100 protein-coding genes and 4 pseudogenes (2 of these 104 running past the window's edge) are annotated in these 115343 nt (G+C 59.4%); 55 read left to right on the forward strand and 49 right to left on the reverse strand.

Annotation, left to right across the window (positions count from 1 at the left end; translation table 11 throughout):
* On the reverse strand, positions 1-602 hold the 5' portion of the coding sequence (locus tag AACY49_RS07945) for a hypothetical protein (RefSeq protein WP_258698337.1). The gene continues 514 nt to the left of window position 1, outside the view; the window shows 602 of its 1116 coding nt (coding positions 1-602); the start codon lies at positions 600-602; its stop codon lies beyond the left edge, outside the window.
* Positions 596-1315 carry a hypothetical protein gene (locus tag AACY49_RS07950; RefSeq protein WP_408980551.1) on the reverse strand — a complete coding sequence of 240 codons (720 nt, stop codon included), beginning with the start codon at positions 1313-1315 and terminating at the stop codon, positions 596-598. The genes AACY49_RS07945 and AACY49_RS07950 overlap by 7 nt, the downstream gene beginning before the upstream one ends.
* Positions 1316-1499: 184 nt before the next feature.
* Here AACY49_RS07950 and AACY49_RS07955 point away from each other — a divergent pair, with 184 nt between their 5' ends.
* Entirely contained in the window at positions 1500-2960 is a 1461-nt protein-coding gene (locus tag AACY49_RS07955) for a fatty acid desaturase (protein ID WP_339522835.1), read from the forward strand.
* 51 nt (positions 2961-3011) lie between these two features.
* On the opposite strand, the gene AACY49_RS07960 is transcribed toward AACY49_RS07955, so the two are convergent.
* From AACY49_RS07960 to AACY49_RS07995, 8 genes are all read right to left on the reverse strand, one after another.
* Complete coding sequence (locus AACY49_RS07960) at positions 3012-3272, reverse strand: PAAR domain-containing protein (RefSeq protein WP_054048120.1); 261 nt, start codon at positions 3270-3272, stop codon at positions 3012-3014.
* 13 nt (positions 3273-3285) lie between these two features.
* The gene (locus AACY49_RS07965) at positions 3286-4869 is read right to left on the reverse strand and encodes a type VI lipase adapter Tla3 domain-containing protein (RefSeq protein ID WP_339522840.1); all 1584 of its coding nucleotides are present in this window, start codon (positions 4867-4869) and stop codon (positions 3286-3288) included.
* Positions 4869-7016, reverse strand: a complete 2148-nt coding sequence (locus AACY49_RS07970; RefSeq protein WP_320392800.1) for a T6SS effector phospholipase Tle3 domain-containing protein — start codon at positions 7014-7016, stop codon at positions 4869-4871. The genes AACY49_RS07965 and AACY49_RS07970 overlap by 1 nt, the downstream gene beginning before the upstream one ends.
* A complete protein-coding gene (locus AACY49_RS07975) occupies positions 7009-7152 on the reverse strand; it encodes a hypothetical protein (RefSeq protein ID WP_339522843.1) in 144 nt (47 codons plus the stop codon). The genes AACY49_RS07970 and AACY49_RS07975 overlap by 8 nt, the downstream gene beginning before the upstream one ends.
* 64 nt (positions 7153-7216) lie before the next feature.
* Positions 7217-7954 (reverse strand): hypothetical protein, encoded by a 738-nt coding sequence (locus AACY49_RS07980; protein WP_339522845.1) that lies wholly within the window; start codon positions 7952-7954, stop codon positions 7217-7219.
* Positions 7951-8565, reverse strand: a complete 615-nt coding sequence (locus AACY49_RS07985; protein ID WP_339522847.1) for a hypothetical protein — start codon at positions 8563-8565, stop codon at positions 7951-7953. The genes AACY49_RS07980 and AACY49_RS07985 overlap by 4 nt, the downstream gene beginning before the upstream one ends.
* Positions 8558-11311, reverse strand: coding sequence for a type VI secretion system Vgr family protein (locus AACY49_RS07990; RefSeq protein WP_258698330.1), 2754 nt, complete (start codon positions 11309-11311; stop codon positions 8558-8560). Before AACY49_RS07990 ends, AACY49_RS07985 begins: the two co-directional genes overlap by 8 nt.
* A gap of 108 nt (positions 11312-11419) precedes the next feature.
* On the reverse strand, positions 11420-11935 hold the full coding sequence (locus tag AACY49_RS07995; RefSeq protein WP_047601845.1) for an Hcp family type VI secretion system effector: 516 nt from the start codon (positions 11933-11935) through the stop codon (positions 11420-11422).
* 359 nt (positions 11936-12294) lie between these two features.
* Between AACY49_RS07995 and istA the strand changes: the two are divergent.
* Both istA and AACY49_RS08005 read left to right on the forward strand, forming a co-directional pair.
* A pseudogene (gene istA, locus AACY49_RS08000) lies at positions 12295-12858 on the forward strand (IS21 family transposase); the annotation flags it as partial.
* Positions 12836-13351 (forward strand): annotated as a pseudogene (locus AACY49_RS08005) (ATP-binding protein); the annotation flags it as partial. The pseudogenes istA and AACY49_RS08005, both read left to right, overlap by 23 nt.
* A gap of 300 nt (positions 13352-13651) precedes the next feature.
* On the opposite strand, the gene gyrB reads toward AACY49_RS08005, so the two are convergent.
* Genes gyrB through dnaA form a run of 4 tightly spaced genes read right to left on the reverse strand, consistent with a single transcriptional unit; the run spans position 13652 to position 19862 of the window.
* Positions 13652-16069: a DNA topoisomerase (ATP-hydrolyzing) subunit B gene (gyrB, locus tag AACY49_RS08010; protein ID WP_258698329.1), complete on the reverse strand. Its 2418-nt coding sequence runs from the start codon at positions 16067-16069 to the stop codon at positions 13652-13654.
* 5 nt (positions 16070-16074) lie between these two features.
* Positions 16075-17178, reverse strand: a complete 1104-nt coding sequence (recF, locus tag AACY49_RS08015) for a DNA replication/repair protein RecF (RefSeq protein ID WP_008007898.1) — start codon at positions 17176-17178, stop codon at positions 16075-16077.
* Between the two features lie 20 nt (positions 17179-17198).
* Entirely contained in the window at positions 17199-18302 is a 1104-nt protein-coding gene (gene dnaN / locus AACY49_RS08020) for a DNA polymerase III subunit beta (protein WP_007903001.1), read from the reverse strand.
* Positions 18303-18341: 39 nt separating this feature from the next.
* Entirely contained in the window at positions 18342-19862 is a 1521-nt protein-coding gene (gene dnaA / locus AACY49_RS08025) for a chromosomal replication initiator protein DnaA (RefSeq protein ID WP_258698328.1), read from the reverse strand.
* Positions 19863-20430: 568 nt separating this feature from the next.
* On the opposite strand from dnaA, the gene rpmH reads away from it, so the two are divergent.
* The 21 genes from rpmH to glmS all read left to right on the forward strand — a co-directional run bounded on the left by rpmH (position 20431) and on the right by glmS (position 40713).
* Positions 20431-20565 (forward strand): 50S ribosomal protein L34, encoded by a 135-nt coding sequence (gene rpmH / locus AACY49_RS08030; RefSeq protein ID WP_003213577.1) that lies wholly within the window; start codon positions 20431-20433, stop codon positions 20563-20565.
* A 16-nt stretch (positions 20566-20581) separates the two neighbouring features.
* On the forward strand, positions 20582-20983 hold the full coding sequence (gene rnpA / locus AACY49_RS08035) for a ribonuclease P protein component (protein ID WP_010465490.1): 402 nt from the start codon (positions 20582-20584) through the stop codon (positions 20981-20983).
* Complete coding sequence (gene yidD / locus AACY49_RS08040; protein WP_010465488.1) at positions 20976-21221, forward strand: membrane protein insertion efficiency factor YidD; 246 nt, start codon at positions 20976-20978, stop codon at positions 21219-21221. Before rnpA ends, yidD begins: the two co-directional genes overlap by 8 nt.
* Before the next feature lie 2 nt (positions 21222-21223).
* The gene (gene yidC / locus AACY49_RS08045) at positions 21224-22909 is read left to right on the forward strand and encodes a membrane protein insertase YidC (protein WP_339522854.1); all 1686 of its coding nucleotides are present in this window, start codon (positions 21224-21226) and stop codon (positions 22907-22909) included.
* A gap of 79 nt (positions 22910-22988) precedes the next feature.
* On the forward strand, positions 22989-24359 hold the full coding sequence (gene mnmE, locus AACY49_RS08050; protein ID WP_258698326.1) for a tRNA uridine-5-carboxymethylaminomethyl(34) synthesis GTPase MnmE: 1371 nt from the start codon (positions 22989-22991) through the stop codon (positions 24357-24359).
* Positions 24360-24909: 550 nt separating this feature from the next.
* A complete protein-coding gene (gene mnmG, locus AACY49_RS08055; RefSeq protein WP_258698325.1) occupies positions 24910-26808 on the forward strand; it encodes a tRNA uridine-5-carboxymethylaminomethyl(34) synthesis enzyme MnmG in 1899 nt (632 codons plus the stop codon).
* On the forward strand, positions 26805-27449 hold the full coding sequence (gene rsmG, locus AACY49_RS08060) for a 16S rRNA (guanine(527)-N(7))-methyltransferase RsmG (protein ID WP_223489396.1): 645 nt from the start codon (positions 26805-26807) through the stop codon (positions 27447-27449). Before mnmG ends, rsmG begins: the two co-directional genes overlap by 4 nt.
* A gap of 18 nt (positions 27450-27467) precedes the next feature.
* Positions 27468-28265 carry a ParA family protein gene (locus AACY49_RS08065; protein WP_258698324.1) on the forward strand — a complete coding sequence of 266 codons (798 nt, stop codon included), beginning with the start codon at positions 27468-27470 and terminating at the stop codon, positions 28263-28265.
* A gap of 9 nt (positions 28266-28274) precedes the next feature.
* The gene (locus AACY49_RS08070) at positions 28275-29147 is read left to right on the forward strand and encodes a ParB/RepB/Spo0J family partition protein (RefSeq protein WP_008007888.1); all 873 of its coding nucleotides are present in this window, start codon (positions 28275-28277) and stop codon (positions 29145-29147) included.
* 148 nt (positions 29148-29295) lie between these two features.
* A complete protein-coding gene (locus tag AACY49_RS08075; protein ID WP_258698323.1) occupies positions 29296-29703 on the forward strand; it encodes a F0F1 ATP synthase subunit I in 408 nt (135 codons plus the stop codon).
* 16 nt (positions 29704-29719) lie between these two features.
* Entirely contained in the window at positions 29720-30589 is an 870-nt protein-coding gene (gene atpB, locus AACY49_RS08080; RefSeq protein ID WP_258618470.1) for a F0F1 ATP synthase subunit A, read from the forward strand.
* A 133-nt stretch (positions 30590-30722) separates the two neighbouring features.
* Positions 30723-30980 carry a F0F1 ATP synthase subunit C gene (gene atpE, locus AACY49_RS08085; protein WP_002555987.1) on the forward strand — a complete coding sequence of 86 codons (258 nt, stop codon included), beginning with the start codon at positions 30723-30725 and terminating at the stop codon, positions 30978-30980.
* A gap of 57 nt (positions 30981-31037) precedes the next feature.
* Positions 31038-31508: a F0F1 ATP synthase subunit B gene (locus AACY49_RS08090; protein WP_258698322.1), complete on the forward strand. Its 471-nt coding sequence runs from the start codon at positions 31038-31040 to the stop codon at positions 31506-31508.
* A gap of 12 nt (positions 31509-31520) precedes the next feature.
* Positions 31521-32057, forward strand: coding sequence for a F0F1 ATP synthase subunit delta (locus tag AACY49_RS08095; protein WP_258698321.1), 537 nt, complete (start codon positions 31521-31523; stop codon positions 32055-32057).
* Positions 32058-32078: 21 nt separating this feature from the next.
* Entirely contained in the window at positions 32079-33623 is a 1545-nt protein-coding gene (gene atpA, locus AACY49_RS08100; RefSeq protein WP_105342560.1) for a F0F1 ATP synthase subunit alpha, read from the forward strand.
* A gap of 50 nt (positions 33624-33673) precedes the next feature.
* Positions 33674-34534, forward strand: coding sequence for a F0F1 ATP synthase subunit gamma (gene atpG, locus AACY49_RS08105; protein WP_007934344.1), 861 nt, complete (start codon positions 33674-33676; stop codon positions 34532-34534).
* 27 nt (positions 34535-34561) lie between these two features.
* Positions 34562-35941: a F0F1 ATP synthase subunit beta gene (atpD, locus tag AACY49_RS08110; protein ID WP_105342556.1), complete on the forward strand. Its 1380-nt coding sequence runs from the start codon at positions 34562-34564 to the stop codon at positions 35939-35941.
* A gap of 45 nt (positions 35942-35986) precedes the next feature.
* Positions 35987-36412, forward strand: a complete 426-nt coding sequence (locus AACY49_RS08115) for a F0F1 ATP synthase subunit epsilon (RefSeq protein ID WP_010465460.1) — start codon at positions 35987-35989, stop codon at positions 36410-36412.
* 117 nt (positions 36413-36529) lie between these two features.
* Entirely contained in the window at positions 36530-37897 is a 1368-nt protein-coding gene (glmU, locus tag AACY49_RS08120) for a bifunctional UDP-N-acetylglucosamine diphosphorylase/glucosamine-1-phosphate N-acetyltransferase GlmU (protein ID WP_320392795.1), read from the forward strand.
* A gap of 202 nt (positions 37898-38099) precedes the next feature.
* The gene (locus tag AACY49_RS08125; RefSeq protein WP_258700823.1) at positions 38100-38879 is read left to right on the forward strand and encodes a DeoR/GlpR family DNA-binding transcription regulator; all 780 of its coding nucleotides are present in this window, start codon (positions 38100-38102) and stop codon (positions 38877-38879) included.
* A 1-nt stretch (position 38880) separates the two neighbouring features.
* Positions 38881-40713: a glutamine--fructose-6-phosphate transaminase (isomerizing) gene (gene glmS / locus AACY49_RS08130; protein WP_339522865.1), complete on the forward strand. Its 1833-nt coding sequence runs from the start codon at positions 38881-38883 to the stop codon at positions 40711-40713.
* A 360-nt stretch (positions 40714-41073) separates the two neighbouring features.
* Here glmS and AACY49_RS08135 read toward each other — a convergent pair whose 3' ends face one another.
* The 4 genes from AACY49_RS08135 to AACY49_RS08150 all read right to left on the reverse strand — a co-directional run bounded on the left by AACY49_RS08135 (position 41074) and on the right by AACY49_RS08150 (position 44635).
* Positions 41074-41520, reverse strand: a complete 447-nt coding sequence (locus AACY49_RS08135) for a MarR family winged helix-turn-helix transcriptional regulator (RefSeq protein WP_320392787.1) — start codon at positions 41518-41520, stop codon at positions 41074-41076.
* Between the two features lie 134 nt (positions 41521-41654).
* Positions 41655-42779 (reverse strand): hypothetical protein, encoded by a 1125-nt coding sequence (locus AACY49_RS08140; RefSeq protein WP_258698317.1) that lies wholly within the window; start codon positions 42777-42779, stop codon positions 41655-41657.
* Positions 42754-44115 (reverse strand): cytochrome P450, encoded by a 1362-nt coding sequence (locus AACY49_RS08145; RefSeq protein WP_339522869.1) that lies wholly within the window; start codon positions 44113-44115, stop codon positions 42754-42756. Before AACY49_RS08145 ends, AACY49_RS08140 begins: the two co-directional genes overlap by 26 nt.
* A 22-nt stretch (positions 44116-44137) precedes the next feature.
* Entirely contained in the window at positions 44138-44635 is a 498-nt protein-coding gene (locus AACY49_RS08150; RefSeq protein ID WP_258698315.1) for a DUF1330 domain-containing protein, read from the reverse strand.
* A gap of 141 nt (positions 44636-44776) precedes the next feature.
* On the opposite strand from AACY49_RS08150, the gene AACY49_RS08155 reads away from it, so the two are divergent.
* From AACY49_RS08155 to AACY49_RS08170, 4 genes are all read left to right on the forward strand, one after another.
* Positions 44777-47107, forward strand: coding sequence for an efflux RND transporter permease subunit (locus tag AACY49_RS08155; RefSeq protein ID WP_339522871.1), 2331 nt, complete (start codon positions 44777-44779; stop codon positions 47105-47107).
* The gene (locus AACY49_RS08160) at positions 47055-47840 is read left to right on the forward strand and encodes an outer membrane lipoprotein-sorting protein (RefSeq protein WP_207238837.1); all 786 of its coding nucleotides are present in this window, start codon (positions 47055-47057) and stop codon (positions 47838-47840) included. The genes AACY49_RS08155 and AACY49_RS08160 overlap by 53 nt, the downstream gene beginning before the upstream one ends.
* 15 nt (positions 47841-47855) lie before the next feature.
* The gene (locus AACY49_RS08165) at positions 47856-48962 is read left to right on the forward strand and encodes a hypothetical protein (protein WP_339522875.1); all 1107 of its coding nucleotides are present in this window, start codon (positions 47856-47858) and stop codon (positions 48960-48962) included.
* A gap of 456 nt (positions 48963-49418) precedes the next feature.
* On the forward strand, positions 49419-49772 hold the full coding sequence (locus AACY49_RS08170; protein WP_445262630.1) for a DUF6124 family protein: 354 nt from the start codon (positions 49419-49421) through the stop codon (positions 49770-49772).
* Positions 49773-49877: 105 nt separating this feature from the next.
* Here the strand turns inward: AACY49_RS08170 and AACY49_RS08175 are convergent, their stop codons facing one another.
* From AACY49_RS08175 to AACY49_RS08210, 8 genes are read right to left on the reverse strand one after another with little or no spacing between them, the layout of a single operon-like run.
* On the reverse strand, positions 49878-51008 hold the full coding sequence (locus tag AACY49_RS08175) for a glycosyltransferase family 4 protein (RefSeq protein WP_339522877.1): 1131 nt from the start codon (positions 51006-51008) through the stop codon (positions 49878-49880).
* Entirely contained in the window at positions 51009-52139 is a 1131-nt protein-coding gene (locus tag AACY49_RS08180) for a glycosyltransferase family 4 protein (protein WP_339522879.1), read from the reverse strand. It abuts the gene before it with no gap.
* Positions 52123-53490, reverse strand: coding sequence for a glycosyltransferase family 4 protein (locus tag AACY49_RS08185; protein WP_339522880.1), 1368 nt, complete (start codon positions 53488-53490; stop codon positions 52123-52125). The genes AACY49_RS08180 and AACY49_RS08185 overlap by 17 nt, the downstream gene beginning before the upstream one ends.
* The gene (locus AACY49_RS08190; RefSeq protein WP_339522881.1) at positions 53487-54740 is read right to left on the reverse strand and encodes an ABC transporter ATP-binding protein; all 1254 of its coding nucleotides are present in this window, start codon (positions 54738-54740) and stop codon (positions 53487-53489) included. The genes AACY49_RS08185 and AACY49_RS08190 overlap by 4 nt, the downstream gene beginning before the upstream one ends.
* Positions 54740-55537, reverse strand: a complete 798-nt coding sequence (locus AACY49_RS08195; RefSeq protein WP_339522882.1) for an ABC transporter permease — start codon at positions 55535-55537, stop codon at positions 54740-54742. Before AACY49_RS08195 ends, AACY49_RS08190 begins: the two co-directional genes overlap by 1 nt.
* The gene (locus AACY49_RS08200; protein ID WP_339522884.1) at positions 55538-56980 is read right to left on the reverse strand and encodes a mannose-1-phosphate guanylyltransferase/mannose-6-phosphate isomerase; all 1443 of its coding nucleotides are present in this window, start codon (positions 56978-56980) and stop codon (positions 55538-55540) included. It lies immediately after the preceding gene.
* A gap of 3 nt (positions 56981-56983) precedes the next feature.
* Positions 56984-57955, reverse strand: coding sequence for a GDP-mannose 4,6-dehydratase (gene gmd, locus AACY49_RS08205; RefSeq protein ID WP_258698296.1), 972 nt, complete (start codon positions 57953-57955; stop codon positions 56984-56986).
* Complete coding sequence (locus AACY49_RS08210; RefSeq protein ID WP_258698295.1) at positions 57952-58866, reverse strand: GDP-mannose 4,6-dehydratase; 915 nt, start codon at positions 58864-58866, stop codon at positions 57952-57954. Before AACY49_RS08210 ends, gmd begins: the two co-directional genes overlap by 4 nt.
* A 431-nt stretch (positions 58867-59297) precedes the next feature.
* Here AACY49_RS08210 and AACY49_RS08215 point away from each other — a divergent pair, with 431 nt between their 5' ends.
* From AACY49_RS08215 to AACY49_RS08245, 7 genes are all read left to right on the forward strand, one after another.
* On the forward strand, positions 59298-60863 hold the full coding sequence (locus tag AACY49_RS08215) for a glycosyltransferase (RefSeq protein ID WP_339522887.1): 1566 nt from the start codon (positions 59298-59300) through the stop codon (positions 60861-60863).
* Positions 60857-62161 (forward strand): glycosyltransferase, encoded by a 1305-nt coding sequence (locus AACY49_RS08220; protein WP_339522889.1) that lies wholly within the window; start codon positions 60857-60859, stop codon positions 62159-62161. Before AACY49_RS08215 ends, AACY49_RS08220 begins: the two co-directional genes overlap by 7 nt.
* Positions 62158-63057 carry a class I SAM-dependent methyltransferase gene (locus AACY49_RS08225; protein WP_339522891.1) on the forward strand — a complete coding sequence of 300 codons (900 nt, stop codon included), beginning with the start codon at positions 62158-62160 and terminating at the stop codon, positions 63055-63057. Before AACY49_RS08220 ends, AACY49_RS08225 begins: the two co-directional genes overlap by 4 nt.
* Positions 63054-64208, forward strand: a complete 1155-nt coding sequence (locus AACY49_RS08230) for an acyltransferase family protein (RefSeq protein WP_258698291.1) — start codon at positions 63054-63056, stop codon at positions 64206-64208. Before AACY49_RS08225 ends, AACY49_RS08230 begins: the two co-directional genes overlap by 4 nt.
* Positions 64202-65041, forward strand: a complete 840-nt coding sequence (locus AACY49_RS08235; protein ID WP_258698290.1) for a class I SAM-dependent methyltransferase — start codon at positions 64202-64204, stop codon at positions 65039-65041. The genes AACY49_RS08230 and AACY49_RS08235 overlap by 7 nt, the downstream gene beginning before the upstream one ends.
* A gap of 161 nt (positions 65042-65202) precedes the next feature.
* Positions 65203-66399 (forward strand): DUF3142 domain-containing protein, encoded by a 1197-nt coding sequence (locus AACY49_RS08240; RefSeq protein ID WP_339523018.1) that lies wholly within the window; start codon positions 65203-65205, stop codon positions 66397-66399.
* A complete protein-coding gene (locus AACY49_RS08245; protein ID WP_339522894.1) occupies positions 66386-68518 on the forward strand; it encodes a hypothetical protein in 2133 nt (710 codons plus the stop codon). Before AACY49_RS08240 ends, AACY49_RS08245 begins: the two co-directional genes overlap by 14 nt.
* A gap of 3 nt (positions 68519-68521) precedes the next feature.
* On the opposite strand, the gene AACY49_RS08250 is transcribed toward AACY49_RS08245, so the two are convergent.
* Complete coding sequence (locus tag AACY49_RS08250; RefSeq protein WP_339522896.1) at positions 68522-69151, reverse strand: LysE family translocator; 630 nt, start codon at positions 69149-69151, stop codon at positions 68522-68524.
* 145 nt (positions 69152-69296) lie between these two features.
* Here AACY49_RS08250 and AACY49_RS08255 point away from each other — a divergent pair, with 145 nt between their 5' ends.
* The gene (locus tag AACY49_RS08255) at positions 69297-69770 is read left to right on the forward strand and encodes an Lrp/AsnC family transcriptional regulator (protein ID WP_258698287.1); all 474 of its coding nucleotides are present in this window, start codon (positions 69297-69299) and stop codon (positions 69768-69770) included.
* Between the two features lie 121 nt (positions 69771-69891).
* Here AACY49_RS08255 and lpdA read toward each other — a convergent pair whose 3' ends face one another.
* Positions 69892-71292 (reverse strand): dihydrolipoyl dehydrogenase, encoded by a 1401-nt coding sequence (gene lpdA, locus AACY49_RS08260; protein ID WP_339522900.1) that lies wholly within the window; start codon positions 71290-71292, stop codon positions 69892-69894.
* 207 nt (positions 71293-71499) lie between these two features.
* Here lpdA and hflK (AACY49_RS08265) point away from each other — a divergent pair, with 207 nt between their 5' ends.
* The 5 genes from hflK (AACY49_RS08265) (at position 71500) to cfaB (ending at position 78850) form a co-directional block, all read left to right on the forward strand.
* Entirely contained in the window at positions 71500-73464 is a 1965-nt protein-coding gene (gene hflK / locus AACY49_RS08265; protein WP_339523020.1) for a protease modulator HflK, read from the forward strand.
* Positions 73461-74504 (forward strand): protease modulator HflC, encoded by a 1044-nt coding sequence (gene hflC, locus AACY49_RS08270; protein WP_258698285.1) that lies wholly within the window; start codon positions 73461-73463, stop codon positions 74502-74504. Before hflK (AACY49_RS08265) ends, hflC begins: the two co-directional genes overlap by 4 nt.
* Positions 74501-75559: a protease modulator HflK gene (gene hflK / locus AACY49_RS08275; RefSeq protein ID WP_339522901.1), complete on the forward strand. Its 1059-nt coding sequence runs from the start codon at positions 74501-74503 to the stop codon at positions 75557-75559. The genes hflC and hflK (AACY49_RS08275) overlap by 4 nt, the downstream gene beginning before the upstream one ends.
* Entirely contained in the window at positions 75556-77466 is a 1911-nt protein-coding gene (locus AACY49_RS08280; RefSeq protein ID WP_339522902.1) for a cation-translocating P-type ATPase, read from the forward strand. The genes hflK (AACY49_RS08275) and AACY49_RS08280 overlap by 4 nt, the downstream gene beginning before the upstream one ends.
* 199 nt (positions 77467-77665) lie before the next feature.
* Positions 77666-78850: a C17 cyclopropane fatty acid synthase CfaB gene (gene cfaB, locus AACY49_RS08285; protein ID WP_258698282.1), complete on the forward strand. Its 1185-nt coding sequence runs from the start codon at positions 77666-77668 to the stop codon at positions 78848-78850.
* Here cfaB and cls read toward each other — a convergent pair.
* Entirely contained in the window at positions 78847-80286 is a 1440-nt protein-coding gene (cls, locus tag AACY49_RS08290) for a cardiolipin synthase (protein WP_339522904.1), read from the reverse strand. The genes cfaB and cls overlap by 4 nt on opposite strands.
* A gap of 131 nt (positions 80287-80417) precedes the next feature.
* Between cls and AACY49_RS08295 the strand changes: the two genes are divergently transcribed.
* The gene (locus tag AACY49_RS08295) at positions 80418-80939 is read left to right on the forward strand and encodes a DUF3617 domain-containing protein (protein ID WP_258698280.1); all 522 of its coding nucleotides are present in this window, start codon (positions 80418-80420) and stop codon (positions 80937-80939) included.
* 78 nt (positions 80940-81017) lie between these two features.
* On the opposite strand, the pseudogene AACY49_RS31775 reads toward AACY49_RS08295, so the two are convergent.
* The 7 genes and pseudogenes from AACY49_RS31775 to folE2 form a co-directional block, all read right to left on the reverse strand.
* Positions 81018-81161, reverse strand: a pseudogene (locus tag AACY49_RS31775) (His/Gly/Thr/Pro-type tRNA ligase C-terminal domain-containing protein); the annotation flags it as partial.
* 11 nt (positions 81162-81172) lie between these two features.
* Positions 81173-82054 (reverse strand): annotated as a pseudogene (locus AACY49_RS08300) (hypothetical protein).
* Between the two features lie 2 nt (positions 82055-82056).
* The gene (locus AACY49_RS08305; protein ID WP_258698279.1) at positions 82057-82617 is read right to left on the reverse strand and encodes a gamma carbonic anhydrase family protein; all 561 of its coding nucleotides are present in this window, start codon (positions 82615-82617) and stop codon (positions 82057-82059) included.
* Positions 82614-83489 carry a metal ABC transporter substrate-binding protein gene (locus tag AACY49_RS08310; RefSeq protein WP_339522908.1) on the reverse strand — a complete coding sequence of 292 codons (876 nt, stop codon included), beginning with the start codon at positions 83487-83489 and terminating at the stop codon, positions 82614-82616. Before AACY49_RS08310 ends, AACY49_RS08305 begins: the two co-directional genes overlap by 4 nt.
* 11 nt (positions 83490-83500) lie before the next feature.
* A complete protein-coding gene (locus AACY49_RS08315; protein ID WP_258698277.1) occupies positions 83501-84367 on the reverse strand; it encodes a metal ABC transporter permease in 867 nt (288 codons plus the stop codon).
* Positions 84367-85035, reverse strand: a complete 669-nt coding sequence (locus AACY49_RS08320; protein ID WP_258698276.1) for a metal ABC transporter ATP-binding protein — start codon at positions 85033-85035, stop codon at positions 84367-84369. Before AACY49_RS08320 ends, AACY49_RS08315 begins: the two co-directional genes overlap by 1 nt.
* Positions 85032-85928, reverse strand: coding sequence for a GTP cyclohydrolase FolE2 (gene folE2 / locus AACY49_RS08325; protein WP_258698275.1), 897 nt, complete (start codon positions 85926-85928; stop codon positions 85032-85034). Before folE2 ends, AACY49_RS08320 begins: the two co-directional genes overlap by 4 nt.
* Positions 85929-86015: 87 nt before the next feature.
* On the opposite strand from folE2, the gene AACY49_RS08330 reads away from it, so the two are divergent.
* Entirely contained in the window at positions 86016-87224 is a 1209-nt protein-coding gene (locus tag AACY49_RS08330; protein ID WP_339522909.1) for an N-acetylmuramoyl-L-alanine amidase, read from the forward strand.
* Here AACY49_RS08330 and AACY49_RS08335 read toward each other — a convergent pair.
* Entirely contained in the window at positions 87221-87598 is a 378-nt protein-coding gene (locus AACY49_RS08335) for a glutamine synthetase (protein ID WP_258698273.1), read from the reverse strand. The genes AACY49_RS08330 and AACY49_RS08335 overlap by 4 nt on opposite strands.
* 142 nt (positions 87599-87740) lie before the next feature.
* Here AACY49_RS08335 and zigA point away from each other — a divergent pair, with 142 nt between their 5' ends.
* Complete coding sequence (gene zigA / locus AACY49_RS08340) at positions 87741-88949, forward strand: zinc metallochaperone GTPase ZigA (RefSeq protein WP_339522911.1); 1209 nt, start codon at positions 87741-87743, stop codon at positions 88947-88949.
* Positions 88949-89599, forward strand: a complete 651-nt coding sequence (locus AACY49_RS08345; protein WP_339522913.1) for a DUF1826 domain-containing protein — start codon at positions 88949-88951, stop codon at positions 89597-89599. The genes zigA and AACY49_RS08345 overlap by 1 nt, the downstream gene beginning before the upstream one ends.
* Positions 89600-89603: 4 nt before the next feature.
* On the opposite strand, the gene AACY49_RS08350 is transcribed toward AACY49_RS08345, so the two are convergent.
* A complete protein-coding gene (locus AACY49_RS08350; protein ID WP_258698270.1) occupies positions 89604-89960 on the reverse strand; it encodes an NADH:ubiquinone oxidoreductase in 357 nt (118 codons plus the stop codon).
* A gap of 27 nt (positions 89961-89987) precedes the next feature.
* Between AACY49_RS08350 and AACY49_RS08355 the strand changes: the two genes are divergently transcribed.
* A complete protein-coding gene (locus AACY49_RS08355; protein WP_339522915.1) occupies positions 89988-90959 on the forward strand; it encodes a CobW family GTP-binding protein in 972 nt (323 codons plus the stop codon).
* Positions 90960-91100: 141 nt separating this feature from the next.
* On the opposite strand, the gene AACY49_RS08360 is transcribed toward AACY49_RS08355, so the two are convergent.
* Entirely contained in the window at positions 91101-91514 is a 414-nt protein-coding gene (locus AACY49_RS08360; RefSeq protein ID WP_258698268.1) for a DUF3301 domain-containing protein, read from the reverse strand.
* Between the two features lie 120 nt (positions 91515-91634).
* Between AACY49_RS08360 and pdxY the strand changes: the two genes are divergently transcribed.
* A complete protein-coding gene (pdxY, locus tag AACY49_RS08365; protein WP_258698267.1) occupies positions 91635-92507 on the forward strand; it encodes a pyridoxal kinase PdxY in 873 nt (290 codons plus the stop codon).
* A 145-nt stretch (positions 92508-92652) separates the two neighbouring features.
* On the opposite strand, the gene AACY49_RS08370 is transcribed toward pdxY, so the two are convergent.
* Positions 92653-93135, reverse strand: a complete 483-nt coding sequence (locus AACY49_RS08370; RefSeq protein WP_253417501.1) for an acyl-CoA thioesterase — start codon at positions 93133-93135, stop codon at positions 92653-92655.
* Positions 93136-93338: 203 nt separating this feature from the next.
* Between AACY49_RS08370 and AACY49_RS08375 the strand changes: the two genes are divergently transcribed.
* Positions 93339-95102, forward strand: a complete 1764-nt coding sequence (locus AACY49_RS08375; RefSeq protein WP_339522922.1) for a cation:proton antiporter — start codon at positions 93339-93341, stop codon at positions 95100-95102.
* Positions 95103-95124: 22 nt separating this feature from the next.
* Here AACY49_RS08375 and AACY49_RS08380 read toward each other — a convergent pair whose 3' ends face one another.
* From AACY49_RS08380 to uvrD, 3 genes are all read right to left on the reverse strand, one after another.
* A complete protein-coding gene (locus tag AACY49_RS08380; protein ID WP_008007803.1) occupies positions 95125-95532 on the reverse strand; it encodes an SMI1/KNR4 family protein in 408 nt (135 codons plus the stop codon).
* 136 nt (positions 95533-95668) lie between these two features.
* Entirely contained in the window at positions 95669-96541 is an 873-nt protein-coding gene (locus AACY49_RS08385) for a Tim44 domain-containing protein (RefSeq protein ID WP_339522924.1), read from the reverse strand.
* Between the two features lie 313 nt (positions 96542-96854).
* Positions 96855-99038, reverse strand: a complete 2184-nt coding sequence (gene uvrD / locus AACY49_RS08390; protein ID WP_339522926.1) for a DNA helicase II — start codon at positions 99036-99038, stop codon at positions 96855-96857.
* Positions 99039-99261: 223 nt separating this feature from the next.
* On the opposite strand from uvrD, the gene AACY49_RS08395 reads away from it, so the two are divergent.
* The 3 genes from AACY49_RS08395 to AACY49_RS08405 all read left to right on the forward strand — a co-directional run bounded on the left by AACY49_RS08395 (position 99262) and on the right by AACY49_RS08405 (position 103605).
* Entirely contained in the window at positions 99262-102135 is a 2874-nt protein-coding gene (locus tag AACY49_RS08395; protein WP_339522928.1) for an EAL domain-containing protein, read from the forward strand.
* 135 nt (positions 102136-102270) lie between these two features.
* Positions 102271-103137: a transcriptional regulator HexR gene (gene hexR, locus AACY49_RS08400; RefSeq protein ID WP_003187110.1), complete on the forward strand. Its 867-nt coding sequence runs from the start codon at positions 102271-102273 to the stop codon at positions 103135-103137.
* A 255-nt stretch (positions 103138-103392) separates the two neighbouring features.
* Positions 103393-103605 (forward strand): PA3496 family putative envelope integrity protein, encoded by a 213-nt coding sequence (locus AACY49_RS08405; RefSeq protein ID WP_223489242.1) that lies wholly within the window; start codon positions 103393-103395, stop codon positions 103603-103605.
* Here AACY49_RS08405 and AACY49_RS08410 read toward each other — a convergent pair.
* Positions 103547-104509, reverse strand: a complete 963-nt coding sequence (locus AACY49_RS08410; RefSeq protein WP_258698262.1) for a LysR family transcriptional regulator — start codon at positions 104507-104509, stop codon at positions 103547-103549. The two genes, AACY49_RS08405 and AACY49_RS08410, sit on opposite strands and share 59 nt — an antisense overlap.
* A gap of 190 nt (positions 104510-104699) precedes the next feature.
* On the opposite strand from AACY49_RS08410, the gene AACY49_RS08415 reads away from it, so the two are divergent.
* Together AACY49_RS08415 and oadA are read left to right on the forward strand one after the other, a co-directional pair.
* The gene (locus AACY49_RS08415) at positions 104700-106115 is read left to right on the forward strand and encodes an acetyl-CoA carboxylase biotin carboxylase subunit (RefSeq protein WP_258698261.1); all 1416 of its coding nucleotides are present in this window, start codon (positions 104700-104702) and stop codon (positions 106113-106115) included.
* A gap of 11 nt (positions 106116-106126) precedes the next feature.
* A complete protein-coding gene (gene oadA / locus AACY49_RS08420) occupies positions 106127-107935 on the forward strand; it encodes a sodium-extruding oxaloacetate decarboxylase subunit alpha (RefSeq protein ID WP_258698260.1) in 1809 nt (602 codons plus the stop codon).
* Positions 107936-108151: 216 nt separating this feature from the next.
* On the opposite strand, the gene AACY49_RS08425 is transcribed toward oadA, so the two are convergent.
* From AACY49_RS08425 to AACY49_RS08435, 3 genes are all read right to left on the reverse strand, one after another.
* Complete coding sequence (locus AACY49_RS08425) at positions 108152-109525, reverse strand: autotransporter outer membrane beta-barrel domain-containing protein (protein ID WP_445262628.1); 1374 nt, start codon at positions 109523-109525, stop codon at positions 108152-108154.
* A 312-nt stretch (positions 109526-109837) separates the two neighbouring features.
* Positions 109838-110680, reverse strand: coding sequence for an amino acid ABC transporter permease (locus tag AACY49_RS08430; protein ID WP_258698259.1), 843 nt, complete (start codon positions 110678-110680; stop codon positions 109838-109840).
* Positions 110677-111498 (reverse strand): ABC transporter substrate-binding protein, encoded by an 822-nt coding sequence (locus AACY49_RS08435; protein ID WP_258698258.1) that lies wholly within the window; start codon positions 111496-111498, stop codon positions 110677-110679. The genes AACY49_RS08430 and AACY49_RS08435 overlap by 4 nt, the downstream gene beginning before the upstream one ends.
* Before the next feature lie 110 nt (positions 111499-111608).
* On the opposite strand from AACY49_RS08435, the gene AACY49_RS08440 reads away from it, so the two are divergent.
* Complete coding sequence (locus AACY49_RS08440; RefSeq protein WP_258698257.1) at positions 111609-112508, forward strand: homocysteine S-methyltransferase family protein; 900 nt, start codon at positions 111609-111611, stop codon at positions 112506-112508.
* A gap of 121 nt (positions 112509-112629) precedes the next feature.
* Here the strand turns inward: AACY49_RS08440 and AACY49_RS08445 are convergent, their stop codons facing one another.
* Together AACY49_RS08445 and AACY49_RS08450 are read right to left on the reverse strand one after the other, a co-directional pair.
* Entirely contained in the window at positions 112630-113301 is a 672-nt protein-coding gene (locus AACY49_RS08445; RefSeq protein ID WP_339522933.1) for a GNAT family N-acetyltransferase, read from the reverse strand.
* Between the two features lie 17 nt (positions 113302-113318).
* Positions 113319-113765 carry a GNAT family N-acetyltransferase gene (locus AACY49_RS08450; protein ID WP_339522935.1) on the reverse strand — a complete coding sequence of 149 codons (447 nt, stop codon included), beginning with the start codon at positions 113763-113765 and terminating at the stop codon, positions 113319-113321.
* Between the two features lie 125 nt (positions 113766-113890).
* Here AACY49_RS08450 and pdxR point away from each other — a divergent pair, with 125 nt between their 5' ends.
* On the forward strand, positions 113891-115343 hold the 5' portion of the coding sequence (pdxR, locus tag AACY49_RS08455) for a MocR-like pyridoxine biosynthesis transcription factor PdxR (protein WP_339522937.1). It continues 101 nt past the right edge of the window; the window shows 1453 of its 1554 coding nt (coding positions 1-1453); its start codon is at positions 113891-113893; its stop codon lies off the right edge, out of view.

Here is a 115343-nt window from a genome sequence, read left to right on the forward strand (position 1 = left end):
AAAACGCTGCCGAAGGGCTGACCTGCCGATTCGCGGTCGAGAAATGCGCGCAGCGCATCAGCGTGGCACGGCTGCGCTTGTACGATACGCACGTTGTCCAGCGTTCGCGGAGTGCTTCGCCACCCACGCTGGGCATACACGGCTACGTTGCTGTAGCCCCGCCAGTGCGCAAGCTTGAGCAGATTGGCGCGCCGTCCGCCCAGCAGCGACTGCGTGGCGAGACGGTTGTCGCGGATGACACAGCAATAGGCGTGCTGGACACCCGTTTCATCGGCCAGTGCTTCGAGCCGGACTTTGACCTCGGCCATCCACGACACCGACAGACGCCTATCAGGCACCAGCCGCAGATCCCCCAGATAGGCCACGGGCTGAATGTCACCCTGAAGATAACCCTCGCGCACCACCAGGCTGGCAATGCCCTTCAGATCACCGACCTCGTTCTCGGCGAGCCAGGTGCGATGGTCCAAGGCATGACAATGGTGCAGCGCAAAATAGTCAGGTCCTCGATCAAAACGCATTGGCAAGCCGCCCTGCATGGCCCGCAGTGCCTGAAAGTCGAGCAGTTGCCGATTGTCTGCAGCGCTGGCTCGGCGGATCAGCATGGTTGCGCCGCGGCAAACAGACGCAGCGCCATCGGCCGCAGGTTGTCAGGGTGCAATTCACACAGACAGACCAGCTCATCGCCCGACGCGTAATGAGGATTCATCTGCAGAAAATAGGCGACGTTTTCCAGGCGCAGGTGAGGGGCAGGGACTTGTGCCAGTTCCGTCGTCAACCGACCTTGAGGCACGTTGAAAGACAGCACGCCCGTTGCCGGATCATAGGCCTCGCCGAAACGTTCCACTGCAAGATAATCCGCCAACGCCTGCACCGCAGGATCCGTCACCACGCCGGCGCGGGGGGCGTAATTCAACGCCATGGCGCCCAGATAACGGTAGGTGCGGTGACCCTTGCAGATCAGAAACCAGTACAGAGGCACGTCCGGCTGCTCCTGCCAGATCTCACCGGCCAAGCGCATCCACGCGAATGCCAGTTGCTGGCTGCCCCAGTGTTCGCGGTCAATGATGGTGTCGCCGGAAAAAATCACCCTGATCGGTTGGCCTGACCAGGTGCGCTCATACCGTTTGAGGGTGGTGAAACCGACGATGGTCTCATCTGCGCAACGCAATACGATGCAGTGCGTCTTGTCCTGGAAATCCTGATCGAATCGCGGACGGGAGGTATCGCAGTAGGATGCGGAATAAATCTCGAACATCCGATCGATTTCATGTGGATGCAGATCGCGGCATTCAACGGACGTAGCGCTCAAACGCATGGAGATCCTCGGCATCGCAAGCAAGACGTTTGGAGTTTGGCGAGTTGAAAGGGTCAATGCAACGTAGACTTCCTTTCGTCGCTGCCATTTTCTGACGGTGCAAACCTTGAATAACCGAGCAGAAATCGCCGTTCATGGCGGTATGGAAAATTGAGTTTGTTCTGACCCATCAGGCGCCTTATTCATGTCATCCACGTTTGTCAGTCACCACCTTGATACCTCGATCGTGACGCGGCCCTTCAGTTGGCTGGTGATCTACACAGTTGTGACAGGCGCGCTGTACTTTCTCGTCACGCACTTCCCGATGGGCGCGGTCCGGGTGATTCAACCGACGGGGTTTGATGCGCACATTGCTCGACTGCCTTACACCTTGCCGCTGTACCTGAGCTATTTACTAATCATGCCGGCGCTGGTGCTGCTGGGGCGACGCCGCGAATGGCTGTTGCCGGCCTTTTTTGCGGCGGCCGTGGCTTCCGGAACCTGCCTGCTGAGCCACTTGTTCTGGCCGACCATGATCGAGCGTGCGGACAGCACGTCGCAGTGGCTCAATTGGTTTTACCGGATCGACTCACCGTTGGCCGCCTCGCCCAGCGGGCATGTCGCATTGCCGGTGGCCATCAGCGTTGTCCTCGGTTATCTGCGCGTTCGTGCGGCATGGATCTTCAGTTCGTGGAGCGTGGTGCTGGGGATTACCGTGTTGACGACTGGTCAGCACGTGTTGCTCGACGTGGTGTATGGCGCTGCGATTGGCGGGGTAGCGGGCCTGATCACCGTCATGTTGAAGCGGCTGAAGGTGGATCTGCGCACCATGGCAGCGATCCTGCTGGAATGGCTGTGCATCGTCGTGACGTTGCGCATCGCACTGTACGTGGGGGACTGGCGACTGTATGGCGTGGCCTTCGTGGTGATTGCCGCGCGCCAACATGCGCTGTTCATTCTGTACCACGACGCGACGCACTATCACTTGACTCGTCATCGCACGCTCAACGACTTTCTGATCAACCTGGCGATCGGGGTGCCAGGAATGGTCCCGGTGGAATTCTATCGGCCCCTGCACCTCGAACATCATCAACAGACCGGAACCGCGAACGACCCGGAGCGGCGTTTTCTGTATCACCGGCAGCCTTGGGATTTCCGCCCGCTGAGCGGGAAGTTGTTGCTGCGGCAATTGCTCGGGGATCTTTTCTTGATCAACACGCTGCGCAACTTGCGCGCCTATAAGGCGGCGGGCGGAGCATCACCGAAGATGACCCGGCCGGCATTGGCTGCCGGTGTGATCTGGCTGGTCCTTTTATCTTTCATTGCTTGGAAAACATCCGTCCAGACGCTCTTGCTGATGGTGTTTTTCTGGTTTGTGCCACTGGCCACGCTGGGCACCCTGCTGCAGAAAATCCGCAGCATTGCCGAGCACAGTGGCGGACCTGACGTCACCCCCGGTTGGCGGGAATGGACATATGCCTGGAAAGTCGGGTGCGCAGGGCGGTTTTTCATTTGGCCTTATCACATCAATCTGCACCTGCATCATCACCGCAGTGCCAACCATCCCTGGCATGTTCTCCCGCGTCTGGTGACGGCGGATGACGCGTTGCTGGACTCACGGGCGCTGCCCTCGCTGCTCTGGTCAGGGATGAAGAAGAACCGTTGATCCAGCCTGCTTCCCGGGCAGCACCGCTGGAGCAAAGAACGCCCCACGTTTTTAACTTGCAGCTTCACCCTTGGGATTGCTGGCAATCAGGCTGGCGCCGCATGCGGTTTTCATCCCGTGAAGCGCCACCGCGATGCCGCCGACATCCAGCAGGGCGCTGCCCTGCGTAATAGGGAAAACCCCTTTGCACAGCGGGCAAACCACCTTATGGCCAACACCGGACATGGGTTTGCCGTTCAGGTCAGTCTGGTTGAAAGCTTCAAGAACGGTGCCACCGTGACTGGTGGAGTCGCCGAGCCGAATGATGTCCATGTCAGCAGGCCTCTTAGAGATCGTCCATCCAGTTGGTTTTCGGTTTCTGATCAGCGAGGAATTCTTCCAGCGTGTGATCCTGCTCGATGACCGGCATTTTTGGCGCCGAATGCGCTGAAGGCACGGCTGGAGGTTCCTCGGTACTGGCGGTTTGAGGCATCAGGTTGACGCCGAAATGATCATTGCCTGAAGGCTTCTTGCCGGGCGTTGGCGAGGTCACGGCAATGATCGTTGCCTGCTCCGGGCGGCGCATCGGAATGACCACGCTGGTGTCCGCGTTCAGATAACTGGCCATCGTTGCCAGGGTGAGACCGACGAACGGAGACGCCGAGCCAGTGTCGCCCAAGCGCTGGGTCAAATCGTAGCTCTCGCGCGAATCGAGCAGGTCTAGCGGACTGTGCGCGGCGGTGAGCGCCGGCAGCAGTTCAGCCAGAGGTGTGGTGTTCAAGCCACCATCAAAGAACACTCGAGACGGTTTTTGAGGGAGCCCGTCAGTAGCGCTTTTCCAGCCTGCGGCCAGTTTGACGGTCAAGGCTTCGCGCTTGAGGCGTTCTCCGTTGTCTGGCCGTAGCAGCGACACGGTGACTGGTCGATGCAGTTTGGCCAACACTGGCAGCGCGTCCCATTGCTCGAAAGCGCGTTGAGTCCATGGTTGAGGAATGAACTCCGACGGTTGGAACTCCACCGTTGGTTTACGTGCGCCCCAACCGGAGAATTCCGGGTCGATCTTGTTATCGTTCACCTTCGCGAACTGGGCGTAATAACGCAGCCATTCGACGCGCTCGGGACGGCCGACGACCAAGGCGACCATTGAGTCGGTGAGTTCGCCGGGTTGTCGTGGCCCGGTGCCGAGACCGATGGGTTTATTACCTTTCGTGCTCAACGCCAAGGCCATGTTGAAGCCTTCATTGGCGTAGACCAGCAGTGCCGGCAGATCGGGATTGTGCTCGAAGGTCTGGAACAACGTCTCCAGTAAATCTTCGGGGGTATCACTGCAGACAATCCCGTCCTGCACATTACGAATGCGATGCCAGTGCAACCCGGCGGGGCCGCGCAGGTCATTGACCATCACCGACAGGCTTTTCTGGGTTCTTTCAGGCGTAAAGCGCAGATTCGGTGTATCGGGTTTCCAGCCACGAACCACGGTCACGGTCGGAATGGGCCATTTCTCCAGGAAATCGCGCAAGCCCAACTCCAAGGCATCTGCCTCCCTCTTCTCAGAGGCGGCATCCTTGTCATCGGCGGTTACCGGGTACTTCTTCGGGTCCATGGGCAGGATGCTGCCGACGTGCAGGGCTTCGGATTGTTTGGCATTTTGTTCTTGCAGGGCTTGCCAGGCCTGGCCTTGGCGGTAAACGTCAAGGCTCATTCCGATGCTGAGCACATCGAGTGTTTCCAGGCGAGGCGAAGTGGCAGGGGCGCGGTAACGAGTATCAGCAGGCATGGCGGCGGCCTCCTTGGCCGAAGTATAGGAAGCCACGGGCGAAGCCGGGCTGGCAAAGCAACGGCTAGCCGTCAATAAATGTTCAGCCGATTGAGCCAGATGACTGGTCATCAGAAGGCTGGTGAAAGACAGGTACGTAAATAGCTCGCGCATCAAGGGACACCACCAAAACGAATGGGCTCGCCATTCTTTAGTTCAGTCCGGGTCTGCGTGGCCACCAATGCGGGCATTTGATCCTTCACAGCGTCAGGCAGCTTGCCACTCTTTCGATAGATCGCCGTGGCGTCGATCAGCGGTTTGTTTTCATCCTGAAGATAAAGCGCCTCCACATCATCATCCGGTCCGTCACTCTGTAATTCCGCGTCAGCCTGGGCCCTGCCTTTGGCGCGGGTGCTCCCACAATCCAGCCGCCAATCCGCAACACGACACAGATACGCATAAAAGGTCGCATCATCAACGCTCTCACCCGCACCAATCGCCACGTCATAGGCCAGCACTTGTCGGCTGTGTTCAGGGTTGTTGGGAATGGATGAGTGGAAAGACAGAGCTTCCGAGTATTTCTCGCCTTGCAGACGTATACGCGCGTCGTAAGGTGTTTCCCCGCGAGTGATGAGGACCTTGCCGTTACCTTGAGCCCGAGCGACAAACACATGGGCGCATTCCGAGGCTTCCTTGCCCTCGTTGCGGGCCTTTTCGACGCTTTGGATGTCTTGTCCATATTTGAAAGCCAGGGCTTCGTCCAGGGTCTCCTGCTGGGCGTAGCGTGGGTTTTTCGGCTCCCAGCCGCCATTGGCCACGCCGATCGAGGCATCGACAGGGTCCAGTTTGTCCTTCATCTGGTACACCCCGCTTTTGGAGCCTTCTCCCGGGGCTGTGATAACGCCGTCGTTGGCAAAGTTCACGTCGCCCGGCACTGGCAATTGAGGCGCGGTCAAGACCACGCTGGCGCCCTTGTCCAGGCTGCCGACGGGTATTCGGTCCATGAAGCCCAGGCCGGTGTCTTCCCAGGGTTGCTCGCTGTCCTGGCGCAACAGGTAGACGTAGGGAGGAACGTGTTTGCCGACGGGTTCTTTCTCGCCGTTGCGCTTGCGCACGGTAAATACGCGTTGGTGGAAACGTTGTGGAAGGATCTTGCGCGCAGGCTGGCCATCGACCTCTTCGCCGATCCCCTGCCAGCCGATACCCTGGACGTTCTTGAGGCCAACCGTCTGATCCTGAGGCGTGAAATAGAGAAAGGTGCAGCCGCGGTTGTCACGCTCGTTGAAGGTGATCTTTTCTCCGCGGATCGTGGTTTGACACGCGGCCGTGCCCGTCCAGCCAGGCCCGCCAATCGCTCCGTAACCCTGCTTGTTTTTCAGGGCGACGCCCGACAGAGCCGGCACCGGATTAGGGCTGCCCGCGATGAATTGCAAGATGCCGTTGAGCGTAGCGATGCGCGCACCGGTCGTTTGCTGACCGCCCAATTTCTGGACTTTATCCATATTGGGCTGAAACAGGCTGTAGGGTGAGTTGAGCATGACCACGCCATCGGCGGGTTTGGCACCGTCTTCTTTGAGGAATGCATGGGCCAGCAGCGTGAGCAGCGTGCCCTGACTGTGGCCAACCACATTGATCGTATCGTTCGGATGACGTTTGTGAATGATCTTGATCAACATGGCCAGGCGCATGGCAGCCAGCACCATGTAGCGCCGACCCGCGGCTGAAAACAACGGGTGGGTCATGGTGCCGCCGATTTTGTTCAGCGAGATGAAGCCGAGCAGCATGCCGTTGAAACCGTTGCCCCACATATCCGGCAGGTTGGTGGTGGCGTTGGCGAACTGGCCGCCTTCCTTGGTGCCGGCCTTGTCCAGGCGGTTGCCGTCTCGGTCCAGCCACTGACCGTGCGCTTCGGTTTTCTGAATGAACGCCTCTTCCTCGCGAAACCCCCAATAGAACGGCACCACCACGCTGCGTGGCTGGCAGCCGTTGCTGGATGCTCCGGCCTTGCGGCGGAAGTACACGGCATCAGGATTCTTGGCTTCGCTGTCATCATCGGCGGGAGCGGTGTAGCTGGCCGGCAACAGGTATCCCGGGTTGTTCGCGCCGTTGGGGAAGGTACGTGGCATATCGAGGCGTTCGTTCAGCCCCTCGCACAGACCCTGCTCAATACGTGCGTAGCAACCCGCCAGGTCGTTGACGCCGTGCACGAGGATCGTCACACAGGGCTTCGGTGGCGGCGGAATCAGGTGGATGTCGCCACCGCTGGGCATGGTGATCGATTGGCTGGAACAGATTTTTTTCGGCTGGGTAGCATCAGTCATCGCCCATTTCCTCCTTGAAAAATACCCCATTGGTCTCGACGCGTGGGGTCGAGCGCCTGGCCGGGTTGGCGGCTGCTCCCCGACGCAGGTCGACCGGTGTCGTGACGAGCAGACGTAGTGAGTCTCTGACCTTCATTTTGTTCCCCTCAGATGATGACCCTTGCACGCGGCAAGGTCATGACGGATTTGTCCGCTGATGCCTATTGGCGCTGCGCCTCAAATACGAAGGGGTCTCCCTGATTCGGGAAGTGCAACAGGTACTGCGCCACTGGTTTTTTGGCATTGGGTACCCGGTAATCCACTTTCAGCCCGGTCGGATTGTTTTCCAGCTCCGCCCCCAGGTAGGCGTTTTCCGGATAGCTGAACTGATTGCCGGGCGCCTTGCGAATGGCCAGGCAAGAGGAGAAAAGTCGCGGTAACGCATATAGATGCTGGTCGTGTACCAGCAACACCAGGGGGTAGCGACTACCATAGCCACTGCTGACGTAATGCAATTCCAGGCACGTTGAGGCGCCTTGGCGCCAGGCCGTGGCGGTCGCCACGTTTTCCGGATCGATGGGATCACCGACGGGCCATTGCGGCGAGGCGAAGTTGACCGCCTCGCGCAGCGGCCAACGTTGTTTGCCGACCGTCAGAGCCTCTCCGTCAAAGACAATGATGGGTGTGCCTTTGGGCGGGTTGAGCTTCAGGTCGTCGGGCGCGCTCCACTGCGCATCCTCAAAACGTTCAAACGCCGGGCGCATGGCGTTGACCCACAGGCAATGCCTTGGCGATTCCGAGCAGGGCCTGGCCAGCTCGCTGCCGTCTCCGGCGAACAAGTTGTCTCCCAGCGACCGATAGAACGCACGGTAATCGGTGAACTGTACCGGAGCTGCCTGCGCCAGAAAGGGCAGGCCCGCACCGAGAAACAGGCTCAGACAACGGGTGACTTTTCTCATCGATGCCCCTTGGCGCCGGATGCCTTGATGTACTCCGGATTGGTGGTCCAGAAGATCGTTTTGCCGATGGCGGCAGTGGATTGGTATTTGTAGGTATAACGACCCCGCTCGCGGGTATTTACCATTGTGTTGGTCTTTTTGTTGAACTGCGTCCAATAGGTGATTTTCTCCGGCTTCGAGACTTGCGCAACACCGAAGATGTTGTGCGAAGGAGAACCGTAGTGGAACCCGGATGAGTGTCGGGGGTTGGTCGAATCCTTGATATCGATGCCATCCCACCAGTAAGCACCATTGGAGGGGTCATTGCCGCGCTGGGCAAGCGCGTCCCGTGCACTCTCTACCGCCGAGCGCATGTTCGGATCGGCATTGATGGCCGCTTCCGAAGCCGCCATCAATTGGTTGTAACGGACATTGTTGCCCTTCGTGGCGACGACGTAGCCGGCGCCGGCCTCCTTGAGCAGGCTGTCGACGTCGGCAAGCTCCCACGCGCGCATGCGGTTGGTCACCGTAAAGCAAATAGCGCGGACTTCCTGCGGGTTGTTGTCCGTCGAGGCTTCACCGTATCCGATGGCCGCGAGCTTGCGCACCTGCGCTGTCAGGACTTCAGGCATTTTGTTTCTCCTTCACCGGCCACGATTCCAGTTCCAGCTCCATGTCGGAAGGGAATTCCGGCGTGCGCTCACCGGAACCCTCGGCCACGACTTCCCCGGCGGACATCACCTTGAAGTGGTGCGGCGCGGGTCCACCTTTGTCATCCTTGAATTCAAAGAACTGCACAATTTCCTCCGCCTCATCATCGGCACTGGCAACACTGGCAGCAGCCCCCGCACCGCCTGCCGCTGCACCCGCGGCTGCGGGGGAGGGCGGCTTTAGCATGGCCACGTTGGCAATGCTCATCACATCTTTCTGCAACAACTGCGTGGCGCCCTGAGCATCGGTCACTCCTTCGACCACTTCGCCATTGGACAGGGTGATTTTGTACGGCATGTTGGGCATCGCCGACGTCCCGTCAATCTGCTTGAGCATAAAGCGTCGCTGGGTAGCGCCGACTTTGAATTTGGGCAGTTCCGCTTCCAGGCTAGTGGCGCCGAGCAGGCTGTGTTTGGCCGCTTTGACGATCAGGTTGCCGGGCATGCCCAGTTCGATATTGCCGCCCTTGATGGTGATGTAGGCCCCGCCACACATCAGAGTGATGTGCTCTTTGGCCGACACCAGCACATGCTGGTTGCTCGCGCTGACTTCCACACTCTGATCCGCTTCCAGGCGAATGTTGTTCTTCTGCGCCTGCAACAGCATCGGGCCCTGATGGGTGATCTGGCGCATTTCGCCGCTGTGGGCAAACATCCCCAGGTCGGTCCCGGCATTGAGCACAAACTTTTGCCCCGAGGTCTGTTGCTGATTCTGCTGGGCAATGGTGTCGATGTGCTCACCCGCCGCCACCGTGATGCTCTTGGGCGACGCCGCGGCAATACCGGCTTCACCGCTCACGGCAATCGCCGGATTGCCACCATTGCCCTTGCCCGATTCGTCGTTCGCGCCGTTGCCCAGGTCGCGAACCGCATCGCTGAGCGTCTTCTGCGGCGCCTTGTCATGGCCTACACCCTGGTTGTCCTGGGCGTAATCGCCCAAGTCCTTGGCTAGCTTCAACGCCGCTTCCAGTACCTGTACGACAGAGGCGCGATTGAGGTGACCGCCGCTGGCGTTCATTTGCTCCTCGGTACTCAGCAGCAGGCCTTTGGCTGCTCGCAACGCGCCGTGTTCATCGGTGCGCAACTCAAAACCTTCGCCACGCGGTTCACCGCCGCTCGGCCGTGGATGCGTCAGGTAACCCAGATGCAATGCGGTGCTGCCGTGATCACTCATCAACGCGGCACTGATCTGCTTGGTGGTGTCATCAATGCGCAGTTCGTTGGCCCGAGTGCCCTTGTATTCCTTGCTTTTGATGGTGCTGAGAATTTTGTGATTGGGCAGTTGGTAAGGCGGCATGTTCGTCGCCCGGTACGTGCGGCCTGTGATGATCGGCTGATCGCAATCGCCGTCGAGGTAATCGACGATGACCTCCTGGCCAATCCGCGGAATCGCCATATGGCCCCAGTTCGCGCCCGCCCAGTTCTGCGCCACGCGCACCCAGCAGGAACTGAATTCGTTGTTTTTTCCTTCTCTGTCCCATGGGAACTGGACTTTTACCCGGCCAAATTCATCCGTGTAAATCTCTTCCCCGTCTGGCCCGGTCACCGTCGCAATCTGCGGCCCGTCAACAATCGGTTTGGGCTGCGGCGGGGTGCGCCATTCGGTTTCTTCGGAAACGATCTCGGCGACAAAGTCATAGCTCACGCCGACATCGGCACCGGCGGATTCTTCCTCCTGACTGGCGTGCTGGATGCCCTTATGAGTAATCCTCAGCGATCGCCACCAACGATTGAAATCTTCCCGGGGATGGCCGGTGAGCTGGAAAGAGAAACCCGGGATCAGACGCGGATCGTCGCCTTCGACAACGGCGATTCGCGCGTCGCCACGGCGCCCCAGCAAGCGATTCTGGGTGAAGGGTTTACCGGCAGCAGCGGCCTTGTAGCGACCCGGATAATCGTAGCGTTCATAGTTCGGAGTCTGATGTTGCAAGTCATCGCCGGCGAAGTTCTGCTGCTGGTCGAAAGTAGGGCGTTTGAAGGTGTAATCGCGTTGCGTCTGCTTGGCCGTGCGGACGTTTTCGGTGTAACTGAACGCATAGAGCACGGGCTGCGTGGCATCCGCTGCTGGTTCAGTGGTGTACAGCACCGGAGCACCTTGAATACGCTCCTGTACATAGAGTTTGTCACCCTGGATCAGCGTGTGAGTGCTTTCGTTGCATTTGAAGAAATAGAACAAGCCTTCTTCACTGGACAGCCGATCGAACAGGTAGAGGTCCGTGTCGCCGACCTGCGTACAGTATTCGCGCGGCAAATGTTCGCTGTTGATGTGTTGCTGATAGTCGAGTATGCCGTGCTCGCTCAACACTGACTTGATGATGTCCGGCACGTTTTTCTGCTGAAAAATACGCCAGTTGGAACTCAAGGCCAGTCGGGCGAGTTGCGGTTCAACCACCGCGCGATAACGTGTCCGGCGGAAGCCGGTTTTACATTGAGTGAAACTGGACACCAGCCCGTGGACATGACGCACAGCCTTGCCGCCTTGCCAGATCGTGAGTAATGAGGGCTGATCGAGCACCTTGCCGAAATCAATGTTCGGGTTGTGGCTGGCCAACTCGATCGTGAGTCGAAAAGGCTCACAGATGGCCTCCTCCAGCGTGAACTCTACGACCTCGAACTCCATCTGCCCTGACAACACGGAAAACGTGAACTTCAAATCCCTTTGACGCATTTAACTGTTCCTTGGTCAGGTGAGAAAGAGAGTCCGCACATCAACTCTGCAAGGCATAAATCGCATCGGCCAGCAGAGCTGGCCGATGTTTGTAACGGTCAGCCGAGATTAAACGACTGGAGCACGCCAGTCATCGGAACCCGAAGTACCGGATACTTCGTGGGTCCAGGTGATTTTGCGGTAGGTGAACTGCACTTCTTCCAGGTGGGTGAAGTGCGAGTTGCCTGGATCCTGGCAGTTGTGCATCTTGTTGTTGATGGCGACGATGATCGCGTCTTCCAGCTTGGTGGTGTAGTAGTGCTCTTGAGTACCTTGAGCAGAAGTACGGTACCACTGGATAACGATTTCGCTCATGCGCTCGCCGGAGGTCAGAGCAGCTTGCAGCAGAGGCGAAGCCTTGTCGTAGACCTTGGTGATCACAACTGGCTTGTGAACGCGCTGACCGGTTGGCTGACCGGATTGCGGGTCACGCGGGATGATCACGTCGTGGCTGAACGCCTGAACCATAACCTGGTCTTCGTGGCCTTCCTGGTAGGTGTTGCCCACGGAGTCGGCGGTGAAGGCGCCGGCAGTGATCAGGCCTTGTTTTTCGCCGGTAACCGACATGTACGCTGGTGTTGCCATGGGATGCTCTCCTTGCGGATAAATTTAGGGTGCCCCGGAGGCGAAATCGCCCGGTGGGTGCCTGCCTGTTATCAAGGAACGTGCCATAGAAAATAAAACACATGTAAATCAGTGGTTTATATTGATCTTGAGTGTTTGAGAGCACCGAACTCGATGAATTCCTTTGAAAAGTGCGCAACTTCTTGCGCAGTACTGCGCAAGAAGTTGCGCACTTGGCTACAGGCTGCGCTCTGTAAGGCATCTGGAGGTTTTAGGAGTCATTATTTACGGGGGTACTGCGCAACTTCTTGCGCACAGTAGCAAAACGCCACTTTTTCGACTCGCAAGGAATCATGTTGCCGCTGACCGAAAACTGACCCGGCAAATCGTTACGTGCCTTTGTACTGCTGACGTTTGCACTTGGTGAGGTTTCTCAATTTGACTGGAGCGAAGAAGGTCTGCTGATCGGCGGCCTGTTCCGACGCATTCAGGTCTCCCACATGAAGCTGTGCGCCAGTCGCGCGTTCTGGTTGGTTGCGTATCCCAGCCATGGCCACGAGATGCTGTTCGATGCCCATACGCGCTCGTTCGGTGCGTTAGGTGGGGTGCCACGTCGCGGCATCTACGACAACATGAAAACGGCTGTCGACAAGGTTAACAAGGGCAAAGGCCGCACGGTCAATGCCCGGCTTTCCGTGATGCGCGCGCACTACCTGTTCGATCCGGACTTCTGCAATGTCGCCTCGGGCTGGGAAAAAGGTATCGTTGAAAAGAACGTGCAAGACAGCAGACGACGCATCTGGCTCGACGCTCAAGACTGCATGTTTCACACCTTCGAAGAATTGAATGCCTGGCTCGGCCAACGCTGTCGTGCACTTTGGAGCGAGCTGGTGCATCCGCAGTACAACGGGCTGACGGTGGCAGAATGTGGTGTTCATCGGCGGGCCCGGAACCGGCAAAACACATTTGGCCAGCGCCCTGGCCGTGTCCGGAATCACGACCCATAACAAACGCGTGCGCTTCTTTTCCACAGTGGATCTGGTCAATCTGCTGGAGCGTGAAAAGCACGACCGCAAGAGTGGCCGAATCTCTCAAGGGCTGCTTCGGACAGGCCTGGTGATACTCGATGAACTGGGGTATTTGTCCTTCAGCCAGAGCGGCGGCGCGCTGTTATTTCACCTGCTGTCCAAGCTGTACGAGCACACCAGCATTGTGATCACGACCAACCTCAGCTTCTCGGAATGGTCGAGTGTGTTCGGCGACGCCAAGATGACCACAGCGTTGCTGGATCGGTTGACACACCATTGCCACATCGTCGAAACGGGCAACGAGTCCTACCGCCTGCAACACAGCACGCTGGCCGCGCAAACAAAGATCAAATCACGTGAACGAAAGCGCAAGGACGAAGATGGTATCGAGGACGATGAACCGTTTTGATCTGCACCATAAACACCCTGCCGCATGCCTTTATGCGGTGGGGCTTGATGACCGTTCAACCGGGACACTGCTGCTAAGCTTATTCACAATTGCTGGGACAAAAAACAGCAATCCGCCCCGGGTCAATTGTCAATCGGCAGGGTGGGTCAGTTTTCAATCAGCGCCAACAAGCAGCAGGGCAGAAATCGAATTTTCGCGACAATAAAAAAGGCCAATTCAGTGAATTGGCCTTTTTGTATCTGAGTCCGTCGATCATCTATTTGTGAAAATGATCAACTAAAATGTGAACCTACAGCCGGATCAGAAGTCCAGGTTGGACACCGCCAGGGCGTTGCTTTCGATGAAGTCACGCCGAGGTTCGACCGCATCACCCATCAGGGTGTTGAAGATCTGGTCTGCGCCAATGGCGTCTTCAATGGTCACTTTGAGCATGCGGCGCGAACCTGGGTCCATGGTGGTTTCCCACAGCTGATCCGGGTTCATCTCACCCAGACCTTTGTATCGCTGGATGGTATGACGCTTGGTGCTTTCGGCCATCAACCATTCAAGGGCTTCCTTGAACTCGGTGACGGCTTTCTTGCGCTCGCCGCGTTGAATATAAGCGCCATCGTCCAGCAAGGTGCTCAGTTGAGCGCCCAGGGAGACGACTGTCTTGTAATCGTTGCTGCCGAAGAAGTCGCGGTTGAAGGTGACGTAGTTCGACAGGCCGTGGGAGATCAGTTCGACCTCTGGCAGCCAGACGTTACGCTCACGGTCTTCACGCAGGCTGGCTTTGTAAACCAGACCGGACTTCTCGACGGTACGCAGGCGAACTTCGTACTGAGCCAGCCAATTCTGCATCGCTGCGTGATCGGACAGTTGCTCCATGCTGACGGCCGGCAGGTAGATGAAGTGCTCGGTCAGTTCCTGTGGGTACAGGCGCGACAGGCGCTTGAGAGTCTTCATCACCAGACGGAAGTCATTCACCAGACGCTCGAGGGCCTCACCGGAGATACCCGGGGCTTCCTCGTTCAAGTGCAAGCTCGCATCTTCCAGGGCCGACTGCGTCATGTACTCTTCCATGGCGTCGTCGTCTTTGATGTATTGCTCTTGCTTGCCTTTCTTGACCTTGTACAGCGGTGGCTGAGCGATGTAGATGTAGCCACGCTCGATCAGCTCCGGCAACTGACGGAAGAAGAAGGTCAGCAGCAGGGTGCGGATGTGCGAACCGTCGACGTCAGCATCGGTCATGATGATGATGTTGTGGTAACGCAGTTTCTCGATGTTGTACTCGTCGCGACCGATGCCGCAGCCTAGCGCGGTGATCAAGGTGCCCACTTCTTGCGAAGAGATCATCTTGTCGAAGCGCGCCTTCTCGACGTTCAGGATCTTGCCCTTCAGCGGCAGGATGGCCTGGGTCTTGCGGTTACGTCCCTGCTTGGCGGAGCCGCCAGCAGAGTCACCTTCCACGAGGTACAGTTCGGAGAGTGCAGGGTCTTTTTCCTGGCAGTCAGCCAGTTTGCCCGGCAGGCCGGCGATGTCCAGCGCACCTTTGCGGCGGGTCATCTCACGAGCCTTACGTGCTGCTTCACGGGCACGCGCGGCATCGATCATCTTGCCGACGACCAATTTGGCTTCGTTTGGGTTTTCCAGCAGGAAGTCGGAGAAGTACTTGCCCATTTCCTGTTCGACCGCGGTCTTCACTTCGGAAGACACCAGCTTGTCTTTGGTCTGGGAGCTGAACTTCGGATCCGGCACCTTCACCGAAATAATCGCCGTCAGACCTTCGCGAGCATCGTCACCGGTGGTGGCGACTTTGTGCTTCTTCGCCAGACCTTCAGCTTCGATGTAGGTGTTCAGGTTACGCGTCAGTGCCGAACGGAAACCCACCAGGTGAGTGCCGCCGTCGCGCTGTGGAATGTTGTTGGTGAAGCACAACAGGTTCTCGTTGAAGCTGTCGTTCCACTGCAAGGCGATTTCCACGCCGATGCCGTCTTCACGCTGGATGTTGAAATGGAACACCTGGTTGACCGCAGTCTTGTTGGTATTCAGGTATTCAACGAACGCACGCAGACCACCTTCGTACTTGAACAACTCTTCCTTGCCGCTGCGCTCGTCCTTGAGGACGATGCCGACACCAGAGTTGAGGAAGGACAGTTCGCGAATCCGCTTGGCCAGGATGTCCCAGCTGAAGTGGATGTTCTTGAAGGTGTCAGCCGAAGGCTTGAAGTGAATCTGGGTACCGGTGGATTCGCTGTCGCCAACGATTTTCATCGGCTCTTGCGGAACACCGTGGACGTAAGTCTGTTCCCAGATCTTGCCGCTACGGCGAACGGTCAGAATCAGTTCTTCGGACAGGGCGTTCACAACCGAGACACCTACACCGTGCAGACCGCCGGAGACCTTGTAGGAGTTGTCGTCGAACTTACCACCGGCGTGCAGCACGGTCATGATGACCTCGGCCGCCGAGACGCCTTCTTCTTTGTGCACGTCTACCGGGATACCACGACCGTTGTCGCGAACGGTGATGGATTCATCCGGGTGGATGATGATGCTGATGTCGTCGCAGTGGCCGGCCAAAGCTTCGTCGATCGAGTTATCGACCACCTCGAACACCATGTGGTGCAGACCGCTGCCATCGTCGGTGTCACCAATGTACATACCGGGACGTTTGCGTACGGCATCCAGGCCTTTCAGCACTTTAATGCTCGTTGAGTCGTACGTATTTTCTTCGCTCAATGCCTTCACTCCCGATGGTCGTGGGTCTGGGTGATACGGCCCTGTTCCACGTGGAACAGAGCGACTGGCGTTTCCGTCTGCCAGCCTTCCCTCAATAATTCGTGATCTACACAGGTGATAAAGACCTGGCAGCGTAAGTCTTCCAGCAAGCGGCAAAGCGCGCGACGGTGGTGCTCGTCCAGTTCGGACGGCAGGTCATCCACCAGATAAATACACTGACCGCGTCGGGCCTGACTAACCAAGTGCCCCTGGGCAATCCGCAATGCGCAGACCACCAACTTCTGCTGACCACGGGACAAGATGTCCGCGGCGTTATGTGCGCCCAATCTGAGACGCAAATCAGCGCGTTGTGGTCCGGCCTGGGTATGACCCATTTGCTGATCCCGCTGAAGGGACCCGGCGAGCACTGCACTCAACTCCCGGTCTTTGTCCCAACCTCGGTAATAGCTGAGGGTTAAGCCCTCAAGCTCAACCAGTTCGCTCAAGGTCTGTTCAAAGACTGGTTTCAAGGCTTTGATGTAAGCGCGGCGGTATTCATCTATTTCAGCGCTGGCCTGGCACAGTTCCCTGTCCCAAACCGCTTGCGAAACGGCGTCAAGTGTACCATGCCGCAGCCAAGAGTTTCTCTGGCGCAAGGCCTTCTGCAAGCGCTGCCACGTGGACATGAATCGCGGTTCCACGTGGAACACACCCCAATCGAGAAACTGCCGGCGAATCTTCGGTGCGCCTTCCAGCAAGCGGAAGCTGTCCGGGTTGATCAGCTGTAACGGCAGGATCTCCGCCAGTTGCGCCGCGCTACGGGCGTTCTGCCCGTCAATGCGAATCTGGAACTCACCTTGGCGGTCGCGAGATATCCCCAATGCGCTGTGCCCGCCCTCGGCCAGTTCGACCTGGCCAAACACCGTACACGCCAATTGCTCGTACTGAATAACGGGCAACAGACGGCTGCTACGAAACGAACGGGCAAGCCCCAGCAGATGAATGGCTTCCAGAACACTGGTTTTGCCGCTGCCGTTGGCGCCGTAAAGAATATTGATTCGGGGGGAGGGGGAGAAGGTCACCGGGTGCAGATTGCGCACCGCGGTGACCGAGACACGACTTAAGGACATCTAGCTTCTGCTGAGCATGATTACAGACGCATCGGCATGACAACGTAGGCCGAGTCGTCGTTGTCGGACTCCTGCACCAGCGCACTGCTGTTGGAGTCAGACAGGATCAGACGAACCTGCTCGGTGGTCATCACGCCCAATACGTCGAGCAAATAGCTCACGTTGAAGCCGATTTCCAGGGAGCCGCCGTTGTACTCAACGCCCACTTCTTCTTCCGCTTCTTCCTGCTCCGGGTTGTTCGCCTGGATCTTCAGCTGACCATTAGCCAGTTGCAGACGGATGCCGCGGTACTTCTCGTTGGACAGAATAGCGGTACGGCTGAACGCCTCACGCAGGGCCTGGCGATCGCCGAGCACCAGCTTGTCGCCGCCTTTAGGCAGAACACGTTCGTAGTCAGGGAATTTACCGTCGACCAGTTTCGAGGTGAAGGTGAACTCGCCGGTGGTGGCACGGATGTGGTGCTGGCCCAGCACAATGCTGACGTTGCCGTCCGGTTCGGTCAGCAGACGCGCCAGTTCCAGAATACCTTTGCGTGGCACGATCACTTGATGACGATCCGGCTGACCGATATCGGCCTGCATCGAGCACATGGCCAGGCGGTGACCGTCGGTCGCCACGGCGCGAATGATACCTGCCGAGACTTCCAGCAGCATGCCGTTGAGGTAATAACGCACGTCCTGCTGGGCCATGGCGAAGCTGGTGCGTTCGATCAGACGACGCAGTTTGCTTTGCTCAAGGCTGCAGGTCAGCGAACCCGGGCCTTCTTCTACCGTCGGGAAGTCGTTGGCCGGCAGGGTCGACAGGGTGAAGCGGCTACGGCCAGCCTTCACCACGAGTTTCTGCTCGTCGACCTTGATGTCGATCAGCGCATCGTTCGGCAAGCTCTTGCAGATGTCCATCAGCTTGCGCGCAGGCACAGTGATGGAGCCCGGGTCCGCAGGCTCTTCGAGTTGCACACGACCGACCAGCTCGACTTCCAGGTCGGTACCGGTCAGCGACAGTTGCTGGCCTTCGACAACCAGCAGCACGTTGGAGAGTACCGGCAAGGTCTGTCGGCGCTCGACGACGCCTGCGACCAGTTGCAGGGGTTTCAACAGGGCTTCGCGTTGAATGGTGAAATGCATGGTCTAGTCCCTTGCCTTAATAAGCTGCGCTGGTGTTCATCAAGTGGTCAGTGTACGCAGCAGGTTCTTATAGTCCTCGCGGATGTCCGCGTCGGATTCCTTAAGCTCGTTGATCTTGCGGCAGGCGTGCAAAACAGTCGTGTGGTCGCGGCCGCCAAACACATCGCCGATTTCCGGCAGGCTGTGGTTGGTCAATTCCTTGGACAACGCCATGGCGACCTGACGCGGACGTGCTACCGAGCGTGAACGACGCTTGGACAGCAGGTCGGAGATTTTGATCTTGTAATACTCGGCGACGGTGCGCTGAATGTTATCCACAGAGACCAGTTTGTCTTGCAGCGCCAACAAGTCTTTCAAGGATTCGCGGATCAGCTCGATGGTGATGTCGCGGCCCATGAAGTGCGAGTGGGCGATCACGCGTTTGAGCGCGCCTTCCAGCTCGCGGACGTTGGAGCGAATACGCTGGGCGATGAAGAATGCCGCGTCGTGTGGCAGATCGACTTTGGCCTGGTCGGCCTTTTTCATCAGGATCGCTACGCGGGTTTCCAACTCCGGCGGCTCGACGGCAACCGTCAGGCCCCAGCCAAAGCGGGATTTTAGGCGTTCTTCAAGGCCCTCGATTTCTTTCGGATAGCGGTCACTGGTGAGAATGACCTGCTGGCCACCTTCGAGTAGGGCGTTGAAGGTGTGGAAAAACTCTTCCTGGGAACGTTCCTTGCGCGCGAAGAACTGAATGTCATCGATCAGCAACGCATCCACCGAACGGTAGAAGCGCTTGAACTCGTTGATCGCATTCAGCTGCAAGGCCTTGACCATGTCCGCGACGAAACGCTCGGAATGCAGGTACACGACCTTGGCATTCGGATTCTTCTTTAACAGGTGGTTACCCACAGCGTGCATCAAGTGGGTTTTACCCAAGCCGACGCCACCATAAAGGAAGAGCGGGTTGTAACCGTGCTTCGGGTTGTCCGCCACCTGCCAGGCCGCAGCTCGGGCCAGTTGGTTGGACTTGCCTTCGACGAAGTTCTCGAAGGTGAAAGTGCGGTTCAGGTAGCTGGTGTGCTTGAGCGCGCCTTCGACCTGCACCGTGCGTTGTTCGGAACGAACCGGGGCCTGTTGCGAACTGGCGCCGGCCATTGGGTCGAAGCTGTCGCGGGACGGCTCTTCACTGACCTCGGCGACTTTTTGTGTCGAACGCTTGGTCGGTGCCGCCGCCGGAGCAGGGGCTGGAGCGCTGACCGGTGTGGTAGCAGCCTGAGCTTGGGACGCCGCAGCGGCCAACGGAGCATTGGGTGCCGCCCGCGGTGCCGAACTGCGTTTGCTGCCTATTAATAAGGAAAGCGCCGGCGCCATGCCATTGCCATGCTCATCCAGCAGTTCAAGGACGCGGCCCAGGTACTTTTCATTGACCCAGTCGAGAACAAAACGATTCGGTGCGTAGACACGCAGCTCGTCGCCTTCGGCTTCGACCTGTAGTGGACGGATCCAAGTGTTGAATTGTTGGGCAGGCAGCTCATCGCGCAAAAGCTCCACGCACTGCTGCCAAAGTTCCACTGACACGGATATCCCCTAAGTTGAAAGCCGGTGAGGCAAAAACAAGCGGTCATTGTAGCGACCAGACGCCCACTTATCCACATGCAGGTTGCGCACAGGGCATGAATTATCAATGCGTTAACCCTCGAAAAGAAGACCAACGGTATGTGCATAAGCTCTGTGGATAACCGCACATGAGGGCACTGGACAAGTGGGGGCGAAACTCGGTGGATAACCTACCTGTGGATAACTGCCCTTTCCACACACAGCTTATCCGACAGCGCAGCACAGGCTGACCACCGTTTTCCACTGTAGTTGTCATTCTCTGTACATCACGGTTTTTAAGGGCTTAAGGTAGTTATCCACAGATGATCGCTGCCCTAGCTTTTATAAGCTTTACAGAAAAGCTTTAAATAATTCCCTTCTTTATTTCTATATCTAGCGATCGACCTGCGGACGAACAAAACCTCTGGAGATCTATTTATAAGGAAACGCTGGTTGGAAATTGACCTAGAGGCTTGCTTTCTCTAGAATCCCCGGTCTCTTAAAACGGGGGCCATTCCGGCCCGTTGTGGACGAACCAGGTAACACGACAATGAAACGTACTTTCCAACCAAGCACTATCAAACGCGCTCGTACCCACGGTTTCCGTGCTCGCATGGCTACCAAGAACGGTCGTGCCGTCCTGTCGCGTCGTCGCGCCAAAGGTCGTGCGCGTCTGGCAGTTTGATAATCCGGCACTGGAGGTGAGTCAGGACTTCAGTCGGGAAAAGCGTCTGCTTACTCCCCGGCATTTCAAGGCAGTCTTTGACTCCCCTACCGGCAAGGTTCCGGGGAAAAATCTCCTGCTCCTTGCGCGCAACAACGACCTTGATCACCCCCGTCTCGGGCTGGTTATCGGGAAAAAGAGCGTAAAGCTCTCCGTCGAGCGCAATCGCCTCAAACGTCTGATGCGCGAATCGTTTCGCCTGAACCAGGATTCACTGGTCGGTTGGGACATTGTTATCGTCGCGCGCAAAGGTTTGGGTGACGTAGAAAACCCCGAATTGATTCAGCATTTCGGCAAACTCTGGAAACGTCTGGCACGCAGCAAGCCGGTACCAGCAGTCAAAACCGAAACTGTAGGGGTAGACAGTCCCGATGCGTAAACTGGCACTCGTTCCGATCCAGTTTTATCGCTATGCCATTAGTCCCCTGATGGCCAGTCACTGTCGTTTCTACCCCAGTTGTTCCTGCTACGCGTATGAAGCCATAGAAAATCATGGCCTTCTGCGCGGTGGCTGGCTGACCTTTCGTCGTTTAGGTCGCTGTCATCCGTGGAATCCCGGTGGTTATGACCCGGTTCCACCTATCCCTACCTCCCGTTCTTCTTCGATGGCCGAGTAATCATGGATATCAAACGCACGATCCTGATCGTCGCCCTGGCAATCGTGTCCTACGTTATGGTTCTTAAATGGAACCAGGACTATGGCCAGGCTGCCCTGCCGACTCAGAATGTTGCTTCCAGTACTACCGCACCGGGCCTACCGGATACGGCGACTGGCAATAATGCTTCCGCCAGTGACGACATTCCACGTGCCCCAAGCGATACCAGTGCAACTGCACCGGCTGAAACGCCAGTGGCAGCAAGCAAAGACCTCATCCAGATCAAAACGGATGTGCTCAGCCTGGCTATCGATCCACAAGGTGGCGATGTTGCCCAGCTGATGCTGCCGCTGTATCCACGTCGCCAGGACCATCCGGAAATTCCATTCCAGTTGTTCGATAACGGCAACGAGCGGACTTATCTGGCTCAGAGCGGCCTGATCGGCACCAACGGCCCGGACGCAAGTCCTGCCGGTCGTCCGGTTTACTCCTCCGAGAAGAAGATTTACCAACTGGCTGACGGTCAGGACCAGTTGGTCGTGGACCTGAAGTTCAGCAAGGACGGCGTCAACTACATCAAGCGTTTCACGCTGAAACGTGGCCTGTATGACGTAACCGTTTCCTACCTGATCGACAACCAGAGTGCTCAGCCCTGGTCCGGTGCAATGTTTGCGCAACTGAAGCGTGATGCCAGCTCCGATCCTTCTTCCAGCACCGCCACCGGCACCGCGACTTACCTGGGCGCCGCCCTGTGGACAAGTAACGAGCCGTACAAGAAAGTGTCGATGAAGGACATGGACAAGGCTCAGCTGAAAGAAACCGTTAACGGTGGTTGGGTTGCCTGGTTGCAACACTACTTCGTGACCGCATGGATTCCGGCCAAGGGCGAAAACAACGTCGTCCAGACCCGTAAAGACAGCAAAGGCAACTACATCATCGGCTACACCGCCCCGGCAATGACTGTCGCGCCAGGTGCAAAAGCTGAAACCAGCGCCGTTCTGTACGCCGGTCCGAAAAGCCAGGCCGTCCTGAAAGAGTTATCCCCAGGTCTGGAACTGACCGTCGACTACGGCATTCTGTGGTTCATTGCCCAGCCAATCTTCTGGCTGCTGCAACATATCCACGCGCTGGTCGGTAACTGGGGCTGGTCGATCATCTTCCTGACCATGCTGATCAAGGGGATTTTCTTCCCGCTGTCGGCTGCCAGCTACAAATCCATGGCCCGCATGCGTGCAGTGGCACCTAAACTGGCCGCGCTGAAAGAGCAACATGGCGACGACCGGCAGAAAATGTCGCAAGCCATGATGGAGCTGTACAAGAAAGAGAAGATCAATCCACTGGGCGGCTGCTTGCCAATCCTGGTGCAGATGCCGGTTTTCCTTTCGCTGTACTGGGTTCTGCTGGAAAGCGTGGAAATGCGCCAGGCGCCGTTCATGCTGTGGATTACTGACCTGTCGATCAAGGACCCGTTCTTCATTCTGCCGATCATCATGGGCGCAACCATGTTCATCCAGCAGCAATTGAACCCGACACCTCCGGATCCGATGCAGGCCAAGGTGATGAAGCTGATGCCAATCATCTTCACCTTCTTCTTCCTGTGGTTCCCGGCGGGTCTGGTGCTGTACTGGGTAGTGAACAACTGCCTGTCTATCGCCCAACAGTGGTACATCACACGTAAGATCGAAGCGGCTACCAAAGCAGCTGCCTGATTTACACTGTGGATAACCACTCAAAACGCCCCCTAGTGGGGCGTTTTGCTATCTGTCACTTTTGTCTGGATACCGGTTTATGAGCGTTCCTCGTGAAACCATCGCTGCCGTCGCCACCGCTCAAGGTCGCGGCGGTGTGGGCATTGTCCGTATTTCCGGGCCGCTGGCGAGTCTGGCGGCCAAAGCCATCAGCGGTCGCGAACTGAAACCGCGGTTTGCCCATTACGGCCCGTTTCTCAGTGCAAATGAAGAGGTGCTGGACGAAGGCATCGCCCTGTATTTCCCGGGACCGAACTCGTTCACCGGTGAAGATGTGCTTGAGCTGCAGGGCCACGGCGGTCCAATCGTTCTGGATATGCTGCTCAAGCGTTGCCTGGAACTGGGCTGCCGTCTGGCCCGGCCGGGTGAATTCAGCGAGCGCGCCTTCCTCAACGACAAACTCGACCTGGCTCAGGCCGAAGCCATCGCCGACTTGATCGAGGCGAGTTCTGCACAGGCAGCACGAAATGCCCTGCGTTCGTTGCAGGGAGCGTTTTCCCAGCGTGTGCATAACCTCACCGAGCAACTGATAGGCCTGCGAATTTATGTCGAAGCGGCTATCGACTTCCCTGAAGAAGAAATCGACTTCCTCGCCGATGGCCACGTACTAAGCATGCTCGACAAAGTACGCGACGAATTATCCACAGTGCTTCGTGAAGCCGGGCAGGGGGCCTTGCTGCGTGACGGCATGACGGTGGTGATCGCCGGCCGGCCGAACGCCGGCAAGTCCAGCCTCCTGAATGCCTTGGCCGGACGTGAAGCCGCGATCGTGACCGAGATTGCCGGCACGACCCGGGATATTCTTCGCGAACATATCCACATCGATGGGATGCCGTTGCACGTGGTCGACACCGCCGGCCTGCGGGACACCGATGATCAGGTGGAAAAAATTGGCGTCGAACGGGCATTGAAAGCCATCGGCGAAGCGGATCGAGTGTTGCTAGTGGTCGATGCCACGGCTCCCGAGGCTCTTGATCCATTTGCCCTGTGGCCTGAATTCCTCGAAACCCGCCCGGATCCGGCAAAAGTTACGCTGATCCGTAACAAGGCGGACCTGACGGGCGAAGCGATTGCTCTGGAAGTCAGCGAAGATGGCCACGTCACTATCAGCCTCAGTGCCAGGTCCGCCGGCGAAGGCCTGGAATTGCTGCGCGATCACCTCAAGGCCTGCATGGGCTACGAGCAGACCTCTGAAAGCAGTTTCAGTGCTCGCAGGCGTCACCTGGAGGCTCTGCGTCATGCGAGTGCGTCCCTCGAGCATGGCCGTGCACAGTTGACGTTAGCAGGGGCCGGCGAGTTACTGGCCGAAGATTTGCGGCAAGCTCAGCAGTCTTTGGGTGAAATCACCGGTGCATTCAGCTCCGATGACCTGCTGGGAAGGATCTTTTCCAGCTTCTGCATCGGTAAATAGCCCTCTTCGTTATCCACAGACAGGCCGTTCTGGCCTGTCTGCTCTCTCTTTTCTGAAATTCTCCTCCAGTGCCGAGCAGATTTTTTCTGCCTGGGTGGATTTTCCGTGCCCGGGATTTGCTCATTGAGCGCTTTTCTGTGGATTAAGCCCTGTGAATAACTGCCGCTAAGGGCAGTTGATAACAGGGCCTCAAAACTGAAGATAACCGCCTCTGTGGATAACCACCCCTTTCATCCACAGGCTTACACCGGTTATCCAAGGGCCTCATCGGTACATGACCACAGGGTTTTAAATCGCTGTACACATTGAAAATAAAGGTCTGTATGAATCTATCCACAGAAAGGTAGGTCAGTAGAAATAAACATAAAAACAAAGATTTAATAAATTTCTCTCTTTTTAATTTCTATAATCCCGACTTCTCCACAGCTGGTTAAATTTTGTGCAAAGGGTTCTTTAGGAAGGGCGAAGTCCCTATACTTGCCGACCAGGTCCAAAAACCTGAGCTCAAACTATTCCGGATTACCTGACTGAAGCAGGCACGAGGTGCGTGGTGGATTTCCCTTCCCGTTTTGAAGTGATCGTCATCGGCGGCGGTCATGCCGGTACCGAGGCAGCACTTGCATCAGCACGTATGGGGGCAAAAACCCTGTTGCTGACGCATAACGTGGAAACCCTCGGTGCCATGAGTTGTAACCCCGCCATCGGCGGGATCGGTAAAAGCCATCTGGTCAAAGAAATCGATGCCCTGGGCGGCGCGATGGCCATGGCTACCGATAAAGGTGGTATTCAATTTCGCGTATTGAACAGCCGCAAAGGCCCGGCCGTGCGTGCAACCCGCGCTCAGGCTGACCGGATTCTGTACAAGGCGGCTGTCCGCGAAGCTTTGGAAAACCAGCCGAACCTGTGGATATTTCAACAGGCAGCGGATGACCTGATCGTCGAACAGGAACAAGTGCGTGGTGTCGTCACCCAAATGGGCCTGCGTTTCTTCGCGGATTCCGTGGTGTTGACCACCGGCACCTTCCTTGGCGGACTTATCCACATCGGCATGCAGAATTATTCCGGCGGTCGCGCCGGTGATCCGCCGTCGATTGCTCTGGCTCATCGTCTGCGTGAACTGCCATTGCGTGTAGGTCGCCTGAAAACCGGTACACCGCCGCGTATCGACGGTCGCTCTGTGGATTTCTCGGTGATGACCGAGCAAGCCGGTGATACGCCGATCCCGGTGATGTCGTTCATGGGCTCCAAAGAGCAGCACCCGAAACAGGTCAGTTGCTGGATCACCCACACCAACGCCCGGACCCACGAAATCATTGCCGCCAACCTCGACCGTTCGCCGATGTATTCCGATGCAGGGTTGATCGAAGGCATCGGCCCACGTTATTGCCCATCGATCGAAGACAAGATCCATCGCTTTGCCGACAAGGAAAGCCATCAGGTCTTTATCGAGCCGGAAGGGTTGACCACCCACGAGCTGTATCCGAACGGGATATCCACTTCCCTGCCGTTCGATGTGCAATTGCAGATCGTGCAATCGATCCGCGGCATGGAAAACGCTCACATCGTTCGTCCTGGCTACGCCATCGAGTACGACTACTTCGACCCGCGTGACCTGAAGTACAGCCTGGAAACCAAAGTGATCGGCGGTCTGTTTTTTGCCGGGCAAATCAACGGCACCACCGGTTACGAAGAAGCCGGTGCCCAGGGTTTGCTGGCCGGAGCCAACGCTGCACTGCGTGCTCAGGGCAAAGACGCCTGGTGTCCACGTCGCGACGAAGCCTACATCGGCGTTTTGGTCGATGACCTGATTACCCTCGGTACCCAGGAACCGTACCGGATGTTCACATCTCGCGCCGAATACCGTTTGATCCTGCGCGAAGACAACGCCGACCTGCGCCTGACCGAAAAAGGTCGCGAACTGGGTCTGGTTGATGACGTGCGTTGGGCGGCTTTCTGCAAGAAACGCGAAAGCATCGATCTGGAAGAGCAGCGCCTGAAAAGTACCTGGGTTCGCCCGGGCACCGAGCAAGGCGATGCGATTTCCGAGAAGTTCGGCACGCCGCTGACCCACGAATACAATTTGCTCAACCTGCTGAGCCGTCCGGAAATCGACTACGCTGGTCTGATCGCCGTGACTGGCGGGGGCGCAGAAGATCCACAGGTTGCCGAGCAGGTCGAAATCAAGACCAAATACGCCGGTTACATCGATCGTCAGCAGGATGAAATTGCACGTCTGCGGGCCAGCGAAGACACCAAACTGCCTGTGGATATCGATTACACGAACATCTCCGGCCTCTCGAAAGAGATCCAGAGCAAGCTCGGTGCGACCCGTCCAGAGACACTGGGCCAGGCGTCGCGTATCCCGGGCGTGACCCCGGCAGCGATTTCGCTGTTGATGATTCATTTGAAAAAACGCGGCGCGGGCCGTCAGTTGGAGCAAAGCGCTTGAGTTCGTTGGTTACCTCGCAACATGCAGAAGAGTTATCCACAGGTGCTCGCCAGCTCGGTGTCACACTGACGGAAACCCAGCACGCTCAGCTGCTGGGTTATCTGGCCTTGTTGATCAAATGGAACAAGGCTTACAACCTGACCGCCGTGCGCGATCCGGACGAAATGGTTTCCCGTCACCTGCTCGATAGCTTGAGCGTGATGTCGTTCATCGAAAACGGCCGCTGGCTGGACGTTGGCAGCGGCGGCGGCATGCCGGGGATTCCGTTGGCGATCCTGTTTCCGGAGTCCCAAGTGACCTGTCTGGACAGCAACGGCAAGAAAACCCGCTTCCTGACCCAGGTCAAACTCGAACTCAAACTGGATAACCTGCAAGTTATCCACAGTCGCGTCGAAGCCTTCCAGCCTGAATTGCCATTCAACGGGATCATTTCCCGGGCGTTCAGCAGCATGGAGAACTTCAGCAACTGGACTCGCCACCTGGGCGATGCCGATACACGCTGGCTGGCAATGAAGGGCGTTCATCCCGCCGATGAGCTGGTAGCATTGCCGGCAGACTTCCACCTCGATAGCGAACACGCCCTGGCCGTACCCGGTTGCCAAGGCCAACGCCATCTGCTGATACTGCGCCGCACGGCATGATTGGGAACACAAGCAAGAATGGCTAAGGTATTCGCGATAGCGAACCAAAAGGGTGGTGTGGGCAAGACCACCACCTGCATCAACCTCGCAGCTTCCCTGGTCGCTACCAAGCGTCGGGTGCTGTTGATCGATCTCGATCCACAGGGCAACGCCACCATGGGTAGCGGTGTGGATAAACATGGCCTGGAAAACTCGGTCTATGACCTGTTGATCGGCGAATGCGATCTGGCCCAGGCCATGCACTATTCCGAACACGGTGGTTACCAGTTACTGCCGGCCAACCGCGACCTGACCGCGGCCGAAGTCGTTCTGCTGGAAATGCAGATGAAGGAAAGCCGTCTGCGCAGTGCGTTGGCGCCAATCCGTGACAACTACGATTACATTTTGATCGACTGCCCGCCGTCGCTGTCGATGTTGACGCTCAACGCACTGGTTGCCGCCGATGGGGTCATTATCCCCATGCAGTGCGAGTACTTCGCGCTCGAAGGGTTGAGCGACCTTGTGGATAACATCAAACGCATTGCCGAACTGCTGAACCCGAACCTGAAAGTCGAAGGCCTGTTGCGGACCATGTACGACCCGCGTTTGAGCCTGATGAACGACGTATCGGCGCAGCTCAAGGAACACTTCGGCGATCAACTCTACGACACCGTGATTCCGCGCAACATTCGCCTGGCCGAAGCACCTAGCTATGGCATGCCGGCGCTGGCGTACGACAAAGCATCACGGGGCGCGATTGCCTACCTGGCATTGGCTGGCGAGATGGTTCGTCGGCAACGCAAAAATTCACGCACCGCCGCTGCTCAGGCAACTTAAGGAATCCCCATGGCCGTCAAGAAACGAGGTCTCGGACGTGGACTGGATGCACTGCTGAGCGGTCCGACTGTCAGCTCGCTGGAAGAACAAGCGGTGCAAGCCGATCAGCGTGAGCTGCAGCACCTGCCCCTGGACCTGATCCAGCGCGGCAAGTACCAGCCGCGTCGAGACATGGATCCTCAGGCGCTGGAAGAGCTGGCACAGTCGATCAAGGCCCAGGGCGTGATGCAGCCGATCGTGGTTCGCCCGATCGGCAGTGGCCGCTTCGAAATCATCGCCGGCGAACGCCGCTGGCGCGCCAGCCAGCAGGCGGGCCAGGAAACCATCCCGGCGATGGTTCGCGATGTACCGGATGAAACCGCCATCGCCATGGCGCTGATCGAGAACATCCAGCGCGAAGACCTCAATCCGATCGAAGAAGCGGTGGCCTTGCAGCGTTTGCAGCAGGAATTCCAGCTGACTCAGCAACAAGTGGCCGAGGCTGTGGGTAAGTCCCGCGTCACTGTGGCCAACCTGTTGCGCCTGATTGCGTTGCCGGAAGTCATCAAGACCATGCTGTCTCACGGTGACCTGGAAATGGGTCATGCCCGTGCCTTGCTGGGTTTACCGGAAAACCAACAGGTCGAAGGGGCGCGACATGTTGTCGCACGGGGGCTGACTGTGCGCCAGACTGAAGCACTGGTTCGCCAGTGGTTGAGTGGCAAACCGGAGCCTGTGGAGCCGGCAAAACCGGACCCGGATATCGCCCGTCTCGAGCAGCGCCTGGCCGAGCGCCTAGGCTCTGCGGTGCAGATCCGTCACGGAAAGAAGGGGAAAGGGCAGTTGGTGATCGGTTACAACTCCCTCGATGAGCTTCAAGGTGTACTCGCACACATCCGCTGAAACAATTCCCCGTGTAGCGTGAAGTCGGAAATCACTACCTGACAGTTGAATAGGGGCAGAACCGCCCCTATACTCTGCGCGCATTTTGTCGGCACAAATTATGCCAAGTTATTGAACTCCGGCAGCCGACCATTGGGGAGCAAAAGTGATGGAAAACCGCACGCCAGACCGCTTGCCGTTCCATCGCCTGGCAGTTTTTCCGGTGTTAATGGCTCAATTTGTCGTTTTGCTGATTGGCGCTTTGGCGCTCTGGCAATGGTATGGAGTCGTTGCCGGGTACTCAGGACTCTGCGGAGGCCTGATAGCCTTGCTTCCCAATATTTATTTCGCTCACAGGGCATTTCGGTTTTCCGGCGCCCGAGCAGCTCAAGCCATCGTCCGGTCTTTTTATGCCGGCGAGGCGGGCAAACTGATTTTGACGGCAGTGCTCTTTGCATTGACGTTTGCAGGTGTGAAGCCATTGGCGCCGCTAGCTGTATTCGGCGTCTTCGTGTTGACCCAACTGGTCAGCTGGTTCGCGCCCCTGCTGATGAGAACAAGACTTTCGAGACCTTAGGGCGTTTGAGGCAACCATGGCAGAAACAACCGCTTCGGGCTATATCCAGCACCACTTGCAGAACCTGACCTTCGGTCAGCACCCAACTGGCGGGTGGGGTTTTGCCCACACCGCAGCAGAAGCCAAAGAAATGGGCTTCTGGGCTTTCCACGTCGATACCCTCGGCTGGTCGGTCGCGTTGGGTCTGATCTTCGTTCTTCTTTTCCGCATGGCGGCAAAGAAGGCGACTTCCGGTCAGCCTGGCGCCCTGCAGAACTTCGTCGAGGTTCTGATCGAGTTCGTCGACGGCAGCGTGAAAGATACTTTCCACGGCCGTAATCCATTGATCGCGCCATTGGCCCTGACGATTTTTGTCTGGGTGTTCCTGATGAACGCCGTCGACCTGGTACCGGTTGACTGGATTCCGAAGCTGGCGGCCATCATTTCCGGTGACCCGCATCTGGTCTTCCGTGCCGTTCCTACTACTGACCCGAATGCGACCCTGGGTATGTCCCTGTCGGTATTCGCGTTGATCATTTTCTACAGCATCAAGGTCAAGGGCATCAGCGGCTTCATTGGCGAACTGACCCTGCACCCGTTCGGCAGCAAGAACATCTTCGTTCAAGCCCTGCTGATTCCGGTGAACTTCCTGCTGGAGTTCGTGACGCTGGTGGCCAAGCCAATCTCCCTGGCACTGCGTCTGTTCGGCAACATGTACGCCGGCGAGCTGGTCTTCATTCTGATTGCTGTGATGTTCGGCAGCGGTCTGCTCTGGCTTAGCGGCCTGGGCGTAGTTCTGCAGTGGGCGTGGGCTGTGTTCCACATCCTGATCATCACCCTGCAGGCGTTTATCTTCATGATGCTGACCATCGTCTACCTGTCGATGGCGCACGAAGAGAACCATTAAGACCAGTCTCGACTAGTCTGATGTCCCTCTCGGTCAAACGAGAGGGTGCCCGAACAGGGCTATGAAACGATTTGTTTTACCGCTTTAAAATCTAAAAAACCTAAACCATACGACGTAAAAGTCGGGAGGAAAGATGGAAACTGTAGTTGGTCTAACCGCTATCGCTGTTGCACTGTTGATCGGCCTGGGCGCACTGGGTACCGCAATTGGTTTCGGCCTGTTGGGCGGCAAGTTCCTGGAAGGCGCAGCGCGTCAGCCAGAAATGGTTCCAATGCTGCAAGTCAAAATGTTCATCGTTGCCGGCCTGCTCGACGCCGTAACCATGATCGGTGTTGGTATCGCTCTGTTCTTCACCTTCGCGAACCCATTCGTTGGTCAACTCGCTGGCTAATCACTCGAACCTTCGAGTTGATTGGTGTGATGTGCAACGAACGAGCGAGGTGTTGGCGTGAACATTAATGCAACCCTGATTGGCCAGTCCGTTGCGTTCTTCATTTTTGTACTGTTTTGCATGAAGTTCGTGTGGCCTCCGGTCATCGCGGCTTTGCACGAACGTCAGAAGAAGATCGCGGATGGACTGGACGCTGCCAGCCGAGCAGCTCGCGACCTGGAGTTGGCCCATGAGAAAGTGGGTCAGCAACTGCGCGAAGCGAAAGCTCAGGCAGCTGAAATCATTGAGCAAGCCAAGAAACGCGGTAATCAGATCGTTGACGAGGCTGTTGAAAAAGCCCGTCTCGACGCTGAACGTGTGAAGGTTCAGGCTCAGGCCGAGATCGAGCAGGAACTGAACAGTGTCAAAGACGCGCTGCGTGCCCAATTGGGTGCACTGGCTGTCGGCGGCGCCGAGAAGATCCTGGGTGCCACAATCGATCAAAACGCGCACGCGGAGCTGGTAAACAAACTGGCTGCTGAAATTTAAGCGAGGGCGATCATGGCAGAATTGACCACGTTGGCCCGACCTTACGCTAAGGCAGCCTTCGAGCACGCCCAGGCCCACCAGCAACTGGCCTCTTGGTCAGCCATGCTCGGCCTGGCTGCAGCAGTGTCGCAAGACGACACCATGCAGCGCGTGCTCAAGGCCCCGCGACTGACGAGCGCAGACAAGGCCGCCACGTTTATTGACGTGTGCGGCGACAAGTTTGATGCCAAGGCACAGAACTTCATTAACGTCGTTGCCGAAAACGACCGTCTCCCGCTGTTGCCGGAGATCGCCGCTCTGTTTGACCTGTACAAGGCCGAACAAGAGAAGTCGGTAGACGTTGAAGTCACCAGTGCTTTTGCATTGAACCAAGAACAGCAAGACAAACTCGCCAAGGTTCTCAGTGCACGACTCAACCGGGAAGTGCGCCTGCAAGTTGCGGAAGACAAATCCCTCATCGGGGGCATTGTCATTCGCGCCGGCGACCTGGTTATCGATGGCTCGGTTCGCGGAAAACTCGCAAACCTTGCCGAAGCATTGAAATCTTGAGTTTGAAGGGGCAGCAGAGCAATGCAGCAACTCAATCCTTCCGAAATAAGTGAAATTATCAAGGGCCGCATCGACAAGCTCGATGTGACCTCCCAAGCCCGTAACGAAGGCACTGTCGTCAGCGTATCTGACGGTATCGTGCGGATTCACGGTCTGGCCGACGTCATGTACGGCGAGATGATCGAGTTTCCGGGCGGCGTCTTCGGTATGGCTCTCAACCTCGAGCAAGACTCTGTAGGTGCCGTAGTATTGGGCTCCTACCAGACTCTGGCTGAAGGCATGAGCGCCAAGTGCACCGGCCGCATCCTCGAAGTTCCGGTAGGTAAGGAACTGCTGGGTCGCGTTGTCGACGCACTGGGTAACCCAGTTGACGGCAAAGGTCCGCTGAACAACACCGAGACCGATGCGGTCGAGAAAGTTGCTCCAGGCGTGATCTGGCGTAAGTCGGTAGACCAGCCTGTACAGACTGGCTACAAGGCTGTCGATGCCATGATCCCTGTCGGCCGTGGCCAGCGTGAGCTGATCATCGGTGACCGTCAGATCGGTAAAACCGCTCTGGCGATCGACGCGATCATCAACCAGAAAGACAGCGGCATTTTCTGCGTCTACGTAGCGATCGGTCAGAAGCAATCGACCATCGCCAACGTGGTTCGCAAGCTGGAAGAAAACGGCGCATTGGCTAACACCATCGTCGTGGCTGCGAGCGCTTCGGAATCTGCAGCACTGCAATTCCTGGCACCGTACTCCGGTTGCACCATGGGCGAATACTTCCGCGACCGCGGTGAAGACGCGCTGATCGTTTATGACGATCTGTCCAAGCAAGCAGTGGCTTACCGCCAGATTTCCCTGCTGCTGCGCCGTCCACCAGGCCGTGAAGCTTACCCAGGCGACGTGTTCTATCTCCACTCCCGTCTGCTGGAGCGCGCATCCCGCGTTTCGGAAGAGTACGTAGAGAAGTTCACCAACGGCGCAGTGACCGGCAAAACCGGTTCCCTGACCGCACTGCCGATCATCGAAACCCAGGCTGGCGACGTTTCCGCGTTCGTTCCGACCAACGTGATTTCCATCACCGACGGTCAGATCTTCCTGGAATCGGCCATGTTCAACTCCGGGATCCGTCCTGCAGTGAACGCCGGTGTTTCGGTATCCCGTGTGGGTGGTGCCGCTCAGACCAAGATCATCAAGAAGCTGTCCGGTGGTATCCGTACCGCTCTGGCTCAGTACCGTGAACTGGCGGCATTCGCCCAGTTCGCTTCTGACCTGGACGAAGCGACCCGTAAGCAACTTGAGCATGGTCAGCGCGTTACCGAGCTGATGAAGCAGAAGCAATACGCACCAATGTCGATCGCTGACATGGCGCTGTCGCTGTATGCCGCTGAGCGTGGGTTCCTGACTGACGTCGAAATCGCCAAGATCGGCAGCTTTGAACAAGCGCTGATTGCTTTCTTCAACCGCGATCACGCCGATTTGATGGCGAAGATCAACGTGAAGGGTGACTTCAATGACGAAATCGACGCTGGCATGAAAGCCGGTATCGAGAAGTTCAAGGCCACCCAAACCTGGTAAGCCGCAGCGGGAGCCGCAAGGCTCCCGCTTGCTAACCTGATAGGTGTTACATGGCAGGCGCAAAAGAGATTCGCAGTAAGATTGCGAGCATCAAAAGCACGCAAAAGATTACCAGCGCCATGGAAAAAGTGGCGGTCAGCAAAATGCGCAAGGCACAAATGCGCATGGCTGCTAGCCGTCCTTACGCGGAGCGCATCCGCCAGGTTATTGGCCATCTGGCCAACGCCAACCCGGAATATCGCCACCCGTTCATGATCGACCGTGAAGTAAAGCGCGTCGGTTACGTCGTGGTGAGCAGTGACCGTGGTCTGTGTGGTGGCTTGAACACCAACCTGTTCAAGGCTCTGGTCAAGGACATGGCGGTAAACCGCGAAAACGGCGTCGAGATCGATCTGTGTGTCGTTGGTAGCAAGGGTGCGGCTTTCTTCCGCAACTTCGGCGGTAACGTCGTTGCAGCTATCAGCCACCTGGGTGAAGAGCCGTCGATCAATGACCTGATCGGCAGCGTCAAGGTGATGCTGGATGCCTACCTGGACGGCCGTATTGACCGCCTGTCCGTGGTGTCCAACAAGTTCATCAACACCATGACACAACAGCCTACCGTGGAGCAGTTGATTCCACTGGTGGCAACCCCGGATCAGGAACTCAAGCACCACTGGGATTATCTGTACGAACCGGACGCCAAAGAGCTGCTTGACGGCTTGATGGTCCGTTACGTGGAGTCGCAGGTCTACCAGGCGGTGGTCGAGAACAACGCGGCTGAACAAGCTGCGCGGATGATCGCGATGAAGAACGCTACCGACAACGCCGGTGATTTGATCAGCGATTTGCAGCTGGTCTACAACAAGGCGCGTCAGGCTGCGATCACCCAAGAGATCTCGGAAATCGTCGGCGGCGCTGCCGCGGTTTAACGGTTCAAATATTCAGAGGATCCAGCTATGAGTAGCGGACGTATCGTTCAAATCATCGGCGCCGTTATCGACGTGGAATTTCCACGCGACAGCGTACCGAGCATCTACAACGCGCTGAAAGTACAAAGCGCGGCCGAAACCACTCTGGAAGTTCAGCAACAGCTGGGCGACGGCGTGGTTCGTACCATTGCGATGGGTTCCACCGAGGGCTTGAAGCGCGGTCTGGAAGTCACCGACTCTGGCGCTGCCATCTCCGTACCGGTCGGTAAAGCGACTCTGGGCCGGATCATGGACGTACTGGGCAACCCGATCGACGAAGCTGGCCCGATCGACACCGAAGAGCGCTGGGGCATTCACCGTCCTGCGCCAACCTTCGCTGAACAAGCGGGCGGCAACGACCTGCTGGAAACCGGCATCAAGGTTATCGACCTGGTTTGCCCGTTCGCCAAGGGTGGTAAAGTTGGTCTGTTCGGTGGTGCCGGTGTAGGCAAAACCGTAAACATGATGGAACTGATCCGTAACATCGCCATCGAGCACAGCGGTTATTCCGTGTTCGCTGGTGTGGGTGAGCGTACTCGTGAGGGTAACGACTTCTACCACGAGATGAAGGACTCCAACGTTCTGGACAAAGTGGCACTGGTTTACGGTCAGATGAACGAGCCGCCGGGTAACCGTCTGCGCGTAGCACTGACCGGCCTGACCATGGCCGAGAAGTTCCGTGACGAAGGTAACGACGTTCTGCTGTTCGTCGACAACATCTATCGTTACACCCTGGCCGGTACTGAAGTATCCGCACTGCTGGGCCGTATGCCTTCCGCAGTAGGTTACCAGCCGACCCTGGCCGAAGAGATGGGTACTCTGCAAGAGCGTATCACTTCGACCAAAAACGGTTCGATCACCTCGATCCAAGCGGTATACGTACCTGCGGATGACTTGACTGACCCGTCGCCAGCGACCACCTTCGCCCACTTGGACGCCACCGTCGTTCTGTCCCGTGACATCGCTTCCCTGGGTATCTACCCAGCGGTCGATCCACTCGACTCGACTTCGCGCCAGCTGGACCCGAACGTAATCGGCCAGGACCACTACGATACCGCTCGCGGTGTACAGTATGTTCTGCAGCGTTACAAAGAACTGAAGGACATCATTGCGATCCTGGGTATGGACGAGCTGTCGGAAGCCGACAAGCAGTTGGTAAACCGTGCTCGTAAGATCCAGCGCTTCCTGTCGCAGCCGTTCTTCGTGGCTGAAGTCTTCACCGGTGCTTCGGGTAAATACGTTTCCCTGAAAGACACCATTGCTGGCTTCAAAGGCATCCTCAACGGTGACTACGACCACCTGCCAGAACAAGCGTTCTACATGGTCGGCGGCATCGAAGAAGCGATCGAGAAAGCCAAGAAACTGTAATCCCGGCGCCCGGCAACGGGCGCTAATTTAGGTTGAGGCAATCAGATGGCTATGACAGTCCATTGCGATATCGTCAGCGCGGAAGGGGAAATCTTTTCCGGCCTGGTCGAGATGGTGGTTGCGCACGGTGCACTGGGTGATCTTGGTATCGCCTTGGGTCACGCGCCGCTGATCACTAATCTCAAGCCGGGTCCTATCCGCTTGATCAAGCAGGGCGGGGAAGAGGAGGTGTATTACATCTCCGGCGGTTTCCTCGAGGTTCAGCCGAACATGGTCAAGGTTCTTGCCGACACCGTGCAACGTGCTGCCGACCTGGACGAAGCCTCCGCTCAGGAAGCCGTTAAGGCTGCCGAGAAGGCCTTGCATGAGCGAGGCGCGGAATTCGATTACGGTTCTGCTGCCGCACGTCTGGCCGAGGCCGCAGCTCAGCTGCGCACCGTCCAGCAGATCCGCAAGAAGTTCGGCCACTAATCGGCCATCAACTTGTTGTGCGATTGATTAAAAAGGGTAGCCTCGGCTACCCTTTTTTCTTTTCCGATTTTCATCACTTGGTCGCAGTTGCTGACCACCCAGGATTGGTAGCCAGTCATGTCCCTTGAAATCGTTATCCTCGCTGCCGGCCAAGGCACTCGCATGCGTTCGGCCTTGCCGAAAGTCCTGCATCCGATTGCCGGTAATTCAATGCTTGGTCATGTTATCCACAGCGCCCGGCAACTTGATCCACAGCGCATCCATGTAGTGATTGGCCATGGCGCCGAAGCGGTGCGCGAGCGTCTGGCCGCCGATGACCTGAATTTTGTCCTGCAGGACAAACAGCTGGGTACCGGTCATGCGGTGGCCCAGGCTGTGCCGTTCATCGAGTCCGACACCGTGCTGATTCTCTACGGTGACGTGCCGCTGATCGAAGTCGAAACCCTGCAACGTCTGCTCAAGCAGGCTGCACCGAAGCAATTGGGCCTGCTCACCGTCGAACTGAATGACCCGACCGGTTATGGTCGCATTGTCCGTGATGCCGCCGGCAATGTGACTGCCATCGTCGAGCAGAAAGACGCCAACGAAGCCGAGCGTGCGATCACCGAAGGCAATACCGGCATTCTGGCAGTACCTTTTCAACGGTTGGGCGATTGGCTGGGCCGCCTCTCCAACAACAACGCCCAGGGCGAGTATTACCTGACTGACGTGATCGCCATGGCGGTCAGCGATGGTCTGGTGGTGGCCACCGAACAACCCCATGACGCCATGGAAGTGCAGGGTGCCAACGATCGCAGGCAGCTTGCCGAGCTGGAGCGTCACTACCAACTGCGCGCTGCTCGGCGTTTGATGGCTCAAGGCGTGACCCTGCGCGACCCGGCACGTTTCGATGTGCGCGGCGAAGTGATCGTCGGCCGCGATGTGCTGATCGACATCAACGTGATCCTCGAAGGCAAAGTGGTCATCGAGGACGACGTAGTGATCGGCCCGAACTGCGTGATCAAGGACAGCACCCTGCGCAAAGGCGTGGTGATCAAGGCCAACAGCCATATCGAAGGCGCAATTCTCGGCGAAGGCAGCGATGCCGGTCCGTTCGCTCGTTTGCGTCCCGGCACAGTGCTGGAAGCTCGCGCGCATGTGGGTAACTTTGTCGAGCTGAAGAACGCTCACCTGGGTGAAGGCGCCAAGGCCGGTCACTTGACGTACCTGGGCGATGCCGAGATCGGTGCGCGTACCAACATCGGCGCAGGCACCATCACTTGCAATTACGATGGCGCCAACAAGTGGAAAACCGTGCTGGGTGAAGATGTGTTCATCGGCTCCAACAACTCGTTGGTGGCGCCTGTGGATATCTCTGCGGGTGCGACCACGGCGGCCGGTTCGACTATTACCCAGAATGTGGATAAAGCCCAGTTGGCTGTCGGCCGGGCGCGGCAGAAGAACATTGATGGCTGGAAGCGGCCGGAGAAGATCAAGAAGAGTTAAGTTATCCACAGATTGAAAGATCAAAAGATCGCAGCCTGCGGCATCTCCTACAGAGTGAACACGAATTCGCTGTAGGAGCTGCCGCAGGCTGCGATCTTTTTATGGGTTATCCACACATCCTTTTTTTTCTGATGCTGGCTTGACGAAGTTTCGCCGATAGGTTTTGATTGCTTACGTTATCTTTCGAATCGAAACTTACCTAATCATGTCGAAACGCAACACGCCCCAACGCCGCCACAATATCCTCGCCTTGCTCAACGAGCAGGGGGAAGTCAGCGTGGACGAACTGGCCAAGCGCTTCGAAACCTCGGAAGTTACGATTCGCAAGGATCTGGCGGCGCTCGAAAGCAACGGTCTGTTGCTGCGTCGTTATGGCGGAGCAGTCACCATGCCTCAGGAGCTGGTCGCCGACATCGGCCAACCGGTTTCCAAATACAAGCAGGCCATTGCCCGCGCCGCCGTCACGCGGATTCGCGAGCATGCGCGCATCATCATCGACAGCGGCAGTACCACCGCCGCGATGATCCCGGAGCTCGGCCAACAACCGGGTCTGGTGGTGATGACCAACTCTCTGCATGTCGCCAACGCCTTGACTGAACTTGAGCACGAGCCAGTGCTGTTGATGACCGGTGGTACCTGGGATCCGCATTCTGAGTCCTTCCAGGGCCAGGTGGCAGAGCAGGTACTACGCTCATATGACTTCGATCAGTTATTTATTGGCGCCGATGGCATCGATCTGGTGCGCGGGACCACCACCTTCAATGAGTTGCTGGGCCTGAGCCGTGTCATGGCCGAGGTCGCCCGCGAAGTGATCGTGATGGTCGAAGCCGACAAGATCGGCCGCAAAATTCCCAATCTGGAGCTGCCTTGGAGCAGCGTCCATACCCTCATTACCGATGATCGCCTGCCGCTTGCGGCACGCGATCAGATTCAGGCCCGCGGCATCAATGTGATTTGTGCCGCTGTCAGTCAGGAGAACTAGCATGTGTGGAATTGTTGGTGCAGTCGCAGAACGGAACATTACCGCCATCCTGCTCGAAGGTCTCAAGCGTCTGGAATACCGTGGTTATGACAGCGCCGGCGTGGCGGTGTACACCAACGATGAAAAACTCTTGCGTGTGCGTCGTCCGGGCAAGGTCAGCGAACTGGAACAGGCGCTGGTCGAAGAGCCTCTGATTGGCCGTCTGGGCATCGCCCATACCCGCTGGGCGACCCATGGCGCGCCGTGCGAGCGCAACGCTCACCCGCATTTTTCAGGCGATCTGGCGGTGGTGCACAACGGCATCATCGAGAACCACGAAGCCCTGCGTGAGCAACTCAAGGCGCTGGGCCACGTGTTCACGTCGGACACGGACACTGAAGTCATCGCGCATTTGCTCAACGAAAAACTCAATGAACAGCCCGATCTGACCGCGGCCCTGAAAGCGACCGTCAAAGAACTGCACGGTGCTTACGGTCTGGCGGTGATCAGCGCCCGGCAACCGGATCGCCTGGTGGCGGCCCGCAGTGGCAGCCCGCTGGTGATCGGTCTGGGCCTGGGTGAAAACTTCCTGGCTTCCGATCAATTGGCACTGCGCCAGGTCACTGACCGCTTCATGTACCTGGAAGAAGGCGATATCGCCGAAATTCGCCGCGATAGCGTGCAGATCTGGGATATCAACGGTGCACTCGTCGAGCGTGAAAGCGTCCAGTACCGTGACGGGGCCGAAGCCGCTGATAAGGGCGAATTCCGGCATTACATGCTCAAGGAGATTCACGAGCAGCCGGCTGTGGTGCAACGTACTCTTGAAGGTCGTCTGAGTCAGAACCAGGTGCTGGTCGAGGCATTTGGTCCCCAAGCTGCCGAGCTGTTCGCCAAGGTGCGCAATGTACAGATCGTCGCCTGCGGCACCAGCTATCATGCCGGCATGGTTGCTCGGTATTGGCTCGAAGAATTGGCCGGTATCCCGTGTCAGGTCGAAGTCGCCAGCGAATTCCGCTACCGCAAAGTGGTCGTGCAGCCCGACACCCTGTTCGTGAGCATCTCCCAGTCTGGTGAAACCGCCGACACCCTGGCCGCCCTGCGCAATGCCAAAGAACTGGGCTTCCTTTCCAGCCTGGCGATCTGCAACGTCGGCATCAGTTCCCTGGTGCGTGAGTCGGACCTGACGCTGCTGACCCAGGCCGGTCGCGAAATCGGCGTGGCCTCGACCAAAGCCTTCACCACTCAATTGGTTGGCCTGCTGTTGCTGACCCTGGCCCTGGGTCAGGTTCGCGGCACGTTGGCTGAAGGCGTCGAAGCCACACTGGTCGAAGAACTGCGTCGCTTGCCGACCCGTTTGGGCGAAGCCCTGGCCATGGACAGCACCGTGGAGAAAATCGCCGAACTGTTCGCCGAGAAGAACCACACGCTGTTCCTCGGTCGCGGCGCGCAATTCCCGGTGGCGATGGAAGGGGCTCTCAAGCTCAAGGAAATCTCCTACATCCACGCCGAAGCCTACCCGGCGGGCGAGCTGAAACATGGCCCGCTGGCGCTTGTGGATAACGACATGCCGGTGGTCACCGTGGCGCCGAACAACGAGTTGCTGGAGAAGCTGAAGTCCAACCTCCAGGAAGTCCGCGCCCGTGGCGGTCAGCTGGTCGTCTTTGCCGACGAGCAGGCCGGCATGACCAATGGCGAAGGTACTCATGTTGTCCAGATGCCGCACATCCACGACATCCTGTCGCCGATCCTCTACACCATTCCGTTGCAGTTGCTCTCGTATTACGTGGCCGTGTTGAAAGGCACTGACGTTGATCAGCCGCGAAATCTGGCGAAGTCGGTGACGGTGGAATAAGTTATCCACAGGTGATCGAAACACTTGGTTTTAGACGATAAATTTTGACACAATGCCCAAAGCCCCTGATTTCAGGGGCTTTTTCTATTTCATGGCCTCCACCATATGTTCGACCTTGTGGCCACAGCAGCCGGAATGCTTGCCGTCTGGTTGAGCGGATTCCATCCGTGGCCAGCGAGCATAGCGCCAGCGGAGCGCTCCATTACAACATTGAAAGGGCTCCTGGACATGCTTACAGCTTAGCAGCGGTTGCCTGACGACCAATTGGCACATTTCTGCCTAATCCACGCAGGGTGAGTTCGGCGTACGCTTACATGGAGGTGTTTAGAAACTAGGGACGATTCAGCAGAATTTTAATGCTCACTCGGCGTCTATGAGGTGTCTGATCTGATCGACCACTCTGATCAGCGAAAGCTTGTCCTCTTTTCGGATAGCTTCAGATAACAAACGATCAGCAATCATCATCGACTGATGGACTTCCTTACGTAGCTCTTCCCCCTGAAGAGTAAGGAACACTAAGGTCTGACGTCGGTTCGACGGTAGGACTTCTCGTCTGATCAGGCTGCTGCCCTCCATGCGCTTTAGCAGCCCGGACACTGCCGAGATGTCTATTTCAAGCTGATGCGCAATATCTCCCACCAGAATGCCCTTATCCGTTTGGCAAAGCTCCAGAAGGTAGCTCTGCTGTGCGGATATACCTTCAGGCAGGTACTTTCTGTAGAACTCAGAAATGCCTCGCCATCCACGATAGAAGTTGAAGCAAAACAGGTTGCGTAGTACGGGTTCAGCATTGCTGTTACGTGCCACTATTCGTACCTCTGAATGCAGTGGGCGATCGAGCAAAACGCGTTCAAGCTGGCCTCATGCCCTGAAAACCATCCTGTAGTTTGTTGTTGCCACGCGTAAAGCAGGGCAGAGCTAAAAACGGGCTGCCAATATGATCAAAACGCATAGGATAGCCCAACGGACAGGTACCTTGCTCGGTACATACCACCGCTGTTGAGCAGCAGACTCAGTTGCTCATCAAGGCGCCGGCTGCCCTGAACTTTCAGACCCCATAAGCCACTTTGGCGATCCCTCACGGTGGATACCAGCAGGTTGGTGTCCGCGACGTCGTTGGCAATCCATCGGACTCCCAGCATCTCGCCGCATGACGCAATGATGCTGTCGCATCGGGTGTCGGTCAGGTGCTCGTACAGCAGGGATAGATCACTGGCACCATTGAAGGCCGACACCCAGGTATATTCGAAGCCCGAGACACTGGCCCGATCAACCCCGTACTTACTGTCCTGAAGCAACGCTTCAAGCTTCAACAGCCAGGCGCCCAGGGTGACTTGGGTGTCGACGGCGAGCCTGTCCACCTCAGGGTACGCCGGGTCGAAGCTGGAAGGTGAGTGCCCCGCGTAGGGGTCGCGGCTGTGACCCCGAAAGTAACTGAGGCCAATATCCGCAGGGCCGGCTACCTGGGTGGCGCGCACGGCAAAGTCGGTCTGCCCGGAGCAGCGCAGTGGCGTGAAGAGGTCCTGCTCATAGGCAGGGTCCTGCGCGCCATGTTCACCGAAGATCAGCGCGTCCGGACGCTCGCGATAGCAGGGTAGGACATACAACGTCATGTTCTGCCCCAGGCCGCGATAGCCCACCGAGGCCATAGGTTGTGAGAGGCGAGCGTCTCCATCTGGGTCGAACCTGAGGTCAACCTGATTCACCACGTCGACCAGATGCCGGGACTCGGTGACTCCCCAAAACACCCGGCTTAGTCCGACCCCCAGTTGCCAAGGCCCCGGTCGGTAGGACAACGAAAACTCGCGCAGGTCCGCGGCGTCGTATCGGTCCAGCCCCGCCCACTGTAATTCCACCTCCATGTCCAACGACATCTGCTCAAGCAGTGGTTCATGGCGATCCCACTTGAACTGCAGACCTGCAAAAGACGTGCGCGCCGGCTCGTAGCCATTGCCCTGGAATGTCAGCTTGTACTGCTCCTCTGTGCTGCTTGCGCAGGGGCTCAAGGTGATTGTCAGGCAAGCCAGCAGCAGTCCTCGGCTAAATCGCGACAGTGGATACGCCATGAGCTACGCGCCTGGTCAGAGAAGTCTTCAGGCCATTGCGAGTCCGTAGAACGAATGCCGGTTCAATTTCAGGCAAGTGTTCCGGGCGCACATTGAGCTCGTAGTTTGTCAGCACCTGCCGGAGCAGCGCCTTCAATTGCAAGTGTGCCAAGCCGATGCCAATGCACTTCATCCGTCCGCCGCCAAAGGGAAAGAAGGCGTACTTGGGACGGCTGGGCGCCGTCGCCGCAAAATGCTCGGGATGGTAGTCCAGAGGCCGCTCCCAGAAGGATGGGTCACGGTGAGTCACCCAAGGACTCATGATGATGTTGGTGCCTCCCGGCACCCGTTGGCCACCGAGTACGCATGGTTGGGCGGCTTTGCGATCGATTAGCCACAGCGGTGGCGACAGGCGCATGGATTCGTTAAAGCATTGTTCCAGCACGGGCGTGTCTTTCAGGTCGAGCCGGCTGCTGGTGGCGACTGAATTCAATTCATCGCGTACCGCCTGCTGCCAGCTCGGGTATTTGGCAAGATCGCCCAAGGTCCACATCATGGCTGAGGCGACGGTGTCGAAGCCGGCCAGGAACACGCCCATGATTTCCCGCAGGATGAGCTGATCATCGAGGGCCTGGCCTTGTTCATCGCGGTAGTCGATCAAGTCGCCAAGAAAACCGCCAGCGGCTGCGTCGGCACTGCTGCGATGCTGGGCAATGATTTCCAGCAGGACCGTGGCGATCTGCCCGGCGGCGTTGTGCAGCCGGCGGTTGTTCGGCGTCGGCAACCAATCGGGAAGCGGAACCGGCGAGGACAGACGGATATTCATGTAGCGCAGGCTCAGGGTCCAGCCGTGCGAGATGCGCGCAATAGCCTGGGCGCCGATGCGGTGTCCGAAGAGAAACTGGGTCAGCACGTCCATGGCGTACTCGACCATTTCGTGTTGCAGGTCGATGTCGCCGTTGTGGTCCACGCGATTGGACCAGTCGGCCACGCGTTCGTGAGCCAGGGCGTCGACATTCAGCGCGAGCTCACGCAGGCGCGGCAGGGCAAACGACGGGATGACCGCCTTGCGCTGCTCCTTCCACTTCTGGCCGTCGGCGATGATCATGCTGCCACCCGCCAGGGGGCCGAAGGCCGCGGCGATATCGCTGCGACCGAAGTTTTCGCCCTGGAAAATGGTATCGAGATCGGCCGGGTCGAAGGCCAGGCAGAAGGAAGCCCCAAAACCGACGGGCAATCGTACGAGGGTACCGTAGCGCTGCCGACACTCGTTCAAGAGTGCCAGCGGTTCGTTACGAAACCGCTCAGAGCAGCCGAAAAGCATATGCCCGCGAGGGCCTGGCGCAAAAGCGTTCATCCTATCGTCCTTGATTGCAGCTTTAGGCGGCTTGGATCGGTGCCATGGCGAAGGCGCCACCGAATACCGCGCTGGAAGCCGCAGTCCGATTGCGGTAGTCGGGGTCTTGCATCAGTTGGCCCACGGCGTCCGCCGACGGGAATTCGATGATCTCGAAGCCGTCGAAGGACCACTGCTCACCACGCTCTGTGACAGCGCTGATCACCACGTGCCCACCGTGGCGGGCTAGGGCTGGTTCGCGGTCGGCGACATACTTGGCCAGGGCATCGGCGTTGTCTGAGGCATTAGGTGCCTGGAACTGAAAGGCCACCAGCATGGTGGGGCCCTGGACTTCGGCCCAGCGCGCGAGATCCTGTTTGACGCCTGTCACGTGAACCCCCGGTTGCCCGTCCGCCGCAGGGGAAAGTTGCAGGCGACGCACTTCCAGTTCCCCAAACATCGGTTGGGAAACCCGACCGTCCAGCACTACAGCCGATGCCGCGGTGGGCTGATTTGCTTCGCTGATTACGTTCAGCTTCATGTCTTGCTCCTTTATATGACGTCATATTTGACGTAAAAAAACTACAAGCTAAATGTTTGCACGTCAACTGTTGACGTAAAAGATGTTGTTCTATAGCTTGCGCACCGTCGATCACATAGCCCTTTTGGAACGGATGTCAAAATGATGAGAACGATAGTGTCAGGTGTAGTGCGCTTGCGATGGGGGTTCCTGCTGCTGTTTCTAGGGCTGGCATATCTGGCCAGCCTGGGGCAGAGCCGACTCGGCTTCAGTACCGATTACCGGGTGTATCTTGCCCCGGACAACCCGGAGCTGATGGCGCAGGAGCAGATGCAGGCGACCTTTGACCGGTCGGACAACCTGTTCATTGTGGTGGCGCCGGAGTCGGGCGACGTGTTCAGCCAGTCGTCCCTTGAAGCGCTGCAATGGATCACCCAGCGCGCCTGGCAGACACCTTATTCGGTGCGGGTGGATTCCCTCAGTAACTTCCAGAATATCGACGCCGACGCGGACAACATCCAGGTCGCCGATCTGGTGCGTGATGCCGCTGCCCTGAACGAGCAGCAGCGTCAGCGGGTCCGCACCATCGCCTTGTCAGAGCCGCAGCTGGTGGGCCGCTTGGTGTCCAAAGCCGGCAGCGTCGCCGCGGTCAATGTGGTGTATCACCTGGCCGGGGTTTCTCCTTATGAGAATAGCGAGGTGGTGAGCTTCGCCCGTCAGCTGGCTGAGGAGGCGCAAGCCAAGTTTCCCGGGATCAAAGTGCACCTGACGGGCATGGCGATGTACAACAACGCCTTCCTAGAAGCCGCCTTGGGTGACGCCGCCAACCTGACCCCTTGGGTCTATCTGGTGATCCTGATCGCCGCGCTGATCATGCTGCGCAGCGTGCTGGCCACAGTGGCAGCGGTGGCGGTGGTGTATCTGGCCATGACCAGCGCCGAGGGCATCGCGGGCTGGCTGGGCATGAGCCTGACGTCGCTCTCGGCGTCTGCACCGCTGGTGATTCTGATGATCGCCGTGGCGGACTCGGTGCATGTGCTGTCGGTCACCCTGATGCATCTGCGCAAGGGTGCTACCCGGTTGGATGCATTGCGTGAAGCGCTGCACGAAACCCTTGTGCCGGTCACCGTGACCAGTCTGACCACCGCGGTGGCTTTCCTGTCCCTGAACTTCAGCGAGATCCCGCCTTTCCGTGACCTGGGCAACATCGTCTCGATCGGCATCGCCCTGGCCTGGTTGTTCACCCTGTTTCTGCTGCCGGGCCTGGTTGCGCTGCTGCCACTCAAGCCCAGCGCCAAAGGTGATCCGCTTGAACATGCAATGACCCGCTTCGGCACTTGGGTACAATCACGCTCGCGGATGTTGATGTGGCTAAGCATCCCTGTAGTAGTGGTGCTGGCCTCGTTGGCCGGGCGCAATGAGTTCAATGACCAGTATCTGCGCTGGTTCAGCCCGGAGACTGCTTTCCGGCAGGCCAATGACTACACCGAGCAGAACCTCACCGGTCTTTACACCATCGAGTATGCGCTCAAGTCCAAATCAAGCAGCGGCGTGAATGACCCGGTCTTTCTGGCTCAGGTGGAAGCCTATACCACCTGGTTGCGCCAACAGTCGGAAGTCGCCCATGTCAGTTCGCTCTCGGACGTGGTCAAGCGAGTCAACCGTAGCCTGACCACTGGCACCGAGGAAGCTTATCGGCTGCCGGAAAGCACCGAAGTGGCGGCGCAGAGCCTGCTGCTGTACGAGCAGTCCTTACCTTATGGCCTTGACCTGAACAACCAGATCGATGTCAGCCGTACGGTCACCCGGAGCGTGGTGGCCCTGCACGAACTGAGTACCCGGCAGATGCTCGACTTCGAGCGTCGCTCGATGTCGTGGCTGGCCAGCAACGCGCCGGGAATCGAAGCCAAGGCCGCCAGCACCACATTGATCTTCGCCCACATCGGCCAGCGCAATATCGAGAGCATGATGTGGGGGATCATCGCCTCGGCGGCGGTGGTTGCGTTCTTGCTGATGCTGCTGTTCCGCTCCTGGAAACTGGGCCTGCTGTCCATGGTGCCGAACGTAATTCCGGCAGCCATGGCCCTGGGTATCTGGTGGCTCTGCGTTGGGCAGGTTGGGTTCTCGGTGGCCATCGTCGCCTCCATGACCCTGGGGGTGGTGGTCGATGACACCATCCACTTTATGTACGCGGTGTTGCAGCGGGTCAAGTCCCACGGCCAGACGGTGGGTGAAGCGGTTGGCGAGGCTTTCGCCAGCACGGCACCGGCCTTGTTGGTGACCTCGCTGACCTTGACGGCCGGGTTCCTGGTCCAGGCAACATCCGAGTTCGCCTTGAACCAGGAAATGGGGCTGATGACCGCCCTGACATTAGTGATTGCTCTGCTGGCGGATTTTTTCCTGCTGCCAGGGTTGCTTGAACTGACATTGGAGAAGAAGCGTGAAAGGACTGAAGAGCGTGAAGTACCTGGCGATGCTGTTCTGCCTCGTTGAGATGAGCGTGGCCGTGGCGGATGAGAAAGGTCAGGAGATCGCCAGGCAGGCGGACCAGCACAACATCGGCTGGAAGGACATGTCGGCGGATCTGCAAATGGAATTGCGTAATGCCTACGGCGCGGTAAGTACCCGTGAGTTGGCGGTGCAGTTTTTTGAAGTGCATGCCGATGGCGACAAGAGCCTGGTGCGTTTTCTGAGTCCGGCGGACGTGCGTGGCACCACCTTACTGACCCACGCCCATAGCCTGACCTCGGATGATCAGTGGCAGTTTTTCCCGTCGCTGCGTCGGGTCAAACGGATTGCTTCGGAGAACAAGTCAGGCCCATTTATGGGCAGTGAGTTCGCCTACGAGGACATGGCCAGTTGGGAACTCGATAAGTATCAGTACCAGTATCTGGGGGACGAGGTAGTCGATGGGTTGGACGCGTACAAGCTGGAAATGACCCCAGCTTACCCGCGCTCCGGCTACACCCGTCAGGTCACCTGGCTCGACAAACAGTATTACCGGCCGCTCAAGGTCGAATACTACGACCGCAAGAATGCGCTGCTCAAAACCCAGACCTACAGCGGTTATGGTGTTTACCTGGACCGCTACTGGCGGGCCAGCGAGATGCGAATGGTCAACCACCAGACCGGCAAGCAGACCTGGATGCGCTGGAGCAACTACCGCTTTGGCAATGGCTACAACGAGCTGACATTTGATAAGAGCAGCCTCGACGCTCAGCGTTGATTCAAGGGAGATGTCATGGACTTCAAGGATTACTTCGATCATCCGCTCGGCGTCGAGTTGGGCGGTCGCGCTGCCGCGCTGCTAGCGAGCTTCGATCAGCAGCGTTACAGCGCCTCGTTGCCGGCGGACCTGCGATCGCTGGAAATGAAGGCCCGGGTCAAGGCCATGGCCAACGCCCTCTGGGATGGTTTGGGCCTGGAGTTTGTGCCGGCGGCCCAGGTACTGGTTAGCATGCTTGACCCGATCCCCGGGACCCGCTTTGGTCGCATGACCGGGTTCCCGGTGTGGGTGATCGCCGATATTTTCGAAACCCGCGGTCTTGAGCACTTTGAGCCCGCCATGCAGGCGATCAAGAAGGTGACTCAGCACTTCACCGGCGAGTTCGCCATCCGGCCTTATCTGGATGCCTACCTGGAGCCTACATTGCAGGTGCTGGCCGGCTGGGTCAGCGATGACAGCCCCGACGTGCGCAGGCTGGTTTCCGAGGGCACGCGTCCGCGCCTGCCGTGGGCCTCCCGGGTCCCGAGCCTGTTGGTTGACCCAGCACCGGTCCTGGCCCTACTGGAGCGTCTGCGCAACGATCGCAGCGAGTATGTACGCCGCTCGGTGGCCAACAACCTCAATGACATCAGCAAGGACCATCCCAGCGCCGTGCTCGATGTGCTGGAGCGTTGGCAGGTCGAGGAGCGTGGGCCGCACACCGATTGGGTCATCCGCCATTCGCTGCGTACCCTGGCGCGGCGCGGTGACAGCCGTGCGCTGGAGCTGCTTGGGTATTCCATGGCCGCGCCGGTGCAGGTCAAGCGCTTCCAGGTCGGACCTTCGCAGATCAAGCCAGGGGAGCGTATTTCCCTGGATTGCGATATCCAGATCGACAGCACCAGCGAGCATGGGCTGATGGTCGACTACGCGATTCTCGCACCGGGTGCCCGAGGCCAGATCAACCGCCGGGTGTTCAAGTGGAGCAAGCGCCAGAAGCTGGTCAAGGGGTCGGTGAAGCTGCAGCGCGATCACAGTATCGAAAGCAGTTCGCTGAGAAGTTACTACCCTGGCGCACACGAGGTGCATCTGATCATCAACGGGCAAGTCGTGGCCCAAGGCTCTTTCGAGCTGGGCGTTTAATCACTACATCAGTTGGACAGGGAGGTTGATATGGCAGTACCACCAATGGCCGGGAAGGTCCTGGATCCCGTGAGTCTGGCGCTCTATGGCTTCATGGGCAGCGCAATTCTACTGCAGGGGCATCGACTAGGGGTTTTCCAGGCCCTTGCAAGCGCTGACGTGGGCTCCGGGGCAGACGCTCTGGCACAAACCCTGGCGCTGGATGGCTCCACACTGGAGCGGTTTTTGCGCGGCGCGATTGCTTGGGGGCTGGTCGAGGAACAAGCGGGTGGCTATCGACTGTCGGCGTCCGCCCGTGGCGCGCTGGATCCTCAGTCGTCGCAGTATCTGGGGCCTTTGCTCGAACACTTCGACAGCAACACTCTGCCGCTGTTTCGCCACCTTGGCGATGCCGTGGGCAGCGGCCAGGCGCAATGGTCGAAACTGGCGCAAGACGCGTCGGCACCCTTCGATTACCTGCTGGCCGAGGACCGTGGCGCAGCGTTCCATGATGCGATGTGGAACCTCAGCCGCGACGCCGAACGCGCGCTCGATCACTACCTCAACCCCTCCGCCCTCAAATCCCCCGTGGCCCGCAAGCCGAGCACGATGTTTATGGTTGCGCCGGATATCAAAGACGAAGACCTGCTGGCCCACACCTGCGAGTCGTTGGCCCAGGCCAGTGTGATGGCGAGTGATTTTGCGGGGTATCTGGAAGGGCCGCACCGGCATACGGCGATGGCGATTCAGCAGATCGTCATGCTGGCGGAACTGGCGGTGAACCGGATGCTGGATAACGTGGGCGTACTAAAACCTGCGCCACACAGCTGATCCCTGTGGGAGCCGGGCTTGCCCGCGATGGCGGATTAACATTCAACATTGATGTTGGCTGACACTCAGCCATCGCGGGCAAGCCCGCTCCCACAAAAAAATCAGTTATGCGTAGGACAGGGATTTCTCTTCCAGCAGGTCCTGATACAAGGCCGTCCACTTGCGGCCCATTTCGTCGGCGGTGAACAACTGCCGATAACGGGCTTCAGCCTTCACGCCCATTTGCGCCGCAAGCGTCGGGTTGTCCCACAGGGTGCGCATGGCTTCACGGAATGCTTGTGGATGACTTGGCGGCACCACCAGCCCGGTTTCGTTGTGAATGTTGATGAAGCTGGTGCCGGTGCCGATTTCGCTGGAGATCATCGGTTTGCCGTACATCGCGCCTTCGAGCAACGAGATGCCGAACGCCTCGGAGCGCAGGTGCGATGGAAACACGATGGCGTAACTCAGTTGCAGCAGCGCGACTTTGTCTTCATCCCCCAGACGCCCGAGGAAGTGGATATTGCGCAAACCCAATGCCGCCGCCTGGGCGTGCAGTTCGGCTTCCAGCGGCCCGGCGCCGAGGATCACCACCGGGTAATCCACGCCTTTCAAGGCATCGAGCAGGATGTGCAGGCCTTTGTAATAACGCATCACGCCCACAAACAGGAAAAATTTATCCCCAAGCGTTTGCCGCCAATGGGCCATGCGTTCGTTGTCGGCCTGTGGATAACCGGCCTTGTTCAGGCCATAGGGGATGACCCGGGTCTTGTCCTGAAACTGCTGCAACACATCACTGGTGTGCAGGTAGTTGGGGGACGCGGCGACGATCCGGTCGGCGCTGGCGAGAAAGCGGTTCATCAGGGGCCGGTAAAGTTTGAGCAAGTGTTTCTGGCGAATGATGTCCGAGTGGTAGGTCACCACGCTGGGTTTGTTCATGCCGTTGAGGAAATGCACCAGGTCCATGAACGGCCACGGGAAGTGGTAATTGACCACGTCCGCCTCGGCGGCCATTTCACGAAACTGTTTGAAGACACTGTAGGAAAAACCCGTGGAGGCGAACTGAATGTCGAGTTTGGCCCGATGGACTTCGTGTTGCCCAAGCTGCACCACGGGCGGTGTTGGATCGGCACTGAGGGTCAGCACCTGACCTTCAATGCCATGCTGGGCGCCGCTTTCGCACAACTGGAAGATCACTTGTTCGATCCCGCCGACCGAGTCAGGCAGGTACGTCTTGAAGAAATGAAGCACTCGCATTCAACCTCCCATAGCCTGGCGGTAGGCGCGGGCGGTGACCTTCGCGCAACGTTCCCAGGAAAAAAGCCTTGCCTGCTGCAACCCGGCGTCCGCGCATGCTTGCCAATGTGCGTGATCGTCGATCAGTCGACGCATGGCATCACGCAAGCCGTCTGGATCGTCAGGTTCAATGTAGTTGCCCGCGTTGCCTGCGACCTCGGGCATGGCCGAGCGTCGGGTCAGGATCACCGGCGTGCCGCTGGCCATGGCCTCCAACACGGGTAGGCCGAAGCCTTCGTAGAGCGACGGAAAAATCAGCGCCCGTGCGCCGGCCAACAGCTGTGCAACCTGCTCGTCAGGCAGATAACCGAGCAAGCACACGTGACCGCTGGCCAATGCCTGGTGCAGCTCATCGCTGAATTGCTCGCGCTGCCAGCCAGCCATGCCGACGATCAGCAGCGGAAAGTGCTGACGCAACGCTTCCGGTAGTTGGGCATGGGCGCGCAGGGCCAGCGTGAGGTTCTTGCGTGGTTCCAGGGTGCCGACGCAGAGGAAGTATTCCCGCGCCTCGACCCCATGGGCCTTGAGCACGGCATCGATGACCTCGGGTTCGCGCGGGTGGAAACGTGTCGCCACGCCCAGCGGTGCGACCACAAAACGCTCGGCCGGCAGGGCGAAACAGGCCTGGGCTTCGTCGGCGATGTACTGCGAGTCGGTGAGAATCAGCCGCGCCTGTTGCACGCCATCGGCCAGTCGCCGCTCGATTTCTCGCAGGCGTGCCGGTGGTTGCGTCTCGGGATAGTGCAGGTGCGTCAGGTCATGCAGGGTGATGACTGTCGGGCCGTCGAACGACAGCGGCCACAGGCTGGGTTCGTGATAAAGGTCGATTGCCCGGGAACAGCCTTGATCGAAACGTTTCTGCGCCAGCCAGCGTCGCGCCTGATACGCACCGGGTATCTGCCGTAGCAACGGCGTCAGTCTTGAGTAACCCGGCATGGCCGCATCAGGTAGTGAAGAACTCCAGCCCCAGCCATGGAACAGCGACAACTCGACATCCGGCTCGCTGGCCAGGGCGCTCACCAATTCGGCAACGTAATGGCCGATGCCGGTACGCGGGGCCTGGAGGATTCGGGCGTTAAGGGCAATTCGCATGTTGCCTCTCTTGCACCACAGGTGTTTGCACAAGGTTGCGCAGGGTTCGTTCGGCCATTTGCGCACTCGCCTCACGCCAGCCGATCCAGTGCCAGTCCGTCACGTTGCGGGCTGCCGGGAATTGCCTGCTGCTCTCGAATCGAGCGACGAGATCGGCCAGGCTTTGTGGCTCGGCCAGATCAAAGTACGCCATGAACTCGCCGCCTATTTCGCGGAAGACTGGAATGTCGCTGCCCATGGCCGGCAAGCCGCGTTGCATGGCTTCCACCAGAGGCAGGCCGAAGCCTTCGACGTAGGACGGAAACACCAGCGCACTGGCGTGGGAGTAGGCATGTTCGAGGCTGGTGTCGCTCAGGTCGTTAAACATGAACAGTCGGGTGTTCAGCTGCGGGTGACTGCGCACCCGGGTGAGCAGGGCATCGCACTTCCAGCCAATGCACCCGGCGATGCACAGACGGGCGGTGGAGCCCGCGGCCCAGGCGAGTTCGAAGGCGTCCAGCAAGTAGTCGTGGTTTTTGCGCGGCTCGATGGTGCTGACCATCAGGAACACCGGTTCCGGGGTATCGAACAGCCGTGTCAGGCGTGCTTCGACGGCGGCAGCTTCTTCGTGCAGGTCCAGCTCAGAGCCCAGGTGGAAGTAGTCGAACCACACTGTATCGGCTTTGGCAGGACCGATTCGACGACGCAATTCCTCGCGCACCTGATCGCGTACGGTGGCGGAAATCGCCACGTAGCCGTCGGCGGTTTGGGTGATCCAGTCGAACCATTCGTTGAAAATCTGCACCAGTCGCGTGTCGTAGAACTGCGGGTGGGTCAGGGGAATCAGGTCGTAGATCACCGAGACAATGCCTACACCTTCGCGTTTGAGTTGTTCAATCAATGGGAAGGAGTCGGCGTGCCAGGACGAATCCAGCAGCACTAACTGATCGCCCGGTTGATGCTGCAACGGCGAGCAACGGTTGGGCAGCTGATATTGGTTGATCCAATCGATCAGGCGCAGCGGCACGCTGAAGCCCGCCAGCGTTGTGAGGCGGTAGGCCGCGTACAGCGCTCGTCGGGTCCATCGCGATGTGCAGCGCTTGTCGAGGCGCTGGTGCAGTTGCCAGAAACGATGGGCCAAACGTTCCAGACGCCCACCGAACTCCATCAGCCCATTGAAGAGCGGTGTGTCCAAAGGGGCCAGGCTCAATACCCGGTAGAGCTTGCCCTTGAGCATCACCACCGGGATGCACTCAACGCCCTCGACGCTTTCAGGCAACTGATTGACGACGTTACGCACCACCCGCTGAATGCCCGAATTGACCTTGGGGTGCAGGAACACGTGGGTGCATTCCACCAGAAGACGCGTCATGGGGTGTTTTCCGAGACAGTTGATTCGGCTGTGCGAGTGATGCTGGTTTTCGCCCCCAGCCACGAGCAGCCGATGAAGTCTTCGTGTCGGTTGTTGATCACGTGGAACACCAGACCATAATCACGCCACTCGAAATTGCGGTCCAGGTGCGAGTCCAGCCGCGACAGGCTCAGGGCCACGGAATAGTTGCCTTTGCCCAGGCCCATGACGAAAGCAAAGCGGTAGGTCACCTGCTCGCCGGCCTGCAGGTCAGTGAGGGCGAGGTCCTGACGATGGGTGTTGATGCCGTACATGGCCTGGCCCAGGCGATCCTTGATCATGAAACCCAGCACCAGTCGTTCGATGCCCTGGCGGATTTCGACCTGTACCTCAAGGACTACCGATTGGCCGACTTCGGCAGCGTCGATGGCGCGCTCGCGCTCATCCAGCAGACGCACGCTGAGGATTGCGGCTTCACCCGTGCCGGAAACGGTTTGCACCTGGCCGCCCGCGAGCATTTCCTGGCGCACCGTCTGGCCCTCGCGCTCGGCGAGCAGGGCATTGTAGTAATCCATGACGGCTTCGGGCTTGCCGTGCATGGCCATGCGGCCGTTTTCCAGGAGGATCGCCGAGTCGCAGATCGACTGGATCGCCGAGCGGTCGTGGGACACGATCAGTAACGTGGTGCCGGCCTTGCGGAAGCTGCGGATGCGGTCGAAGCTCTTGTGCTGGAAGTAGGCGTCACCCACCGACAGCGCTTCGTCGACGATCAGGATGTCCGGGCGCCGGGCGGTGGCCACGCTGAACGCCAGGCGCATCTGCATGCCACTGGAATAGGTACGTACCGGATGATCGATGGCTTCGCCGATTTCCGCGAAGTGTTCGATTTGCGGCATCAGGGTTTCGATTTCTTCAACCTGCATACCGAGCAGTTGCCCGGCCATGACCGCGTTCTGTCGGCCGGTAAAATCCGGATGAAAGCCCATGCCCAGTTCCAGCAGGGCGGCGACGCGGCCTTCGAGCTGGATCTGCCCACAGGTGGGTTGGGTGGTGCCGGTGATCATCTTCAGCAAGGTACTTTTGCCGGCGCCGTTGACCCCGACGATGCCCACCGCTTCACCGGGAGCGATCTCGAACGCCACGTCTTGCAGCACCCAGTGCTGGCGATGACGGATGGGCGAAAACGGGATCAGCCACTCGGCCAGTCGGCTCCAGCGCGTGGGGTATTGCTTGTAGGCCTTGCCCAGGCCGGTCACGCGTATGTGCCCCATTAGAGTTCATCCACCATTTCGCCGACCCGCTGACGAAACAGCCGCAGCCCGATCACGCAGAACAACACACCCGTCACGAAGATCGGCAGCAGCGAACTCCAGACCGGCCATTGGCCGTAGAGGAACAGGTTTTGGTAGCTGCCAATCAGGTTGGTCATCGGGTTGAGTTGCAACAACCGCTGTACCCATTCGGGCAGGATGTTCAGCGGGTACACGATCGGTGTCAGCCAGAACCAGAATTGCAGACAGATGCCGAAGAATTGCCCGACATCACGAAAGAACACGTTCAGCACGCCGAGGATCATCCCCAGCCCGGCGCAGAAGATGACTTGCAACGCCATCAGCGGCAGCAACGCCAGCAGGGCCATGCCCGGCAGGCGGCCGGTGATCAGCAGAAAGCCCAGGAACAGTCCGATGATGATCGCGAAGTTGATGCCGGCGTTGAACAGCACGATCACCGGCAGGCAGATTCTCGGGAAGCTGATTTTCTTCAGCAGGTTGGCGTTGTCCAGAAACATGTTCTGGCTGCGCAGGGTGATTTCCGAGAACAGGCCCCAGGTCAGCAGACCGGCGCAGAGGTAGACGCTGTAGGCCATGCCGTCATCCACCCCCGGCAAGCGGGCGCGCATGATGTGGGAAAAAATCACGGTATAGACGACGATCATCGACAGCGGGTTGAGCACGGTCCACAGGGCACCGAACAGCGAATTGCGATAGCGCGCTTGAAACTCTCGCTTGACGCTACCGAGGATGAAACCCCGGTAGCTCCACAGTGAGCGATACAGGGACAGCAGCATTCAAACCGTCCTGCCGTATTGGTCTTCGAAGCGAACGATATCGTCCTCCCCCAGGTATTCGCCGCTTTGCACTTCAATGATCACCAGGTCGATCACCCCGGGGTTTTCCAGGCGGTGCCTGTGCCCGGCGGCAATGAACGTCGACTCGTTCTTGGCCACCAGGTGCGAACCGGCACCGTTGTTGGTGACCTTGGCCATTCCTTCGACCACCACCCAGTGTTCGTTGCGGTGATGATGCATTTGCAGCGACAACTTGGCGCCGGGTTTGACCACGATACGTTTGATCTTGAAGCGCGGGCCTTCCTCGAGCACGGTGTAGGTGCCCCAGGGGCGGCTGACCGTGCGATGCAGGCGATAGGCTTCGTGCTTTTTGTCCTTGAGTTGCCGGGCTACCCGGCGCACGTCCTGGGCGCGGTCGACGTGGGCCACCAGCACCGCGTCGGCGGTGTCGATGATGATCAGGTTATCCACACCCACTGCGGCTACCAACCGGTCTTCGCTCTGGACGAAGTTGTCACGGCTGTCGATGAAGATCGCATCGCCGCTGGCGCGATTGTTCTGTGTATCGGCCGGCACCAATGCCGCCACCGCGCCCCAGGATCCGATGTCGCTCCAGTCGAAGCCGGCCGGCACCACAACCACTTTGTCGGAGCGTTCCATCAGGGCGTAGTCGATGGAGATGTCGGTGATCCTGGCGAAATGGGTCGGCGAAAGCTCCTGTTGCAGGCAACCACCGGTTTCCAGCGGCGCGCTGGCCGCCATGCAGGCCCGAGCCTGTTCAAGCAGCTCGGGCGCATGAAGGTGCAACTCGGCCAGCAGCGTGGCGATCGAGAAACAGAACATCCCCGAATTCCACAGGAAATTGCCGCTTTCCAGATAATGCGTGGCGGTTTGCAGGTCGGGTTTTTCGACGAAGCGCTGCACCTTGGCGGCGCCTTTGTCGTCCAGCGGGACACCGGTTTCGATGTAGCCGAAGCCGGTTTCCGGGGCTGTCGGCACGACGCCGAACGTCACCAGATGACCGGCCTTGGCCAGCGTCACGGCGTGCTCGACCGCGCTCTTCAACGCGTCTTCGTTGAGGATCAGATGGTCGGCAGGCATCACCACCATGATCGCTTCGTCGCCGTGCAGGGCTTGTAGCGAAAGGGCCGCCGCCGCGATGGCCGGGGCCGTATTGCGACCCGTCGGTTCGAGCAGAAAATGCCCGCGATGGCGCTCCAGGCGTGCGTCCTGATAGTGATCCTTGCTCTGGAAGTAGTAGTCGCGGTTGGTCACCGTGACGATATCGCCCCAGCCATCGAGCAAACCGGCCGCACGTCGATAGGTTTTGCCCAGCAGCGACTGACCATCGGGCAGAACCATGAACGGCTTGGGATGGCCTTCACGAGACACCGGCCACAAACGGGTCCCGGCACCACCGGAAAGAATCACGGGGATCAGCATGACCTACTCCTTGGCAACCCGTTTCATGTCCGCATCCATCATCATGCGGATCAAGGTGTCCAGGTCGGTTTTTGGTTTCCAGCCCAGTACACGTCGGGCCTTGGCCGGGTTGCCGAGCAGGACGTCGACTTCGGCCGGGCGGAAGAAGGCCGGGTCAATCTTCACGTAGTCGCGGTAATTGAGGCCGATGTGATCAAAGGCGATGCGACACATTTCGCGCACCGTGGTGGTCACGCCGGTGGCGACCACGTAATCGTCAGGCTTGTCCTGTTGCAGCATCAGCCACATGGCTTCGACGTAGTCGCCGGCGAACCCCCAATCACGTTTCGTGTCGATGTTGCCCAAGCGCAGTTCCTGCTGTTTGCCCTGCTTGATGCGGGCGGCGGCGTCGGTGACTTTGCGGGTCACGAACTCGATGCCGCGTAGCGGTGATTCGTGGTTGAACAGGATTCCGCTGCTGGCGTGCAGGTTGAAGCTTTCGCGGTAGTTCACGGTGATCCAGTGACCGTAGAGCTTGGCCACACCGTAAGGGCTGCGCGGGTAGAACGGTGTGTTTTCATCCTGCTGCTCGGCCTGAATCAAGCCGAACATTTCGCTGGTGGACGCTTGATAGAAACGGGTGTGCGGACTGAACTGGCGGATCGCTTCGAGCAGGTGAGTCACGCCCAGGCCGTCGACGATGCCGGTGCTCACCGGTTGATCCCAGGAGGCGGCGACAAAGCTTTGCGCGGCCAGGTTATAGACCTCGTCCGGCGCCGACTTGATCACCGCGCGCTGCACCGAGCAGGCATCGGCCATGTCGCCGTCCAGATAGACGATATCGCCCTCGATCCCCGTCTCGCGCAGCCGCCAACGCGAATCGCTGCTGCGCCGCGCCACCAGACCGTGGACCTTGTAACCCTTATCGAGCAACAGTTTTGCCAGATACGCGCCGTCCTGGCCGGTGATCCCTGTGATCAGTGCACTTTTTGTCATTCTTGTCGTACTCGCGTCTCCCAGTCGGACAGGATCGCCCGCAGGGATTGTTGTGTTGTGATGTCAGGCGTCCATCCTGTGGTCTGGGCGAGCTTGGCATGGCTGCCACAAACGCGACGCTGATCCGCGCGACGAAGACGCGCCGGATCCTGAATCAGTTGCATATCGACCTGAGCGAGGTCCCCCAGTTGTTCGATCAAACTGCGAATGCTCTGCTCGCGCCCCGAGCAAATGTTGTAGACCTGCCCCGGCGTGCCTTTTTCCAGTAACGCCAGGTAGGCCGACACCACGTCGCCCACATCGAGGAAGTCGCGGGTGACATCGATGTCGCCGACTTCCAGTTGTGGTGCTTGCAGGCCTTGCTTGATCCGGCTGATCTGCCGCGCGGCGCTGGCGATGACGAAGCTGTCCTTCTGCCCGGTACCGATGTGGTTGAACGGGCGGGCGACCAGCACCGGCCAGCTTTCGCTCAAACCCCATTGCAGGCTCAAGAACTCCGCCGACAGTTTGCTCACCGCATAAGGATTGCGCGGGCAGGGCGGTTGGAGTTCGGTGATGGGCAAATCTGTTTCGTTGACCTGGCCATAGACATCACCGGAGCTGACATACAGGAAGGTACCGTTGAAGCCGCGGGCCTTGAGGGCTTGAAGCAGGTTGAGGGTGCCCAGCAGGTTGATGTTCAGCGTGCGCGCCGGATCACGGAAGGCTTCGGGAACGAAGGTCTGGCCGGCCAGGTGAATGACCGCATCGGGCATCTCCGGCCATAGGCCTTCAAGGCTTTCTGGCTGTGCGAGATCGTACCGGGAAGGGGCAGGCAGCAGGTCCCATTCCGAGGCGTCAGTCTTCAGACGAGATTGGATGTGTTGCCCCACGAATCCACTCAGACCCGTCACGAACAGACGCTTTTTCAAGCAACGAAACCCCTTGATCATAAAACTTCGCCATTCCCTACAAGCTTGACGGAAATGTCTGACAGACCGGGTGGATTACTGGGTCGAAAGACAGGCGAAGTTCGTTGTTGTGGTTGTTTGGTCGCCAATCTGTGCCAATTGTGCAGCAATTTCAACAGCTCTCAGCGTGACCGGTCAGTTCTCGTTTTTGCCGTCCTATTTATTCTCGCCGGACGGTTCACGAACCCTTAATGGATGTGTTTAGAATGCCCCTCGTCACGATCGCCCGGGGTTCGGCAGGGTTGTCTGAAACTCCGCGAAACCTGACCACTAAAACAAGAACGTAGACGGGCACGAAGACGATGGACGAGGGCGGGCAAACGCCGACTCGATCCGTGGTTTCGCCGTCATAGAGTGAGGCTGCCGGGATGGCGGCCTCATCGTGGAATGCCATGAATTTCATTCTTTACTCGGACGTCAACGACAGCTCCGTCAGCCAGAGCCTCGGTCGTCCCGAATACAGTTATTACTTCGTGCTCAAGGCTTATCGCTCGGTGCTCGAAAGCCTCGGGCGGGTGCATGTGGTGTCCTCCACCGCCGAGGTCGACCCCCTCTACAGGCAACTGCTTGCCGCCGGCGAAGACAGCCTGTTCCTGTCCTTCACCCCGCCGCAGAAAACCCCGAACGACCTTGAGTGCCCGACGATCTGCGTGGTGGCCTGGGAGTTCGATTCGATTCCCGATGAGCAGTGGGACAACGATCCACGGCAGGACTGGACCCGCATGCTGGCGCGCCAGGGCCGGGTGATCACGCTCTCCAGTCATACCGCCCGGGCGATCCGTCGGGCCATGGGCGAAGACTTTCCGGTGTTGGTCTTGCCGACTCCGTTGTGGGAAAACTTCGCGGCCATCCGTAGCCGACATACCAGTGTACCGGTCAATGCCGGTTCGACCCTCGACATCAAGGGCTGCATCTTCGATACCCGCACGCTCGAACTGTCTGCCGACTCGCTGATTCCACCGCCGTTGACCCCGGAGCAGCAGGCCGAACTCGATGCCTTGCGGCCGCCGCCGCTGACCCTGAGACGCCGCTTCGTCATCGCCAGGCACTACCTGCGCCTGTGGGTGCTGGACCTGGGCAAGGCGCAACAGGTACCGGTCCATCGCACACATTTTCTGAGTCAGTGGTACTGGGAAGGGATTCGCGATCTGCTGTCCGCTCCGGCTCACTCCAGGCTCGCAAAATACCTCCCGGCCATTGCCGGTCCGCAGTCGGTGCCGGCCCATGTACCGGCACCGGTGGACCTGCCGGACACGACGGAACAGGTTCAAACACAGGTCGATGGCGTGGTCTACGTCACCGTGTTCAACCCCAAGGACGGGCGCAAGAACTGGCATCAACTGATCAGCGCATTTTGCTGGGCATTCCGGGAAACCGAGGACGCCACGCTGGTGCTGAAGATTACCCAGAGCGATCTGTCGTCCTACTACGCCGAGCTGATGACCTTGCTGGCGCAGCTGTCGCCGTTCGCCTGTCGGGTGGTGGTGATGCACGGTTACCTGGACGATCCGCAATATGCCCGGCTCTATGAGGCGGCGAGTTATTACGTCAACACCTCGCGCTGCGAGGGCCTGTGCCTGCCGCTGATGGAGTTCATGGCCAGCGGCAAACCGGTGATCGCCCCGGACCACACGGCCATGGAGGATTACATCGATGAGCGCGTGGCGTTTGTGGTCAAGTCCAGCGAAGAGCTGACCGTCTGGCCCCAGGACACCCGCATCATCTACCGTACCCTGCGTTATCGACCGGACTGGGGGTCGTTGAAAACGGCCTACGAAAACAGCTACCGGATCGCCAGGGAACAGCCGCTGGAGTACCAGCGCATGTCTCACGCCGCGGTCGGGCGCATGCACGATTACTGCGCCTTCGCCCCGGTGCAACAGCGCCTGGCGGACTTTTTCGGGCTGGCGCCGCACGTGCTGCCGGCAACGGCCGTGACGGATAACGCCTCATGCTGATCATCATTCATTCGGAAACCAACCAGCGCACCATTGCCCAGAACCTGGGCCGTTCGGAGTACAGCTACTACTTCGTGCTCAAGGAGTATCGGCCGGTGCTGGAGCGACTGGGTCGGGTGGTGGAAGTCAGCGACCCGCAAACCGAAGTCGATGCCCTGTACCTCGACTGCCTGGCCCGTGGCGAAGATTGCGTGTTCCTGTCGTTCTCGCCGCCCCATCGCACGCCTGTGCATTTCGCCTGTCCGACCCTGGCGGTGTTTGCCTGGGAATTCAGCACCATTCCCAACGAACCGTTCGCCGGCGAGCCGCGTAATGACTGGCGCACGGTGTTGCGTGCGTGCGGTGCGGCAATCACCCATTCCAGCTACACCGTCAATGCCGTGCGCGAAGCCATGGGCGCCGACTATCCGATCGTCGCGGTACCGGCGCCGGTGTGGGATCGCTTTGCCGAACGTGGTGCGCAGTTGCGGCGCCAGCCATTGGCCAATCAAGTGCGATTGAAGATCAAAGGCTTGCTCGTGGACAGTCGCCAACTCGATTTGCGGGCCTTTGGTCCTGCACATTTGCGAACCGGCAAGGGCATCGACTTTCAGGTGCCTGCACGTGAACAGGCGCTGGTGCTCGACGGTGTGATCTACACGTCGGTGTTCAACCCCGGCGACGGGCGCAAGAATTGGGAAGACATGCTCAGTGCCTTCTGCGTGACCTTCCGCGAGGTCGAAGACGCCACACTGGTGCTCAAACTGACTCACCACGATGCCGAAGAAGCGCTGACCGATATTCTTCATCACTTGTACAAGAACCAGTCCTACCGCTGCCGTATCGTGCTGATTTATGGCTACCTTGCTGATACGGACTACGAGTGTCTGGTGCAGGCCACGAGTTACGTGGTGAACACGTCCTACGGCGAGGGCCAGTGCCTGCCACTGATGGAATTCATGTCGTGCGGCAAACCGGCGGTGGCACCGCGCACCACGGCGATGATCGATTACCTGGACGCCGACAATGCTTTCCTCATCGACTCCACGGATGAGCTGACGGCCTGGCCCCACGACCCACGCAAGGCGTTTCGCACCCTGCGTTACATCACCAGTTGGGCCTCGTTGTGCACGGCCTATCGGGCCAGCTATGACGTGGCCCGGGACGACCCGCAACGCTATGCAAGGATGTCCACCCACGCGGTGGCCAGCCTGCAGAACTTCTGCAGCCAGGCAACCGCTGAACAGCGACTGAAAGGATTTTTGGCCCGGCTGTTCGAACCCTGCACTGCGTCCGCCGTGGAAACCCCCGAGGCATGATCCGCGCATTGATGAGTTGGCTGCGTCCGGCGACAAAACCCGAACCGGTGCCTGTGCCAGCACCGGTGGCGCAAGGCAACGTGTCGCCGCGAGATGTCGGCTTGCACGACGCCATGCTCGACGGCTGGTTTTCGGGCGACAGCGGCGAACTGCTCAAGGGCTTTGCCATCACCGCGAACGACACCTTGCTGGATGTCGGTTGCGGCGAAGGCGTTGCGACGTTGTTTGCGGTGCGTCAGGGCGCGTCGGTGATTTTTACCGACAGTGAACACGACAAGGTCCGTGACCTGGCCCGGCAAGTGGAAGTGCAGACGGACAAGCCAGGACTGGGGCTGGTCAGCAATAGCCTGCCGTTGCCGCTGGCCGATGGTTGCGCGAGCAAAGTGGTGTGCATGGAAGTGCTCGAACACATCGACCGGCCCGAGCCGCTCATGGCCGAGCTGGTGCGCATGGGTCGTCCCGGTGCGCAGTATCTGCTCAGCGTGCCGGCACCGGTGGGCGAGCACTTGCAGCAGGGTATCGCGCCGGCCAGCTATTTCCAGTCACCCAATCACGTACAGATTTTTACCCCGGAACGCTTCGCCGCGCTGGTGGAGGGCGCCGGTCTGGTGATCGAACATCGCCAGGCCACCGGGTTTTTCTGGGTGATGGGCATGATCTTCTTCTGGGCCAGCGAGCGCGCGGCCGGGCGCGACCTGGGCGGTGCGGTGCGGGATCGGATTCAGGCGCCGTATCCGCCGCTGATGGAGAGCTGGGCGAAAACCTGGCAAGACCTGCTGGCGCAACCTGATGGCCTGGCGATCAAGCAGATGCTCGATCAGTTCATGCCCAAGAGCCAGGTGATCATTGCGCGCAAACCCATGACGAGCGGCTCAAAAGCCGGGACGCTGCCATGAGCAGTCGACGGATCCTCGATATCGAGTTGTTGCGCGGGATCGCCGTGCTTGGCGTGGTGGTGCATCACCTGCAAAGCGTGCCGTTTCCGGGGGGGCTGCCGGGCTTCGAGTCGGGCATGGACTACGGGCAACTCTGGTGGGGCGTGGATCTGTTTTTCGTCATCTCGGGGTTTGTGATTGCCCGTGGCCTGATTCCGCTGCTGCGTGGATGCCGGACACCGCAGGCCTTTTGGCAGGAAACCCGCGATTTCTGGGTTCGCCGGGCCTTTCGTCTGTTGCCATCCGCCTGGTTGTGGTTGCTGCTGATGTTGTCGGGTGCGCTGTTGTTCAACCAGTCGGGCGCCTTTGGCACGGTGCAGGCCAATCTGCAGGCGACGCTGGCTGGCTTTCTGCAGTTTGCCAATTTTCGGTTTGCCGAAAGTTTCATGAATTTCGAATACGGCGCCAGCTTCGTTTACTGGAGCCTGTCCCTTGAAGAACAGTTCTACCTGCTGCTGCCGTTACTGATCCTCGCTTGCCGCAAGCGCTTGATATGGGTGTTGCTGGCCTTGGTTGCCGTGCAGCTGTTTACCTGGCGCTCGGCCTTGTTGATGAGCATCAGGACCGACGCCCTGGCACTGGGCGTGTTGCTGGCAATGTGGAGCTCAAGGCCGAGTTATCTGGTTTGGGAGCCGCGGTTGTTGAGCCGCCGTTGGGCAGGCCCGTTGATGCTGATCGGTGTGGCGGCGGTGTTGAGCGTGATGGCGAGTCCACCGTTCAATCTGGCGAGTTACCGGACGGGAGCACTTGCCTTGCTGTGCGCGGTGCTGGTGTGGATCGCTTCCTACAATCGCGATTACCTGCTGCCCAAGGGCAAGCTCAAACAACTACTGGTGTGGTTGGGCGCCCGGTCCTATGGCATCTACCTGATTCACATCCCGGCGTTTTTTGCCGTGCGCGAAGGCTTGTTTCGTTTCGCGCCTGGCGGTTCGCAGGACGTGGCGACGCAGCCGGCACTGGCGCTGTTTTGCGCCCTGCCCCTGATCGTGCTGCTGAGCGAACTCAACTACCGATTCATCGAGCTACCCATGCGCAACCGGGGTGCCCGTCTGGTGCAACGCTTGCGTGCGTCCCGATCAGCCCTTCCATCCTCTGGAGCCACCTCATGCTGAGCCTTTTGAAGAAACTCACGGCGGGCACGCCCGCTGCCGCGCAGCCGCTGACGCCAGCACCATCGGTATCCGACAAGGTCGACCCGTACATGCTCGGTCTGCACGACGCGATGCTCAGTGGCTGGTTCAACCAGCAAACCGGCGAGCTGTTCACAGGTTTCCCGGTCAGCCCCGAGGACACGCTGTTGGACGTGGGCTGCGGCGACGGGGGCAACGTGCATTTTTGCGGCATGCGCGGCGCGAAGATCATCATTGCCGACATTGACGCGGCCAAGGTCGAAGCAACTCGTCAGCGCCTGAGCGACACGCCGGCGCGGGGCGTCGAGTGCCACGTCACGGACTGCAACCCGCTGCCGATTGCCGACGCGACCGCGACCCGGGTGGTGTCCACCGAAGTCATCGAACACGTCGACGATCCGGCGCAGTTCCTTGCCGAACTGGTGCGGGTCGGCAAGCCCGGGGCACTGTATTTGCTCAGTGTTCCGCACCCGAGTTCCGAAGACCTGCAAAAAGACATCGCCGCGCCTGAGTATTTCCAAAAGCCCAACCACATTCGCATCATCAGCGAAGAGCAGTTCAAGTCGATGGTCAGCGACGCCGGCCTGGAAGTCATCAGTCACAGCCAGTACGGGTTCTATTGGTCGATGTGGATGCTGTTGTTCTGGGAAGCCAAGGTCGATTTCAGCAACGCCGACCACCCGTTGCTCAACCATTGGGCCGACACCTGGCAGGCCGTTCTGTCCTCGCCACGGGGCGCGCAGATCAAACGGGCGCTGGACGCGGTCGTGGCGAAAAGTCAGGTGATCATTGCTCGCAAGCCGATGGCTGAGTAGGCTGCCGGGAATTCGTAATAGATCAATTGTGGCGAGGGAGCTTGCTCCCGCTGGGCTGCGAAGCAGCCCCTCATTTCATCAGACACACCACATTGGCTGCATTTTCGACTGCTGCGCAGCCGAGCGGGAGCAAGCTCCCTCGCCACAGAGGATGAGGGTTCATTGTGTTTTTCATTCGTCTGTCGGCCTTGCTTGCCGCATTGCTGTTGCTCAGCGGTTGCGAGCGACCGGACGCGCCACCGCTCGATCAGCAACTCTATGTCTGGCAGCGCCAATGGACGTCGGCCCATGACGCCGCGCTGCGCGACAGCCGCGCCGACTTCTCGAGCTTGCGCGTGCTGGCCTTGCAGGCGTTTCCGCAGGCCGGTTGGAGCCGGGCGCGGATCGATCCGGCGCGGCTCAAGCGTGATGGTCGACCGCTGATTGCGGTGATTCGTCTGGATGGCCAGCTCAAGGGGCTGGATCAGGACGAGGTCACGGCGCAGATCCAGCAGGTGCTCAGCGATTGGCAGGGGCAGGGGTTGATCCTCACTGGCGTGGAAATCGACCACGATGCGGGCAACGCCCGGCTACCGGCCTACCGCGAGTTCCTCACGCATTTGCGCGCGGTTCTGCCGGCGTCCTTACCACTGAGCATCACCGCGTTGCCGGCCTGGCTCGACAGCCCCGAATTGCCGGCGCTGCTGGCGACGGTCGACAGCAGCGTCTTGCAGGTGCATGCGGTGAGCGATCCACGGCGTGGGCTGTTCGACCCGGATCAGGCCCGGCAGTGGGCCAAGGCCTGGAGCCGTATCACCTCGAAACCGTTTTATCTGGCGCTGCCGGCTTATGGCGTGGCGCTGTTGCCGGGGGCCGGTGGCGCGCCGGTTGTGGAAAGCGAAGTGCCCATCGAGCGGGGCGGCAAACGCCGGGAATTGCTGGCAGACCCGCAGCAACTGAGCAAACTCGGCGCCGAGTTGCGCGCCGATCCGCCGGCCCATCTGGCCGGGCTGATCTGGTTTCGCCTGCCCCTAGCCAATGATCGCCGGGCCTGGAGCCTGATGACGCTGGTTGCTGTGGCGCGTGGCGATACGCTCGACAGTCGCGTGGGGCTGAAGCTCTCGGCGCAGGACGGCCTCTACGACATCAGCGTCAGCAACCAAGGCAACCTCGACAGTGCCTGGCCCGAACGCCTGACGTTGGCGGTGCGGGGCTGCGAGGGTGCCGATGCGCTGGCCGGTTATGCGTTGCAACAGCGCCCGGATCTGCTTACCTTCACCCGCCTGCGCGACGGTCGAATCCCGGCCGGCGGGCAGCGCGCCATCGGTTGGGCACGCTGCGCAAATATTGATCAAGGAGGTTCGAATGTTCACCCGTAACTGGCCCCGCCATGTGCTTTGCCTGAGCCTCAGCCTGCCGTTGGGTTCGGTGCTGGCCTGCGGGCCGGACTTCCCCATGCGCCTGCTGGACAACCGTGACCAGTCGCTGGCGGAACTGCCGGAAGGCAACTTCAACCTTGAGATCAACCGCCTCGGGCATGCCATCGCGGGACTGAAAAATGTCACCGCAGCCACCAACATTCCCGGGGACGGTTATGGCGATGCGCCCGATTACACCGGTCAGCGCGACACCGCCGAACAGGCCGGTTTGACGCCCGAGCAACAAGCGCGGGTGAAACAGCTGCGCAGCCTGACTGATGCCCGTCAGGTAGAAGAGCAAGGCGCGAATCTGCCGACCGAGTTCACGTTCTATCTGGCTGGCGCGGTGGCGTTCAACGCCGGTGACCATGGTTTGGCCGCCGAATACTTTCAGAAAGTGCTGGCGCTGCCGGCGGATCAACGCCCGTTGCGCAGCACCTGGGCGGCTTATTCGTTGGGGCGGGCACTGTTCGCCATGAGTTCAGAAGCAGGTGCCGGCCCGGACCTGCTGGCTCAATCTCGAAAGGCCTTCGAGCAGACTCGTCAGTTGAGCATTGACGGCTTCAGCGCCCCGTTGGAACTGGGTGTCGCCAGCCTCGGCGAAGAAGCGCGAGTGGCCCGCACCGCTGGCGACTGGAACAACGCCATCGAACTCTACGCCACGCAAAACCTCCACGGTTCGGCGGTGGGTTACACCTCGCTGAAGCTGTTGATGGCCGATCTGGCGGCGATGCCTGACGATCAACTGGCCGGGTTGCTCAAGGGCAAAGCGGTGCAGCAACTGGTGACGGCGTCGTTGATCAGTCGACTGGGCTGGTCATTCGGTGATCAACCGCCGAACGAACAAAAATTGATCAAACTGCTGCAAAACAGTACCCGTGGCAGTCTGGATAACGCTGATCGCCTGGCGGCGATGAATTATCAACAGGGCGATTACGCCAGCGCCAAAGCCTTCCTCGAACAGGCCGGTGACGGCGGCCTCGCGTGGTGGCTGCGGGCCAAACTGGCGTTGCGTGAGGGCGACAAAGGCGCTGCCGCCGCGGCCTACGCCAAGGCAGCCCAGGCCTTCCCGCAGAACGAGTCCTGGGGCGAACGAAGGACTCCGGACTGGGATTACGAAACGGTGCAGCCCAAGTGCCGGGTCAACGGGGAAAGCGCGATCCTCGCCCTGCAACGCGGGGATTACCTGCAAGCCTTCGATCAGCTTTATCGCAGCCAAAACATTTACTGGTACGACGCGGCCACCGTTGCCGAGCGGGTGCTGACCCTCGATGAACTCAAGCAGTACGTCGACACCCAGGTACCGGCACCGCCGCCGCTCAGTCAGCAGGATCGTGACAATTATGTGCCGTTGCCAGTGGCCGCGAGCCTGCGCAATCTGCTGGGGCGGCGCCTGTTGCGTGAAGGGCGTTATGACGAAGCACCGGCTTACTTCGACAGCGTCGATCTGCAGAACAAGGCCAAGGCGTATGGGCAGTTGCGTCAGGAGGCGGACGCTGCCTGGTGGCCGACCAAGCGTGCCGCGGCGTTGTTCAATTCCGCCGGGATGGCACGCCGATGGGGCATGGAGCTTCTCGGCTACGAAATGGCGCCGGATTACGCCACATTGGGTGGTAATTACAGCCTTGAGAGCCGCGAGCTCGAGGTCGGTCCGTTAGTGGCTGAAGATGAAGTACTGCGTCAGCAAGCCAGCGCCGCTCAACCCGATGAGCGCTATCACTACCGTTATGTCGCAACGGCTTTGGCCAGTCGTGCTGCCGATAATCTGCCTCATACCAGCCAGGCTTTTGCGGCAGTGTTGTGTGCGGCGGCGGGGTGGAACACCAGCCTTGAAGAGGAAAGTGCCTTCTATCAACGGTATGTAAAAGAAGGGCCGTACGTGGATTGGGCGGTGAACTTCGGTCACCAATGCCCTTATCCCGACTTTCAGAACGCCAGCAAACGTTATGTAACCCAGGCCACCGATGCTACGCGTTCGATGTTGCGGCCTTACAAGAAGCCGGTGCAGGTAGGCGCTATTGTGGCGATCACGGCGGCGGCGTTGCTGCTGATCAGTCGCCGTCGTCGTAAAGCGCGGTAACGCTCAAGCCTGTTGCACAAAGGTCAGCCGCACCGCGAAGCCGATTAACAGGCTGCCGAACAACCACTGCTGTACCCGCTGGGCCGATGGACTGCGTTGCAGCCAACGGCCCAGTGCGGCGCCGACCAGCGCGTAGGCGCTGTCGAACAACAACCCGACGCCGACCAGCATCATGCCCAGCGTCGCAAATTGCCCGAGCACTGGTCCGGCGTGAGGCTCAATGAACTGCGGCAGCAGCACCGAGCAGAACAGCAGTGCCTTGGGGTTGAGCAGGTTGGTCAACAAACCGCGCTGGATCGCCTCGCGCCAATGCGGTTTTTCAGTCGTGGCGCCTGCACCGTTCAAGCTCGGCAGCATCGTGGTGCGCAGGCACTGAATGCCGATCCACAGCAGGTACGCGGCCCCGGCCAGGCGCACCACATCAAAAGTCCAGGGGGCCGTCTTGAACAACGCCGCCAAACCCAACGCCGCCAAGGCCACATGACAACCACGCGCGATGCCCAACCCCAACGCCGTGGCCAGCGCCGCGCCTTTGCCCTGACGCGCGCCGGTCTGCAACAGCAGAATCATATCCGGGCCGGGCAATAGGTAAACCACTGTCAACGCCACGAAAAACAGCCAGAGTTCTGCCACGTTGCACCCCGTTCGTTGTCGATTTGGTGAGGTCAGTCTACGGCCGAGGGGCAGGGCAGGTGGTTGCGTAGTCAGCTTCTAAAGCTTCAATACTTGGCATAACCTGCCACTTTGTGATGATCGAACAGTCAGGATCTGCCAAACCATGAAACTGGACGCCTACGACCGCAAGATTCTCGCGGCACTGCAACGGGACGGACGCCTGAGCAACGTGCAATTGGCCGACGAGATCGGCCTGTCCGCCTCGCCCTGTTTGCGTCGAGTACGGATGCTGGAAGAGGCGGGCGTGATTCGCGGCTATCAGGCCAATCTGGATCGGGATGAAGTGGGCCTTGGGCTGACGGTGTTTGTCGGGGTCAAGGTCGAACGGCATAACGATGAACAGGCCGAAGCCTTTCGCCTGGCCGTGACGACATTGCCTGAGGTGATTTCGGCGTTCCTGGTGTCAGGGGAGTCTGATTTTCTGTTGCAAGTGGTGGTGCCGGATTTACGCGCCTATGACCGGTTTCTCACCGGGCGACTGCTGAAGTTGCCGGGTGTGAGCGACATTCGCAGCAACTTTGCGATTCACACGGTGAAGACGCCGGGGGCGCTGCCGCTTGAGCATTTGCCGCTTTAGACCGAGTCGACTGCATCGCGAGCAGGCTCGCTCCCACATTGGTTTTGTGAACGCCACAGATCAAATGTGGGAGCGAGCCTGCTCGCGATAGCGGTAGTTCAGTCTCCATCGACCTCCAGGCTTACATCTGCGTCGCCATCCCCTCCACATCCATTGCCGCCTGGCGCAGGGCTTCGGAGCGGGTCGGGTGGGGATGACAGGTCAGGGCGATGTCTTCAGCCGAGGCGCTGAATTCCATGGCCACGCAATATTCGCCAATCATTTCGCTGACGCTCGGGCCCACAAGGTGCACGCCGAGGACTTCGTCGGTGCGTTCATCGGCCAGTACCTTGGCGAAGCCTTCAGTCTCGTGGTTGATCTTCGCCCGGCTGTTGGCGGTGAAGGGGAACTTGCCGACTTTGTAGGCGCGACCTTCGGCCTTGAGTTGTTCTTCGGTCTTGCCGACGCTGGCCAGCTCCGGCTTGGTGTAGATCACGCTGGGAATCAAGTCGTAATTGACCTCGCCGGCCTTGCCGACGATCTGCTCGATGCAGGCCATGGCTTCGTCTTCGGCCTTGTGGGCGAGCATCGGCCCCGATGTGACGTCACCGATCACCCAGACGCCCGTGGCTTCCGTGCGGTGGCCCTTATTGGTGAGCATGCCGCGTTTATCCGTGGCGAGACCGACGTTTTCCAGTCCCAGGCCTTGGGTATAAGGACGACGACCAATAGCCACCAGCACGTAATCGGCTTCAAGCACCTCGGCGGTGCCGCCTGCGGCTGGTTCGACGCTGAGTTGAACACCACTCGCCGAGGGGGTGGCGCGGGTGACTTTCGAACTCAACTTGAAGTTGATGCCTTGCTTGCTCAATGAACGCTGAAGGGTCTTGCCCGCCTCGCCATCCACCCCGGGGCAGATCCGGTCGAGAAATTCGACCACCGTCACCTGAGCGCCCAGGCGCCGCCATACCGAGCCCAGCTCCAGACCGATCACCCCGGCACCGATCACTACCAGATGCTTCGGCACTTCGGCCAACGACAACGCGCCCGTGGAGTCGAGGATGCGTTTGTTGTCGATGTCGACGCCCGGCAGGGGAGTGGGTTCGGAACCGGTGGCGATGATGATGTCTTTGGTGCTCAGCTGGGTCTTGCCACCCTGGCTGTCGGTCACCGTGACCTTGCCCGGCCCGTCGATGTGGCCCCACCCCTTGATCCAGTCGACCTTGTTTTTGCGAAACAGAAACTCGATGCCCTTGGTCAGCCCGGTGACGCTTTCATCCTTCTGTTTCATCATCTGAGCCAGGTTGAGCACAGGTTTGACCTCAATCCCGAGGTTGGCGAATTCCGCCCCCATGGCCGCGTCGTAGAGTTCGGAGGCATGCAGCAGGGCTTTGGACGGCATGCAGCCGACATTCAGGCAGGTCCCGCCCAGAGTGGCGCGGCCTTCCACGCACGCCGCTTTCAGACCCAACTGGCCGGCGCGGATCGCTGCGTTATAACCGCCGGGGCCTGCGCCCAGAATCACGACGTCATAGGTGCTCATAGTGGTACTCCTGGTGAAAGGGTGCAGGATCGATAAAAGTAGTCTTCGAAAAAATTACGAACGTAATATGTGCGTTTTGAGCCATTTCGGTCAAGGCTTCAGCTTGGCGACAGGTTTAGCGCTTTTAGATAGAACGATTCAGGACGAAAATTTCACCATTTTCGTTATATCGTAACGAATTGTGATGTGAGCAATGACTGGGGTGGTATGCAAGTCGATCTCGATGGCGATGGAGCACAGATAGCAGGGCTGCCGCGCTTTCAGCAGGCGGTCGTTCAAGGACGTCGATTGCGCCAATGGGCAATCGGTTTGGGTGCCTTGGCGGCGGCAGGGCTGGTGTTGGCGTTTTTTGTCGGCCTGTTTGCACCGCAGTCGCTCTGGCCAGCGTTATTGGTCAATCAGAGCGCCGGTTTGCTGGTGCTGGTCGCCGGTTTGCAATCGGCCTGGTGGGTGACGCAGTGGCGTGCACGGGTGATGAATCCAGCGGTGTTGGTGCCGGTGGCTGTGGTCGAGGAAGTCGTTGCCGCCGAAGGTTGGTACGAGCGGTTGCTGGAGCGCATCAGTCAGCGTTGGCTGCGCTTGCTGGGGCAGATCGGTGCACCGACGCTCTGGCTTGGCGGCTGGGCGTTGTTGACGTTGTACAGCATCGAGCAAGTCTGGAGCCTGGCCCTACCGCCCGCTATGTTGGGAAGCGCGGCTAGTGTCGGCGCCGCGCTGTCGTTGCTGCTGGCGTTCGGTTTGTTGGTGCTGGAGCGGCAACTGGCCCAGGAAAACGTCGCCCAATGGCCCGAGGCCGGGTCGTTGGCGCAGCTGACGCGGGTTGCAATTATTGGCCTGGTGCTCAGCGCCCTGTGTTTATTGTTCGGCAGTGAAACGTCAGTCTGGCCAGTGCGTCTGGCGGTGCTGATCGGCTTGTTGCCGGGGCTGGTCGCCGTTGAGCTGTTGCTGCGCGCCGTGTTGTCGCTGTTCAGTCCTCGTCGTGAACAACTGGAACCGGCCTTGCTGGCGCGAAGCTTTGTCGCCGACATGCTGCGCTGGCCGCCGCAACCCCTGCTCGCATTGCAGCACGAAATACACAATCGCTTCGGTATCGATCTGCGGCAGATCTGGGCCTTCACCTACATGCGCCGCGCTTTTTTGCCGGTGCTTGCGGTGGTGGCGACCGTCGGTTGGTCGCTCACCGGTATTCATGAAATACCGCTACAAGGGCGGGGCATCTACGAACGTTTCGGCAAACCGGTGGAAGTGTTCGGCCCCGGTTTGCACACCGGTTTGCCGTGGCCGCTGGGCCGGGTGCTGAGCGTCGAAAACGGTGTGGTCCACGAGTTGGCCACCAGCGTGGGCGAAACGTCGGCCCCGGTCGAGGCCGAACCTGCCGACGGCCCGGCGCCGGCGATTGCCAATCGCTTGTGGGACGCCAGCCATGTGAATGACAAATCCCAGGTCATTGCCAGCAGCCGTGCCGACAAACAGAGCTTCCAGATCGTCAACATGGACGTGCGCTTCGTCTATCGCATTGGTCTGAGCGATCAGGCGGCGCTGGCCGCGACGTATAACAGCGCCGACGTGCCGACGCTGATCCGCAGCACCGCCAGCCGAATTCTGGTTCATGACTTCGCCTCAAGAACCCTCGACGGTTTGCTCGGCGAGGACAGGGTAGGGCTCGCCGAAGAGATCGGTCGCGCCGTGCAGGCGGACCTGCAAAAACTCGACAGCGGCGTGGAAATTCTCGCCACGGTGGTCGAGGCCATTCACCCGCCAGCGGGGGCGGCTAACGCTTATCACGGCGTGCAAGCGGCGCAGATTGGCGCCCAGGCATTGATCTCCCGCGAGCGCGGTGCAGCGGCGGAGGCGTCCAACCAGGCGCAATTACAGGCCAGTATCGCTCGTGATCAAGCCACGGCCAGTGCTCATGAAATCAACTCGGCCGCTCAGGCCGCCGACCTGAAATTTGCCGCTGAGCGAAAGGCTTATTCCAGCGCCGGCCAAGCCTTCGTGCTGGAGCAATACCTCAGCCAACTGACCCAGGGTTTGGCCAACGCCAAGCTGCTGGTTCTCGATCATCGTCTGGGTGGCAGCAGCAATGCGCCGACCATCGACCTACGTACATTCACGCTGCCGGCTGACCTTGCGCCGCCGCGTAATACCGCTCAGCCAGGAGCCGCCCATTGAGCCAATCGACGCCTACTCACGATCACGATGACCACGCCGGCCACGATCACGGCCATGGCGGGCATCACCACGGTCATCATCACCACCACCACGGTGATCCACACGAAGCTGGCCCATTCCCGTGGCGGCGGATGGGCTGGGCAGCGCTGCTGGTGGCGTTTGCCATTGCGGCGGCGAGCCTGGTGCAAGTGCGCTCGGGAGAGGCCACGGTGATTACGCGCTTCGGCAATCCATCGCGGGTGTTGCTGGAGCCGGGTCTTGGCTGGCGCTGGCCAGCACCGTTCGAGGCGGCGATCCCGGTGGATCTGCGGCTACGTACCACCTCCAGCGGTTTGCAGGATGTGGGCACGCGCGATGGTCTGCGCATCATCGTGCAAGCCTACGTGGCCTGGCAGGTGCAGGGTGATCCGGACAACGTGCAACGCTTCATGCGCGCCGTACAGAACCAGCCGGACGAAGCGGCGCGGCAGATTCGTACCTTTGTCGGCTCGGCGCTGGAAACCACCGCCAGCAGTTTCGATCTGGCCAATCTGGTGAACACCGACGCCAACCAAGTGCACATCGCCGACTTCGAGGCACAGCTGCGTCAGCAGATCGATCAGCAGTTGCTCACCACCTATGGCGTGCGAGTGCTGCAAGTCGGCATTGAGCGTTTGACCCTGCCGTCGGTGACACTCACCGCGACCGTCGATCGTATGCGCGCCGAGCGTGAAACAATCGCCACTGAACGCACGGCCATTGGTAAACGGGAAGCCGCGCAAATTCGCTCCGCGGCCGAGCGTGATGCGCGAATCGTGCAAGCCGATGCGACGGTGAAAGCCGCGGACATCGAAGCCCAATCCCGCGTCGAAGCCGCGCAGATTTACGGCCGGGCCTACGCCGGTTCACCGCAGCTCTACAATTTGCTGCGGTCCCTCGACACCTTGGGCACCATCGTCACGCCGGGCACTAAATTGATTTTACGTACCGATGCCGCGCCGTTCCGGGTATTGGTTGACGGCCCGCCGACCCTCGATAACAAGTCCGGGTCGCAGCCATGAGTTTGGTTCCACGTGGAACAAATGAGTTGAGCAGCCCCTGGATTCAGGCCGGGCGCTTGGCTTTTCTGGCGCTTTACGCCGTGACTGTGCTGGCTGCGTTGGCATGGGCATTTTCCAATGTGCGGCAAATCGACCCGCAAAATCGTGCCGTGGTGTTGCACTTCGGCGCGCTGGATCGCATTCAAAATGCCGGGTTGCTGTTGGCATGGCCGCGCCCGTTTGAGCAGGTGATCTTGTTGCCGGCAGCGGATCGAGTGATTGAGCGTCGGGTGGAAAATCTTCTACGCACCGATGCCGCGTTGCAGGCTGATCGAGTGGCGAGCTTCGCCACGCCCATCAGCGATGCACTCGCTGGCTCCGGTTATCTGCTGACCGGGGATGCGGGCGTGGTGCAGCTGGATGTGCGGGTGTTCTACAAAGTCACCGAACCCTATGCCTTCGTTCTTCAGGGCGAGCATGTGCTGCCGGCGCTGGATCGGCTGGTGACACGTAGTGCCGTGGCGCTCACCGCTGCGCGAGATCTGGACACCATTCTGGTGGCTCGACCAGAACTGATCGGCGCGGACAATCAGGCTGCCGAACGTCGTGAACGCCTACGTGGCGATCTGGTGCGGGGCATCAATCAACGCCTGGCCGAACTGACGGCGACTGGGCAGGGCTTGGGTATCGAAGTGGCGCGGGTCGATGTGCAGTCGAGTTTGCCCGGCCCGGCGGTGAGCGCTTTCAACGCCGTGTTAACCGCCAGCCAGCAGGCCGACAAAGCCGTGGCCAACGCGCGCACGGAAGCCGAGAAACTGACTCAGAGTGCCAACGAACAAGCCGACCGCACGCTGCAAGTGGCTCATGCCCAGGCCAGCGAACGATTGGCAAAAGCCTCTGCCGACACCGCCACGGTACTGAGTTTGGCCAAGGCGCAACAGCAGGGCACCGACCCGCAGATGCTGCTGCGTATTTACCGTGAGCGGATGCCGAAGATTCTCGGGCAGGCCGGCTCGGTGACGACGGTCGATCCGAAAGACGATTCGCGCCTGATCATCCAGGGAGCTGCGCAATGACTGCCCATACCGCCGCCGCGCCGAGCATGTTGTCCTCGGCTGAACAACGTAGCGCCGCGCGCCAGTTGACCCTGGCGATGCTTGCACTTGGGTTGCTTGCGCTGGGCCTGATCTGGCGCTGGTTGTCGCCGGAGCAGACCGGGGTCAGCCAATTGCTGCTGGGGTTTGCCTCCTTGCTGGTGGCCGTGCCGGTGATGCGCTCGGCGTGGTACAGCCTGCGTTATCCGAGCCTGCACGGGATCACCGATCAGTTGATCGCCCTGGCCATGCTCGGCGCCTGGGCCACAGGCGATCTGCTCACCGCGGCGCTGCTGCCGATCATCATGATCTTCGGCCATGTGCTGGAGGAGCGCAGTGTGATCGGTTCCCAGGAAGCGATTCATGCCCTCGGCAAACTGACGCGCAGCCATGCGCGCAAGATTCAGGCTGACGGCTCCGTCGTCGAAGTCGACAACGGCACACTCAAGGCCGGCGACCTCGTAGAGGTGCGTGCCGGTGATCGCGTGCCGGCCGATGGCCGGGTATTGTCCGGCCAGGCGAGCCTCGACACCGCATCGATCACCGGTGAGTCGGTGCCAATAGAGGCCGTTGTGGGCATGCCGGTGTTCGGCGGGGCGATCAACCTCGATGGCCTGCTGCGCATTGAAGTGACCCGCACGGGGCACGAATCGACGCTGGGTAAAGTCATCGCGCTGATGCAAAGTGCCGAACGTTCCAAGCCACCCATCACACGTTTGCTCGAACGCTATGCCGGCAGCTACATGGTGCTGGTGTTGCTGCTGGCTGCCGTGACCTGGTTCGTCACCAACGATGCCCAGGCGATGCTCGCGGTGTTGGTGGCCGCTTGTCCTTGCGCGCTGGTGTTGTCGGCGCCGGCCACGGCCATTGCCGGGGTGGCGGTGGCGGCCCGGCACGGGATTCTGATTCGCAGCTCGGCGTTCCTCGAAGAGTTGGCTGACCTGACGTCGTTGGTGGTCGACAAGACCGGAACCCTGACCTTCGGCACCTTGCGTCTGCAATCGATCGACAGTCCGCTGGAGGATCGCAGTCACGTACTGAAACTCGCCGCCAGCCTTGGTTCCGCCAGTAGCCACCCGGTCAGCCGCGCGTTGGCCGGGTTGGTCACGCAGGAACACTTTCTGCTGCTCTCCGACATTCATGAGCGTCAGGGGCTGGGCGTCGTGGCGATGACCGAGCAGGGCGAGGCGGCCCTCGGTCGTCCGGAGCTGTTCGCGCAATTGGGCATCGCCACTTCAACTGTTCCCGAACACGATGGCCCGATTGCCGGGCTGGCACTCGACGGCGAATTTCTCGCCTGGCTGTTGCTCGCCGACAGCGTCAAACCCGAGGCGCGGTTTGCCCTGAGCGAGTTGCGAGAACTGGGCCTGGGTCGTCAGTTGTTGCTCACCGGGGATCGGCAAAGCGTGGCACACACGCTGGCCCGTGATGTGGGCATCAGCGATGTCGAAGCCCAGGCCTTGCCCGAGGACAAACTCAATCGCGTGCTGAAAGAGATCGGCAACGGTTTCCGGCCGATGGTGGTGGGAGACGGCATCAACGATTCCCTGGCGCTCAAGGCCGGTGTCGTTGGCGTGGCCATGGGCGCGGGCGGCGCGGACATTGCGCTGGCTTCGGCCGATATCGTACTGATCGGCAGCGACCTGCGCCGGCTCGGAACCTGCGTGCGCTTGAGTCGCCAATGTCGGCAGACCTTGCAGGTCAACGTGATTATCGGGTTGGGCTGGACCCTGGCCATCGTCGCGTTCGCCGCATTCGGCTGGCTTGGCGCGGCAGGCGCGATGATTGCCGCCCTGTTGCATAACTTGAGCACGCTATTAGTGCTCGGTAATGCCGGGCGTTTGCTACGCTTTCAGGAACCCCTACTCAAGCTTAAGGATGAGGTGTGAGCATCTACAACTGTTCAGGACTGTGTGCCGGATTTGTAGTCATCTAGGGTAAGGCGGTCATTTTCAACGATCGCCCGTGGGATGGTTTCAGTGTTGCAGGCAACATCGGGAATAGAAAAAGGCTGTTAATTCGATAGCCTGCTATTTTTCAAGGATGGTCTACCCTCAGATTTGACGTCTGAAACAAGGGGGACTTTTCATGCTCGCGCAACTTCCACCGGCCTTACAGAATCTGCAATTACCGCTTCGCTTGCGGCTCTGGGACGGCCATGAGTTCAATCTGGGGCCGACGCCCAGCGTCACCATTGTGGTCAAGGACCCGCATATGGTTACCCAGTTCACCCATCCAAGCCTCGACGCGTTGGGGGCGGCGTTTGTCGAAGGCAGGCTGGAGCTTGAAGGCTCCATCAGCGAGGTGATTCGTGTCTGCGATGAATGGAGTCAGGCGCTGATCAACGAGGACGACGATGAGCAACCGGTGCGCTCGGTTCACGACAAGGAAACCGACGCCAAAGCCATCTCCTACCACTACGACCTCTCCAACGCGTTTTATCAGCTGTGGCTCGACAGCGACATGGCGTATTCCTGCGCCTACTTCGAGACTGGCAGTGAAACCCTCGAGCAAGCTCAACAAGCCAAGTTTCGCCACCTGTGCCGCAAGCTGCGGTTACAGCCAGGCGAGTACCTGCTGGATATCGGTTGCGGCTGGGGCGGGTTGGCGCGGTATGCGGCTCGGGAGTTCGGCGCGAAGGTGTTCGGGATCACGCTCAGTAAAGAGCAATTGGATTTGGCTCGTGAGCGGGTGAAAGCCGAAGGCCTGGAGGATCAGATCGAACTGCAACTGCTCGATTACCGCGATCTGCCTCAGGACGGGCGCTTCGACAAGGTGGTCAGCGTCGGCATGTTCGAACACGTCGGCCACGCGAACCTGGCCGAGTACTGCAAAACCTTGTTCGGCGCGGTGAAAGAGGGCGGCCTGGTGATGAACCACGGGATCACCGCCAAACACATCGACGGTCGTCCGGTTGGGCGCGGTGCCGGTGAGTTCATCGAGAAGTACGTGTTCCCCAACGGCGAGCTGCCGCACCTGTCGATGATCTCGGCCGAGATCAGCGACGCGGGGCTGGAGATCGTCGACGTCGAGAGTTTGCGCCTGCATTACGCGCGGACCCTGGACCACTGGAGCGAACGCCTGGAGGACAATCTGGAAGCGGCCGGCAAACTGGTGCCGGAGCAGGCGCTACGGATCTGGCGGTTGTACCTGGCAGGGTGCGCCTATGCCTTCGCCAGAGGCTGGATCAACCTGCATCAAATCCTCGCGGTGAAACCCCATCCCGATGGCAGCCATGAACTGCCGTGGACTCGCGACGACATCTACAACTAGAGAATCGGTGAAATAAGCCGGGCGATTCGCATGCCGACCTGTTGCAGGCGGCGGGTTTCCCGGCCTTCTTCTTTGGCGATTTCGTGAGCCTGGGCGAAGTCGTTGTTGAGCATCTGTTCCACTTCGGCGGCAAACCCGCTGTCGACCGTCAGTAACATCACTTCGAAATTCAGCCGGAACGAACGGTTGTCCATGTTGGCGCTGCCGATGGCGCTGATCTCGTCGTCGATCAGCACCACTTTCTGATGCAGGAAGCCGGGTTGGTAACGGAACACGCGCACTCCGGCACGCACCGCTTCGAAGGCGTACAGACTGGAAGCGGCGTAGACGATCCGGTGATCCGGTCGCGACGGCAACAGGATCCGTACATCCACACCGCGTAACACTGCCAGTCGCAACGCAGCGAATACGGCTTCGTCGGGGATGAAGTAAGGGCTGGTGATCCACACTCGCTCCGTCGCCGCATGGATGGCTTCGACGAAGAACAGCGAACAGGTTTCGTAGGAATCCGCCGGACCGCTGGCCAGCAACTGGCAGAGCACGCCGTCGTCCGGGTAAACGTCCGGCAGGATCAGCGGGGGGAGCGAGCGGGCTGCCCAGAACCAGTCTTCGGCAAAGGACTCCTGCATGCTGGCCACCACCGGCCCACGCACTTGCACGTGAGTATCTCGCCACGGTGCCAGAGGCGGTTTCTCGCCCATGTATTCGTCGCCGACGTTGAGCCCGCCGACAAAACCGACAATCCCGTCGACCACCACTATTTTGCGGTGGTTGCGGAAATTGACCTGAAAGCGGTTGAGCCAGCCGCTGCGGGTGGCGAAGGCTTTGACCTCGATGCCGGCATCGCGCAACGTTTGCACGTAACTGTGGGGCAGGGAGTGGCTGCCAATGCGATCGTAGAGCAGGTAAATCGCCACGCCCTCGGCTGCTTTCTTTGTCAGCAGGGTGTGCAGGTGTTGGCCGAGTCGGTCGTCGTGGATGATGAAAAACTGGATCAGCACCGCTTCCCTGGCGTTGCTGATGGCGTCGAAAATCGCATCGAAGGTGGCTTGGCCATCGATCAGCAAGCGCACGTCATTATTCGCCAGACACGGCATGCGCCCCAGCTGAGGCATCGCCCGCAAAGACGCGTAAGCGCTGGAGGCGCGAGCAGCCAGTGCCTCTTCTACCCAGGGGCGCCAGTTCAGTTCGGAGATGGCCTTGCGCATTTCCTCGTTGGCTTGCCGCCGTGCCTTGATATAGCCATCGAAGGTACTGCGGCCGAAGACCAGATAAGGGATAAGCGTGAGGTAGGGAATGAACAGCAGTGACAGAGCCCAGGCGATCGAGCCTTGGGCGGTCCGAACGGTCAATACGGCATGGATGGCGGCGATCAAGCCCAGTGTGTGCAACAGTGCGATCAGATAACCGAAAACATGCGGTCCGAAATAATCCATGGGGCAGCCTTGCTCCTGAAGATTCAATGCTTAACAGACCATGTTCCGGGCAGAATGTCGCTATTTAATTGGCCCATGAACCGAAGCCCGTGGCTGACGTCTAACGGCCACTAATGATCAGGAGTTACTCGATGAACGTTCGTCTGCTGGGTTTGGCCATGGCGCTTGGTTTGGCACTTCCTGTGGCCGCTCAGGCGCAAATGCTGCAACCGGGTTTATGGGAATTGACCTCAAGCAACATGAAGGTCGATGACCAGAACCTGCCCGATCTTCAACTGATTCTCGGCCAGATACAGAGTCAGATGACCCCTGAACAGCGCGCGCAGCTGGAGAAGCAGGGCATCACCATGGGTGGCAAAGGGATTCGGTCCTGCCTGACTCCTGAGCAGGTGAAGAGCGACAACATTCCATTGACGGACCCACAATCGGGCTGCAAGCAGGAAATCACCGAGCGTACCGGCAACCAGTGGAAATTCCGTTTCAGTTGTCCGAAAGCGCAAGGTGCGGGTGTCGCCACGTTCCTCAGCGATCGTGAGTTCACCACCAAGGTCAATGGCACCTTCAACGCCACCGGCATTCAGCAGAAGGGTAGCCTCGATACTCGTGCTGTGTGGTTGGGTCAGGATTGCGGGACTGTGAAGCCAAGGGCCTAAAGGCTTCGCGGGCAAGCCTCCGTTCCTTCGGAATGTTGATGACCCGTAGGAACGAGGCTTGCCCGCGAAGACGTCCGCTCAGGCACTTTCAGTCTTTGGCGGATTCAACAATTCACACACCGCCTCAATCCCTTGCGCCCCAAAATCCTCTCCACTGCAGCTGCGCATACTGACAAACCGCCCGTCCTTTTCCTTCTTCCCCACCACCAACAGATACGGTATCTAAACGTGCGTTAGCGCATGAACCGCAGGGGTAATCCCTGACAGCTGTCATATAGACGATTGGCGTGCCAGGCAATTTGCCCCGATACGATCGTGGTGCTGACGCTGTGGCGAAAGCGATGCTGGACGAAAGGCGTCCAGCCGCATTGCGAAAGGATCGGTTGAGTGGAAACGGCAACGCCATCGGGCTCGGGTTTGATCAACACCAGGTCGGCCCAATAGCCTTCACGCAGGTAGCCACGGTCGGGGATGGCAAACAGATCGGCGACCCGGTGACTGGTTTTGGCCACGAGGGTGGTGATCGGTAAGACCTCATCGGCTACCAGTTCCAGCAGCGCGGGCAGGGCGTGTTGCACCAGTGGGCCTGGCTGTAGGGTCGCTGTTTTTCAGCCCAGGTGTGAGGCGCGTGATCGCTGCCGATCACGTCCAGTCGATTACTCGACAGTGCTTTGCGCAAGGCGTCTCGGTCGGCCTGGGTCTTGATCGCCGGGTTGCGTTTGATCAGGTTGCCGAGGCTCGGGTAGTCACGGTCGTCGAACAGCAAGTGGTGCAGACAAACCTCGGCGCTTCTTGTCGGCCAGTGCGGCGAGGGTCAGGGTGGCCGGGGAGGTGTTGGGCATGTCCATGAAACTGGTGATGCCGCCGGCCACCGCCGCTCGAGATTCGCTATGAAAGCTGCCCTTGTCCGGTGCTCCGGGGTCACGGAAATGCACTTGGTCATCGATCATGCCCGGCAGCAGCCATTGGCCGTCGGCGTCGAGTTCCACGGCGGCCGTTTCACCTTCGATGCTGCTGGCGATCTTGACGATACGTCCGTGGTTCACCAATAAATCGCCATCGAATTCTCGACCTTCGTTCACCAGCCGGGCGTTGCGAATCAGCACGCTGCTCATGGTCAGAACTCGTTCTGAAGGGCTTTGTAGCCACGGACTAAATCAACGTTGGTGCGTGCCACGTCTTCGGAAAACTCCGAGGCGCTGACGCTCACCGGTGGGAACTGCGACAGGTCAGTGTTGGGACCGATGCGCGTGGTGGAGGGCACGTAGAAGGCTTCAGGCAAGTCACGACCATCGACCACCGAGTTGTGCCGCACCACGCAGCCGTCACCAACCGCGCAGTTGAACAGCACGCTGTTGAAACCGATGAACACGCGATTGCCGACGGTGCAGGGGCCATGGACGATGGAGCGGTGGGCGATGGAGCTGTACTCGCCGATGGTCACCGCCGCGCCAGACTTAGAGTGGATCACCACGCCATCCTGGATGTTCGAATTGGCGCCGATGGTGATCGGCTCCATCTCGCCCGAGTCATCCACTTCGTCGGCGCGAATCACCGCGTAGGGGCCGACGAAGACGTTCTCGCCAATCACCACTTTGCCGCAGATGATTGCGGTTTTATCTACATACGCGGACTCCGCAATCAACGGCAGATCGCCTGAGGGATTCTTGCGGATCATGGCTTGCTCAACGCGTCGTACAAGGTGTTGATGTTGTATTCGAACAGCCCGGTGAAGGTGCTGGCCGGGCCGGCTGCTGCGAGGGCATCGGAGTACAACGTGCCGCCGATATGCGCGCCGCTTTCATCCGCGATTTGCTTGAGCAAGCGTGCGTCTTTGATGTTCTCCATGAACACCGCTTTGACCTTGGCCTGACGGATCTGAGTGATCAGCGCAGCGACCTCGGCGGCCGAAGGTTCGCGTTCTGTGGACAGACCTTGAGGCGCCATGAAGTCGATGCCGTAAGCCTGACCGAGATAGCCGAAGGCGTCATGGGAGGTCACGATTTTGCGATTACCCGGCGGCAGCGAACCCAGCTTGGCTTTGGCCTCGGCGAGCAGGGCGTAGATCTTTTTCAGGTAGGCCTGGCTGTTGTGTTCGTAGTCGGCTTTATTGGCAGGGTCGGCGGCGATCAGCGCTTTGGTGATGTTGCTGATGTACAACTCGGTGTTCGCCAGGTTGTGCCAGGCGTGTGGGTCCGGGATGGTTTCGCCATCTTCATCCAGCGAGCGCGGAATAACACCATGGCTGGCGCTGATTACCGGAGCTTTGGTCTCGGTGCTGGTCACCAGACGGTCCAGCCATGGCTCGAAACCCAGTCCGTTCTTGATGATCAGTCTGGCCTTGAGCAATGCCTTCGCATCGTCCGGAGTCGGCTCGTAGGTGTGGGCATCGGCGTCCGGGCCGACCATGTTGGTGATCTGAATATGATCGCCGCCAACCTGATGAGTCATGTCGGCGAGGATGCTGAAGCTGGTGACTACCTGGAGTTTTTCCGCGGCAGACAACGACATCGACAGCATCAAACTGAACAGCACGAGTAAAGCGCGCATCGGGTAACACCTCATTGGGATGTGAGCAAAGGCGGGCGGCGCAGCAAACCGTGCACCGGACCGAACACCACGGACAGCAGATACAAACCACCAGCCACCAGCACGATCGCCGGGCCGCTGGGCAGCGAGTAGTAGAACGACAGCAATAATCCGAACCAGACCGAGAGGCAGCCGAGCAGCGCAGCGATGCCCATCAGTACCGGCAAGCGGCGACTCCAGAAGCGAGAAGCGGCGGCCGGCAACATCATCAAGCCGACCACCATCAGCGCGCCGATGGCCTGGAAGCCAATCACCAGGTTCAGCACCACCAGGGTCAGAAATACCCCGTGAGCCAGTGGCCCGAGGCGGCTGACGGTTTGTAGAAAGAGCGGGTCGAGGGTGTCCAGCAACAATGGTTTGTAGATGAGGAGCATGGCGATCAGGCTGAAGCCCGAGACCCAAAGCATGCCGGTCAACGTCGGACCATCTACCGCCAGCGCCGAGCCAAACAGCAGGTGCAACAGGTCCAGCCGCTTGCCGGCGATGCCGAGGATCAACACGCCGCTAGCCAGCGATATCGGGTAGATCGCGGCCAGGCTGGCGTCTTCCCGCAGGCCAGTACGGCGGGTGATCCAGGCGGCCAGGCCGGCCATGCTCAGGCCGGCACCGAGGCCGCCGATGGTCAGCGCGGGCAGGCTCAATCCGGCGAACCAGAAGCCCAATGCGGCACCTGGCAAGATGCCGTGAGCCACCGCGTCGCCGATCAGGCTCATGCGCCGCAGGATCAGAAACACCCCAAGCGGGGCGGTGCTGCATGCCAGAACCAAGCCACCGAGCAGTGCCCGGCGCATGAACACGAACTCGTGGAACGGTTGCCAAAGCTGAGCGGCAGCGATCATCAGGCCACCTGCGTCTGGTGTTGTTGGCGAATCAGATCGGTGCTCGGGCCGAGGACGCAGCCGCTGCTTTTGATCGATAGGGCTTGTGGGATGTGTTGGCGCACGGCCGCCAGGTCATGACACACCACGACCAGGGTTCGGCCGTCGGCATGCCAGGCGTGGATGTGTTTCCAGAGCAGCGCCTGACCAAGCTCGTCGAGGGCGGCGTGGGGTTCGTCGAGCAGCAGCAAGGGCGCTTCGGCGAGGCTTAGCCGGGCGAGCAGGGCGCGCTGCAATTCGCCTCCGGAGAGGGCCATCAATGGGCGATGCTCCAAGCCTGTCAGACACCAGTCTTCCAGCGCAGACTTGAGGCGCCGGCTGCGTATCTCCGGAGCTTGTTTGCTGCCCCAGAACCCGGCAGCCACCAACTCTTGCAGACTGATGGGGAATTGCCGGTCCAGGTGTTGTTGCTGAGGCAGGAACGAAAGGCCGCCTTTGCGTGGAACATCAATGATGACTTTTCCGGTCAGAGGCTTTTGCAGACCGGCGATGACTTTTAGCAGGCTGCTTTTACCCGAACCGTTGGCACCGATGACGGCGGTCAGACTTCCTTTGGGTAATTGGAAATCCACCGACGGAGTGAGCGGTTGACCGGGAGCTCCCCAGCGCAAGGCTTGGCATTGGATCATGCGGCCTCCCAATTCCAGCGACTTTCAGCGACAGCATCGTGGGCATGAAGACTTTCGGCGTGAACGACTCGCACATGAAAGGCGTTGATGCCCGGGGAGCGTTTCAGGGCCAGATTCAAGCGTCGGGCGGCGTCTTCGCAGAACATCAGGTTCTGACCGTTGGCGAGGGCGAAAGCTTGTTCGTCGGCGCGTTTCACGGCGGTTTGCACAGCGGTGCCGAGGGCCGCTTCCGCGTCGTTGATCGCGGCGATCAGCGGCAGGTCATCCAGATAGTCGTGCAGACGCAGCTGCAATTGCGCGTTGCTGCGTTGGCTATGCGGCGTCGCGACGATGCCTTTCGTGGAGCCGAGCCAAGCCAGAACGTCTGCGTGTTGCAATGGTTGATTGGCGAAGTCATCAACGAATTGCTGCTGAATCAACTGCCTCGAAAGTGCTGCTGAGCACGGGCAGGTTGAGGAATAAGGAACGTCGATTTTAAGTTCCACGTGGAACATCTTGTTTTTCAAACGCGCTTCGATGCTCACCGGATAAGTTTTCCAACCGGCCAACGGACTGACGAGTGCGGGTCTTTTGAGCAGCAGATCGGTATGAATTTTTAGGTAAGCGTTGTGGGAAAGTCCTTCATGAGTCTCTAGAAAACTCTGCAAGACTCGCCGCAACAACGCGGGTGAAAGGTTTTCCTGCTCAAGCATTTCCAACGCCAGATACAGCCGCGACATATGAATGCCGCGCGCCTCTCCATCGTCGAGGCTAACACCAGCGTCGGCCTTTGCACTCAGTCGCTGGCCATCGAATGAAACAGGAAGAGCAATGCCGCACATGCCCACCCAATCGAGTGGCAGGGCTTGGCGTGAGGCCTGCGCGGCGATATCCGGCAGAGTCAGCGCATTCATGAGCAGGTCCATCGTGGGAGTTGATTTGGCATGTTATATTATAACATGCCAAATCGACGATGCCTTTTTCGTGAACGAGCTTTCATCATGCACAGACGTCACTTGCTCAACCTGATTCTGGCCAGCGCGGCCTTCGCTTTACCCTTTGGTGCGTCGGCCACGCAAATTCGCAATGCACGACTGTGGCGTTCCGACGGCAAGCTGCGACTGGTGTTCGATCTGAGCGGGCCGGTGCAGTACAAGACGTTTTCCCTGAGTGCTCCAGAGCGGCTGATCATCGATCTGAGTGGCGCCAACCTAAGTGGCGACTTCAGTCAGTTGGTACTCAGCAACACGGTGATTCGCGCGATCCGTTCCGGACATTTCGGCCAGGGCGATACGCGGATCGTCCTCGACCTCAGCGGCCCGGTGCAACTCAACAGTTTCTTGCTGCCGCCACAGGATGGGCAGGGGCATCGATTGGTGCTCGATCTGAAGACTGCTACGCCGCTACAGATCGCAGCGGCGCCGGCGGAGAAACGCGAACCCGTCACCGACAAGTCTCACCCCAAGCGCGACATCGTCGTGGTGGTCGACCCTGGTCATGGCGGCAAAGACCCGGGCGCGGTCGGTGCCAAAGGTGAGCGGGAAAAAGACGTGGTTCTCTCGATCGCCCAATTGCTGGCCAAGCGGCTGAAGCGCGAGAAGGGCTTCGACGTGAAACTGGTGCGCAACGACGACTTCTTCGTCCCGCTACGCAAGCGGGTGGAGATCGCCCGCAAGCACAATGCCGACATGTTCATCTCGGTTCATGCGGACGCGGCGCCGCGTCTCACCGCTTCAGGTGCGTCGGTGTACTGCCTGTCCGAAGGCGGCGCGACCTCGGCCACGGCGCGCTTCATGGCGCAACGAGAGAACGGTGCGGACCTGTTGGGCGCCACCAGCTTGCTCAATCTCAAGGACAAGGATCCGATGCTCGCCGGGGTGATTCTCGACATGTCGATGAACGCCACTATCGCCGCCAGTTTGCAACTGGGCAGCACCGTGCTCGGCAGCCTGGCGGGCATCACCACGCTGCATCAGAAGCGCGTGGAACAAGCGGGATTCGCTGTATTGAAGTCGCCGGATGTGCCGTCGATTCTGGTGGAAACCGGCTTCATCTCAAACGCCCGCGACAGTCAGCGACTGGTGACTGCCCGCCATCAGCAAGCCGTGGCAGATGGTTTGTTCGAAGGTTTGCAGCGCTATTTTCAGAAGAACCCACCGATGAACAGCTACATCGCCTGGCAGCAGGAACAGAAAAAAACGCAGGCCTAGCAGCCGGTCATCCGGCTACACGTGAACTTGCCACTGCTGCCGCCGGAGCTGGAGAACCGATTGATGGTTGTCCAGCCAACCCGGCGGTTGTAGCCGACCCACGCTTCGCCATCGGACGCGATGCCGGTAAAGAACGTCAGTTGCCCGTAACGGCTATTGGTTTGCGCCCAATAGCGTTTACCGGCCACTTCAAAGCCGCGCAAGTAGATCGTGCTACCGACGGTGTTAACGCTGTAGGCATTGCCGTCGGCATCCACGCAGGCCAGCAGATTGGCGCTGCGGGTGCATTTGGCCAGGCTGGGGATTTGTCCCCAGGCATCGACCGCGATCAGTAGCGAAAGACTCAACAGCGAGAGTCTCAGGGCGTTTCCCATGGCATTTCTCAAGGGGCGGACGGGTTAAAGCATCGTGCCCTTTGTCTTGGTGAGCAAGAGGGGAGTGGCTAGATTGCATTGTTATACTATAACATAAATTAAGCCCGACATTGCGACCGGGCATCCCTGTGAGGAATACCTGATGCCCAATCGTCTCCCCGTGACCGTCCTGTCGGGCTTTCTCGGCGCCGGAAAAAGTACACTGCTTAATTACGTACTACGTAATCGCGATAATTTGCGGGTCGCGGTGATCGTCAACGACATGAGCGAGATCAATATCGATGGCAGTGAAGTTCAGCGTGATGTCAGCCTGAACCGTGCCGAAGAAAAACTCGTGGAAATGAGCAACGGCTGCATTTGCTGCACCTTGAGGGAAGATTTGCTCGAAGAGGTCAGCAAACTCGCCAAGGACGGTCGTTTCGATTACTTGTTGATCGAATCCACGGGCATCTCAGAGCCGCTTCCCGTGGCGGAAACCTTCACGTTTCGCGATGAAGCAGGGCAGAGCCTGGCCGACATTGCGCGGCTCGACACCATGGTCACCGTGGTCGACGGCATGAACTTCCTGCTCGACTATCAGGCCGCCGAAAGCCTCGCTTCCCGTGGCGAAACCCTGGGCGAGGAGGACGAACGCTCGATCACCGACCTGTTGATCGAGCAAATCGAGTTCGCCGACGTGATCCTGATCAGCAAGATCGATTTGATCAGCAGCAGCGAACGCCAGGAGTTGATCGCGATCCTTGAACGGCTCAATGCCCAGGCGGAAATCATTCCGATGGTCATGGGCGAAGTGCCGCTCAGGAAAATCCTCAACACCGGCCGCTTCGACTTCGAAAAGGCCGCTCAGGCGCCAGGATGGTTACAGGAATTGCGCGGTGAACACGTGCCGGAAACCGAGGAATACGGTATCGCCTCCACGGCTTATCGGGCGCGGCGACCGTTTCATCCGCAGCGCTTCTTCAGCTTCATTGACCGTCCGTGGGTGAACGGCAAACTGCTGCGTTCCAAGGGCTTTTTCTGGCTGGCCAGCAAACACATGGATGCCGGCAGCTGGTCCCAGGCCGGCGGCTTGATGCGCCACGGCTTTGCCGGGCGCTGGTGGCGTTTCGTGCCGAAAAATCAGTGGCCGCAAGACGAAGAAAGCACCGCCGGGATCATGGAAAGCTGGACGGCCGCCACTGGTGATTGTCGTCAGGAACTGGTGTTTATCGGCCAGAACATCGACTTTGCGCAACTCACCGCCGAACTCGATAACTGTCTGCTGACGGATGCTGAAATGGCCTTGGGTGTCGAGGGCTGGCGGTTGCTGCCTGATCCGTTCGGCCCTTGGTATGAAGAGGCGGCTGCCTGATGTTGGCGCCCAGTCTGAAGCGGCGATCGGTCATTGGTCAGGTTCAAGGTGATACGCCCAAAGCGCTGACCGGGATTCTGGATGACGGCGTAAACCTCGCCCTCTGGCAACGCCAACTGCCGGCACACATTGCCGATTTCGGTCGCTTGCTGTTGTCCCTGAACGAACCGCTGGCCGAGTCGCTTTCCCTGGAAATGCCCAGTGAGGACGCCGAACCCAATCTCCACGGTTTAGCCTCAGGCTTCAGCGATCTGGAAGGCTACGAAGGCTTCATCGCCGACGTTTCCTGGCTGGTCAGCGCTTTCGCCTGCCTATTGGGCGCCCAGCGCATCGGCCTGCGCCTGCGGGTTCTGGACAAAGCCATGTGCCCGCGTTTCCACGTCGATCATGTGCCGGTGCGGTTGATCACCACCTACGCAGGTATTGGCAGCCAGTGGCTGAAGGAAGGGGCGATGGATCGCCGGCAATTAGGCAAACCGGACGCCGAACCGCAGGACGACTCGCTGATCCAGCAGATCGCCAGTGGCGAAGTGGCGCTGCTCAAAGGAGAGAAGTGGCACGGCAACGAAGGCTTCGCTCTGATCCACCGCTCACCGCAGCCGGCACCGGGCGAGCGCCGTTTGATCCTGACCCTCGACTGGTTGAGCTAGCTGCTCAAGGTTTGAGCCAGGTTCCCTGGCTCTGGGCTTCGCAAAACGGTTTCAAATACGCCGCGTCGGTAGCCACGCCGTAATAGTGAATATCCTGCCGGTAAGGCATATTGGCGACTTGAGCGTTGTTGCACACCCCGAATGCGCCAGTGGGGCATTGGTCGACGTACTGCACCTCGACTTTCTGTCCGGGAAGGTTCGGCTTGCAGAATCCGTCGGCGAACAGTTTTTCCGGGATGTTACGGTTTTGCTGGCAAACCTTCACGTCGAGCCGCTCAGCCGTACTGTGCACCACGCAGGCCTGGGCCAGCGCTTCGCCCGATGTGAGCGCCAGAAGCAACGACCATCCCATCAACCGCATCCTTTACCTCCTCAGAAAACCTCGACCATGTTGCAGAACATTCCGACCCACGTCATTGCCGGCCCGCTGGGTGCCGGCAAGACCAGCCTGATCAAGCACCTGCTGGCGCAACGGCCGGCCGGTGAGCGCTGGGCGGTGCTGATCAACGAGTTCGGCCAGATCGGCCTGGATGCTGCGCTGTTGACTCAGGACGCCGATGGTATCGCACTGGGGGAAGTGGCCGGGGGCTGTTTGTGTTGCGTCAATGGTGCGCCGTTTCAGATCGGCCTCGGACGGTTGCTGCGCAAGGCACGACCGGATCGACTGTTCATTGAGCCTTCCGGGCTGGGGCATCCGGCGCAGTTGCTCAAGCAATTAAGTGAGGCTCCATGGCGAGGCGTCCTGGCGGTGCAACCCTGTGTGCTGGTGCTGGATGCCCAGGCGCTCGCGGCCGGAAAACCGCTGCCTGCGGCGCAACAGCACGCGCTGGACAGTGCCGGGTTGCTGTTGCTGAACAAGGCAGAAAGCCTCGACGACAGTGATCGCCAGCGAATCGCCGCACAGTTGCCGACGCGTCCTTTGTATTGGACGCAGCAAGCTGTCTTGCCGTTGAGCGAGTTACCGGGCCTCAAGGCTCAGGCTGTGGCAGGTTTGGATAACTTCATCGTGCCCAAGGGATTGTCGCAGATGCCGGCCATCTGGACCGACCCCACGTTGCCGATTTGCTTGAGTCAGGCGCAAGAGGGCGGCTGGAGCATCGGCTGGCGCTGGCATCCGGGTCAGACATTCGATGCCGTACTAATCGGGAAGTGGCTTGAGCGCCTTGAGTGGCGGCGGGCGAAGCTGGTTATCCACAGTGTCGAGGGGTGGATATCGGCCAACGCATTGGATAACTCGTTACTGGATTGGCAACCCAGCGAATGGCGTCGGGATTCGCGTATCGAGCTGATTTTCAGTGAGCCGCAGGCTGTTGAAGTGCTGCAGGAAGGTCTGGCGGGATGCAGGGTTCAAGCGAACTAGCTGGTTTTTTGCACCGCCTGTGCAGGCCTCTTCACGAGCAAGCCCCACAGGGGGCTTGGGAGGCACGCAAGTTGTGCAGCACAACAGATCAAATGTGGGAGCGGGCTTGCTCGCGAATGGATTTAGCTGACGACAACTACTTCAAGGCCGCCACTTGGTGTGTTCTTGCCGCCACTGGCTCAACTCAATCACCTCGGCGCTGGGCTTCGCGATATCGACCACTGGCGGTGTATCGTCGAACGGCATCGGGTAGGGCGCGAGCTCGATCTGTGCGCTATGGGCGCCGAACTGGGTGATGGTGCCGGTGTGGCGGGTTTCGCCGGTCACGGTGAACTCAAAGTCATACACACGGGCCAGGCGCCGACGGCCGTTGGCATCTTTAATGAATGCGATCTTTTTCAAGGCTACGTTGCCGTCCAGCAACTCGATCCGTAGCTTGGCGCAATGCTGCTGAACCCGCTCCAGCGCACGTTCGCGCAAGCCGTGGTTGTGCCACAACCACGCGCCACCGGAGGCGAGCAGCATCAGCACGAAGATATTTCCGAGGGTCAGCATCAACAGGGTGCTCCAACAATATAGTGCCAGCTTAACTGCGTCTCTGGTCTGTCGTACAGGCTGCGTTTAGTCGCATACTGCGCGGCTCGAATTTCAATCGGTTTACGGAAAACTCACCGCATGAAACGTACGCCCCATCTGCTCGCCATCCAGTCCCACGTGGTGTTCGGCCACGCTGGCAACAGCGCCGCGGTTTTCCCGATGCAGCGGGTCGGGGTGAACGTCTGGCCGCTCAATACCGTGCAGTTCTCCAACCACACGCAATATGGCCAGTGGGCCGGGGAAGTGTTGTCCCCGCATCAGATTCCGGAACTGGTGGAAGGGATTGCGGCGATTGGCGAATTGGGCAACTGCGACGCCGTGTTGTCCGGCTACCTCGGCAGCGCGGCCCAGGGCCGGGCGATTCTGGTGGGGGTGGAGCGAATCAAATCGATCAATCCCAAAGCCTTATACCTCTGCGATCCGGTGATGGGCCATCCAGAGAAGGGGTGCAGCGTTCCAGCCGAAGTCAGCGATTTTCTGCTGGAAGAGGCGGCGGCGATGGCCGACTTCATGTGCCCGAACCAGCTGGAGCTGAACAGCTTCTCGGGGCGCAAGGCGCAGTCGTTGTTCGATTGCCTGGCCATGGCGCGGGCGCTATTGGCGCGCGGTCCGAAGGCGGTGCTGGTCAAGCATCTCGACTATCCCGGCAAACTGGCGGATGGCTTCGAGATGTTACTGGTGACCGCTGAAGGCAGCTGGCACTTGCGTCGGCCGCTGCTGGCGTTTCCGCGTCAGCCGGTGGGCGTTGGGGATCTGACTTCCGGGCTGTTCCTGGCGCGCGTGCTGCTGGGTGACAGTCTGGTGAGTGCCTTTGAATTCACCGCAGCGGCGGTGCATGAAGTGCTGCTGGAAACCCAGGCTTGCGCCAGCTATGAGCTGGAACTGGTGCGGGCGCAGGACCGGATCGCCCATCCCCGGGTGCGGTTCGAGGCGACTGCGATCAGCCTCTGATCCACGTTGGCCCTATTCGCGAGCAAGCCCGCTCCCACAATAAATCTTCAGTGCACACATATTTTGTGTACGACAGAGAACCAGAGTGGGAGCGGGCTTGCTCGCGAAGACGATCTCATGAACACCATCAAACTGACGGAATAGCTCAGGCGTCGCCCTTGATTTCCTGATAGCGCTTTTCCAGTTCCTGACGAATCTGCCGCCGCTGCTGGGCCTGCATGTACCGACGCTTGTCTTCGCTGTGCTGCGGTTGCAGCGGCGGGACGGCGGCCGGTTTGCGCTGGTCATCCACCGCGACCATGGTGAAGAAGCAGCTGTTGGTGTGGCGCACCGAGCGCTCGCGGATGTTCTCGGTCACGACCTTGATGCCGACCTCCATCGAGGTATTGCCGGTGTAGTTGACCGAGGCCAGAAAGGTCACCAGTTCGCCGACATGAATCGGTTCGCGGAAGATCACCTGATCCACCGACAGGGTCACCACGTAGCGGCCGGCATACCGGCTGGCGCAGGCGTAGGCCACTTCATCGAGGTATTTGAGCAAGGTGCCGCCGTGGACATTGCCAGAGAAGTTGGCCATGTCGGGGGTCATCAATACCGTCATCGACAGCTGGGCGTTTCCGGGTTCCATAACGTACTCACGGGTTCAAGGCAGGGTTTCGGGGTTACACCTCTGCGGGTGCCTGGTCGGTGTTTTTCAAACCAACGTTATCGGGACGCCGGGCGGGCCGCCGCCGTCACGCCCGAATCGATCTGTTTCCATATATTGCACCGTCTTCCCGCCGGAAGTCGCGGTGTTACCCTTCAAAAGCCCACCCCAAGGAGCCACACACCGTGCATGCCATCAGTTTCATTCAGGATCTGGCAGTGATCATGTTGATCGCGGGTGTGGTGACCGTGCTCTTTCATCGTCTCAAACAACCGGTGGTGCTCGGTTATATCGTCGCCGGTTTCATCATCGGCCCGCACACGCCGCCCTTCGGCCTGATCCACGACGAAGAAACCATCAAGACCCTCGCCGAGCTCGGGGTGATTTTCCTGATGTTCTGCCTGGGGCTGGAGTTCAGCCTGCGAAAGCTGTTCAAGGTCGGCGCCACGGCGTTTATCGCGGCCTTTCTGGAAATCGTCCTGATGATCTGGATCGGCTACGAAATCGGCCGCTGGTTCGACTGGAATACCATGGACTCGCTGTTCCTCGGCGCGATCCTGGCGATTTCCTCGACCACCATCATCGTCAAGGCGCTCAACGATCTGAAGATGAAGAACGAGCGTTTTGCACAGCTGATCTTCGGCGTACTGATCGTCGAAGACATCCTTGGCATCGGCATCATCGCCTTGCTGTCGAGCATCGCGGTCAGCGGCACAGTCAGTTCCGGCGAAGTGTTTTCCACGGTCGGCAAGCTTTCACTGTTCATGATTGTCGCACTGGTCATCGGTATTCTGCTGGTGCCGCGACTACTGGCCTATGTGGCAAAATTCGAAAGCAACGAGATGTTGTTGATCACCGTGCTGGGCCTGTGTTTCGGCTTCTGCCTGCTGGTGGTCAAACTTGAATACAGCATGGTCCTCGGCGCGTTCCTGATCGGCGCGATCATGGCCGAATCGCGGCAACTGCTGAAAATCGAGCAGTTGATCGAGCCGGTTCGCGACCTGTTCAGTGCCATCTTCTTCGTCGCCATCGGCCTGACGCTCGACCCAATGATCCTGCTGCAATACGCCTGGCCGATTGCGGTAATCACTGTGGCCGTGGTGTTGGGCAAGATGCTGTCCTGCGGTCTTGGCGCGTTTATCGCCGGCAATGACGGACGCACCTCACTGCGCGTGGGGATGGGGCTTTCCCAGATTGGCGAATTTTCTTTCATCATCGCGGCGTTGGGCATGACGCTGCAGGTCACCAGCAACTTTCTCTATCCGGTAGCTGTGGCCGTCTCGGTGATCACCACGCTGCTGACGCCGTATCTGATACGCGCAGCCGATCCGCTGTCGCTCAAGCTTGCCGTGGTGATGCCGCAGCGTCTGGGCCGTGTGCTGGGGATGTATGGCGAATGGCTGCGCAGCATCCAGCCTCAAGGTGAGGGCGCGCTGTTGGCATCGATGATTCGACGGATTCTGTTGCAGGTAGGGGTCAATCTGGCGCTGGTGGTTGCGATCTTTTTATCGGGCGCCTTCTTCGCCGAGCGCATGTCCGTTTACCTGCAGGGCTGGATCAGCGACCCGAGCTGGCAGAAGGCGTTGATCTGGGGTGGGGCGTTGCTGCTGTCATTGCCGTTCCTGATCGCCGCCTATCGCAAACTCAAGGCGCTGTCGATGCTGCTGGCAGAGATGGGGGTGAAGCCCGAGATGGCCGGCCGCCACACTCAGCGAGTGCGTCGGGTGATCGCCGAAGTGATCCCGATCCTCTCGCTATTGGTGATTTTCCTGCTGCTGGCAGCCTTGTCGGCCAGTATTCTGCCGACCAACAAGTTGCTGGTGCTGATCGTCGTAGTCGCGGCCGCCGTGGTGGCACTGCTCTGGCGTTGGTTCATCCGTGTGCATACGCGGATGCAGGTGGCCTTGCTGGAAACGCTGGACAACCATAACGATTCGTCCGGGCATTGACCACGTGGGGCATCAGGGCGGATCAGCTTTCCAGCCAGACGTCCCGCGCCCAGTGCCACACCGATTCCCAGGTTTCTTCGGCGATCAGCTCTTCTTCGGCCAACCACAGCACCACGGTGCCATCTTCTTCGACCAGGTAGTAATTGTCACCGTCCTGGCAGATCGGAATCATGCTGCGATCGACGCCAGCATCCCAGGCGTTGGCGGCAACGTCCGGCAGGTAGGTGTGGGATTGCGGGTCGGTGACGGTCACCGGCTCCAGGCTGCCGTAGACCACGTCGCTGACGGTCAGCAGGAACTCTCTGAAGACAAACGGGATGTCGATGAACAGTTGCTCTTCGATTTCCACAATCTGATCTTCGTCTGGCAACTCCAAGGGGACCGGTACCGGTTCGTTGGCTTCACGCAGTTGTTCGATGATTTCTTCCACGTCCGGGATCCTCTTGCTTGATGGCGCGGTTTGGTTGGGGCGGTTTATACAGTAGCTCGCTATAGATGCAACCGCGAAATAGAAAACCCCGGCCGAGGCCGGGGTTTTATTACAACAGTTGAAACGCGGGAAGTGATCAGCCGTTCTGGCGGATACCGGCCACCAGCCAAGGCTGGTTTTCGCCCTGTGGACGTTCCATGTTCCAGCTTTCGCTGAACACTTCGCCCTGGTCGAAACGCGAGGTTTTCGACACGCCGCTGAAGGTCAGGGTGGCGATGGTCTTGTCCGCACGGTCATCAACGCCGTCCAGCTGTACCTGAAGGTTATCGATGTAAGTCGACTGGAAACCGTCGCCCAGATCGGCGCGTTCACGCTTGAGGAACTCCAGCAGTTGCGGGGTCACGAACTCGGCGATCTTGTCCATTTCGTTGGCGTCCCAGTGCTGCTGCAGGGACTGGAAGTGGTTGCGGGCGGCTTCGACGAAGCGCTCTTCGTTGAACCAGGCTGGCGCATTGATCACAGGGCGCGCGGCAGCAGGTGCAGCCGAACCGCCGAAGATCGAACCCATGGCTGGTTTCTGCTCGAACACTTCACGTTGCATCGGCGCGCCGGCCGGAGCCAGGTGCTCCTGCTGCTTGCGACGACGAGCGGCGATAAAGCGGAAGACCAGGAAGGCGATGACCGCCATGATCAGGATGTCGAAGATCTGCATGCCCTGGAAGCCGCCGCCCATGAACATGGAGGCCAGCAGGCCACCGGCTGCGATACCGGCCAGAGGGCCGAGCCAGCGCGAAGCACCGCCGGCTTTGGCGGCAGCGCCAGCAGCACCGGCCGCACCGGCAGTGGCGGCTGCACCGCCCACGCCAGGAGAAGAAGGAGCCATTTGGCTGGTCTGGTGAGTCGGCGCAGCGCCGGAGCTCTTGCCGCCACCAAAGCGCTTGGCGTTGGCGTCCAGGCTCATCGTCAGGCCGATGCACAACGCCATGGCGATGCTAAGAAAACGTTTCATAAAGGGAATTCCCATTTGTGGATGGCACGCGCGCCATGTTGCACAGCTGAAGTGTTACTGGCTAGCGGCAGAGTGTTTCGGGCTTTTGCCTGACAGGTTGTGTTCAGGTTCAGTCAGCGCAATAAGGCCTGTTAACTTTGGTCTGTAGGACGAGTGGATGAGTTCTGTAGGAAAAGCGACCGGCGCCACTACGCGATCAAACTGTGGGAGCGAGCCTGCTCGCGATAGTCGCACCGCGGAACAACAGAAACACCGCGTCATCGTTCATCGCGAGCAGGCTCGCTCCCACAGAAATGCGCCCTGACGGTCGCCTTTAAACGGCTTCCAGCTTGGCGTAACCCAGCATCAACCACTTGCTGCCTTCGCTGAAGTTCACCTGCACCCGCGCCTGAGCGCCGGCGCCTTCGAAATTCAGGATCACACCGTCGCCGAACACCGAGTGCCGCACCGTCTGGCCAAGGCTGAACCCGGTCTCCGGGATCTCGCTGCCGCCGAACAGGCTGCTGGAACTCTGCTGCTGGCCGCCACCGAACGGACGGCTGACGCTGTTGGACAGCCGCACTTCCTGGATCAGGCCTTTCGGAACTTCACGTACGAAACGCGACACCTTGTTATAGGTCTCGCTGCCATACAGGCGTCTGGTTTCAGCATAGGTCAGCACCAGGTTCTGCATCGCCCGGGTGATACCGACGTAGGCCAGGCGGCGTTCCTCTTCAAGACGGCCGGGCTCTTCCAGGCTCATCTTGTGCGGAAACAGGCCTTCTTCCATGCCCACCAGGAACACGTAAGGGAATTCCAGGCCCTTGGCGCTGTGCAGGGTCATCAACTGAATGCTGTCTTCGTGTTCGTCGGCCTGGGTATCTCCGGCCTCCAGCGAGGCGTGACCGAGGAACGCCGCCAATGGCGACTGCTCTTCATCCTCTTCCGGGTTTTCGAAGTTACGCGCGGCGCTGACCAGTTCCTCAAGGTTTTCTACCCGGGCCTGGCCTTTCTCGCCTTTTTCCGCCTGGTGGTAGGCGATCAGTCCCGACTGTTCGATGACGGTCTGGGTCATCAGGTGCAGCGGCATTTCCAGGCACTTGGCGGCAAGGTTCTCGATCAGCTCCATAAACGCCCCAAGAGCACCGGCAGCGCGGCCAGTCAGGCCTTTATTGGCCACCAGCTGACGCATGCCTTCCCACATCGACACCTCGCTGTGGCGCGCATGATCGCGGATGGCTTCGACGGTTTTCTCGCCGATGCCACGGGCCGGAACGTTGATCACCCGCTCCAGGGCCGCATCGTTGCCACGGCCTTCCAGCAATCGCAGGTACGCCATGGCGTTCTTGATTTCTGCCCGTTCGAAGAAGCGCTGACCGCCATAGATGCGGTACGGAATGCGCTCGCGCAGCAAGGCTTCTTCCAAAACGCGCGATTGGGCGTTGGAGCGGTACAAAATCGCGATATCGCTACGAGCCAAGCCGGTTTTCAGCGCACTTTCAATGGTTTCAACCACGTAGCGTGCTTCGTCGTGCTCGTTGAAGGCGGCGTACAGATTGATTGCTTCGCCTTCGCCGCCATCGGTCCACAACTCTTTGCCCATGCGCCCGGTGTTGTTGGCGATCAGGGCGTTGGCGGCCTTGAGGATCCCGGCTGTGGAGCGGTAGTTTTGCTCCAGACGAATGATCTGGGCATCCGGGAAGTCGTCGGAATACTGATAAATGTTCTCGATTTTCGCGCCACGCCAGCCATAGATCGACTGATCGTCGTCGCCGACCACCATCAGGCTGTCGCCACCCTTGGCCAGCAGGCGCAACCAGGCGTACTGCACGGCGTTGGTGTCCTGGAACTCGTCCACCAGAATGTGCCGGAAGCGCTTCTGATAATGGGCGAGCAGGCCCGGGTGGTCGCGCCACAGATCGAGGGCGCGTAGCAGCAGTTCGGAGAAGTCGATGACGCCGGCGCGCAGGCACGCGGCCTCGTAGGCTTCATAAATGCTGCGCATGGTCGCCAGGAACAGATCGCCGCTGGCTTGAATATGTTGCGGACGCAGACCTTCGTCTTTCTGCCCGTTGATGAACCACTGGGCCTGACGGGCCGGCCAGCGTTGCTCGTCCAGGCCCAGTTCGCGGATCACCCGCTTGACCAGCCGTTGCTGGTCGTCGCTGTCGAGAATCTGGAAGGTCTGGCTCAGCCCAGCTTCCTGCCAGTGCGCCCGCAGCAAGCGGTGCGCCAGGCCGTGGAAGGTGCCGACCCACATGCCGGCCGGGTTGATACCCATCAGCTGCTCGATGCGATGACGCATCTCGGCAGCGGCCTTGTTGGTGAAGGTCACCGACAGAATGGAGTGGGGCGAGGCGTTCTCGACCTGGATTAACCAGGCGATACGGTGCACCAGCACTCGGGTTTTACCGGAGCCAGCACCGGCCAGGACCAACTGACGACCCACGGAGGCAGCTACGGCCTGGCGTTGGGCATCGTTGAGGGAGTTCAGCAGAAGGGAGAGATCATCGCGCATCGGGGCATTCTAGGGTGCGCCGTCACACCGGGCAAACCGAGCTTTGCATTAGCCGATGAAAGAAGCACCGATGACGACCGGTCGGTCACTGGCTGCAGGCGTGGGCGGCCGATATTTTTGTCTATATTTATGACCTGGACCAGTTTGGTCCGGGCATTTGCTTGTGTATGCTCCGTTCACAACTCGAGCTCACATGCTCACTATAAGAACAAGAACATTGCCTATGACCCTCAGCTCCGACCTGTCGGGCCCCTCTGTGGAGCCCCGGGTTATCCGCAAACAATACGCCATGGAGATGGCGGTCGAACGCACGCGTCTGCTGTACCAGGGCTCGCTATTGCCGACGCTGTTCATGCTGATCAACGGTCTGGTGTGTGCCGGGTTGCTCTGGAGCCCGCAGCGTTACTTCGTGGTCAGCGTCTGGCTGATCTGGTTGTTGTCGCTGGTGGCATTGCGAGTGATTCAGGTCGCGGCCTTCGATTCGGCGATTCCCAACCGTCAGGCCCATCCGATCTGGCGTCGTATGTTCCTGCTCGGTTCGGCCATGACCGGCCTGACCCTGGCCGGTGCCGGCATCGCGTTGGTGCCCGTTGATAATTTCATGCAGCAGGCCTGGGTGTTCGGCCTGATCGGCGCCGCAGCCCTCTCGGCCAGTGTCGCTTATGCCGTCAGCCTGCCGGCTTTTCTGTCCTTTACCTTGCCCTGTCTGTTGCCGGCCATCGGCTATCTGTTCTGGGGCGGCGATGAACAGGAGCAGGGCTGGGGCTGGTTCGGGCTGATTTTGCTGGGCTCATTGAGCGTGGTCGCCTGGCAGGTCAATCGCCTGATCGATCAGGGGTTGCTGCGACGCTTTCAAAATCAGGCACTGATCGAGCACTTGCAGCAGGCCCAAAGTCGCAGCGACCAGCTCAACCACGAGCTGGCCAAGGAAATCGACCAGCGCCGCCGTGCCGAAGACGAATTGCGCGAAACCCAGGTCGACCTCGAAAACCGAGTCGCCCAACGCAGCCTGGAGCTGGACGCGGCCAACCAGGCCTTGAGCAAGAGCGAGGCACGGCTGGCGCTAGCGTTGAAGGCGAGCGAACTCGGGTTGTGGGACTGGAACCTGCAGACTGACGAAGTCCATCACACCCAGCTCCAGGAGTTGTTCGGGCTGGAACCGGAATACGTGACGGCGATGCTCCGCCACCTCAAACCGAGGCTGCACCCCGACGACTTGCCATCGCTGAGGCGGGCGCTGGTCGAGCATTTGAAGGGCCGCACCGAGGATTATCAGATCGAGTACCGGGTGCGACATGGCGATGGCCATTGGGTCTGGATCGAGGACCGGGGTCGAGCGGTCGAGCGAAGCGAAAACGGCCGAGTGATCCGCATGGTCGGCACCCGCCGCGATATCAGCGCCAGCAAGGGCCTGGAAGAACAGCGCCAACTGGCGGCGACGGTGTTCGAGGCCGCCAGCGAAGGCATTGTGATTTTGGACCCGAATTACGCGTTGATTGCCGTCAATCAGGCCTTCAGTCGGGTGACGGGTTACGACATTGAAGACATGCTCGGGCGAAACGTGGTCGAGTTGCCGTGCAGTCGCGACGCCCGGAGGCATTACGCGGCAATTCGTCAGGCGCTGGAACAGCAGGGCAGCTGGCAGGGCGAGCTGGTCGAAACCCGCAAGAATGGCGAATTGTATCCGCAATGGCTGCAACTGAATGCCGTGCGCGATACGCGGGGAAATGTGAGTCATATCGTCGGTTTCTTCGCCGATCTGTCCGCTCGGCGTGAGTCAGAAGAACGTATGCGCTACCTCGCCCATTACGATGAACTCACGGGGCTGGCCAACCGTTCGTTATTCCGCGAACGGCTGCACGAGGCTCATCAACGGGGGCGCCAGGGCGGTCGTCGCAGTCTGGCGTTACTGCACATCAATCTTGACCGTTTCAAGCTGCTCAACGATAGCCTCGGCCATGAAATTGCCGATGAGTTGTTACAGAAAATGGCCCGACGGTTGGTCAATGCGCTGCCAGAAGCAGACACCATTGCCCGATTGTCCGGCGATGAATTTGCAGTGCTGTTCGATGCCTACGGCAGCCTGTCGAGCCTGGCACGGGTGGCGACCCGTTTGTCGACCAAGCTGCGATTGCCAATCACCGTCGAAGGTCATGAATTGGTGGTGAGCGTGTCGATGGGCATCAGCCTGTTGCCGGACACCGCACGGGAGATTTCCGCGCTGGTCAGTCAGTCGAACATGGCCATGCAGCATGCCAAACACTTGGGCGGCAATAATTTCCAGTTCTATACCGATAGCTTGCAAGCCAGCACGCTCGAGCGTTTGCAGCTCGAGAACCAGCTGCGCAAAGCCATCGAAGAAAAGCAGCTTAAGGTGTTTTATCAACCCAAACTCTGCCTCGCCACCGGCCGGCTGAATGCCGCCGAGGCGTTGGTACGCTGGAATCACCCGACCCTGGGCCAGGTGCCACCGGGGGATTTCATCGGTCTGGCCGAGGAAACCGGGCTGATCGGCGCCATCGGTGAGTTCGTTTTGCGTCAAGCCTGTTGGCAAGCGTGCGAGTGGCAGCGTCAGGGGCTGGAGCCGATTCGGGTGTCGGTCAACCTGTCGGTGCATCAGCTGCGTCAGGGAAAACTGGTCAGTCTGGTGCGCCAGGTGCTGGAGGAAACAGGTCTGGCGCCGCATTACCTGGAACTGGAACTCACCGAAAGCCAGTTGCTGGACAGCGTCGAGCACATCATTGCGACCTTCCAGCAGTTGCGTGACCTTGGGGTGAAGCTGGCAATCGACGATTTTGGTACCGGGTATTCGTCGCTGAGCTACCTCAAGCGCATTCCTGTGGACTACGTGAAGATCGATCAGGCGTTTATCCGTGGTCTGGGGGAGAGCAGTGAAGATGCGGCGATCACCCGGGCGATTATTGCCATGGCCCATGGTTTGTCGCTGAAAGTGGTGGCTGAAGGCGTCGAGCGACCGGAGCAGCTGGAATTTCTGAGGGCCGAGCGTTGCGATGAGGTGCAGGGCTATTGGATCAGCCGCCCGGTTGAGGCTGCTGACCTGGCTGAGCTGTTGCGTGCGGACGCGAAACCCTTGTAAGTGCTACATAGAGTGCATGTCGCGTGAAATGGGGACATCGAGTTACGCATTGAGCAGGCAAAAAGCCAATTCATGTAGTATAACTACAAGCGTGCTACATCCCCGGCACCTGCCAATAACAAAGAGTCCGCCCCTTTGAATCTGCTGCAACACATCGCCCAGTCACGCCACCTGTTACGCAAGTCGGAGCTCAAGGTCGCCGACCACGTGCTGCTTGACCCTGCGGCGGTGATGCACAGTTCCATGGCCGACCTGGCCCACAGCGTGGGCATCAGCGAGCCGACCATCGTGCGGTTTTGCCGCGCCATCGGTTGCTCCGGGTTTCAGGATTTGAAACTGAAACTGGCGCAGAGCCTGGCGGCCGGCGCGAGTTTCGGGCAGTTCGCGATCCATGAAGACGATTCGGTTGCCGATTACAGCCTGAAAATCTTCGACACCACCCTGCATACGCTGATGGAGGTTCGCGAGAAACTCGATCCGGTGGCATTGCAAAAAGCCGTGACGGCGATGTCCCAGGCCCAGCGTGTCGAGTTCTACGGCTTCGGCGCCTCCGGTGCGGTAGCGGCGGATGCCCAGCACAAGTTCTTCCGTTTGCTGCTGACCGCGGCGGCGTATTCCGACCCGCACATGCAGGCGATGTCGGCGGTCACCCTGAAGCCAACCGACGTGGCGATCTGTATTTCTCAGTCGGGGCGTTCCAAAGATCTGTTGATCACGGCCAACCTGGTGCGCGAAAGCGGTGCCTCGCTGATCACCCTGTGCCCGAGCCAGACACCGTTGGCCGAGTTGTCGACCGTCAACCTGGCGATCGATGTGCACGAAGACACCGAAATCTACACGCCGCTGACGTCGCGCATCGCCCACCTGGTGGTGATCGATGTGCTGGCGATGGGCGTCGCCATGGCCCGCGGTCCGAGCCTGGTCAATCACCTGAAAAGCGTCAAGCGCAGCCTTCGCAGCTTGCGACTGTCGCCCAAGTCAGTAAAAGCCCTCGACGATTGATTCGTCGTTTGGCGTGAAATAGTCGGAAGGTCGTTCCGACCTTTTCGCGGGCAAGCCCGCTCCCACAAGGATCGGCTGTGTTGCACAGAATGAGCGAACACCACCGGCCCCTGTGGGAGCGGGCTTGCCCGGAAGGCGCCCTCAAAAACACCCCTGTCATCTGCCAATGTTCACACCTCTGTAACCCTCCCGCCGCCAAACCGTCATCCCTCGCGCCTATCTTGAAACTCCCGTACTCGCCTTGGGAGACTCGAAATGGCCCAGCCCTACGAAGAACGCAACAGCGCTGTCAAAACCCGTCGTCAGCAAGAAGACCAGCGCCGCATGGAATTTCGTCGCGCGATCGAAGATCGCTGCGAACGCCGCCAGCTTCTGGCCGAAATCGGCGAATTTCCTGACGGTCTGGAACTCAATTACTGGCAGGCAGCTCCCGCAACTTCCCGTCGAAACGCTCAACCAGGGCGCTGATTTGCATACGCTCGCTGCGGATAAACGCAAGGAATGCGTGCGCCACGGGTGACAGCCGTTTGGCTTTGGCCTGCACCAGGCACCAGCTACGGAACAGCGGCAGCTCTTCAACCGGCAACTCGATCAGTCCGCCCGTTGCCAACTCAAGGTTCAGGGCATGGCGCGTCAACAGCGCCAAGCCCAGACCCGCGAGCACACATTCACGCTGGGCTTCGGCCGATGAGACCTCCTGGGTCTGGTTGAAGTGCACGCGCTTTTCTTTGAAATACTCTTCGCAGGCCAATCGCGTACCGGAGCCGGATTCGCGTAATAGCAGCGTGTAGGGCTCCAGATCCTGCAAGCGCAGTGGGCCCATGTGGCACAGCGGATGATCCGGCGGTGCTACGGCGACAATCGGGTTGTTGAGAAATGGCAAGAACTCCAGCCCCATGTCCTGCGGCACCATGGACATGATCACCAGGTCGTCGCGGTTGTCGGAGAGACGCCGGATCACTTGCCCACGGTTGACCACCGTCAGTTGCAGATTCACCTCCGGGTGCTGGCGCTTGAAGGCGGCAAACAGGTGCGGTACGAAATACTTGGCACTGGATTCCACCGCCAGTTTCAGTTGGCCCTGCAATGAGCCTTGCATGTCCGACAGCTGCATATCGAGGTTTTCCAGGCGCCCGAAAATATCCCGGCTGGCGCGCTGCAGTGCTTCGGCCGCCTCGGTCATGTAGAGTTTTTTGCCGACGTAATCGAACAAGGGCTGACCAATCAGCTCTTCGAGTTGACGAATCTGTAGGCTCACGGCAGGTTGTGTGAGAGACATTTCATCAGCTGCGCGGCTGTAGGACCTTAGGTCGCACACCTCATTGAAGATTTGCAATTGACGCAATGTCATACGCATCAATGACTTACGCATTTTCTATAAATCCTGAGCGAAGGCTGATGCCTCAACTATAAGTCTTTGCTTATGCGTGACCCAATTATTATTCATTTTTGTTAATCCCTTGCGAGCGCTAGTGTGGAGCTGCGACTGAATTGAAACATTTGGTCACGCGTCGACCTGGTTTGACAGGTCGTGGGTACCACCGGCTCAAGGGAACCTCCAAGTGATAAAAAAAATCCTGATCGCCAACCGTGGTGAGATTGCCGTACGAATCGTGCGGGCTTGCGCCGAGATGGGCATCCGCTCGGTCGCGATCTATTCCGACGCCGATCGCCATGCCTTGCATGTGAAGCGTGCGGACGAGGCCCACAGCATCGGTGCCGAGCCGCTGGCTGGTTACCTGAACCCGCGCAAGCTGGTGAACCTGGCCGTGGAAACCGGTTGCGATGCGTTGCACCCCGGCTACGGCTTCCTTTCGGAAAATGCCGAGCTGGCGGACATCTGTGCTGAACGCGGGATCAAATTCATTGGTCCATCGGCTGAAGTGATTCGCCGCATGGGCGACAAGACCGAAGCGCGCCGCAGCATGATCAAGGCTGGCGTACCGGTCACCCCAGGCACCGAAGGCAACGTGTCGGGCATCGAAGAAGCCCTGAGCGAAGGCGACCGCATCGGTTACCCGGTGATGCTCAAGGCCACGTCCGGTGGCGGCGGCCGCGGTATTCGTCGTTGCAACAGCCGCGAAGAACTCGAACAAGCCTTTCCGCGAGTGATTTCCGAAGCCACCAAGGCTTTCGGTTCGGCGGAAGTGTTTCTGGAAAAATGCATCGTCAATCCGAAACACATCGAAGCGCAGATCCTCGGTGACAGCTTTGGCAACGTGGTGCACCTGTTCGAGCGTGATTGCTCGATCCAGCGTCGCAACCAGAAGCTGATCGAGATTGCTCCGAGCCCGCAACTGACCCCGGAGCAGCGCGCCTACATCGGCGACCTGTCGGTGCGTGCGGCCAAGGCCGTGGGTTACGAGAACGCCGGCACCGTGGAGTTCCTGCTCGCCGAGGGCGAGGTGTACTTCATGGAGATGAACACCCGGGTGCAGGTGGAACACACCATCACCGAAGAAATCACCGGCATCGACATCGTGCGCGAGCAGATCCGCATCGCCTCCGGCCTGCCGCTCTCGGTGAAACAGGAAGACATCCAGCACCGCGGTTTCGCGCTGCAATTCCGGATCAACGCCGAGGACCCGAAAAACAACTTCCTGCCGAGCTTCGGCAAGATCACCCGTTACTACGCACCCGGCGGTCCTGGTGTGCGCACCGATACGGCGATCTATACCGGCTACACCATTCCACCGTTCTACGACTCGATGTGTCTGAAACTGGTGGTCTGGGCGCTGACCTGGGAAGAGGCGATGGACCGTGGCTTGCGAGCTCTGGACGACATGCGTCTGCAAGGGGTCAAGACCACCGCCGCGTACTACCAGGAAATCCTGCGTAATCCGGAATTTCGTAGCGGCCAGTTCAACACCAGCTTCGTTGAAAGCCACCCTGAACTGACCAACTACTCGATCAAGCGCAAACCCGAAGAGCTGGCCCTGGCCATCGCCGCCGCCATCGCCGCCCACGCAGGCCTGTGAGGAAAAGAACAATGAGCAAGCAAATCCACGTTACCGACACAATCCTGCGCGACGCCCACCAATCGCTGCTCGCCACCCGCATGCGCACCGAAGACATGCTGCCGATCTGCGACAAGCTCGACAAAGTCGGCTACTGGTCGCTGGAATGCTGGGGCGGCGCGACCTTCGACGCCTGCGTACGCTTCCTGAAAGAAGACCCGTGGGAGCGTCTGCGCCAACTGCGCGCGGCTTTGCCTAACACGCGTCTGCAAATGCTCCTGCGTGGCCAGAACCTGCTGGGCTACCGCCACTACAGCGACGACGTGGTCAAAGCCTTCGTCGCCAAGGCTGCGGTCAACGGCATCGACGTGTTCCGCATTTTCGATGCGATGAACGACGTGCGTAACCTGCGGGTGGCCATCGAAGCGGTGAAAGCTGCCGGTAAACACGCCCAAGGCACCATCGCTTACACCACCAGCCCGGTACACACCATCGAGGCTTTCGTGGCGCAAGCCAAGCAAATGGAAGCCATGGGTTGCGACTCGGTGGCGATCAAGGACATGGCTGGCCTGCTGACCCCATACGCCACTGGCGAGCTGGTCAAGGCGCTGAAAGCCGAGCAATCGCTGCCGGTGTTCATCCATTCCCATGACACCGCTGGCCTGGCTGCAATGTGCCAACTCAAGGCCATCGAAAACGGCGCCGACCATATCGACACCGCGATCTCCAGCTTCGCCTGGGGCACCAGCCACCCGGGCACCGAATCGATGGTCGCCGCCCTTAAAGGCAGCGAGTTCGACACGGGTTTGAACCTGGAGCTGCTGCAAGAGATCGGCCTGTACTTCTACGCCGTGCGCAAGAAGTACCACCAGTTCGAAAGCGAATTCACTGCCGTCGACACTCGCGTTCAAGTCAACCAGGTGCCGGGCGGGATGATTTCCAACCTGGCCAACCAGTTGAAAGAGCAGGGCGCCCTGAACCGCATGAGCGAAGTGCTGGCGGAGATCCCTCGCGTTCGTGAAGACCTCGGCTTCCCGCCGCTGGTGACCCCGACCTCGCAAATCGTCGGCACCCAGGCGTTCTTCAACGTGCTGGCTGGCGAGCGCTACAAGACCATCACCAACGAGGTGAAGCTCTACCTGCAAGGCGGCTACGGCAAGGCGCCGGGTACGGTGAATGAAAAGCTGCGTCGCCAGGCCATTGGCAGCGAAGAGGTGATCGACGTCCGTCCAGCCGATCTGCTCAAACCGGAAATGACCAAGCTGCGTGCCGAAATCGGCGCCGTGGCCAAGTCTGAAGAAGACGTGCTGACCTACGCCATGTTCCCGGACATCGGCCGCAAGTTCCTCGAAGAACGTGCTGCCGGCACCCTGGCCCCAGAAGTGCTGCTGCCGATTCCGGAAGCCGGCGGCGTGACTTCGGCGGGTGGCGAAGGCGTGCCGACCGAGTTCGTCATCGACGTTCACGGTGAAACCTACCGCGTCGACATCACCGGTGTGGGCGTCAAAGCGGAAGGCAAGCGCCACTTCTACCTGTCCATCGACGGCATGCCGGAAGAAGTGGTGTTCGAACCGCTCAACGAATTCGTCAGCGGCGGCAGCAGCAAGCGCAAGCAAGCCACTGCACCGGGCCACGTCAGCACCACCATGCCAGGCAACATCGTCGATGTGCTGGTCAAGGAAGGCGACACCGTGAAAGCCGGCCAAGCCGTGCTGATCACCGAAGCGATGAAGATGGAAACCGAAGTCCAATCGGCCATCGCCGGCAAAGTCACCGCTATTCACGTGGTCAAGGGCGACCGGGTGAACCCGGGCGAGATCCTGATCGAGATCGAAGGCTGAGTTAACAGCCTCGATATACCGCTTTAAACCTCGGGGGGGCATGTGCTCCCCTTTTTTTTCGCCCGGCCACTTTGGTGAGGCTCCGCAGATCCAATGCGGGCTTGCTCGCGAAAACGGTGTGACGTTCAGCATCCATATTGACTGACACTCCGCATTCGCGAGCAAGCCCGCTCCCACAAGGTGCTGTGCTGAATCAGTGAGGGGGAGGCGAGTTCATCAGAACGCTATCCGCCATTGTCCCATCACGCCATGACTGCGGCTGTCAGTGCCAATCTCCCCAGTGACGCCCACACCCAGCGTGTGGTTGGCCGAGAGCCCCAGGTCGAGCCCGGCATCAAGCGACAGGCTGTCGCGATCAAACGCTGCCCCGGCGATGTCGAAACGTTTCCCGCCCTTGACCAGCTGTTGGCGCGTTTCGCTGTCGAGCTCGCCGTAGATGTGTTTCCAGCCGGCGCTGAATCGCGGTGTCAGTCGCATGCCGTTGTCCAATGTGTTCAGCTTTGCCGCGCGCAGGCCGAAGGTGCTGCTGAAGTTGTCCTGGGTTTGCCCATAGACTTTCAGCGCAGCATCCCCACCTTTTTCGGTGTGGTTGTTGCGCTGGTAGCGTTGATAACCGACGCTGGCGAATGGCTCGACCATCACCTTGTTGCGGCCCAGATTGAAGCCCGCTTCGGCGAAGGCCTGCTGGGTGTTGGCGTCATAGCTGCCTTTGAGGCGGTCGTTGAATCCTTTGAATGCGACCCGACGTTTGCTGCTGCCTTCATGGCTGGCGTAGGTGGCACCGAGACGCAGCGCCAATGGGCCGTCCTGGCGCATCGCATAAGCCCCCAGGTGCCAACTGTCGAGATCGCCGTCGAATTGCCGGGCATCGAGTTTCGTCTGTGATTTTCCGCCTATCACCCCGACTTGCCATTGCTCGTCGAGCCGCCAGTCGGCGCCCAGAACGAGGCCTTGGGTGGAATGTTTCAGAGTGCTGGCGAAATCACTCTCGACTTTGCCGCCATTGCCCAATGCCTGAAGCCAGACGCGGCTGCGGCTCTCACTGTCAGCGGCAAGGCGTGGAGTTTTGTCGGAGAAAGTGCCCGTGCCGTTAGTCAGCTGGCGCATGGCTGAGAGCATGCTGGCACTGACGGGGCTGACACTGCTTAAAGTGGCTTTTGCGAGGTTGGCGTTGCTACCGGCGGCCAATTGTTCAATGGCGACGGAGGCATTGGCCTTGTCGCTGACCACCAGCGCGCTGACGGCGGGGTTGGCGATCACGGTTTTGGGGGTGTCCACACTGCGGGCCAGGGCCTGCCCGCTGTCAGAGGTGGCAACCGTCTCGAGCGGCACGTCGTTGCGGGTCAGCGCCACTTGAGTGTCACTATAGGAAGCCTGCGGCGTCATGAATGCCAGATCGCTGGAGGCCTCTTCAAGCACACTGCCAGTGGGGGCTACAGGTTTGGCGGTTTTTTTTCGGGTTTTGGTGGGCTTTGCGTCGGCATCGACTTGAGGCTCCAGTTGCTGGGCCAGGGAGAACTCTGCACAACCAACGGCAAGTGCAATGGCCAGGACAAGGTGTTGTGGTCGGTATTTTTGTTGAACGGGCATCGAGTAAGGCCTCTTTTGACAGGAGGCCAAACTCTAAAAGGGAGGCTATAGGTGCCGATGTCAGTCGCTTCCGGCGGGCTTGCGGGGGTTGTCAGAAGGATGTGTCGAAAATTGCCGGCCGCTTGAGGGTGGCTGTTTTTAGCCATTCGTGCTGGACGCTTTTTCTTACAGCGAATCAAGACATGGGGGCTATCGTGCCGTAACAAAGCGCATCTACCGCACGTGAAAGAACAAAAGATCGCAGCCTTCGGCAGCTCCTTGGGTGTACGTCGACCCGAAGTAGGAGCTGCCGAAGGCTGCGATCTTTTTGCTTTAAACCTGGCTACGGCTCAAATACGCCTTCCCGTAATGCCGCTCCATCCGCGCCTGAATCAGCTCCAAGCCAATCGACATCAGCCAATAAATAATCGCCGCCGTTGTCAGCATTTCGATATAGCGATAGCTCGAGCGCCCATACGACTGCGCCAGGAACATCACTTCCCAAACCCCCATCACCGAGATCAGTGACGAGTCCTTGAGCATGGAGATGAACTGGTTGGTGGTGGGCGGGATGATGGTGCGCATGGCCTGGGGCAGGGTGACGCGCCAGAAGATCACGGTTTCGCGCATGCCCAGGGCCAGCGACGCTTCGCGTTGGCCGTGGGGGACGCCGAGGATGCCGGCGCGGAAGATTTCGCTCAGGTAGGCGCCGTAGTTCAGCGACAGAGCGATGATGCCGGCGGCGATGGCGCCCGGCACGACGCCGAGTTGCGGCAGGCCGAGGTAGATCAGCAGAATCTGGATCAGCAGCGGTGTGCCGCGAAAGAACGAGGCATAGAAGCTTGCGATGCCGAACGCTACGGCACTTTTCGACAGTCGGGCCAGGGCGGTGATGAAGCCCAGCAGCGACGACGCCACAATCGAGCACAGGCACAAGAACAACGTCAGCGCCGCGCCTTGCAGAAAGCCGTTGGGCGCCAGGTGCAAGCCGATCAGGTTTGGCAGTTTGTCGAGAATGATCGAGAACTTCAGGTCGAAGCTCAGGAAGAAACTCGCGAACAAGCCGAACATCGCCGCCCAGGTCAGGTACAACCGCGTGCGGAAACCGAAAATCCGTTGCAACAACGACTCAGCCACCGGTTGCGGTGGCTGAGGTGGTTTGGGGAAAGAAGTCATTTACTGATGTCGGCGCCGATCCATTTTTGCGATAGCTTGCTCAAGGTGCCGTCCTGTTTCAACTGGGCAAACACATCACGTACTTTGGCGTCCCACTGGGCGTCGCCCTTTTCGATGGCCACCGAGTTTGGCTCCGAGTATAACGGCTCACCGGCGAGCTTGAAGCGTTTGTCTTCGTTCAGGCGCGGTTGCGCGGTCACCAGGTTGGTGAGAATAGCGTCCAGACGCACGCCGGCGCCCAGGCCCAAATCCTGGAATGCCACGTTGTCGGTGTCATACGGGGCGATTTGCACGTTCTCGAAGGGGTACTGCAATTGGGTATCTTCAGCGCCTTCGATCACCAGGTTTTTGTTCAGGTAGCTTTCATAGCTGGAGGCGCTGGTGAGGCCGACTTTTTTGCCGCTCAGGTCCTTGGCGCTGTGGATGCTGTCGTCTTTGGCATTGACCACGATCACGGCAGGGGAGGCGTAGTACTCGACCGGAAAATCGAAGACTTCGGCGCGAGCCTTACTCGGGGTCATGGAGCAGATGCAGATGTCATAACGCCCGCTCCAGCGACCGGCGGCGATCACATCCCAGGACGGCGTTTCAAGGCGCAGCTTGACCCCCAGCTTGTCCGCCACGGCCTTGGCCACGTCGACGTCGAAACCGTCGAGCTGGTTTTTGTCGTTGAGAAACGAGAAGGGCGGATAGCTTTCCATCAACACACCCACCAATTCTTTCTTTTGCTCGATGCGATCCAGGGTGACACCCGCCAAGGCTTGGGTGGAGGCAGCTAGAATCGTCAGGCCCAGGGCCAGCAGCGGTTGAAATTTCACAGTTGATCCCTGAAAAAAGAGGTTGTTATTAACCTGATGGTGCGTATTAAATAGTTATAAGAACGACTCCGATAGTGAGTTATTTTCATAAGCTTATGAGTGAAAAGCATATGGGCGCAGGCAGCACGGTAATTCTGGATGGCGGCATGGGTCGGGAGCTGCAACGCCGAGGGGCGCCGTTCAAGCAGCCCGAGTGGTCGGCACTGGCCCTGAGCGAGGCGCCGCAAGCCGTAGAGGCGGTGCACGCGGCTTATATTGAAAGCGGTGCCAACGTGATCACCAGCAACAGTTACGCAGTGGTGCCGTTCCATATTGGCGAAGAGCGTTTTGCCGCTGAGGGGCAGGCGCTTGCAGCGTTGGCCGGTGAACTGGCCCGTCGTGCGGTCGATGCGGCGGGTAAACCGGTGCGTGTGGCCGGTTCATTGCCACCCTTGTTCGGCTCCTATCGTCCGGACCTGTTCGACGCTGCTCGCGTAACTGAACTGCTGGCGCCCCTGGTCAATGGACTGGCGCCTCATGTCGACTTGTGGCTGGCCGAAACCCAGAGTTCGATCATCGAGGCGCGGGCGATCCATGCGGGTCTGCCGAAGGACGGCAAGCCGTTCTGGTTGTCGTTTACCTTGAAGGATGAAGACACCGACGAAGTGCCGCGATTGCGTTCCGGTGAACCCGTGGCTGAGGCCGCCGTGGTGGCGGCTGAGTTGGGTGTCGAGACCTTGCTGTTCAACTGCAGCCAGCCAGAGGTGATCGGCGCGGCGATTGATGCGGCGCGGGAAACCTTCGAACGCTTAGGGGTGAAGATTCACATCGGCGCGTACGCCAATGCCTTCCCGCCGCAGCCGAAAGAGGCCACGGCCAATGACGGCCTGGACCCGTTGCGCGAGGATCTCGACCCGCCGGGTTATCTGCAGTGGGCAGCCGACTGGCGCAAGCGCGGGGCCAGCCATTTGGGCGGGTGCTGCGGGATCGGGCCGGAGCATATTGCGGTGCTCGCCCAGAAACTGGCGTGACACCAATCGCGAGCAGGCTCGCTCCCACAATAGATCTTCAGTGAACACGTATATTGTGCTCGACAACGATCCGATGTGGGAGCGAGCCTGCTCGCGATAGCGTCCGTCCGGGCGCCGAAGATTACTGGCGGCACTCAACCAGAGTTTTCACCTGCCCCGATTCCGTCTGGTTCTCATCGGACAGCCACCGCTCGAACCCTGCGCCAATCGCCGGCCATTCCGAATCCAGAATCGAATACCACGCCGTGTCACGGTTCTGACCCTTGACCACCATGTGCTGACGGAACACCCCTTCAAAACTGAACCCCAACCGCTCCGCCGCATACTTGGAACGGGCATTGCCGTTGTTGCACTTCCATTCCAGGCGCCGATAACCCAAGGCAAAGGATTCCCTGGCCAGCAGGTAAACCGCCTCGGTACTTTTTGGTGAACGTTGCATCGGCGCGCCGAAGGTCACATGGCCGATTTCGATGCGGCCCTGGGAAGGGACAATCGACATCAGGCTGAGGATGCCTTGCACGTCGCCGCTGGCGCGGTCGATCACCGTGAAGAAATACGGGTCACTGTTGGCCGCGTGGTTGTTCAGCCAAACGTTGAACGCGCTGCGCTCCGGGAAAGGACCATAGGGCAAATAGTCCCAGAGTTTCGGATCTGAGCCCGGGCCTTCGAGGGCTTTCCACAAGCCGTCGGCGTGACGCGCCGGGTCAAGTTTTTCCAGGCGGATGAAACGCCCTTCGATCAGTTGAACCGAGGGTGGCGGAACACCTTTCCAGTCCGCGAGTGAAGTCGACATGCTGCTCTCCTTGAACCTTAAAGGGCTTTGCAAAACTGGATGAAACCAGGCCGTTCGGCGATGCGCTCATAGAGCTGGATCGCGGTGGCGTTGGTTTCATGGGTCAGCCAATGGACCTCGCAGCACCCGTCGGCCTTGGCCGTGGTGTAGACGAATTCAATCAGTTGCCGACCGACACCGGTGCCGCGGGTTTCGGGCGTCACCAGCAAGTCTTGCAGGTAGCAGGAGTTTTCGATGCTCCAGTTCGAGCGGTGATAGATGAAATGCACCATGCCCACCGCTTTACCATCGGCCCAGGCCAGCGCCCCGTGGGTAGGTTCGTTCGGGTCGAGCAGGCGTTGCCAGGTGCTTTGGGTCACGGTATCGGGCAGTTCGGTGTTGTAGAAGTGCAAATAGGCTTGCCACAACGGCAGCCAGGCAGCGTGATCGTCGGCGGTGACCTGGCGGATGTCGATCTGACTCATGTTCATTCCTTAACGCGTCAAAGTGGCAGGTACAGGGAAAATTTCCTTGGCGAATACCTTCATCCTAGGCAGGCTAATGGTCTGTTGTAAGAGCCATTAATGACCAATTTCATAGGTCCATTTTCATGTCGAATACGCCGCTTCCCTCGTCGTTCAACCCGGCGGGTATCGAACTCGACCGCCGTCAGGGCCTGAGCCGTCAGCTCTATCAAGCGCTGCGGGTACGCGTGCTCGACGGGCGATTGGCCAGCGGCACACGACTGCCGGCCAGTCGCGATCTGGCGGCGGCGTTATCGATTTCCCGCAACAGCGTGGTCCGGGCCTACGATCAGCTTTACGCTGAAGGCTTCATCGAGGGGCGTGTGGGCGATGGGACTTACGTCGCGCAATTGCCTCAAGCCGCGTGGCCGGTGAAAAAATTATCCACAAAAGTATCCACAGGGTTTTCAACAGGGTTACCCACAGCCTTATCCACAAATTGGCTGGATTTGCCTGTGGTTTCATCCAGTAAAGTTATCCACAGCGACGCTTTGGGACGCGTTGAAAAGAATCATTTGGCCGTGCCGCCGGGTGGTCCACCGCGCGCATTCAGGGTCGGTGTGCCGGCGTTCGATCTGTTTCCTTTCGAGGTCTGGGCCAAGCTGAGCGCGGCTTTCTGGCGTAAGCCGGATTTACAGCAACTGTGTTATGGCGATCCGGCAGGCGATGAGCGCTTGCGCGGGCTGATTGCTGCTTATTTGCGCAGTTCGCGCGGCATGCAGTGCTCGGCTGAGCAAATAGTGATCACCAGTGGCGCACAACAGGGGATTAGCCTTTGTGCACAGTTGCTGGTGGAGCCTGGCGACGGGGTGGGCATTGAAAATCCGGGGTATCGAGCGGCGGGTCATGCGTTCGCTGTAGCTGGCGCGCGATTGCACGGGGTAGCGGTGGACAGTGAGGGCATTAATTGCACCGAATTGGCGGGGCTCAGCGATTGTCGATTGGCTTACGTCACGCCGTCGCATCAGTACCCGACCGGAGTGGTCATGAGTCTGGCGCGACGCCTTGAATTATTGGCCTGGGCCGAACGCACCCAAGGCTGGATCGTCGAGGATGACTACGATGGCGAATACCGTTACAGCGGCGCACCGCTGGCGCCGTTGGCTGCACTGGATCGGCAGGGGCGAGTGCTGTATGTCGGAACCTTCGGAAAGGTCGCATTCCCGGCGTTAAGACTGGGTTATCTGGTGTTGCCGCCCGGGTTGGTTGAGGCTTTCTCCCAGCGTCGTGCGGTGGACGTGCGGCATTCGGAGGTCAGCACTCAAGCGGTAATGGCTGAGTTCATGGCGGCCGGGCATTTCCAGCGACACATCCGGCGTATGCGCCGTGCTGCGTTGAGTCGGCGTAACGTCTTGCTCAATGGTTGGCCTGTGGATATCCCGGGCGTCGCTAAGCTGCCCAGTGTGGCGGCCGGTTTGCACCTGACGGTACGTGTCGACAGCGTGGCCCGTGAGCGCGAATTGATCGAACAAGCCACCAGCGTCGGGGTGGAGGTCAATGGACTGAGCAGTTATTGGCTGCCAGACACGACGCTTCCCG

The sequence above is a fragment of the Pseudomonas sp. EL_65y_Pfl2_R96 genome (assembly GCF_963970905.1).
In the GTDB taxonomy this organism is placed as follows: Bacteria; Pseudomonadota; Gammaproteobacteria; order Pseudomonadales; family Pseudomonadaceae; genus Aquipseudomonas.

Bases quoted from the DNA above. Each gene is read 5' to 3' on its own strand.
- recF (WP_008007898.1), bottom strand. From the start codon at position 17,178: ATGTCCTTAAGTCGTGTCTCGGTCACCGCGGTGCGCAATCTGCACCCG.
- AACY49_RS08430 (WP_258698259.1), bottom strand. From the start codon at position 110,680: ATGACTTCTTTCCCCAAACCACCTCAGCCACCGCAACCGGTGGCTGAG.
- AACY49_RS08200 (WP_339522884.1), bottom strand. From the start codon at position 56,980: ATGCTGATCCCCGTGATTCTTTCCGGTGGTGCCGGGACCCGTTTGTGG.
- glmS (WP_339522865.1), top strand. From the start codon at position 38,881: ATGTGTGGAATTGTTGGTGCAGTCGCAGAACGGAACATTACCGCCATC.
- AACY49_RS07960 (WP_054048120.1), bottom strand. From the start codon at position 3,272: ATGGACATCATTCGGCTCGGCGACTCCACCAGTCACGGTGGCACCGTT.
- AACY49_RS08320 (WP_258698276.1), bottom strand. From the start codon at position 85,035: ATGATCCAATGCCAAGCCTTGCGCTGGGGAGCTCCCGGTCAACCGCTC.
- zigA (WP_339522911.1), top strand. From the start codon at position 87,741: ATGCCCAATCGTCTCCCCGTGACCGTCCTGTCGGGCTTTCTCGGCGCC.
- AACY49_RS07995 (WP_047601845.1), bottom strand. From the start codon at position 11,935: ATGGCAACACCAGCGTACATGTCGGTTACCGGCGAAAAACAAGGCCTG.
- AACY49_RS08280 (WP_339522902.1), top strand. From the start codon at position 75,556: ATGACTGCCCATACCGCCGCCGCGCCGAGCATGTTGTCCTCGGCTGAA.
- AACY49_RS08175 (WP_339522877.1), bottom strand. From the start codon at position 51,008: ATGCGAGTGCTTCATTTCTTCAAGACGTACCTGCCTGACTCGGTCGGC.
- AACY49_RS08190 (WP_339522881.1), bottom strand. From the start codon at position 54,740: ATGGGGCACATACGCGTGACCGGCCTGGGCAAGGCCTACAAGCAATAC.
- AACY49_RS08330 (WP_339522909.1), top strand. From the start codon at position 86,016: ATGCACAGACGTCACTTGCTCAACCTGATTCTGGCCAGCGCGGCCTTC.
- AACY49_RS08445 (WP_339522933.1), bottom strand. From the start codon at position 113,301: ATGTCGACTTCACTCGCGGACTGGAAAGGTGTTCCGCCACCCTCGGTT.
- atpE (WP_002555987.1), top strand. From the start codon at position 30,723: ATGGAAACTGTAGTTGGTCTAACCGCTATCGCTGTTGCACTGTTGATC.
- AACY49_RS08360 (WP_258698268.1), bottom strand. From the start codon at position 91,514: ATGCTGACCCTCGGAAATATCTTCGTGCTGATGCTGCTCGCCTCCGGT.
- AACY49_RS07970 (WP_320392800.1), bottom strand. From the start codon at position 7,016: ATGACTGATGCTACCCAGCCGAAAAAAATCTGTTCCAGCCAATCGATC.
- AACY49_RS07950 (WP_408980551.1), bottom strand. From the start codon at position 1,315: ATGCGTTTGAGCGCTACGTCCGTTGAATGCCGCGATCTGCATCCACAT.
- yidD (WP_010465488.1), top strand. From the start codon at position 20,976: ATGCGTAAACTGGCACTCGTTCCGATCCAGTTTTATCGCTATGCCATT.
- AACY49_RS08305 (WP_258698279.1), bottom strand. From the start codon at position 82,617: ATGATCCGCAAGAATCCCTCAGGCGATCTGCCGTTGATTGCGGAGTCC.
- AACY49_RS08075 (WP_258698323.1), top strand. From the start codon at position 29,296: ATGGAAAACCGCACGCCAGACCGCTTGCCGTTCCATCGCCTGGCAGTT.
- AACY49_RS08440 (WP_258698257.1), top strand. From the start codon at position 111,609: ATGGGCGCAGGCAGCACGGTAATTCTGGATGGCGGCATGGGTCGGGAG.
- gmd (WP_258698296.1), bottom strand. From the start codon at position 57,955: ATGACAAAAAGTGCACTGATCACAGGGATCACCGGCCAGGACGGCGCG.
- folE2 (WP_258698275.1), bottom strand. From the start codon at position 85,928: ATGAATGCGCTGACTCTGCCGGATATCGCCGCGCAGGCCTCACGCCAA.
- hflK (WP_339523020.1), top strand. From the start codon at position 71,500: ATGCAAGTCGATCTCGATGGCGATGGAGCACAGATAGCAGGGCTGCCG.
- AACY49_RS07985 (WP_339522847.1), bottom strand. From the start codon at position 8,565: ATGCCTGAAGTCCTGACAGCGCAGGTGCGCAAGCTCGCGGCCATCGGA.
- AACY49_RS08310 (WP_339522908.1), bottom strand. From the start codon at position 83,489: ATGCGCGCTTTACTCGTGCTGTTCAGTTTGATGCTGTCGATGTCGTTG.
- AACY49_RS08335 (WP_258698273.1), bottom strand. From the start codon at position 87,598: ATGGGAAACGCCCTGAGACTCTCGCTGTTGAGTCTTTCGCTACTGATC.
- AACY49_RS08155 (WP_339522871.1), top strand. From the start codon at position 44,777: ATGATGAGAACGATAGTGTCAGGTGTAGTGCGCTTGCGATGGGGGTTC.
- AACY49_RS08165 (WP_339522875.1), top strand. From the start codon at position 47,856: ATGGACTTCAAGGATTACTTCGATCATCCGCTCGGCGTCGAGTTGGGC.
- AACY49_RS08295 (WP_258698280.1), top strand. From the start codon at position 80,418: ATGAACGTTCGTCTGCTGGGTTTGGCCATGGCGCTTGGTTTGGCACTT.
- AACY49_RS08255 (WP_258698287.1), top strand. From the start codon at position 69,297: ATGAAACTGGACGCCTACGACCGCAAGATTCTCGCGGCACTGCAACGG.
- AACY49_RS08245 (WP_339522894.1), top strand. From the start codon at position 66,386: ATGTTCACCCGTAACTGGCCCCGCCATGTGCTTTGCCTGAGCCTCAGC.
- AACY49_RS08065 (WP_258698324.1), top strand. From the start codon at position 27,468: ATGGCTAAGGTATTCGCGATAGCGAACCAAAAGGGTGGTGTGGGCAAG.
- AACY49_RS08145 (WP_339522869.1), bottom strand. From the start codon at position 44,115: ATGAACGCTTTTGCGCCAGGCCCTCGCGGGCATATGCTTTTCGGCTGC.
- AACY49_RS08315 (WP_258698277.1), bottom strand. From the start codon at position 84,367: ATGATCGCTGCCGCTCAGCTTTGGCAACCGTTCCACGAGTTCGTGTTC.
- AACY49_RS07965 (WP_339522840.1), bottom strand. From the start codon at position 4,869: ATGCGCGAGCTATTTACGTACCTGTCTTTCACCAGCCTTCTGATGACC.
- AACY49_RS08385 (WP_339522924.1), bottom strand. From the start codon at position 96,541: ATGAAACGTTTTCTTAGCATCGCCATGGCGTTGTGCATCGGCCTGACG.
- AACY49_RS08405 (WP_223489242.1), top strand. From the start codon at position 103,393: ATGGCCCAGCCCTACGAAGAACGCAACAGCGCTGTCAAAACCCGTCGT.
- AACY49_RS07975 (WP_339522843.1), bottom strand. From the start codon at position 7,152: ATGAAGGTCAGAGACTCACTACGTCTGCTCGTCACGACACCGGTCGAC.
- AACY49_RS08115 (WP_010465460.1), top strand. From the start codon at position 35,987: ATGGCTATGACAGTCCATTGCGATATCGTCAGCGCGGAAGGGGAAATC.
- AACY49_RS08425 (WP_445262628.1), bottom strand. From the start codon at position 109,525: ATGCCCGTTCAACAAAAATACCGACCACAACACCTTGTCCTGGCCATT.
- AACY49_RS08140 (WP_258698317.1), bottom strand. From the start codon at position 42,779: ATGGCGTATCCACTGTCGCGATTTAGCCGAGGACTGCTGCTGGCTTGC.
- AACY49_RS07955 (WP_339522835.1), top strand. From the start codon at position 1,500: ATGTCATCCACGTTTGTCAGTCACCACCTTGATACCTCGATCGTGACG.
- AACY49_RS08225 (WP_339522891.1), top strand. From the start codon at position 62,158: ATGATCCGCGCATTGATGAGTTGGCTGCGTCCGGCGACAAAACCCGAA.
- AACY49_RS08350 (WP_258698270.1), bottom strand. From the start codon at position 89,960: ATGCGGTTGATGGGATGGTCGTTGCTTCTGGCGCTCACATCGGGCGAA.
- atpB (WP_258618470.1), top strand. From the start codon at position 29,720: ATGGCAGAAACAACCGCTTCGGGCTATATCCAGCACCACTTGCAGAAC.
- AACY49_RS08185 (WP_339522880.1), bottom strand. From the start codon at position 53,490: ATGACGCGTCTTCTGGTGGAATGCACCCACGTGTTCCTGCACCCCAAG.
- AACY49_RS08395 (WP_339522928.1), top strand. From the start codon at position 99,262: ATGACCCTCAGCTCCGACCTGTCGGGCCCCTCTGTGGAGCCCCGGGTT.
- glmU (WP_320392795.1), top strand. From the start codon at position 36,530: ATGTCCCTTGAAATCGTTATCCTCGCTGCCGGCCAAGGCACTCGCATG.
- uvrD (WP_339522926.1), bottom strand. From the start codon at position 99,038: ATGCGCGATGATCTCTCCCTTCTGCTGAACTCCCTCAACGATGCCCAA.
- atpG (WP_007934344.1), top strand. From the start codon at position 33,674: ATGGCAGGCGCAAAAGAGATTCGCAGTAAGATTGCGAGCATCAAAAGC.
- mnmE (WP_258698326.1), top strand. From the start codon at position 22,989: ATGAGCGTTCCTCGTGAAACCATCGCTGCCGTCGCCACCGCTCAAGGT.
- cfaB (WP_258698282.1), top strand. From the start codon at position 77,666: ATGCTCGCGCAACTTCCACCGGCCTTACAGAATCTGCAATTACCGCTT.
- dnaN (WP_007903001.1), bottom strand. From the start codon at position 18,302: ATGCATTTCACCATTCAACGCGAAGCCCTGTTGAAACCCCTGCAACTG.
- yidC (WP_339522854.1), top strand. From the start codon at position 21,224: ATGGATATCAAACGCACGATCCTGATCGTCGCCCTGGCAATCGTGTCC.
- AACY49_RS08450 (WP_339522935.1), bottom strand. From the start codon at position 113,765: ATGAGTCAGATCGACATCCGCCAGGTCACCGCCGACGATCACGCTGCC.
- AACY49_RS08345 (WP_339522913.1), top strand. From the start codon at position 88,949: ATGTTGGCGCCCAGTCTGAAGCGGCGATCGGTCATTGGTCAGGTTCAA.
- AACY49_RS08070 (WP_008007888.1), top strand. From the start codon at position 28,275: ATGGCCGTCAAGAAACGAGGTCTCGGACGTGGACTGGATGCACTGCTG.
- AACY49_RS08095 (WP_258698321.1), top strand. From the start codon at position 31,521: ATGGCAGAATTGACCACGTTGGCCCGACCTTACGCTAAGGCAGCCTTC.
- cls (WP_339522904.1), bottom strand. From the start codon at position 80,286: ATGGATTATTTCGGACCGCATGTTTTCGGTTATCTGATCGCACTGTTG.
- AACY49_RS08355 (WP_339522915.1), top strand. From the start codon at position 89,988: ATGTTGCAGAACATTCCGACCCACGTCATTGCCGGCCCGCTGGGTGCC.
- atpD (WP_105342556.1), top strand. From the start codon at position 34,562: ATGAGTAGCGGACGTATCGTTCAAATCATCGGCGCCGTTATCGACGTG.
- AACY49_RS08215 (WP_339522887.1), top strand. From the start codon at position 59,298: ATGAATTTCATTCTTTACTCGGACGTCAACGACAGCTCCGTCAGCCAG.
- AACY49_RS08235 (WP_258698290.1), top strand. From the start codon at position 64,202: ATGCTGAGCCTTTTGAAGAAACTCACGGCGGGCACGCCCGCTGCCGCG.
- pdxY (WP_258698267.1), top strand. From the start codon at position 91,635: ATGAAACGTACGCCCCATCTGCTCGCCATCCAGTCCCACGTGGTGTTC.
- oadA (WP_258698260.1), top strand. From the start codon at position 106,127: ATGAGCAAGCAAATCCACGTTACCGACACAATCCTGCGCGACGCCCAC.
- AACY49_RS08195 (WP_339522882.1), bottom strand. From the start codon at position 55,537: ATGCTGCTGTCCCTGTATCGCTCACTGTGGAGCTACCGGGGTTTCATC.
- AACY49_RS07980 (WP_339522845.1), bottom strand. From the start codon at position 7,954: ATGAGAAAAGTCACCCGTTGTCTGAGCCTGTTTCTCGGTGCGGGCCTG.
- AACY49_RS07990 (WP_258698330.1), bottom strand. From the start codon at position 11,311: ATGCGTCAAAGGGATTTGAAGTTCACGTTTTCCGTGTTGTCAGGGCAG.
- AACY49_RS08370 (WP_253417501.1), bottom strand. From the start codon at position 93,135: ATGGAACCCGGAAACGCCCAGCTGTCGATGACGGTATTGATGACCCCC.
- AACY49_RS08150 (WP_258698315.1), bottom strand. From the start codon at position 44,635: ATGAAGCTGAACGTAATCAGCGAAGCAAATCAGCCCACCGCGGCATCG.
- hflK (WP_339522901.1), top strand. From the start codon at position 74,501: ATGAGTTTGGTTCCACGTGGAACAAATGAGTTGAGCAGCCCCTGGATT.
- AACY49_RS08410 (WP_258698262.1), bottom strand. From the start codon at position 104,509: ATGCGTAAGTCATTGATGCGTATGACATTGCGTCAATTGCAAATCTTC.
- lpdA (WP_339522900.1), bottom strand. From the start codon at position 71,292: ATGAGCACCTATGACGTCGTGATTCTGGGCGCAGGCCCCGGCGGTTAT.
- atpA (WP_105342560.1), top strand. From the start codon at position 32,079: ATGCAGCAACTCAATCCTTCCGAAATAAGTGAAATTATCAAGGGCCGC.
- rpmH (WP_003213577.1), top strand. From the start codon at position 20,431: ATGAAACGTACTTTCCAACCAAGCACTATCAAACGCGCTCGTACCCAC.
- AACY49_RS08180 (WP_339522879.1), bottom strand. From the start codon at position 52,139: ATGCGAATTGCCCTTAACGCCCGAATCCTCCAGGCCCCGCGTACCGGC.
- AACY49_RS08230 (WP_258698291.1), top strand. From the start codon at position 63,054: ATGAGCAGTCGACGGATCCTCGATATCGAGTTGTTGCGCGGGATCGCC.
- AACY49_RS08220 (WP_339522889.1), top strand. From the start codon at position 60,857: ATGCTGATCATCATTCATTCGGAAACCAACCAGCGCACCATTGCCCAG.